Genomic DNA, 113827 nt, shown 5'->3' with positions numbered 1-113827 from the left:
CGGCACCGGCCAGGAGCAGGGCGAGGGACACCCGCCGGAGGGGGACCGCCGAGGAGACCCGCTTCAGGAGGGCGCTGCTCATGTCCGCGCCCCCTTCCGCCGCAGCAGCGCCACGCCCGCCGGTACGCCGAGCAGCGCCGTCCAGGCGCCGACCGGGGTCTCCGTCGGGGCCAGGGCGAGCCGGGCCGGCTGGTCGGCGGCGGCGACGACGAGGGCGCCCCACGCCGCCGCCCAGGGCAGCCAGCCCACGGCGTCCAGGTCGGGCCGCAGCCGCCGCGCCAGGTGCGGGGCCAGGAACCCGACCCAGGCGACCGGGCCGCAGACGGCGACCACGGGGGCGATCAGCACGACCGCGATGGCCAGGGCGGCGAGCCGGGCGCGCCGCACACGGACGCCCAGGGCTCGGGCGTCGTCGTCGCCGAGCCGCAGCACGCTCAGCACGGGAGCGCACAGGACCAGCGCGGGGACGGCGGCGACGAGCCACGGCCACAGCCCGGCCAGGTCGTCCCAGGTCCGGGCGGAGAGGCTGCCCAGCAGGTACCGGTAGACGAGTTGGAGGTCGAGCTGGTCGGCCAGCACCATCAGCACCAGCAGGGCGGCCTGGAGCGCGGCGGCCACGGCCGCGCCGGTGAGCAGCACGGCGGACGGGCTGCGGCCGAACCCGGCGGCGGCCAGGGTGAGGAGCCCGCCGAGCGCCGCCCCGCCGAGGGCGAGGAACGGCTGCGCGGCGAGCGGGACGGACAGGGCGAGGACGAGCGGCGCGGCGACGCCGAGGGCCGCGCCGCCGGAGACGCCGAGCATCTCCGGCACGGCGAGCGGGTTGCGCAGCGCCTCCTGGAGGACGAGCCCGGCGGCGCCGAGGCACGCCCCCGCGACCAGGGCCAGCAGGAGCCTGGGGATGCGCAGTTCGGTGACGACGACGCCGGCGAGGTCGTCGCCGCCGAGGGCCGGGAGCAGCCGGGTGAGGGGCACGTACGGGGTGCCGAGGCACAGCGCGGAGACGGTGACGGCGGCCAGGACGGCGCCCCCGGCCGCGTACAGGCGCGCGGGACGGGTCAGCGGCGGGGTCACTTCAGCGCGGCCGTCGCCTCGTCGAGGACGATGCCGAGGGAGCGGGTGCCGCGGCCCTTCGCCCACACCTCGGCGTCGACCTCGTGGACGGCGCCGTTGCGGACGGCCGGGATGCGCGACCACAGCGGGTTCCCGGCGAGCTTCTCGGAGAGCTTGCCGTCGGGTTCGCCGAAGGACAGCGTCTCCACGAACAGCACGTCCACGTCGCGGGCGAGGATCTCCTCCATGCTGTAGGTGCCCTCGACGCCCCGGTTCTCCCAGGGGTAGTGGGCGATCGAGGGCATGAGTCCTGCGGCCACGTCCCGGCCGGGGGTGGCGACGCCGAAGTTCTCGTCGCTGCCGAAGATGATCAGCGCGGTCTTGTCGCTCTTCCTCCCTTCCGCGGCGGCGAGTTTGGCGCGGAAGGCGCGCTCGGCGTCCTCGCCCTGACGGGTGCGCCCGGTGAGCGCGGCGAGGCCCCTGAGGTAGCCGACGCTGTCCTGCCAGCGGGTGGGCTGCACGGGCCAGAAGACGGTGGCGCCGTCGAGGGCGGGGGCGAGCTTGCCGTGGGTGTCCTCCAGGCCGATGACCAGGTCCGGCTTGTGGGACAGGATCGCCTCGGTCTCGGGGGCGATGAACCCGCCGGGCACGACCGGGATGCGGGCGGCCTTCTCCTTGCCGAGGAACTTCGGGTGGGCGAGCAGCGCGGAGTTGGTGGCGGTGGGGGTGAGGCCCAGTTCGGCCAGCATGTCGTCGCAGAGGGCGACGAGGCAGACGATCCGGCGCGGCGGCGCCTTGGTGGTGACCTTGTGGCCCTTGGGGTCGGTGATCTGCCGTGCGGCGGTGATGGGCTGGACGGAGACGTCCGTCTTCCCCCCTTCGCCGGCCGCCTTCTGCGCCGTGTCGGCCGGGGCGGTGGTGCCGCAGCCGGCGATGAGCGTGCCGAGGACGGCGGCCGCCGCCCAGCGGCGCAGGGTCCGCGCCATCCGGCGCGGTGCCGGTATGCCGCCTCCCGGCGTCGCCGGGGTCTGCGTCCGCGCCTCGTGTGCCGGTACGGCGTGAGCGGGGGTCCCGTGGGTCATCGGGCCTCTTTCCGTGGAGATGTCGGCGGGGTCTGTCGCAACAGTGCGCCACATGATAATCATTCTCAATAACTGCTGAACACCTCTTCCTCCCCTCGATCGCGGAGCCGCCATGCCCCTCTCCCCCCGCCTGCTGGTCGCCGATCAAGTGGCCGGTTCCCTGCGGCTCCTGGACCTGCCGGACGGCGCGGTCGCCGGGGTCGTCGCGGACCGGCACCTCGCCGAGCACGCCGGCTTCCTCGCCCTGCCGGGCGGCCGCGCCGCGTTCGTCGACGACCTCGCCGGCGAGCTCGTCGTCCTCGACCCGTACGGCCCCGACGCCGGCCGCCCGCTGGTCGCGGCGACCGCCCCGGTGGCGGTCCCCGCCGAGCACCTGGCCGCCGACCCGACCGGCCGCCGCATCGCCGTCACCACCGGCCTGGGCCGCAACCACGCGGCGTGGAGCGACCTGTTGACCGCCGTCGACCTGGACGCGCCGGACCGCCCGAGGGCGGTGCGCGTCCGGACCCGCACCGGCGAACCGGGCGTCACGGTCCTCGGCGCGGACGACCCGCTGGTGGTCCTGCGCCACCGCGAGCCCGGCGCGCTCACCGCGTACCGGCACGCCGACCTGATGGCCGCCGCGCCCGCCTGCCCGCCGGCGACACCCGCGTACGAGACGGGGCTCGCCGACGCGGACGGGCACGGCGACGCCCACGACCCGCTCACCGGGCGGCTGTTCGCTGCGGCCGGCTCGGGGGTGCACCGCGCGCGGCGCGAGGGCGGCCGGCTGGTGGTGGAGGAACCGCTGCCGTGGGGCGGTCCGGGGCGCGGCTACTACCTGCGCCTGGACCCGGCGCGGCGGACGCTCTGGTCGTGCGTGCGGGGCGGCCCGCCGGATCCGGGGCGCTGGCCGGAGTGGACCAACGACGCCTGGTTCCACGGGCTTGACGACGACCGGCGCACGGGCCGGGTGCCGCTCGGTCCCGGACTGGTGTTCCGCCTGGCCGTGTCGGCCGCCCACATCGCGTACGCGCGCGTGCATCCTGACGGCGACGAACTGGTGCTGGTCGACGCGGAGTCGCCGCGCGTGGCGGCGCGGCTGCCGCTGCCCGCCATGGACGGCGCGCCACGGCCGGGCGGCACCCCCTGGGACGGTGTGCAGCGCCGGGCGGTCGCCGCGTCGCCCGGCTCCGCGCTGGTCGCCGTCAGCCGGGGAGGCCACGGAGAGATTCACCTTTTCGACGGAACGTCACCCGCCGGCACGCTGCGGGTCCCGGCCCCTCTCGACGAGGGCGGCCACCTGGCACTGCTCGCCCCGGGGGACGGCGCGCACCTCGATCCGGTCGGCAGGTGATTGTGAAACATTTCACTCGACCTCTTGGCCGGGTGAGCGTTTCCGTGCTGTGATGCGTCCGGACTCATCGGCCCAACGGTGTGCGGGGAGGGCAATGTGGCGTATACCGCCATGTCTGGTTCCGGAACGACCGAAGGTGACGATCCCCTCCAGACCGCGGTATGGCGGCTGCGCTCCCGCGGCTGCTGGACCGACGCCGCCGCGCTGCTGGCCCCCCGGGCCGACGACCCTCCCGCCGCGGTGCAGCGGGCGGCGCTGCTGATCGAGCGGTGCCTGTACACGGAGGCGGGCTGGGCGGAGGCCGAGGACGCGCTGCGGGCCGCCGAGGCCGTCGCGCGGGCCGACGAGGACCGGGGCGCCGCCGCCTGCGAGCGGGGCTATCTGGCGTACGCGGCGACCCTGCACGGCGTGCGGGACCGGGCGGACGAGGCGCGGGCGGCGCTCGGCCGGGCGGCGGCGCTGATCGGCCCGTCGTCCCCGGGGCGGGCCCTGCTGGACTTCCGGCGCGGGCTGCTGGCCCAGTACCTGGCGGACACCCCGCAGGCGGCCCGCGCCGCGTACCGCAGGGCGCACGCGGGGGCGACCGCGCAGGGCGACACGCTGCTGATGTCGTTCACCTGGCGCCACCTGGCCGGACTCGCGCTGCGCGAGGGCGAACTGGCCGAGGCCCGGCACGGGTTCGCCGAGTCGCTGCGGCTGCGGGAGGAGCTCGGCTACCTCGTCGGCACGGCTCCGGCGCTGGCCGCGCTGGCGGACGCCGAGCCCGAACCGGAGGCGAGCCGCCTGCGGGCGGAGGCGCAGCGCCTGTTCCGCCTCCTGGGCGGCGTACCGACGTGGCTGGCCGCGCACCTGACGGCCCGCCCGGCGCTCTGAACACCCGCCCGCGCGGCCGGGGTACGGCTGCGCCGCGGAAGGCGCGCTGACGCACCGCCGGGACCGGCGGGATTTGGCGGCCGGTCCCTGCCGCGCCGCGCGTCCGCCACGGCGCCGTCCGGGCAGCGGAGGCGGCGCGGGGGCGGCCAGGAGGCGGCGCGGGGCGTTTCGGCGGCGGTCGCCGGGGCACACGTCCGGCGTCCGTCCCCGGCGAACCCGGAGGTGATCTCCATGCCAGGGCGTGAGGAACTGCCCTCCACGCTGGAGCGGTCCGCGAAGGAGGCCCAGCGGACCTGGATCAAGGCGCACGACTCGGCCGTCGAGCAGTACGGCGAGGGAGAGCGGGCCCACCGGGTCGCCTTCAGCGCGCTGAAGCACACGTACGAGAAGGTCGGCGACCACTGGGAGCGCAAGGAGGGGGGCCGCAAGGGCCCGTCCGACCCGCGCGCCGCGGCCCCCCGCGGCGAGCCCGCCCGCAGCGGCGAGGGCGTCGACGAGAACGCCTCCAAGCAGCACCTGTACGACATGGCGAAGCGGCTCGGCATCGAGGGCCGCTCCCAGATGACGAAGGCCGAACTGGCCGAGGCCCTGCGCAAGGAGAACCGCTCGCGCACCCGCCGGGCGCGGGAGCGCTGACGCCCGCCCCGCCCGGCCCCCGGGACAGCCCCTCCCGCTCCCGGAGCGCGCGTCAGGCCCCGGCGAACGCCCCTTCAGGGCCGCGCGTCGCCGGGGCCCGCGGCGTTCACGCCGGCCGGAGCCGTACGCGGGAGGTGTCCGTGCCGATGGCCAGCGTGCCGTCCGGCAGCAGCGCGACCGCCCGCACGGCCGGGCCGGGCCGGAACGTGCGCACCGCCCGCGCCGCGTCCCGGTCGCGCAGCTCCACCAGCCCGTCCGCCCAGGCGACCGCGAGGGCCGTGCCCCGCGCGTGCAGCGCGGCCACCGGGTGCGGGCGCCGCGCCACCACCGGGCGACGGTCCTCGTCCGCGCCGGGCCGCCAGAGCCGTACGGTCCCGTCGGCGCCGCCGCTGTAGGCGCGGGGCCCGCCGGTCGCGGCGAGGGCGGTGACCCGGCCGGAGTGCGGCGCCGCCTGGTGCAGCCCCGCCAGGCTGAAGGCGTGCACGAAACCCATCCGGTCCCCCGTCAGGACCGTGTCCCCGACGGCCGCGAGCGCGGTCGCCGGATGGGTGGCGAGCGTCGCCGCCACGGCCTCGACCAGGCGCGGCGCGGGAGCCGCCGGGGTGCGCAGCCGACCGCGCTCGTCCAGCTCGATCCGGGTGCCGTCGCCCAGGCAGGCGACCGCCCGGACGCGCCGGTCACCGGTGCCGACCGGCTGCCCGCCGCACACCGTCAGCGCCGTCACGCGGCCCTCCCGCACACCGGCCACGCTCCACGGGGCGTCCCGTGCGAGGGCGGCCAATTCGTCGCGCACGCCCGCCGCCGCGTCCTCGGGCAGCGCGGCCAGCAGCGCCAGCGCCCGGCCGGGCGGCGTCTGGTCGTCCCGTACGAGCGCCTGGCCGGCCCGCAGCCACGCCGCGCGCAGCCCCCCGTGCGCGCCGGGCTCCTCCTCGTACGCGCGGGTCACCCTCAGGGGGTCGGCGGCGCAGACGGCCGCCGGGTCGGACAGGCGCGGCGGCCCGGCCGGCGCGGGCCGCTCCTGTTCCTCCCAGACGACCTCGACCGGGCCCAGGGCGCGCAGCCCGGCGGCCAGTTCGCCGACTCCGGGAGCGCCGGCGGGCAGGACCACGCGGTCGGGGCGGCGCGGGGCGGCGAGCAGGGCCGTGAGCAGTTCGCCGGGGGTGCCGGCGACCACGCCGAGCGTGTTGGCGACCGTCCATACCGTGGCGCGCACTGCCGTTCCTCTCCGCTGCCCGTGGTCGGCGCCGGCCGTCCCGCCGGCGCCCGTGGAGTCGCGCCGGCCCGTCGCCGGCGCCCGTGCGGCGCTCCCCGCCGGTCCGGCGGCGCCCGTGGGGCGTGCCGTCCCGTACGCGGCGCCCTGCGGCGCGCCCGTCAGTCGCGGGCGCCCGTGAAGTGCTCGCGGACCAGGGACTCGGCGACCGCCAGGTCTCCGGCGACGAGCGCGTCGAGGAGGGCGCCGTGCTCCGCTGCGTCCGCGACGAGGTCGGCGCGGCGTACCGCGGGCGGGCTGACGAGGGGCCACTGGGAGCGGCGGTGCAGGTCGTCGGCGACGGCGACCAGCTGCTCGTTCCCGGCGAGGCCGAGCAGGGCGCGGTGGAAGGCGCGGTCGGCCTCGCCGTAGGTGGCGAGGTCGCCGTGGGCCGCGGCCGCCGCGGTGGCCTCGGCGAGGGGCCGCAGCTCCGACCAGCGTCCGGCGGGCAGGGTGCGGGCGAGGCGCAGCACGACCGGGACCTCGATGAGGGCGCGGACCTCGGCCAGTTCGGCGAGTTCGCGGGGGGTGCGCGCGATGACGCGGAAGCCCCGGTTGGGGACGACCTCGACGGCGCCCTCGACGGCGAGCTGCTGCATGGCCTCCCGTACGGGGGTGGCGGAGACGCCCAGGCGCAGGCCGAGGGCGGGCGCCGAGTAGACCTGGCCGGGCGCGAGATCGCCGCCGAGGAGCGCGGCGCGCAGCGCGTCGAGGACCTGGCCGCGCACGGAGTGCCGCTGGACGGTCCGGGGGGCGCCGGGGCACGGCCCGTCGTCGTCGTGGTCGTGCGGGCCGCGCGCCTGCTCGGGGACGCGGTGGGCGGCGGCCGGGCCGGGTGCCTCGGGCCTGGTGTGCCGGCCGGGTGCCCGGTGCGGGCCGTGCCGGTCGGCGGCGTGCCGGGGCGCGGCGGGCGGCGCGGGGTGCCGTTCGGGTCGCCCGGCCGCCTCGCGGGGCCTGCCCTGCTCCACTCGGGTCCTCCTACCGACGGTGTGCGGGGGCCCGGCTCGCGGTGCGGGGGCCCTGTGTGCACGATAGGCGGACCAAGCGGCGGGGCACACATCGATCAGATCGGGTAAGGTAAGGCTAACCTGCAAACGATCGCGATTCGGTGGTCCTGCATGTCCCTCTCCGCACTGCTGCCCTCCGCGTCCGCGTCGCCCGTCGCGGCCTCGTACGCCCGTCTCGCCGAGGTCTTCCCCGGCCTGCGCGTACACGAGCTGGCGGAGGGCGAACCGGCACCGAGCGGCGACGGCTGGGTCCGCGCGGACGAGCTGGCGGCCGGCGGCCCCGCGCTCGACGCGTTCCTCGCCTGGGACGAGGCGCAGACGCTGCGCGACTACGGGACGGCGGCCCGCCCGGACGTGGTCGCGAGCTTCGGACTCCACCGGTACGCCTGGCCGGCCTGCCTGCTGGTGACGGTCCCGTGGTTCCTGCACCGCCGGGTGCCCCGGGTGCCGCCTTCCGATGTGGCGTTCCAGCGGACGCTGGGCCGCATGGCCGTGCGCGTACGGGAGTTCGCGTGCCTGCCGGGCGATCCGGCGGCGGCGCTGCCGGGGGCGCGGGTCGTGCCGGACGAGGAGGCGCTGCGGGCGGAGGTGCGGGCGGCGGTCGCCGAGCACATCGGGCCCGTCCTGGAGGGGTTCGGTCCGCGTATGCGGCGCCGGGGCCGGGCGCTGTGGGGCATGGCGACGGACGAGATCGTCGAGGGCATCTGGTACGTGGCGGGGCTGCTCGGCGAGGAGCCGCGCGCCATGGCGGAGCTGGAGCTGCTGCTGCCGGGCACGGCGAAGCCGTATGTGGGCCCGGCCGGCTTCCGCGAGCTGACGGCGCCCGACGGGCGGTCGTTCCCGACGCGCGACCGGGCGAGCTGCTGCCTGTTCTACACGCTGCGCCCCGAGGACACCTGTGTGACGTGTCCGCGCACCTGCGACGCGGACCGGGTCCGCAGGCTGGCCGCCGCCGGGGCGAACTGACGAAACGTCAATGCGGCGGCGCGGGCGGGCCGTGGTGGTCCGCCCCGCCGCGCCGCCGTCCGGTCAGCGCCCCCGCCGCGCCGCCGTCCGGTCAGCGCGTCGGCCGCGGCGGCTGCGGGAGGTCCGCTGCCCACGGCGGGTCGGCGCCGGGCACGGCGCACGTACGGGCGGCGACCAGCGCGGCGTAGGCGCAGCACGCGGCGGTCTCCTGCGGGGTCAGGCCGTCGAGCCGGCCGCCGAGGCGGCCGAGGCCGGCCAGGGCGTGCAGCAGCCCCGCCGTGAAGGAGTCACCCGCGCCGACCGTGTCCACGACCTCCGTCGGCGGGGCCGGTACGGTGACGCGGGCCCCGTCCAGGGAGGCGAGCGCCCCGCGCGCGCCGAGCGTGACGACGACCAGCCGGGCGCCGGCCGCGTGCCACCGGTCGCAGGCCTCCTCGGGCGTGGCGCCGGGCAGCAGCAGGGCGAGGTCGTCCTCGCTGACGCGCAGGATGTCGGCGAGCGCGCACCAGTCGCCGATCCGCTCCCGGTAGGCGGCCGGGGGCACCAGCAGCGGGCGGACGTTGGGGTCGACGCAGACGGTGGCCCGCTCCCGCACGGAGGCGAGGAACTCCTCGACGCGCCGCCCGCCGGGCGCCCGGACGAGGGCCAGGGAGCCGGTGTGCAGGCAGACCGTGCCGTCCAGCGGCGCGGCGGCGAGCTCCTCGGCGGTCCACTGCCAGTCGGCGGCGCCCTCCGCGTGGAAGGTGTACGAGGCGTGCCCGCGCACATCCACGTCGGCGACCGCCAGGGTGCTCGGCTCGGACGCGGCCACCGAGCCGGTCAGGTCGACTCCGGAGGCCAGCAGGCGGTCCCGGAACAGCGTGCCGAACGCGTCGTCCGACAGGCGGGCGAGGAAGCGGGCGGGGGTGCCGAGCCGGGCGAGGGCGACGGCGGTGTTGGCGGGCCCGCCGCCGGGCAGGACCCTCAGGGTCAGTCCGGCGCCGGGCGGCCCGCCCGGGTGGACGGGGTCGGTGAAGGCGTCGGCGACGCACTCGCCGAGCACGGTGATCCGCTGCACTCTCTTCGTCCTTTGCCTCGCGCGCCCGGCGGCCCCGGAGCCGGTGCCGCTCCGCGTACAGCATCACACCCGTCGCGGGGGTCCGGCGCCCGGCCGTGGCGCGTTCCACGCCACCCGCCCGAGTGGCCGTATTCGAACAGAACCCATGCTGATCGGATCATCGTTCGAGCGCAAAGGGCCTGTTCACGGGCCTTTGCGCCCCGATGGCGTGCTCTTGCCGCGAAACCCCCTGACGCGTCCCGCGGGTCGGCCAAGATGGCGCACCACATGCACCACTGCGATGCGAGGGACACCGCATGAGACTGACCGACATATCGCTGGACTGGCTTCTCCCGGGCGGTGTGATGCTCGTCGGGGCCGCCGCGGCGGTGGCGGTGCTCGCGCGCGGCAAACGCGCCGCCGGTGAGAAGACCGTGCCCGAGGACTCCTGGGAGCGCAGCGAGGAGCGCCGCCGGCGCAAGGAGGCCGTCTACGGCATCGCCTCCTATCTGCTGCTGTTCTGCTGCGCGGCGGTCGCCGCCGCGCTCTCCTTCCACGGGCTGGTCGGCTTCGGCCGGCAGAACCTGAACCTGTCCGGCGGCTGGGAGTACCTGGTGCCGTTCGGCCTCGACGGCGCCGCCATGTTCTGCTCGGTGCTCGCCGTGCGCGAGGCCAGCCACGGCGACGCGGCGCTCGGCTCGCGGCTGCTGGTGTGGCTGTTCGCCGGCGCGGCCGCCTGGTTCAACTGGGTGCACGCCCCGCGCGGCCTCGGCCACGACGGCGCCCCGCAGTTCTTCGCGGGGATGTCCCTGTCGGCGGCCGTGCTCTTCGACCGGGCGCTGAAGCAGACCCGCCGCGCCGCGCTGCGCGAGCAGGGCCTGGTGCCGCGCCCGCTGCCGCAGATCCGGATCGTCCGCTGGCTGCGGGCGCCCCGCGAGACGTTCGCCGCCTGGTCGCTGATGCTGCTGGAGGGCGTACGGACCCTGGACGAGGCCGTCGAGGAGGTGCGCGAGGACCGGCGCGAGAAGGAGCTGAGCCGCCGGCGCCGGCGCGAGCAGCAGAAGCTGGACCGGGCGCGGCTGCGCGCGTTCAACCGCCAGCACCGGTCCTGGGGGCTCGGGCGCGGCGGCGGGCGCCAGGTCGACGTGCCGGGGCTGAACTCCGCGTCGGGGTCCGGGCAGGGCGCCGTGGAAGGGTCGCTGGCGGAGCCCGCCATATCCGGGCAGGGGCAGCTGCCGCACCACTCCCGGCCCTCCCTTCAGGCCGTACGGGGCGATGAGCCGCGGACGGTCGACCTGACGGCGGAGGACGACACCCAGACGATCCCCCGCCTCGACTCCCTGGAGCGGAAGCTCAAGAGCCTGGAGCAGCAGTTCGGCTGAGGCTGAGGCGTACGGGCGCGGACACGGCGCGCAGGGCACACCGGTGGGCCCGCCGCTCCGAGGCGGCGGGCCCAGCGGTGTGCCGTCCCGCCGGCGCACCGGCCGGCGGGCGCGGGTCAGGCGGCCGGTTTCACCCCGGCCAGCTCGAACCACACGACCTTGCCCGCGCCCAGCGCCCGCACGCCCCACGCGTCGGCGAGCGCCTGCACGAGCAGCAGGCCCCGGCCGTGGGTGCGGTCCTCCGAGACGGGCAGATACGGATCGGGCGGCTCGGGTGCGAAGTCCCGCACCTCCACGCGCAGGACGTCGCCGGCGAGGGACGCGGTGACGACCGCGCCGTACGCCGTGTGGATCAGCGCGTTGGTCACCAGCTCGCTGGTGAGCAGCTCCGCCGTGAACGCCGGGTCCTCGGCGACCCGGTGGCCCCATAACTCCCGCAGCGCCGCGCGGACCCCCGCGACCGCGCCCAGGTCACCCGCGCCGATCCGCCGGCACAGTCCCGCCGCTTCCGGTCTGTCCTGGCCCCGCCCGTCCACCATGGGTCCGACCCCTGCCTGACGCCCACTCATAGCCCCCACCCACGTCATCGGCCCTTCCCTCGAACAGGCTCACGGGGTTCCATGCCCCCGTGTCCCGCGTGTCACGCGTGCCGAGCACCCACGGGCGGGCGCACAGAGGGGAGCAGTGGGGCACGGCGGGGTGTCAAGGTCGCGGGATGTTCCGCACGTTGGACCGGGCCAGCTGGACCATCCGCCCGACGCCGCCGTCCAGCACGATCTTGCTGGCGGAGAGGGCGAAGCCGGTCACCATCTCCGCGCGGATCTTGGGCGGGATGGACAGCGCGTTCGGGTCGGTCACCACGTCGACCAGGGCCGGGCCGCGGTGCCGGAAGGCGTCCTTGAGGGCCCCCGCGAGCTGCTTGGGCTTCTCCACCCGCACCCCGTACGCCCCGGCGGCGCGGGCGACGGCGGCGAAGTCGGGGTTGTGGTTGGTGGTGCCGTACGACGGCAGCCCGGAGACCATCATCTCCAGCTCGACCATGCCGAGCGAGGAGTTGTTGAACAGCACGACCTTCACCGGCAGGTCGTACTGGACGAGGGTGAGGAAGTCGCCCATGAGCATGGCGAACCCGCCGTCGCCGGACATGGACACGACCTGCCGCCCGGGATGGGAGAACTGCGCGCCGATGGCCTGCGGCAGCGCGTTCGCCATCGACCCGTGGCTGAACGAGCCGATGATGCGCCGCCGTCCGTTGGGCGTGAGGTAGCGGGCGGCCCAGACGTTGCACATCCCCGTGTCCACGGTGAACACGGCGTCGTCGTCGGCGAGTTCGTCGAGGACGGACGCCACGTACTCGGGGTGGAGCGGGACGTGCTTCTCGACCTTGCGGGTGTAGGCGCGGACGACGCCCTCCAGCGCCTCCGCGTGCTTCTTGAGCATCTTGTCCAGGAACCGCCGGTCGCTCTTGGGGCGCACACGGGGCACGAGGCAGCGCAGGGTCTCACGGACGTCGCCCCATACGGCGAGGTCGAGGCGCGAGCGCCGCCCGAGCCGCTCGGGGCGCACGTCCACCTGGACGATCCGCACGTCGTCGGGGAGGAACGCGCTGTACGGGAAGTCCGTGCCGAGCAGGATCAGCAGGTCGCACTCGTGGGTGGCCTCGTACGCGGCGCCGTACCCGAGCAGCCCACTCATCCCCACGTCGAAAGGATTGTCGTACTGGATGAATTCCTTGCCGCGCAGGGCGTGGCCGACCGGGGCCTTCACGCGCTCGGCGAACTGCATGACCTCGGCGTGGGCGCCGGCCGTGCCGCTCCCGCAGAACAGCGTGACCCGGTCGGCCGCGTCGACCATGCGGACCAGCGCGTCGATCTCGGCGTCGCCGGGGCGCACGGTGGGGCGGGTGGTGACCAGATCGTGCGCGGTCGTCTTCTCCGGCGCCTGCTGGGCCGCGATGTCACCGGGCAGGGCGACCACGCTGACGCCGCCCCGCCCGACGGCGTGCTGGATCGCGGTGCGCAGCAGGCGGGGCATCTGCTGCGGGTTGGAGATCAGCTCGCAGTAGTGGCTGCACCGCTGGAACAGCTGGTCGGGATGGGTCTCCTGGAAGTAGCCGAGCCCGATCTCGGAGGACGGGATGTGCGAGGCCAGCGCCAGGACGGGGGCCATGGAGCGGTGCGCGTCGTACAGGCCGTTGATCAGATGGAGGTTGCCGGGCCCGCACGAGCCGGCGCAGGCGGCGAGCCGCCCGGTCAGCTGCGCCTCGGCGCCGGCCGCGAACGCGGCGCTCTCCTCGTGCCGCACCTGCACCCAGTCGATGCCCCGGGTGCGCCGGACGGCGTCCACCACCGGGTTGAGGCTGTCGCCCACGACCCCGTACAGGCGCTGGACGCCGGCGCGGACGAGGGTGTCGACGAACTGCTCCGCCACGTTCTGTCTGCCCATGGCTCCCATCCACGCACGGCGGGCGCGCTCCCGCCTCCCGGAGGCCGCCGGGTGTACGGACTTCGGCGTACACCGGGGCGGGGGGCGGAGTCCGGCGGGGAGGCGCGGGGGTCCGCCGGGGAGTGTCCTCCTCCCCCAACAGAGGAGGGCGTCCCGGCGGACCCGGGGTCGTCGCGCGCGTCGCGCGCGGAGTCGTACGGCACGACGCGGCGGCGCGTACCCCGGCACGTGGCCGACAGGCCGCCGGCGCCGCGGTGGCGCCACCTTGGCAGAGTGGCGGGCGGTGTGGGGATGATGGGCGCGGCGGGTTTGCGCCGTGGCCTTTTCCCGCCATGGCCTGAGGGGAGGGAGGTCCCGGTGCTGAACGCGATCGGGCTCGACGAACGGCAGGAGTCCGCGTACCGGGCGCTGGTGTCGCTGGGCGCGGCGGAGGTCAGGGACCTCGCGCACCGGCTGGCGCTGCCCGAGCCGGAGACGGAGCGGACCCTGCGGCGCCTGGAGGCGCAGGGCCTGGCCGCGCAGTCCTCGTACCGCACCGGCCGGTGGGTGGCGGCGCCGCCCGCGGTGGCGCTCGGCGCGCTGCTCACCCAGCAGCGCCACGAGCTGGAGCAGGCGGAGCTCGCGGCGGCGCGGCTGGCTCGGGAGTACCGGGCGGAGGCGGCGGCGCAGCCCGCCGTGCACGACCTGGTGGAGGTGGTGACCGGGGCGAGCGCGGTGGCGCACCGGTTCCGGCAGCTCCAGCTGGGCGCGGCGCGGGAGGTCTGCGCCCTGGTGACGGGCCGGCCGGTGGTGGTCACGGGCGCCGAGAACGACGCCGAGGAGCGGGCGGCGGAGCGGGGCGTGGCGTACCGGGTGGTGGTGGAGCGGGAGGTGCTGGAGCAGCCCGCGGGGGTGGCGGAGGTGGCGTCGGCGCTGCGCCGGGACGAGCAGGTGCGGGTGGTGGACCGGGTGCCGACGAAGCTGGTCGTGGCCGACCGTTCGCTGGCGATGGTGCCGCTGACCGGTCAGGGCGCGGAGCCCGCGGCGCTGGTGGTGCACGCGAGCGGGCTGCTGGAGTCGCTGGCGGGCCTGTTCGAGGCGGTGTGGCGGGACGCCGTGCCGCTGCGGGTGGACACCCCAGAAGGGCCTCCGGTCCAGGCGCCGGCCGCCGGACCGGACGCGACGGACCTGGAGGTCCTGTCGCTGCTGCTGGCGGGCATGACGGACGCGAGCGTGGCCAAGCAGCTGGACCTGGGGCTGCGGACGGTGCAGCGGCGGGTGAAGTGGCTGATGGAGCTGGCGGGCGTGACGACCCGGCTCCAGCTGGGCTGGCACGCGTACGAGCGGGGCTGGGTCACCCGCTGAACCCGCAGCCCCGGCGGCGGCCGCACGGACGGCGCCTCGGGCCGGCTTCCGGCACGCTGGACAGATGGGCGTGTGGGACCAGCTGCTGGTCGCCCTGGTGCTGCTGCTCGGCCTCGTCGGGGTGCTCGTGCCGGGCCTTCCGGGGCCGTGGCTGGTGTGGGCCGGGGTGCTGTGGTGGACGCTCCAGGACACGTCCGCCGCGGCGTGGTGGCTGTTGGCCGGGGCGACCGCGCTGCTGCTGGCCACCCGCGCGGAGGTGGGGCGGCTGCCGGTGCGGCGGCTGCGCGGGGTGGGCGTGACCCGGCGGATGGTCGTGTACGCGGGCGTGGGCGCGCTGCTGGGCTTCGTCCTCGTACCGGTGGTGGGCGGCGCCCTCGGCTACATGGGCGGGATCTACCTGGTGGAGCGGCGGCGGCTGGGCGGTCACGGGGCCGCGGTCGCGGCGACGCGGTCGGTGATGCGGGCGATCGGCACGAGCGTGCTGGTCGAGCTGTACGCCTGCCTGCTGGTCGTCGCGGCGTGGCTGGGCGTCGTGCTCGGCACCTGACGGCGGAGCCGGCCGGAGGCCGTTGCCGGGCGCTGCCGCGCTGCGCATACTGGGGCCCCATTCGACGACGTACGGGGGCGGTCTCATGGCGGGGAACAGCGGTGTGCGCGACGGGGAGCCGATGGTGCGGGTGGAGGACCTGCGCCGCTCGTACGGCTCCGGGCCCGCCGCGGTGCACGCGCTGCGCGGGGTGTCGTTCGAGGTGGCGCGCGGCGAGCTGGTGGCGCTGAAGGGCCGCTCCGGCTCGGGCAAGACGACGCTGCTGAACCTCGTCGGGGGCCTCGAAACGCCCGACGGCGGGCGGATCACCGTGGACGGCACGGATCTCGCGGACCTCGGCGAGGAGGGGCTGCTGCGGCTGCGCCGGGACCGGGTCGGCTTCGTGTTCCAGTCGTTCGCGCTGGTCCCCATCCTGACGGCGGCGGAGAACGTGGGCGTGCCGATGCGGCTGCGCCGGGACGACCCGGCGGAGCGCGAGGAGCGGGTGCGGCTGCTGCTGTCGATGGTGGGGCTCGCCGACCACGCCGAGCAGCGGCCGACCGAGCTGTCCGGCGGCCAGCAGCAGCGCGTCGCCATCGCGCGGGCGCTCGCCAACCGGCCCGCCCTGCTTCTCGCCGACGAGCCGACCGGCCAACTGGACGCCGAGACGGGGCGGGCCATGATGGAGCTGCTGCGGGCGGTGGTGCGCGGCGAGGGCGTGACGGCCCTGGTGGCCACCCATGACGCCGCGCTGCTGGACCTCGCCGACCGGGTGCTGGAGCTCCACGACGGGGTGATCACCGAACCCGCCGCGGCGGCCGCCGCCCCGGCGGGCTGAGCCCGCCACCGTCCTGGGCCCCTCCGGCGCGGGCGGGCTGGCGCGGGGCGCGGGCGGGCTCACTGCGGGGCGCGGGGCGGGCTGTCGCGGGGCCGGGCGGGGAGGTGCCGGTGCGGCGCGCCGGTCCGCCGGTGCGGGACCTGGCAGTGTGCGGAGCCGCCGGTGCGGGGCCTGCCTGGACGGGCCGGTGCGGGACCTGGCGGTGTGCGGCGGGGCCTGCCGGTACGCGGCGGGGCCTGCGGTGCCGTACGCGGGGTCTGCGGTGCCGTACGCGGGGTCTGCGGTGCCGTACGCGGCCTGCCCGGTCCGGGTCGGTCGCGGGCGCGTGTCGCGTGGAGGCGCCGCGCGTGCGGTAATCGGGGCCGCGCGTTCGCTGGACGGTCACGATCTCGTCAAGTCCTGGACTTCCGCCTCCTGTTGGCGGCCGGAGCTGTGTAAAGATCCCCCTTCCGAAAGGGCTTTCGAGGGGGACGGCCTTTCTGGCCGGCGGGGGGAGCACGGTGGCGGGTTTGCTGTTCCGGCGGGCACGCGCGCACCGGCTGCTGCTCGCCGCCGCACTGGCGGCCGTGCTGCTCACCACGACCGTCCTCGCCGGGATCGCCGCGTTCGCCGGTTCCGTCGGCGACGCCGGGCTGCGGCACGCGCTGCGGCACCGGGACGCCGCCGACGCGGCACTGTTCGTCACCACGCAGAAGGCCGGACTCGACCCGGACGCCGCGACCCGCGACGTCCTGCGGGGCGCCGGGCGGTCGTTCGCCGGGCTGCCGGTGAGCCTGCGTCGCTTCGACCACTCCGGCCCGTACGCCCTGCCCCGGCCCTCCGCCGCCGCGAAGCCGGGCGCCGGGAAGCCGGGCGCCGCCGCCCCGGGTGGCGCCGCGCGGGCGGAGGACGGCGAGCCGGACCTGACCGAGTTCGCCGCCGTCCACCCCGACGAGGTCCGGTTCACCGCCGGCCGCCGCCCCGGAGCCGTACCGGCGGGCGGCGGGGTGGTCGAGGTGGCCGTGCCGGAGGCCGCCGCGCGGCAGCTGGGCATGCGGCCGGGACCACGGGTGCTGACGCTCACCGACCGGCTCGGCGGCCCCCCGGTGCGCGTCCGCGTCACCGGCGTGTACCGGCCGGCCGACGCGACCGCCCCGTACTGGCGGCTGGACCGGCTCGGCGGCGGGCGCGGGCTCCACGCGGACGGCGCGTTCACCTCGTACGGCCCGCTCGTCGCCGACGTGACGGTGTTCGGCCCCGGCCCGGTGGTCCGGCAGGAGCTCGGGTGGGCCGCCACGGCCGACTTCGGGACGCTGCGCGCCGACGACGTGGACGGCCTGCGGGACGCGGCGCGGCAGAGCCGGGACTTCATCTCCGCGCAGCCGCTGCTCGGCGGCGACGCCACGGCCCGCACGTCGCTGCCGGAGGCGCTGGACCGGCTGGAGCGGTCGCTGCTGGTGGCGCGGGCGACGCTGCTCATCGTCTCGGCGCAGCTTGCGCTGCTCGCCCTGTACGCGCTGCTGCTGGTCGCCCGGCTGCTGACGGCGGAACGGGACGGCGAGACGCGGCTGCTGCTGGCACGTGGCGCGTCCCGCCGCCGGATCGCGGCGCTCGCCGGTGCCGAGGCGCTGCTGCTGGCGCTGCCCGCCGCGGTGTGCGCGCCGCTCCTGGCGGGGCCGCTGACGCGGCTGCTGGCCGACTGGGGCCTGCCCGCGGGCGCCGGGCTGCGGCTGGACGCCGTGCCGGGGCCGCTGGTGTGGCTCACCGGGCCGGCCGTCGCGGTGGCCTGCGCGGCGGCCGTGGCCGGCCCGGCGCTCACCGCCGCCCGGGCCGCCGACCGGGGCCGGGCGCGGGCGCTGCCGGGGCCGCTGCGGGCGGGCGCCGACCTGGCGCTGGTGGCGCTCGCGGGCGTGGCGTACTGGCAGCTGGAGCGGCGCGGCGCCGACGGCGGGCTGCTGGGCGGCGGCTGGGGCGGGCCCCTGGGCGTCGACCCGCTGCTGATCGCCGCCCCGGCGCTGGCGCTGCTGGCGGGCGCCGTGCTGACGCTGCGGCTGCTGCCCGTGGCGGCGCGGATCGCCGGGCGGCGCGCGGCGGCCGGGCGGGGACTGACCGCGCCGCTCGCCGGGTGGCAGCTCAGCCGCCGCCCCGCCCGCGCGGCGGGCCCCGTGCTGCTGCTGGTGCTGGCCGTGTCGATGGGCATGCTGGCGATCGCGCACGGCGCGTCGTGGCAGCGGTCGCAGGACGACCAGGCCGACTTCCGGGCCGGTGCGGACATCCGCGTGACGGGCGGTACGACGGACCGGTTCGGGCAGGGCGGGGCGTACGACGGGATGCCGGGGCTCGACCTGGCCGTACCGGCCGCGCGGACCTCCATGAGCCTGTCCGGCGGCCGCCGCGCCACGGTCCTGGCGCTCGACACGGTGCCCGTGCAGCGCCGGCTGCCGCTGCGCGGGGACCTCCTGGAGGACGACGACCCCGTGTCGCGGGTGATGTCCCTGGCGCCGCAGGGCGGCGAGCGGACGGGCATCGCGCTGCCGCCCGACACACGGCGGCTCCACCTGGACGTGGCGCTCACCCGGCAGCCCGGCGGCGACGGCCCGGACGGCGCGCCGTCGGCGACGCTCGCCCTCGTCGTGGAGGACCGGTTCGGCGTGCCGTACCGGCTGCCGCTCGGCACCGTCCCGTACGCCGAAGGGCCCGCCGCCCGCCCGCGCACCCTCACGGCGGACGTGGACCGCGCGGCCGGCGCCCCGGACGGCCGGGCGGCGGGGCCGCTGCGGGTGACCGGCGTGGAGGTCGAGGAGCGCGGCTTCCCCGTCCGCGCGTCGGCCAAGCGGTTCACGGTCCGGGCACTGCGGGCCGACGTCGGCTACGGCACGATCGGGCCGGTGACGCAGGCCGTCGCCGTACCGGACGGACTCGTGTGGGACGTGACGGCGGTGGCCGACCCGGCCCCCGCCGCGGGTGAGCGGCGGCCGCAGGCGACCGCGGCCGCATCGGCGGCGCGCGCGCCGCTGGACGTGTCGTTCCACACCGGGACGGCCCTCTTCGCCGACGCGTGGGGCGCCCAGCGCGCGGTCACCGTACGCGCCGCGCTGCGGCGGCCCGCCGCCCCGGTGCCGAAAGCGCTGGCCACGCCCCGCTTCCTGGAGTCCAGCGGCGCCGCGCCCGGTTCGCTGCTGGAGGTGCCGATGCCGGGCGGCGCCGTCAAGGTGCGGATCAGCGGTGTGCTGGACGCCGTCCCGACGACCGGCCCGCAGGAGGCGGCTTCGGCCGCGGGCGCCGCCGCCGACGCCCGCGCGGACGGCGGGGCGCTCCTGGTGGACCTGCGCGCCGTCAATCTGGTGCTGGGCGCGCGGCCGGACGCGTCGCTGCAGCCCGGCGAATGGTGGCTGTTCACCGCGGACGGGAAGACGGCGGAGGTCGCGGCGGCGCTGCGCGCGCGGGGCGACACGGACCCGGCCGGAATCGTCGTGCGCGACGAGGTCGCGCAGCGGCTGCGGGACGATCCGCTCGGCTCGGGCCCGCAGGCGGCGCTCCTGGGGGCGGCGGTGGCGGCCGCGCTGCTGGCGGCCGTCGGCTTCGCGGTCAGCACGGCCGGGGCGCTGCGGGAGCAGGCGGGCGAGTTCGCCGTGCTGCGGGCCCTCGGCGCGCGGCGCCGGCTGCCCGCCCGGCTGGTCGCGCTGGAGCAGTCCCTGCTGATCGGCCTGGCGCTGGTGATCGGGCCGCTGCTGGGGGCGCTGCTGGCGCGGGCGGTGATCCCGCTGATCGTGCTGACCGGGCAGGCGACCCGGCCCGTGCCGGAGGTGCTGGTGGAGCTGCCGTTCGGGCGGGTGCTGGTGCTGCTCGCCGGGGTGGCCGCCGCTCCGGCGCTGATCGTGGCGGCGGTGGCGCTGCGCCGGGGCGACCCGGTGCGGGCGCTCCGCACGCGGGGAGGCGAGTGAGATGAGGGCCGTGGCCCCGTGGGTCCGTACGAGGCTGCGCACCGCGCCGGGCGCGGCGGTGGCGCTGCTGCTGCTGACGCTCGTCACCTCGTTCCTGGCGGCGGCGCTGCCGAGGGCGATGGACGGGTACGCGGCCGCGGCGCTGCGCCACGGCCTGGCGACCGCCCCGCCCGAGCGGAGCGCGGTCGAGCTGACCGACACGCCGTGGCAGGGCGACTCGGGCACGGGCGAGGACCCGATCGCCCCGGCGGTGATGGCGCAGCGGTACGAGCGGATCGTCGCCGCGCTGCCCGCGCCGCTGCGCGCCGACCGCGCCGAGTCCGCGTACGGGGTGCGCACCGGCTCGCCGCTCGCGGCGGACGACCCGTGGCTCCCGGAGCTCGACGGCGGGCGGACGGTGTTCACCCTCAGCGCCCAGCACGGCGTCGACCGGCACGCGGTGCTCCGCGCGGGCCGGCTGCCGAAGGCCCCCGCCGGGTCGGTCGCGCCGGACACGCGGGCGGTGGAGGCGGCCGTCACCACGGCGACCGCGCGGACCCTGGCGATCCGGCCGGGTGCGGTCGTGCACCTGCCGGTGCCGGGGAGCGGCGGCCCGCTCGCCGTGCGCGTGACGGGCATCGTGGAGCCCGTACGTCCCGAGGGGAGCTACTGGGCGTTCGAGCCGGTGCTGCGCACGCCGACGCGGCTGCTCAAGGAGGGCCCCGTACCGCAGCCGTACTGGCACGGGGCGCTGCTGCTCGCTCCGGGCGCCGCGCCGGTGCTGCGGTCGACGGGCCCGGACAGCGAGGCGTACTGGCGGATCGCCGCCGACCCTTCCGGGCTGGGCGCGGGCGAGGCGGAGGCGCTGCGGCGTGCCGTGGCGTCGGTGGAGAACGGGCCGGTGCGTGCGGAGCTGAGCGAGGTGTTCTCGCCGGACCTGTTCGTCGAGTCGGGCCTGGACGACGTGCTGCTGGGCGTGGAGCGGACGCTGGCGGCGCTCGATCCGGTGGTCGCGGTCGGCGCGTTCGGCGTGGCCGGGGTCGCCGGGGTGGTCCTGCTGATGACGGGCGGTCTGGTGGCGGCGCGGCGCCACGACGAGCTGGCGCTGCTGCGGGCGCGTGGCGGTTCGCTCGCCGGGGTCGCCGGGCGGCTGCTGGGCGAGACGGCGGTGCCGGTGCTTCCGGCGGCGGCCGCGGGGTGCGCGCTGGCGTTCGCCGCCGTCCCCGGGGGGCGGGCGCTGCCGTCGCTGCTGGCCGCGGCCGCGGTGGCGGTCGTGTCGTGCGGGGCGCTGCCGCTGCGGGCGGCGTTCACGCACCGGCAGGTGGGCGTGCACGGTGAGCGGGCGGACGCCGTACGGGCGAGGCGGTCGCGCGGGCGGACGGTCGCCGAGCTGACGGTGCTGGTCCTGGCGGTGGTGGCCGTGGCGGCGCTGCGGCGGGACGGCGCGTCGCCGCAGGGCGGTACGGGCGGCGCGGACCTGCTGGCGAGCGCCGCGCCGCTGCTGGTCGCGCTGATCGCCGCGCTGCTGCTCGTACGGCTGTATCCGCTGCCGCTGCGGCTCGCCGCGCGGTCGGCGGCGCGGCGGCGGGGCCCGGTGGCGTTCCTGGCGCTGGCGCGGGCCGGGCGGGCCGGGGGCGCGGCGGCGCTGCCGCTGCTGGCGCTGCTGATGGCGCTGACGACGGCGGCGTTCGGCGGGGCGGTCCTGACGGGCATCGCGGACGCCCGGGACCGCGCGTCGCTGGCGGCGGTCGGCGCGGACGCGCGCGTGGAGGGCGACCCGCTGCGGGCCGGGGCCGCGGACGCGGTGCGGAAGGTGCCGGGTGTGACGGATGTGGCGGCGGTGCGCCGCTCGTACGACCTGGACCTGCGGGGGCGGGACACGGGCGGCATCGGGAGCGTGACGCTGCTGGCCGTCGAACCGGAGTCGTACACGCGGCTGGCGGCGCGTACGGGGCTGGGGGCCTTCGGGGCGGGCACGCTGCGCGCCCCGGCCGGTTCCGGCGGCCCGGGGGTCGTCCCGGCCGTCGTGTCGCCGGGCGTGGCGGCGCTGCTGGGCGGTGACGCGGTGGGCGTCGGCCCGGCGGACGCGCCGTTCACGGTGCGGGTCGGCGCGGTGCGGGAGGTGACGCCGGGCGCGGCGTCGGGCGGCGAGTTCATGGTCGTGGACGCGGCGGCCCTGCCGGGTGGCGCGGACCGTGCGCCGACGACGCTGTTGGTGAGCGGCGCGTCGCTGTCCGGTACGGCGCTGAAGGCGGCGGCCGGGGCGGACGCGGAACCGTCGCTGCGGGCCGCGGTACGGGCCGGGTTCACCGACTCGCCGGGCCAGCGGGGCGCCGAGCGGATCTACACGGCGGCGGTCGCCGCGGGCGCCGGGTACGCGGTGCTCGCGCTGCTGCTGGCGCTGCTGCAGGCGGCACCGGAGCGGACGGCGCTGCTGGTGCGGCTGCGCACGATGGGCCTGACGCGCCGCCAGGGCCGGCGGCTGCTGGTGCTGGAGTCCCTGCCGCAGGCGCTGCTGGCGGCCGCGGGCGGGGTGCTGACCGGGTGGGTGGCGATCGTCCTGCTGGGGCCGGGCATCGACCTGACGGCGCCCGCGCTGGCCGGGCACGGCGGCGGGGCGGCGACGGGCCCCGTGGCGCCGGTGGCCGAACCGTGGAGCCTGCTGCTGTCGGCGCTGGCCGTGGTGGTGCTCGCGGTGGCGGTGGCGGCTGTGACGGCACGGTCGGCGACCCGCCGTACGACGACGGAACTCAGGGCAGGAGACACACGATGACCGAGACCTCCGCCGGGACGGGCGCGGGAGCATCCGCGGGTACGGGAGCCGCTGCGGGTACGGGAGCCTCCGGGGCTTCCCCGGCATCGTCCCCTTCCCCCGCCTCCCCCGCGTCTTCCCCTCCCCCCGCTTCCGCCGCTTCCGCCGCCGCGACGCTGGACGAGCTGGAGCGGCGGGCGGCGGCGCGCCGTGACCGGCCGGCGTACGGGCATGACGCGCTGATCTCCTGCGACCGGCTGGTGCGGGTGTTCTCCGCGGACGGCGTGGAGGTGCAGGCGCTGCAGGGCCTGGACCTGCTGGTCCGCGAGGGCGAGCTGATGGCGCTGGTGGGCGCGTCGGGCAGCGGCAAGTCGACGCTGATGAACATCCTCGCCGGGCTCGACACACCCACGGCGGGCGCGGCGAGGGTGGCGGGCCGTGACCTGCTGGCGATGACGGCGCGCGAGCGGCTGCGCTACCGCCGCGAGGTCGTCGGCTTCGTCTGGCAGCAGACCGCCCGCAACCTCCTCCCCTACCTGACGGCCGCGCAGAACGTGGCGCTGCCCATGCAGTTGAAGGGCCGGGGGCGGGCGCGCGAGCGGGCCGAGCGGGTGGGGACGCTGCTGGAGGTGGTCGGTGTGGCGGACTGCCGTGACCGGCGGCCGGGCGAGATGTCCGGCGGCCAGCAGCAGCGGGTGGCGATCGCGGTGGCGCTGGCGAACCGCCCGTCGGTGTTGCTGGCGGACGAGCCGACGGGCGAGCTGGACTCCCGTACGGCGGAGGAGGTGTTCGCGGCGTTCCGCACGGCCAACGACGAGCTGGGCACGACGGTCGTGATCGTCACCCATGACCAGGCGGTGGCCCGCGAGGTGCGCCGCACGGTCGCCATCCGGGACGGCCGCACGTCCACGGAGATCCTGCGCCGTACGGAGGTGGACGCGGCGACGGGCGAGGAGGAGACGGTGGCCCGCGAGTACGCGATGCTCGACCGGGCCGGCCGGCTCCAGCTGCCGGCCGACTACACGGACTCGCTCGGCATGCGGGACCGGGTGATGCTGCGCCTGGAACAGGACCACATCGGCGTCTGGCCCGACGACACGCACCCGCCCACCGCCCCCCTGACCCCTCACCCCGCCACGGCCACCGGGCCGGAACCCGGCGGCGGTGGCGGGGAACAGGGACTCAGCGGATGAAGCCCTCCCGCTTCGCCTGCATCGCGGCGCGCCCCTCGGCGCCCTTGCGCTTCCAGTCGCGTCGCAGCTCGGCCCGCATCCGGGCGTCGGTCTTGGCGACGATGTGCTGGTTCTCCCGCAGGAGCTTGCGGTAGCTGTCGAGGCGCCGCTCGGGCAGGGTGCCCTCCTCGACGGCGGCGAGGACCGCGCAGCCCGGTTCGGCGGCGTGGGCGCAGTCGTGGAACCGGCACGAGGCGGCCAGTTCCTCGATCTCCGAGAAGACCTGCCCGACGCCCGTGCCGGCGTCCCACAGGCCGACGCCGCGCAGCCCCGGCGTGTCGATGAGGACGCCGCCGCCCGGCAGGGCGAACAGATTGCGGGTGGTGGTGGTGTGGCGGCCCTTGCCGTCGATGTCCCGGACGGCCTGGACGGCCATGGCGTCCTCGCCGAGCAGGGTGTTGGCGAGGGTGGACTTGCCGGTGCCGGAGACCCCGAGCAGCACGCTCGTACCGCCGGAGATGACCGCGCGGAGCACGTCCACGCCCTCGCCGGTGGCGGAGCTGACGGGCAGCACGGGCACGCCGGGCGCGGTGGTCTCCACGTCCTGGACGAGGTAGGAGAGCCCCACCGGGTCCGGTACGAGGTCGGCCTTGGTGAGCACCACGAGCGGCTGCGCGCCCGACTCCCAGCCCAGGGCGAGGAACCGCTCGATGCGGCCGAGGTCCAGCTCGGTGGCGAGGGAGACCGCGACGATCGCGTGGTCGACGTTGGCGGCGAGGATCTGCCCGTCGGACCGCTTCGACGAGGTGGACCGTACGAAGGCGGTACGGCGCGGCAGGTAGGCCCGGACGTACCGGGGCTCGCCGCCGACCGGGTCGACGGCGGCCCAGTCGCCGGTGCAGATGACCCGCAGCGGGTCGTGGGGCGTCACGAACGCGGTGTCGGCGCGGACGACGCCCTCGGCGGTGGCGATGTCGCACTGCCCGCGGTCGACGCGCACGACCCGCCCGGGCAGCAGCCCGCGCTCGGCGTACGGGGCGAACTCCGCCTCCCAGTGGGTGTCCCAGCCGTAGGAGGACAGCGGGGAGGAAGAGGTGGAGGTGAACGAGGAAGACAAGGGGTGCCCTTCGCAAGGGTGGCCCCGACGGCGCGCGTTCATCGACGCGCGAGGAAGGAGTGAGGTCAGCCGGAGGCCACGGAGGTGAACGGAACGAACGACTGGTTGCGGGCAAGGCCCATCACAGCGACAGCCATCGGTCACACCTCCCAAGTCCTCAACTCGAACGAACAGCACTCACGGAGCGCTTCGCCAACGGGGAACAGCCTAGAGCGGCCGACGATCGAGCGCCATCGTATTTTTCACCCCGCCGCTCAGCCCGCAGACCGCCGCCGAGCGCGAGCAGTCAGCCCCTCCTGGGGTAGGCCGCCCTTGACCAGCTGTTTCCGGGGCATGGGCAAACGCACCGCGCAACCTCCAACGCGCCCTCTATCGGGCCGACTTGACGCACCAACCGCGCGTCCGCCATCGTAGCCATCACGATAATGGAACGAGTTGAGGGGAGCACCGAGGAGCATATGTCTTCGTTAACTAATTCAGCGAGATGGTGTGCTGTGGTCGGCGCACTTCTTGTCGCCTTCTGGTTCTTTCTGCGGTTGGCCGTGTCGTTACCCCAGGGCCTTTTGCCGCAGGACGAGACCATCAGGTGGACGGTGGGCACGGCAGTCGCGGCGACCATCTGCGGCTCGTTGTCGCTGCCGCTAGTACGCTGGGCAGAGCGCAAGCGACCTGCCGAAAAGTGATCGCTCGCTCAGGCGGTGGTGACCCATCGCAGGCCAAGACTGCTCCCCCTCTCGAGGGGGATGGCCCCGAGTTAAGGGGTGCAGAACCTTGCTCCCCGCGTCAGCGGGGATGACGGCGCTTCGCCTGCATCGCTGACGGAGCGCCGTCTCCTGCTTGCGATGGCAGGCGCGCGGACCGCACCGGGCCCAGTGGGTGAGGAGCACGGCGGCTGTGCGTTCGCCGCCGCCATGACCGGGGGATCCCCGCGCACATAGAAGGACCCGCGGAGTTGGCACATGCCGAGCCGCTGCCTTCGGGACCCCTGGGGGTCCAGGCAGCACAGGCACTTAGTGTCCACGCCGAGTGCGGCGCGGGGACCGTTCTCACGGATGCGGCGAGCAAGCGCATCACGTGAGTCGCTAGATAGCGACTGGAGAGCAACCCTGTTGGTGCGGGAACATTCGCGGGCGCCCTCGCTTGCCTGCCCACAACCGGGGCCATCACCGCGGGTGCGGAGAGCGCACGAGCAGACGAAACGCGGCAGAGGTGTTGCCGGGACTTCCCCGCGAGTGCGGGGAGCACACGGTCATGCCGACCCGGTCGGCGATCACGTAGGGACCATCCCCGCGGGTGGGGGAGCACCGGCGCACCACCGCCGTCACGGGCCGGGGCCGGGGACCATCCCCGCGGGTGCAGGGAGCACAGGTGGGCGGATGAGGGCCCGGAGCGGCCGACGGGACCATCCCCGCGGGCGCGGGGAGCACAGCTCATCGCGGCGGTGCTGGTGGTCGCGCTCGGGACCACCCCCGCGGGTGCGGGGAGCACCCCGGGTGTCCGTGCCTGGTCGCGGGCGCACGGGGACCATCCCCGCGGGTTCGGGGAGCACTACTCGACGTCTTCCCCCTCCTCCACGTTGGGGGGACCATCCCCGCGGGTGCGGGGAGCACTGGCGGGAGCCGGCGCGGCAGCTCGCCGCCAAGGGACCATCCCCGCGGGTGCGGGGAGCACAACCACTCCGCGGTCCGCATCCGCAATGCGGAGGGACCATCCCCGCGGGTGCGGGGAGCACACGTCCTCGAGGCGCCGACCGCCCGCCGACGCGGGACCATCCCCGCGGGTGCGGGGAGCACCAGGAGTACATCGACAAGACGTGGGCCTACCAGGGGCCATCCCCGCGGGTGCGGGGAGCACGACGCCCCGCTGCTCATCCACGCACTGGAGTGGGGACCATCCCCGCGGGTGCGGGGAGCACGCCATGCGGATGTCGGTCACGGACGGGAGCTGGGGACCATCCCCGCGGGTGCGGGGAGCACTTCCACGGGACCCTGCCGACGCCCGTGTACGTGGGACCATCCCCGCGGGTGCGGGGAGCACCCCGTCGCCACCATGGGCGTGATCTGAGACCCGGGACCATCCCCGCGGGTGCGGGGAGCACGCGAACTCCCTCCCGGAGAACAACCCCGAGGGGGGACCATCCCCGCGGGTGCGGGGAGCACCGGGTCTCCCCGGCCCGCTTTGTCACCTGGTCGGGAGCATCCCCGCGGGTGCGGGGAGCACGGGGAAACCAGGAAACCCGCAGGTCAACCCGTGGGACCATCCCCGCGGGTGCGGGGAGCACTGCCCGCCGTCCACCGCCCAGCCGTGCGCGGCGGGACCATCCCCGCGGGTGCGGGGAGCACTGCCCGCCGTCCACCGCCCAGCCGTGCGCGGCGGGACCATCCCCGCGGGTGCGGGGAGCACGCCGCCCGCGCCATCCGGGCGAGGGTCGACAGGGGACCATCCCCGCGGGTGCGGGGAGCACGCTCGGAGCGGTATCGAGCTGGGGTCCTGTCTGGGACCATCCCCGCGGGTGCGGGGAGCACCTCTACCGGCTCGAGAGCCGGAAGGCCGCCGAGGGACCATCCCCGCGGGTGCGGGGAGCACCCGTCCAGGGTGAACCCGAAGGGGGCGGGGTCGGGACCATCCCCGCGGGTGCGGGGAGCACCTGATGGCCGTGGGCGTGACGCTGATGCTGCTGGGACCATCCCCGCGGGTGCGGGGAGCACTGACGAAGCTGGGCGCCCGGCGCGGCTTCACGGGGACCATCCCCGCGGGTGCGGGGAGCACGCCATCGGCGGCCTCGCCGGCGCGGCCGACTGGGGACCATCCCCGCGGGTGCGGGGAGCACATTTTCTATACCGCGCATCAGGACGACGAGTCGGGACCATCCCCGCGGGTGCGGGGAGCACGTCGTCTCCTCCTCGTGGCTCTTGGTGAAGGTGGGACCATCCCCGCGGGTGCGGGGAGCACCCTGACCGTGCGCGTCGTGCTGGGCACGGCCTCGGACCATCCCCGCGGGTGCGGGGAGCACAACTGCCGCATGTCGCGCCCGTCCAGCGCCTGGGGACCATCCCCGCGGGTGCGGGGAGCACCATCGCTGGGTCTGGGTCATGTCTGGTCTCCCGGGACCATCCCCGCGGGTGCGGGGAGCACTCTTCATGACCTGCGAGTTTATCGGCGCCGTATGCCACTCCTGGCCACTTTCATCGATCGCGACAAACTAATCAATCCGGGCACCTCTGCGTCACTTTCGTCCGAAGCGGCGGCGCTTGGAGGCTCGGCTCCAGCCGGGTGGTGGCGTGGTCGGTGCGCTCGGCTCTGGTGCGTCCTGTGTATCGCGGTCCGGGCGGCGGATCAGGGTGACGCCCTCGTGGTCCACGGGGTGCCAGGCGTGGTCGTGGGTCCGGAAGGTGTAGCCCTGCTCGTTGTTGGTCGTGTGGGCGAGCAGCGCGCGGCCCTGGCCCGCGTACTGGCAGACCTCCTGCCACAGTACGTCGCGGACGCGGGCGGAGGGGTTGCCGATGAAGACGCCGGCGGAGATCTCCAGCAGCCATCGGGTGAGGAAGCCCCGGAGGCCCGCCGGGCAGTTGGTGAGGACGATGACGGTCACCAGCTCAGCTCTCCGTCCACGTAGGCGTCGGGCCCGTCGTAGTTGACGCCGGACGGGAGTTGTTGACCGCCGTCGCTCTGCAGGGTCACGACGTCGAGGTCGTCGGCAGGAGTGGTTCCGGTGCCCGAGGGGTCTGAAGAGCCCTGGAGCAGCAGGTGTTTGATGTCGTCGACGCACCGGTTCAGCAGGGAGGTCTCATTGATGCGGTCGCGCAGGGCGCGGCGGGTGCGTGGGCCGATGTCCTCGTGGCTCTCCGCTGCGACATCGAAGGCGATCGGGATGCCGATCTCGGTCTTGTAGAGGTCGGCGACGTCCAGGACGAACGACAGTTCGTGACCGGAGTGGACGAAGCCGAGGGCCGGGCTGCAGCCCAGGGAGGTGACGACGGCGTGGGCGATGCCGTACATGCACTGGGCCGCGGCGGTGATCGCCTGGTTGACGGGGTCGCCGCTGGAGAAGTCGCCGGGGACGTAGCGGCGCCCGCGCCGGGGACTCCGGTACGGGCCGACTCCGCGCGGTAGCAGTCCTTCATACGCCGGCCCTCGCAGCCGAGGAGTTCCTTCCGGCTGAGGCCGGCGGGGTCCTCGTCGGGGAAGCGGAGCCGGTACATCTCGCGTGCCACCGCCAGGCGGCTGCGGGGGTTGGCCCACTGCCGGGCCTGGGCCTCCATGAGGCTGGAGGAACGGGTGAGGGCGCGGCCGGAGGCGTAGTACCGCACGCCCCGCTCCCCCACCCAGCAGACGGCGGCGCCGGTCTCGCCCAGCACGCTCATCGCCTGGTGGGTGATGCGCGTGCCGGGACCGAGGAGGAGGGTGCCGATGGTCGCCGAGGGGATGTGGGTGGTGCCCTCCGCGTCCTGGGCGGTGATGGCGTTCGCGTCCCGGTGGACCAGGCAGCGTTCCAGGTAGACGAAGGAGAGACGGTCGCCGGTGCGGGTCAGGTGCCGGGGCGTCAGGGCGGGACGCCTGGACGGGGTGCTCATGGTGTGCGCGGGCCGTTCCCGGCGATCGGCGCGAGGGTGAGCAGTCCGCATCCGTAGGCCCGTGCGCGGCCGACGCCCTGGGTGAGGGTGCGGCGCATGGCGTCGGGGTCGGTGATCTCCAGGCGTCCCTCGAAGGTGGCGGTGACGACGGTGACCGGCTTGCCCTGGCCGCGGCCGGCGGCGTCGCGGGACTTCTTGAACGCCAGGGGGCGGCTGTCCCGTACGGCCAGTTCGTAGCGGTCGCCGGGGTGGGGGTGCTTGCCCTTGGTGGTGCCCTCGGGCAGGAGGCGCTGGTCGGCGGGCTTCTCGGTGACGCGGAAGCCGAGGCGCCGCTGGCGGTCCTCCTCGAGGAGCCAGCCCATCTGGTGCACGGGCGTCAGATGGGCGGTGATCTTGCGGGGTTCGTCCCTGCCCGCGCGGCGGATGGTGTGCACCGGGTTCGCGGTGAGCCGGAAGGCCCACCGGTCCCCCGCGGCGAGCCGGTCCAGGAGGGGCTTGTACGGCCGGGTCTGCCAGCCGGGGTCCTCCGCGGTGGCGACGGCGGGCCAGCCGGCCTGCTCGACCAGATGCGTCAGGTCGGGCCGGTCGGGGCTGACGATGTAGAGCAGCACCTCGGCGCGTGCCTGCTGGTCCAGGCGCCACAGCACCCTCGGCGCGTCGGGGACGGGACGGTCCGAGGGCAGGATGTGCGGGAACGCCGACATCACGGCCGCGTGCATGGCCTGCGGGGAGGAGAGGAGCCGGCGGGCGCCGGGCCGCGCGGTGTTGACGCGGAAGCGGGAGATGAACATCAGATGCTCTCGTCCTCCAGAGCAGGGGGCAGTGCTTCGAACGGGTCATGACGGTCCAGCGGGGCGGCTCCGGCCGGGACGGGCAGGGGTACCCGGTCGGTGACGACGGTGCGCAGGACGTGTCGGCGGTGCGCCGCGTCGAAACTGACTGGCTGGTCGCGCAGGACGTCGGCGGTCTGCGGGGACTCTTCGGGGGCGAGCTCGCGGAGCACGGTCAGGGTCTCCGGCATCCCGGTACGCCTGCGATACCACCCGGACGCCTGCCAGGGCACGCGGGCCAGGACGTCCTCCAGCCGGGTGTCCTCGTACAGGCCGAGTTCGACCGGCTGGGAGGGCGGGCAGGAGCGCCGGCCGAGGAACGGCGCGTAGACCGGATTCCTGAGCGCCTCGTACAACCCGCCCAGCAGTTCGTGACCGCCCTCGACGGCAGCGACGAACACGGCGTCCGCCAGGTAGTACCGCTCGGTCAGCGGCATGGAGGCACCGGTGACCGCGTGGTGTGCGGTGTGGAAGTCGCGGATGCGGGTGCCCGGCTGGTCGATGCGCACTCCGAAGCGCAGGGCCGCCAGTGGCGCCAGCCGGGCGTCGTCGCCGCGTTCGACGCCGGCCGCCGCGGCGAGCAGGCCGATGACGCCGCTCTTGGTCGGTGCCGATTCGGTGGCGCGGAGGGTGAAGCGCGAGGAGGCCCCCCAGGACTGCAGGGGGCCCGCCAGGCGGAGTGCGAGGACGCTCATTCGGGCTTCTCCAGATGGTCCGCCACGGCCTGCCCGACGGCGGTGGTGAGTTCGCCGAGGTTCTCGGCCTCCTCGCCGAGTTGGGCGAGCTTCTGAGTTGCCGGGCCGACGCGCAGCACCCAGGTGCGGGTGGTCTCCGGGTCACCGTAGGCGCGTTCGACGTCGAGGGCGTACTCGGCGAGCCGGTCGGACGCCTCGCGCAGGTGGCCGCCGTCGCCGCGGACCGGGTCCTCGAACGCGGCGACGAAGCTGATCGGCCGCCCCGTGCGGAGCGTCACCACGACGGCGTCGGGCTGGGTGTGGTTGCCGAACGTGTTGATCTTCCCGGTGGGCAGCGACTCGACGAAGCTGCGTACGAACGCCTCGACGGCGCGGCGGACCGGCTCGGTGCGGGGCTCGTCCTCGCGCAGGCCCTGGCCGAGGTTGGCCGCCAGCTGGTGCACGCCGAGCGCCGCGTAGCGGTAGAGGGTCGCGGAGTTGAAGTCGACGGTGCCGATCATGCCCGCTCCGGTCTCCTCCTCCTTGTTCTCGTCGTCGACGGCCGTGTAGTAGTCCGACTCGTTCTCGACGCGGTGGACGCTGATCGCGTGGGCGACCTGCACGGCCGCGTCCACGTTGATGTCGGCGACGTCGGCGACCATGCGTCCGAAGAGGGCGATGTCCACGGAGTGCCGGCTGTCCGCGATCTCCTTCGCGCGAGCCTTGTTCTCCTTCGCCTTGAGGAAGGCAGTGATGTCAAAGGCGCCTTCGAGGGCGAGGCGGGCCAGGCCGTCGAGCTGGCGCGAGCTGAGGAAGACCAGGTACTTGGCCTCCGGGGCGGGCTGCGGCCCGTCGTTCTTCGCCTGCTCGGTCTTCCGCTTCGGCGGCTCGGTCTTGAAGCCGACGGCCTTGACCGTCTCGTCGGCGAGCAGCAGCGCCGTCTCCCGTGCGACCGACGCGTCGGAGGCGGTGATCCGGTCGGCGAGGAGCTCCACGATCTTCTTCGTCCGCACGCCCAGCTCGGCGGGATCGAGCAGGTTCCGCTCCCCGAAGTAGGTGCGGATGGCCCGCTTCCATGCCTGGCTGGAGACGCGGGCGCGGGGGACACCGCCGTAGACGGCCGTCTTCGGCGCGCCCGTGTCGTCCCGGTTGAGGTTGCTCGGCGGGACGGTCTGCAGGGCGTGCACGTCCAGGAAGATGCGGTTCACGAGGCGTCCTTGTCGGTGTCCGGGTTGTTGGCGGTGGTTTCGTCGGCCGGCTTCCGCGGCTTACGGGGCACCGTGTGGAAGGAGCGGCCCCAGGCGCGGCGTACGGCTGTGGGGCCGTCGGGCCACTGCCAGGTGTAGAGCTGGGCGGCGAGCAGGCCGTAGTCGAGGGGGATGTTGTCCCTCCGGAGGAGGGAGACGAGGTCCCGCAGCCGCCGGGTGAGCGTGACCAGGTCGGGCGCGGTGCCGGCCCGGACCAGGCGCTTGCGGACAGGCTCGTCAACGCCATCGGTCGGCATGAGCCGTCGCACGGCGGCGCCCAGTCCGGTCGGCCGCTCGTCGGAGTGCCGCCGGTGCATGCCGTCGCCGCGGGACTGCTGGTGGAACGCCCACAGGGTGAGCGCGGCGTGCACGGCGTTCTCGGCGCGTTCCAGCTCCAGCTCGCCGAGCCGTCGTACGCCGTCCTGCGGGTCGTGGAGCGGTCCGAGGTCGATCAGGCTCCACAGGTCGGGCAGCTCGCCCGCCTCCCGGCCCGCGCCGCGGCGAAGGCGGGCCAGCGCGGCGACTGCCTGCGGCCGGTCCGCGAGGTAGCCCCTCTGCCAGTCGGTGATCAGTGCCATGGTGAGCTCGGCGGTCCTGTTCGCCACGGAGGGCGCCTTGGTGCCGGGCGGAGCGGATGCGTTGGTCATGCGCGCACCTTCGGTTCGTTCGCGGACAGTACGGAATCCGGCCCGGCCGCAGGCCCGGGCGGGCCGTCGCCGGTGCCCTCGCCGGCCGGGCTGCCTCCTTCGGCGGGTCTTCCCCCGTCGGGGTCGCCCAGGACGCGGGCCAGCCGGCCGCGGAACCGGACGTCGGCCAGGCCGGCGTTCAGCCAGAGCGTGCTGCCGTTCTTGCCGGTGACGGTGCGTCCCTCCCAGGCCGTGTCCCCCGCAGTCTCGATGAGACGGCCGCCAAGCCGGCCGACGAGGTCCCGTACATCCCGCTGCCACGCTTCGCGCCGCTCGAACGGGTCGTCGGCCTCGGCCAGTGACTCCAGCCACTGCCGGTAGGGCTGTTCCAGTGCGTCGAACCCGGTGGTGCGGGCGGCCGTCCTGGGGCCCTCCGGGCTGCTTCCGACGGCCTGGGCGAGCTCCGCGGCGAGGTCGCCCAGGGCGCTCACCGCCCGGTCGGCGTCCTGCGCCGCGCTGACGGCCGCGTTGGCGTAGGTGTGGTCCCGCTGGTGGAGCAGGACGACCGGCATCGTCAGGTGGTCGTCGACGATCTCATCGACGACGGATTGCTGCGTCCCGTATGTCACGCCGATCAGGCGTGCCCGGACGAGGAAGTGCCTGGGCAGGTGGCCTTCGGTCACGAGGCGGGCGACCCATTCGAGGATCCTCGGCCGCAGGCGGGACGGGGCCTCGGCGCCGCCCGTCTCCTCCAGCCGGTCGGCGACGAGTGAGGCGATACCCCGCCAGGCCGCCCGCGCCGGATCGTGCTCGAGCGGCAGGTAGACGGGCGACTGCCTCAGCTTCTTCTCCTGGGCCTCGCTGCGCCGCCAGGCGGTCATGGGCTCGCGCCTCTGCATGTTCCGGGAGGCGAGTGGGTCGCCGTACCCGAGGACGACGCCGTGGACGCCTGTCGCGTCGTGGTGCAGGCGGACCCGGCGGGACTGCCAGGTGTACAGGTCGCGCAGACCGGTGGCGGTACGGCCGTCGGAGCCGGGCCCGCAGGGGTCGCGGCGCCAGGCCGGCACGTCGCCGGGGGCGAAGTCCACCTGGTCGGTGTCGGCCGCCACCAGATTCAGCAACAGGGTCTCGCGGAGCGTCGCCCCCTCGGCGTAGACACCACCCAGCCCGCCGGCCCAGCCGGTGCCGAGGGGGTAGACCTTGCCGCCCTTGACCCGGTCGTCGCCCGCCATGCCGGTCTTGATGCCCGAGGTGTCGTACGCGTGGACGTGGACCACCCAGCGGGCGGCCTCGGCGAAGGTGAGCCGGTCGACGTCCGGCATGCGCGCGCTGAGGAACGGGTGCCCTGCGGGGACATCGGCCACGACTCGGTTGAGGGAGAAGACCTCGTCCTTCGTGGTGCGCAGGCCGGGTGTCTGCAGGAACGGGGTCTCAGGGTGCAGCAGGTCGAAGCGCTCCTGGTACGTGTCGAGGTAGGACTGCACCGGCGCGAAGCAGTCGTCGTCGTTCCAGAGGTCGGCCCAGTCCTCGATGTCCCGCGGACCGTCGAGGGCGTCGTGGGCGACGGCCAGGAGGAGACGCAGAAGGGTGAACTCCTGGGTGGGCAAGTCGCCGGTGACGCGCCTCAAGTCGCTTGCGCAGGCGAAGACTTGGCGGAGGGACAACTCGTCCTGGGTCCCGTCGCTGCGGAGCACCCCGATCCAGGGGCGCGTGGTCAGGTCGAAGGAGGGTACGTCGGCCGCGACCGCGCCGGTAGGGGCGCCCACGCCGGTGGTGGGCGGTTCAGTCGCGTGGGTCACGGGTCACCTCGAGGCCGTCATCAGGGCTGTACCGGAGTGTGAATCCTGCCAGTCGGGTCTGACAGTCCTCGTCGAGAGCGAGAATCAGCTGGTCGGAGAGCCAAGGGCTGTCCTTGCCCTGCCAGTTGCGGATGTACAGCTGTTCCAGCTCGGCGATGGCCCGGTCCATGGTCTCGGCGTACGAGAACTGCAGGGGGAGCCGCAGCCCGCAGCTCGCCGCCGTACGGCCGGCGAACGCCGTAGGGGAGGCGTCCGTAGGCAGTTCGACTCCACCGCGGGGGCGCCCGCGCCGGTCGGGCGGCAGCCACGGCAGCGTCGCGAGGGTCCCGTCGGCGCGGCGCTGGACGACGACGACCTCCAGGCTCTCCCGGCTGTCGCGGACCTGGGCCCGCCCCGTCCTCGTGTCGTCCACGTCCCCGACACCGGCTGCCACCCAGCCGAACAGCGGCCGTCCCGGTCGGCCGACCTCTCCCAGGCGGAACACGGCCGCCCGCTCTGCCTGGTCGGTGCGATGGGCGTCGAACTGCTCCCTGGCGTCCTTGAGCGCCTGGTCCCAGTGGGCCGGTCCGACCGGGCCGTCACCGTAGGCGCCTTGCACCAGTGCGCTGATGTCGGCCGGGAGCCGGACGGGCCGCTGCGGGCCCCCCTCCAGGTGCGGCAGCAGGACCGCGGCCGACCGCAGCAGCGCGTACCGTCCGTACACGGCGACGGAACCGCGCACCGGGACCGGTACGTCCGCCTCCCAGTCGGCGCCGGTGACCAGGCAGCGCGCGGCGCGCAGGCGCGGGGGCCGGTCGTTCTGGTCCGCGCCTCGCTGGTGGCGGTGGAGCCGGCCCATGCGCTGCAGGAGCAGGTCGACCGGGCACAAGTCGCTGACCAGCAGGTCGAAGTCGACGTCCAGGGACTGCTCGGCGACCTGGCTCGCCACGACGATGTGCCTGCCGGCGGGCCGGTCGGTGGCCTTGCCGGGCGGGCCGAAGCGGGCGAGGAGCACGCTGTCCTTGGCGGCCCGGTCGAGGTCGACGAAGCAGGAGTGGGCCACGGTGACGGCCGCGTCGCCGAACCGGGCACGCAGCGCCCGGGCGGTCTCCAGGACCCGCTTGACGGTGTTGCGTACGACCAGGGCGCAGCCCCCGTCGGTCAGTTCGGCGTCCAGCCGGTCGGCGAGGAGGTCCACGTCGTCGGCGAGGCGCTCCACTTGTACGTCCGTCGAGCGGGCGGACGCCGTCGGGCGGCGCACCAGCGGGGTGCCACCGGGGGCGACGGCGGTCAGCAGGGGGTAGGCGGTCGAGGCGGCGTCGTCGGCCAGGAGGGAGCCGGAGGTGGCCGCGTCCCGGCTGCCCGCGTAGGCCGCGACCAGCTCCCTCCTGCGGGCGGCGGGCAGCGTCGCCGACAGCACGATCACGGGCACCCGGTACGCCCCCAGCCAGGACAGCACCCGGTCGAGGTACTCGCTCATGTACGTGTCGTAGGCGTGCGCCTCGTCGATGACCACGACCTTGCCTGCGACGGCGAGGTGGCGGAGCGCCAGGTGCCTGCTCTTGAGCCCGGCGAACAGAAGTTGGTCGACGGTGCCCGCGACGAACGAGGCGAGCATGGCCTTCTTATGGCCCCGGAGCCAGGCGTGAGCGACGAGTTCGGGGCCGGCCTGCCGGTCGGCGTCGCGGCGCGAGCGGGTGGTGGCCGCGCCGTCCCCGTCGCGGTCGCGGTCGCCGTCGCCGTCGCCGTCTAGATCGACAGCGGCGACCCGGCCGTGGGCCATCAGCCCGGCGAAGTCCTCGTTCAGCGCCGCCTTGGAGTGCGCCAGGTGGACGGTGTGGCGTTTGCCGTCGACGGAGGGCAGCTTCTTCAGCCAGTCGAGCAGCCGGGGGAACATCGCGTTGCCCGTGGCCATCGTGGGCAGTGCGAAGAACACCCCGCCGGCGCCGGAACGCGCGCCGAACACCTCCGCCACGGCGAACGCTGCCTCCGTCTTGCCCTCGCCCATGGGGGCCTCGACGATCATCAGCCCCGGCGTCTCCATCTCGCGGGCGAGGGACATCGCCGCCTCCTGGACGGGCCGCGGTTTCGCCCCGGCGGGGAGGCCGAACCGGGTGGCGAACAGCTCGTCGGTGTCCTCGGCGGGCTCGACGGGACGCCACGGCTCGGGAAGGTCCAGCCCTCGCCAGGCCCTTGCCAGGCGCTCGTCGTGGCCGTGGGCCGCGGCCTGCGGGAAGTACGGGAAGAGGTCGGGGTTGCTGGCGATCCAGTCCGCGACGATGACCAGGGCGGTGAGCAGCACCTGTACGGGCTGCGGCAGCTTCACCGTGGCCCAGGCGGCGAGCCGGTCCTCCACGCCGAAGTGGGCGGCGCAGGCGTCGAGCAGCTCGGTCTGCGTGTCCTTCCACAGACGGCTGCCGGGTCCAGGCGTGCGCAGGAGTTCCTCGTGGTCGTGGAGCGCCTTGATCTGCCCGTGCTCGGGCGGCAGCCCGTGGTGGCCGCCGACCGCCACCGTGAACTGCCCGGTCGCCGACGGCGCCCACCCGTGGCGTTCCTCCAGCCACTCCGCCAGCAGTACTTGCCCGGCCAGCCCGTGCGGAGCGAGCCGACGGTCCGGCCCGAAGGCCTCACGCGAACGCATCTCCAGCCCACGGTCACGCATCGCGTCGGCCAGCAGCGGGACTTGGCAGGCGAACGCGGGGGTCGCCTTGCCGATGTCGTGTACTCCGGCCAGCCAGACGGCCAGGGCACGCCCGTCCTTCTCCCCGGCGGGCAGCGCGGCACCGATCAGCCCGCGCACTCCGGCAGGCAGCCACTGGTCCCAGAGCAACGTGGCCACGGCGGCGCTGTCCTCCATATGACGCCACAGCGGCAGCCAGTCATCGGTATCGCGATCATGCTTCGCCCACACCGCCCGAGCCGACTCGCCCAGCCTGCCCAGCAGGCCGCTGCGAGCCCTCTCCCCACTACTCATAAAGCAAGACATACATGCGAATCACCCGCTCGGCGGTCCGCTTCCGCGAATCGATCAAACCTGATCGATTCAGACGGGGAACTGACGGGGCGGCATACTGGCGACGTACCAGCCGGCCGGGCAGGACAAGGAGCGAGACATGTCGGGTTTGCCGGAATCCGCGAAAGTGGCAGAAACGGCGCCGGAGCCAAGGTAAACCCGCAGGCCACCCAGCCTGCTCCCCGCACCCGCGGGGATGGTCCCGACCCGCTCGATGATCTGACCGACCTTGCGGCCTGCTCCCCGCACCCGCGGGGATGGTCCCAGCCCTCTCCTCCAGGTCGCGCCTGATCTCATCTGCTCCCCGCACCCGCGGGGATGGTCCCTCGTCCAGGCTCATCGGCCGCGGCTTCCCGTCCTGCTCCCCGCACCCGCGGGGATGGTCCCGGCCCGGCGATGCCTTGGCCCCAGCTGCGCGCCTGCTCCCCGCACCCGCGGGGATGGTCCCGGCTACCGCGAACTGGTCGAAGGCGAGCAGGTCTGCTCCCCGCACCCGCGGGGATGGTCCCTCGGCCATGAGCGCGGCCCGCTCTTTCGGTACCTGCTCCGCACCCGCGGGGATGGTCCCCCGACGGCCAAGCGCACGGGCGGTACCCGGTTCTGCTCCCCGCACCCGCGGGGATGGTCCCAACATCTTGGGCGACTTCGATATCCCGCCTGTCTACTCCCCGCACCCGCGGGGATGGTCCCGCCTTGGAGTCGTCACGGGCGGACCTCTCGGTCTGCTCCCCGCACCCCGCGGGGATGGGCGTCCGCCAGCCCCCGGCCGCCGCACGCCCCGTACGGCGATTGACGTACCCCCACGCCCCCATCCCGCCGTATTCGGGGGCGGCGTTTGGCGGTGGTGTGTCGATGTGTGTGTACGCCGGGTGCATGATGCCGGCGCTCGGGGAGGCGTCGCGCGCCGGGGTGTCGCGCCCGGGGGTGCTCATCGGCGCACCACAGCCAGCCTGCGGAGTTACACATTCCGTTTGCGCGGGGTCCGTGCTGGACACGGAGAATGCTTATGACAATCGTTGTCGATAGATGGCATGCTCGTCCTCCGCCCGTCCCGCGGTCAGACTCGGGGCCAGCACGCAGTCCTGCTCAGTTCCCTGCCTCCAGCCCCTTCGAGAGGACCAGGACCAGACCCGTATGAGCGAACCGCTGTATCTCGCACCACGCCTGGAGCCGCGGCCCGCGGCGCTGCTGGACTCCCCCGCCTTCCTCCACTCGCTGGTGACCGCCCTCGGCTCGCCGCTCAATGTCGTACTGCCGGACCAGATCGCCGACAACGTCTGCGGCTTCCGCGCCGTCTACGCCCGGCACCGGCTGGGCGGGCGCGTCCTCTACGCCCACAAGGCGAACCGTTCGAGCGCCCTGGTGCGCCGGATCGCCGCCACCGGTCCCGCCTCCGCCGTCGGGGTCGACGTCGCGTCGCTGGGCGAGCTCCAGCACGCCCTGGCCTGCGGCCTCACCCCGGACCGGATCGTCGCGACCGGCCCCAAGGACCCGGACTTCCTGTGGCTCGCCGCCCGCGCCGGGGTCACGGTCGCCGTGGACTCCCCCGCCGAACTGACCGCGCTGGCCGCGCTGGTGGAACGGTTCCGGCTGCCGCGCGTGCCCGTCCTGCCGCGGCTGTCCGGGTTCACCGCGCCCGGCACCCGCGTCCTGACCCGCCGCAGCCGCTTCGGCACCCCCGTCGACGATGCCGCCGCGCTGCTCGACCTGGTGGAGAAGCACCAGGAGAGCGTCGACCTCACCGGCGTCTCGTACCACCTCGACACGATGGGGCTCGCCGAGAAGGCCGTCGCCCTCGACGGCTGCCTGCTCGTCCTGGACGAGGCCCGCAGGCGCGGACTGCGGCCCCGCGCCGTCGACATCGGCGGCGGCTACGGCGTCGACTACCTCGCCGACGGCGCCCAGTGGGAGCGGTACACGACGGAGCTGACCCGCGCCCTGCTCGGCAAGCGCCCCCCGCTCACCTGGGAGGGCCACGGCTACGGGCTGCGCGGCGAGAACGGCACCCTGCGCGGCGCCCTGAGCGTCTACCCGCCCCACCGCCCCGTCGCCGGCGCCCGCTACCTCGACGAACTCCTCGCGCAGACCGCCCCGTCGCTGGGCCGCCCGCTGGCCACCCTGCTCCTGGAGAACCTGTACGACCTCCACACCGAGCCCGGCCGCGCGCTCACGGACCAGTGCGGGCTCACCCTCACCCGCGTGGTCGAGGTGCGGGTCACCGGGGACGGCGAGCGGCTGGTGCGGCTCGCGGCCAACGCCCGCGACATCGGCCTGGAGGACCACGGCCTCCTCCTCGACCCCGTGCTCCTGCCACCCGCGCCGGGGACGGCCGCGCACCGGGGAGGCGGGCCTGTCGGCGTGTACCTCCTCGGCAACCTCTGCCTGGAGTCCGACCTGATCACCCGGCGCCTGGTGTTCCTGGAGCGCGAACCGCGCCCCGGCGACCTGCTCGTCTTCGCCAACACCGCCGGGTACTTCATGGACTTCACCGCCGACCACGCCCTGCACCAGCCCGTCGCCCGCAAGGTCGCCGTGTACCGGGACGGCTGCGACGGGCCGTGGAGCTGGTGCCTCGACGAACAGTACTGGCCACACCTCACCGCGGGGGACGACGAATGAGGTACGAGCACATCACCGACGCCATCGGCGACACGCCCCTCGTCCGGATCGACCCCGAGGTCCACGGACTGCGCCACATCGACCTGTACGCCAAGCTGGAGATGCTCAACCCGTTCGGCTCCGTCAAGGACCGGGCCGCCTGGCGCATGGCCCGGCCGCACCTGGAGGAAGCCCGGCGGCAGGGGCGTACCGTCGTGGAGCTGTCCAGCGGCAACACCGCCAAGGCCCTCGCCGTCATCGCCGGCATGCACGGGCTGCCGTTCCGCAGCGTCACCAACCGGATGAAGGTCCCCGAGATCAAGGACCTGCTGCTGCTCCTGGGCGCCGAGATCGAGGAACTGCCCGGCCAGGCCGAATGCCTCGACCCGACCGCGACGGAAGATCCGCTCACCCGCATCCACCGGATGCTCACCGAGGACGACGGCAGCTACCTCCACACCGACCAGTACTACAACCCGGCCAACGCCGAGGCGCACGCGTCAGGCACCGGACCGGAGATCGTCAAGGACCTCGGCGGGACGGCGCCCGACTGGTTCGTGGCGTGCGTCGGCACCGCCGGTTCGTCCACCGGCGCCGCCCGCGCCCTGCGCGCCCACGACCCCGCGACCCGCGTCCTCGGGCTGGTCGCGCAGAAGGGCGACTTCGTCCCCGGCATCCGCAACATCGACGAGGTCCACGAGGTCGGCCTGTTCGACCCGGAGACGTACGACGCGCTGGAGGCCGTCTCCGCCGACGAGGCCATCGACGGGATGCTCACGCTCGTCCGCCGCTGCGGCATCCTCGGGGGGCCGACCGGCGGCGCCGCGTACTTCGGAGCCGTGCGGTATCTGCGGGAGCGGGACGCCGAGCTGGCCGAGGCCGGCGACGGGCGGCGCGGGACGGCCGTGTTCATCGTGTGCGACCGCGTCGAGAGCTATATGAGCTACGTGCGCCGGCGCCGCCCGGAGCTGCTGCGCCGGCCGCCCCGCCCCAACTCCCCCGCCACGCTCACCCCGCAGGAGCTGGCCGCGGTGCACGTCATCGGCGTCGAGGAGGCGCGGGCGTGGATCGCGACGGAACGGCCCGTCGTGGTCGACCTGCGCGGCTCGTTCGCCTTCGCCGCGCTGCACATCGAGGGCTCCGTCAACATCGTGGACGAGCTGTTCGAGGAACTGCTGCACGGCGGGCTGCCGTTCGGCAGGTCCCAGCCGGTGCTGCTGGTCTGCCCGGTCGGCGAGCAGTCCGTGACGTACGCGGCGCTCCTCACCCGCATGGGCCACCGCAACGTGCGCAGCCTCGCCGGCGGGGTGATCGCCTGGCGGGACGCGGGCGCGCCGATGGTGCGGGACTGAGGGGGGGGCCGCCGATGCGTACGACCTCCATGACGGGCACCGCCCCGGCCGCCGGGCTGCGCGAGTGGCAGCGGCCGCTGCGGGAGCAGTTCCCGATCGTCACCGGGCATCCGGGGCTCGCGTATCTCGACAGCGCGGCCACCGCGCAGAAGCCGAAGGCCGTGCTGGACGCCGTGCAGGCGTATCTGACCGGCTGCAACGCCAACGCCGGGCGCGGCACGTACACCTGGGCCAACCGCACCACGGCGCTGATCGAGGAGGCGAGGGAGCGGGTCAAGGCGTTCCTCGGCGACCCTGACCCGGACCGTTCCGGTGTGTGGTTCACCAGCGGCACGACCGAGGGGCTGCGGACCGTCGCCCGGGACTGGCTGGTGGGCGAGCTGAGCGACGGCGACGAGATCGTGGTGCCGTTCGCGGACCACGAGGCCAATCATCTGCCGTGGCTGGAGGCGCGGGACCTGCTCGCCGAGCGGGGCGTGCGGATCACCGTGCACCCGATGCCGTACCAGCAGGACTCGCGCGACTACGACGTCGAGGCGCTGGCCGCGCTGGCCGCGTCGGCCGGGGGGCGGCTGCGGTTCGTCGCGGTGACCCACGTCCACCATGTGTACGGCGCCGACATGAACGTCCACCGGGTGCGGGAGGCCGTCGGGCCGGACGCGGTGCTGTGCCTGGACGCGGCGCAGAGCGTGGGCCATCTGCCGGTGGACCTGGGCGCGCTGGACGTGGACTTCCTGGTGTTCTCCGGGCACAAGGCGATGGCCCTGCCGGGCACGGGCGCCGTGTGGGCGCGCGGGCTGCGCGGCCGCCCGTTCCGGCCGGGCGGCTGGCAGGGGACGCCCAACACGGCCGGGATAGTCAGCCTGCGGGCCGCGCTGGACTGGCTGGACGCGGCGGGCCCCGCGCGGATCGAGGAGTGGACGGTCGGGCTCGGCGTGCGCCTGACGGACGGGCTGAGCCGGCTCGACGCGTACGAGGTGCTGGGCTGTCCGCTGAGCCTGGCGGCCGACTCGACCGTGCAGCGCCGCCAGGGCCTGGTGACGTTCCGCCACCGCTCCATAGGCGCCAACGACCTGGGGTTCATCCTGGCCGCGCACGGGCTGCTGGTCCGCGCCGACGGGCTGTGCCAGGCGCGGGCGGGCGAGAGCGACGCCTCCGTGCGGGTCAGCCTGCACGTCTACAACACCCCCGAGGAGATCGACCGGCTCCTCGGGGTGCTGTCCGGCCTGGCCGACGACCGGCCGGGCGGGCGGCGCCAGCACGATTGAGCAAGGGAGCACGAGGAGACGATGTCCCGAGGGTTGATGTCGCGTCGGCTGACGGCCGAGCGGGCGGGCGAGTGGGTCCGCAGGTGGGACCTCCAGCAGGAGCGGTACGCGTGTGACCGGGAGGCCCGCTTCACGGTGATCGCCGATGTGGTGGAGACGGCGGTGGCGGGGGTGTCGCGGCCGCTCGTCGCCGACCTCGGCTGCGGTCCCGGTTCGCTCGCGGCCCGGCTGGCCGAGCGGCTGCCGCACGCCGAGGTGGTCGGCGTGGACACCGATCCGCTGCTCCTGGCGCTGGGCCGGGCGTACCACGGCGCCCAGGTGCGGTTCGCGGACGTGACGATCGGGGCGCCCGGCTGGCTGGCCCGGCTGGACCTGGGCCGGCCGCTGGACGCGGTGGTGTCGGCGACGGCGCTGCACTATCTGCCGGAGCCGGCGCTGCTGTCGGTGTACGGGCAGGTGCGGGAGTCGCTGCGGCCGGGCGGGGTGCTGGTCAACGGCGACCACCTGTTCCAGGAGCATCCGGCGGTGGCCGCGCTGGCCGAGGTGGTGGGCCGCCGCCACGCCGAGCGGCACGGGTCGGACGCCCACGAGGACTGGCGGGGCTGGTGGGAGGCGGCGGCCTCGGCGCCCGAACTGGCGGAGCCGCTGGCCGAGCGCGCCCGGCGCGGCCCGGGCGCGGGCGGCGACAACGGGCTGACCCTCCAGCGCCATGTGCGGCTCCTGCACCAGGCGGGCTTCGAGGCGACGGGGCCGGTCTGGCAGTACGGCCCGAGCTGCGTGCTGGTGGCGGTACGGGGCGACTGAGCGGGGCGCGGATGGCCGCGCCGGGGCCGGGGGGACGGTGCCGGGGCCGGGGCCGGGGACGGTGCCGGGGCCGGGGCCGGGGCCGGGGCCGGGGCCGGGGGGATGGTGCCGGGGCCGGGCGGGCCGAGGCCGGGGGGGACGGTGCCGGGACCGGGGGGACGGTGGCCGGGGTCGGGGCCGGGGGGACGGTGCCGGGTGGGCGCGGTGGACGGGCCGGGGCCGCGGGTCAGCCCGCCGCGCGGGCGCCGTCGGCGGTCTCGGCGCTCTCCACACGGGCGTCCGCGCCCGGCGGTGTGCCGCCGCGACGGCGCCCGGCGCGGATCACCAGATCGCGTACCCCGTCCACCGCCGGCTGCGTCCAGCGGGCGGTGAACGGGCCCAGCATGACCAGGATCAGCACGTACGCGGTGGTCAGCGGACCGATGCGGGGCTCGTAGCCGGCCGCCAGCCCGGCGATGACCACGGAGAACTCGCCGCGCGCGACCAGCGCCCCGCCCGCCCGGAGCCGGCCGCGCCGGCCCACCTCGGCGCGCCCCGCCGCGTACCAGCCGGTGGCGATCTTGGTGAGGGCGGTGACGGCGGCGAGGAGCAGCGCGGGCAGCAGGACCGGCGGGATGGACGAGGGCGCGGTCGACAGGCCGAAGAAGAGGAAGAACACGGCGGCGAACAGGTCGCGCAGCGGGGTCAGCAGGCGGCGGGCGCCCTCCGCGACCTCCCCCGACAGGGCGATGCCGACGAGGAACGCGCCGACGGCGGCGGACACCTGGAGTCGCTGGGCGACCCCGGCGACGAGGACCGTCATGCCGAGGACGACCAGGAGCAGCATCTCCGGGTTGTCGGAGGAGACGGCGCGGCTGATGTGGCGGCCATGGCGCAGCGCCAGGTAGAGGACGATGGCGACGGTGCCGAGGGAGATGAGCAGGGTGACGCTGCCGCCGGCGAGTCCGATCCCGGCGAGGAGCATCGTCAGCACCGGCAGGTACACGGCCATCGACAGGTCCTCCATGACGAGGAGGCCCAGGACGACGGGGGTTTCGCGGTTGCCGAGCCGCCCGAGGTCGGTGAGGACCTTGGCGACGACCCCGGACGACGAGACCCAGGTGACGCCGCCGAGGGCGACGGCGGCGATCGGCCCCCAGCCGAGGAGGAGCGCGGCGGCGGCGCCGGGCAGGGCGTTGAGGACGAAGTCGACGACGCCGGACGGGTACTGGGTGCGCAGGCTGCTGACGAGTTCGCCGGCGCTGTACTCCAGGCCGAGGAGGAGCAGCAGCAGGATCACGCCGATCTCGGCGCCGACCGCGACGAAGTCGCCGCTGGCGTGGAGGGGGACGATGCCGCCGTCCCCGACGGCCAGTCCGGCGAGGAGGTACAGGGGGATCGGGGAGAGCCCGACGCGTTCGGCGAACCGGCCGACGAGCCCGAGGACGAGGATGACCGCCCCGAGTTCGATGAGGAGCCCGGTCGTGTCGTGCACCGTCACTCCCCGCTGATGAGCGTGGCGAGCGCGTCGACGCCTTCGCGGGTGCCGACCACGACGAGGGTGTCGCCGATGGCGAGGCGGAAGTCGGGGCCGGGTGAGGGGTGGGCGCTGGTGCGCCGCAGGACGGCGACGATCGACGCGCCGGTGCGGGAGCGGGCCTTCGTGTCGCCGAGCAGCCGCCCCCCGTACGGGGAGCGGCTGGTGACGGGGATGTGCTCGGTGACGAGGTCGAGGCCGTCGGTGCGGATGCCGTCGACGGGGACGGGGTCGATGAGCTGGGCGAGGGCGGCGGCGTCCTCGGGGGTGAGGGGGACCGTCGCCTCGCACGCGTCGGGGTCGTCGGGGCGGTAGAAGCCGAGGAAGCGGCGGCCGTCGTGGTGGACGACGACGGAGAGGTGCCGTCCGTCCTCGGTGGTGAAGTCGTACTGCGTGCCGACGCCGGGCAGGGGGGTGCGACGCGTACTCATGACCGCGCCTCCGGGAGGGACGGGGATGACGGGCGGTGGCCGGTGGAGCGAGGAGCCTCACCCTATCAACAGATGTCCCTTATAGCCCTATATCGTCAGGTACGAGAATCGGGTGCCCTCCCGGCCGCGACGGGTTCAGACCTTCTTGAGCTCGGCCGCGCCGAAGGACACGTTGAAGCGGTCGCACCAGATGCTGACGCTCGTGTACCGGGAGAGGTCGGTGCCGGCGGGCAGCGCGTAGTTCTGGTCGCCCTTGTTGCCCTTGAGCTTGCCGAGGCTGACGTAGGCGCCGTCGTCGAAGACCTGCCAGCCGTCCTCGCCGTCGATGACCGGGGCGTCGGTCAGCCACACGTGCAGGTCCGGCCCGTTGTCCGTGTCGAGGCCCTCGATCCGCAGGACCTGCGAGCCGTCGGGCAGCGCCAGCACGCGCACCGTGCCGGTCGTGGGGTGCTCGTGGCTGATCATCTCGCCGGTCGCCAGCGTCCGGGGGCCGGCGTCGGCGGACGGCGGGGGCGACGCGGCCGGACCGCCGGGCGCTTCGGAGGGCACGGGCGCGGCGGGCGCCGACGCCGTCACCTCGGGCAGGGCGTCCCGTACGGTGTCGTCGGTCCACAGCTTCCACGGCTGGAACCAGTACAGCCCGAACCCCGCCGCCGCCAGGGCGACCACCAGCACGCCGATCACCAGGGGCCTGCTCGCCGCGCGTCTTCTCTCCGCCATCGCCGCCATCTCCTCGAAAAGTCCTCCGGGTCGCCCATTCAACGTGCGGCGCGACGCGGAAGTGCGCGGAACGGATCACGAAATGCTCACGTCCGATTCGTACAAGACCGGTGCGGGCGGCGGCTCGTACGGTGCGGGGCATGACCGTGACACCTCGTTTCGACGCCATCGGCCTGGTCGTCTCCGACATGGCCGCCTCGCTCGCCTTCTACCGCCGCCTCGGCCTGGACGTCCCGCCGGAGGCCGACTCCGCCCCGCACGCCGAGGCCGTGCTGCCGGGCGGCCTGCGCCTGATGTGGGACACGGAGGAGGCGGTACGCGCGTTCGACCCGGGCCTGCCGGACGCGCCCGCCGAAGGCCGGACGGCGCTCGCCTTCCGCTGCGGGGCGCCCGCGGAGGTCGACGCGCTGTACGGGGAGCTGACGGCGGCCGGGTACCGGGGCCACCTGCCGCCGTGGGACGCCCCGTGGGGGCAGCGTTACGCGGTGGTCCTCGACCCGGACGGGCGGGGCGTGGACCTGTTCGCCGACGCCGCGTAGTCCGCCGCGTACGCCGTGAGGGTCCGGCCCGTCAGGGCGCGGGTGTCGCGGGCCAGATGGGCCTGGTCGGTGTAGCCCGCGGCGGCGGCGACCTCCGCGTACGGGGTGCCGGCGCGGACCAGGGCGAGGGCCCGCTGGAGGCGCAGGACGCGGGCGAGGGTCTTCGGCCCGTACCCGAAGGCGTCCAGGGAGCGCCGGTGCAGCTGCCGCGCGCCGAGTCCGACCGCGTCGGCGGTGGCGGCGACGCTCCACCCGGCGTCCAGCCGTGCGGCGACGGCGCGGAGCAGCGGGTCGGGGCGGGGCGCCTCGGCCGCCAGGTGCAGGACTGCCTCCTCCAGCGCGACGGCCGGCCCCCCGAGCGGCGGCCCTGCGGGCGGCGGCCCGGCGGGCGGCGGTCCGGAGGCCGCCGTGGCCGTGGCGGCCGGTGCCCCGGCCGCGGCGCGGGCGAGGGCGGCGGTGACCCGGGCGGTCAGGCGGCGGGCGCGGGAGGCGGGCCACAGGTCGGCGAGGTCGACGCGCCGGTCGCGCAGCTCGTACGCCGGTACGCCCAGCAGCGCGGGCGCGTCGCCGGGCGCGAACCGGACGCCCGCCCAGTCGGCGCCCGGGTCCTCGGAGGCGTACGCCCGTGTGTCGGGGCCGGCGACGACGAGGCGGCCGCGCGACCACAGCAGGTCCATGCAGCCGTCGGGCAGGACGCTGCCCGCCCGGCCGTCCGGGCGCGCGCCGGTCACCGTCCACACGACCGCGCCGGCCAGCCGGGACGGCCGCTCGCGGTAGCGGGCGGTCAGTCCCGCTCCCCGTCGCCGTACCGCCGGTGCCGCTCCTGCCCCGCGGGCCCGTCGGCCGGCCGCTCGCCGGCGGGACCGGGCCCCGGGCGCGCGCCCGGGGCGGGCGGCTCCTTGGGCCGGCGGTCCTTCTCGGACTTCTCCCACTGGAGGCGCGCGCGTACGTCGTCCGGCGGCAGGAAGCGGGACCAGCGCTCGGGGAACTCCGACGGCATGTCGGGGTCGCCGGCGCCCTGGGTGCGGGCCACCAGGGCGGCGGCCTCGGCGGCGCGGGCCCGTTCGGTCTCGGCGCGGGCGGCGGCCGTGGCGACGGACGGCCACACCCGGTCGATGGCCGCGTTCACGGCGGCGCCCACGAGCACCGCGAACGCGGAGATGCCGATCCACAGCAGCACGGCGATCGGCGCCGCGAGGGAGCCGTAGATGGTGGGGCCCTCGACCGTCTGCGTCAGATAGATCCGCAGGACGAAGCTGCCCAGCACCCACATGCCGAGCGCCACCAGCGCGCCGGGCACGTCCTCGATCCACGGCGACCTGACGGGGACGGACACGTGGTACAGGGTCGTCAGGAAGGCCACCGAGAGCAGGATGACGACCGGCCAGTACAGGACGGTCACCACTTCCGTGCCGAACGGCACCACCTCCACCACCCGGTCCGGGCCGACCACCGCCAGCGGCAGCACGACCGCGCCGATCACCAGGGCGATCAGATAGAGGAGGAAGGCGAGCAGCCGGGTCGCGACGATGCCGCGGTGCCCGTCCAGCCCGTACATGACGGTGATCGTGTCGATGAAGACGTTCACCGCGCGCGACCCGGACCACAGGGCGATGGCGAAGCCGATGGAGATGACGTCGGGCCTGCCCCCGCGGGTGACGTCCTCCAGCAGCGGGCGGGCGATCTCGTTGACGCCCCGGTCGGAGAGGACCGTGCCGACGGCGGCGAGGATGTTCTTCTCGATGGACGCGACGGTCGTCGTGTTCGTCCAGTCGTCGATGTAGCCGAGGAGGCCGATCAGGCCGAGCATCAGCGGCGGCAGGGAAAGCAGGGTGAAGAACGCGGCTTCGGCGGCGAGCCCGAGGATGCGGTACTCGATGCAGGAGTTGACCGTGTCCTTCAGGAGGAGCCAGGCCAGCTTCCGCTTCGACACGTTCCGGTAGAGGACCCTGGCGCGGTGGAGCCGGCCCGGGGACGCGTCGGGGGACGCGGCCTGTCCTGCCGAGCCGTGGGTTCCGGCGGGGCCCCTGGCCGACTCGGGTGTTTCCTTTGCTGCCTGCACCTCCTTACCGTATCCGCATGGCAGCCACCACCCACACCGTGACCAACCAGCCTCCGCCCCTGGTCGGGTACGACGTGTTCAGCGCGGACCGGGTCCTGACCGAGGCGGTGGAACGACACCTTCCGCCCGAGCTGCGGGAGGAGGCCGTCAAGGAGCTGTCGTCCCTGGGCACCACCGCGGGGTCGGTGCAGGCGCAGTCCTGGGGCGCCCTCGCGAACGAGTTCCCGCCGCGGCTGCGCACCCACGACCGGTACGGCAACCGCATCGACGAGGTCGAGTTCCACCCCGCCTGGCACCGGCTCCTCGGCCACGCCGTCACCTCCGGGCTGACCGGCGCCTGGGGCCGCCCCGGCGGGCATGTGCGGCGCGCCGCCGGGTTCCTGGTGTGGTCGCAGACGGAGGCGGGGCACGGCTGCCCGGTCTCGATGACCCACGCGGCCGTACCGGCCCTGCGCACCGATCCGGAGCTGGCCGCCGAGTGGGAGCCCCGGCTCACGTCGAAGGTGTACGAGGGCGAGGAGCTGCTGCCGCCCGCGCGCAAGGCCGGCGCCCTCTTCGGGATGGGCATGACGGAGAAGCAGGGCGGCAGCGACGTCCGCGCCAACACGACCTCCGCGAAGCCGCTGGACGGCGAGGGCGAGTACCTGCTGACGGGTCACAAGTGGTTCTGCTCGGCGCCCATGTCGGACGGGTTCCTGGTGCTGGCGCAGGCGCCCGGCGGGCTGACGTGCTTCCTGCTGCCGAGGGTCCTGGACGACGGCACCCGCAACGTCTTCCGCATCCAGCGGCTGAAGGACAAGCTGGGCAACCGCTCCAACGCCTCCGCCGAGGTCGAGTTCGACGGGACGTGGGCGCGGCGGGTCGGCGAGGAGGGCCGGGGGGTGCGCACCATCATCGAGATGGTCGCCGCGACCCGGCTGGACTGCGTGCTCGGCTCGGCCGCGCTGATGCGGCAGGCCGTCGCCCAGGCCGTCCACCACACGGCGCACCGGAGCGCGTTCGGCGGCCTGCTGATCGACAAGCCGCTGATGCGCAACGTCCTGGCCGACCTGGCGCTGGAGTCCGAGGCGGCGACGGTCCTCGGGATGCGGCTGGCGGCCGCGTACGACGCGGTCGAGTCGGGCCGCCCCGCGGCGGGCGGGGGCAGCGCGGAGTCGGAGCGGGCGCTGCTGCGCCTGGCGGTCCCGGCCGCGAAGTACTGGGTGACGAAGCGGTGCACGCCGACGGTGGCGGAGGCGCTGGAGTGCCTGGGCGGCAACGGGTACGTGGAGGAGTCGGGCATGCCCCGGCTGCTGCGCGAATCGCCGCTCAACTCCATCTGGGAGGGCTCCGGCAACGTCCAGGCGCTGGACGTGCTGCGGGCGCTGCAGCGGGAGCCGGGCGCGCTGGACGCGTTCCTGCGGGAGGTCGGGCAGGCGCGCGGCGCGGACCACCGGCTGGACGCGGCCATCAAGGGCCTGCTGACGGAGCTGGCCGACCTGGACGGCATCGAGGCGCGGGCCCGGCGCCTGGTGGAGCGCATGGCGCTGGTGCTGCAGGGGTCGCTGCTGGTGCGGTGGGCGCCGCCGGAGGTCGCGGACGCCTTCTGCGCGTCCCGGCTGGGCGGCGACCGCGGGTCGGCGTTCGGGACGCTGCCGCACACGCTGGACCTGCGCGCCGTCGTGGAGCGGGCCAGGCCGTAGGGGTACGGGCGGTACGCCGGCCGGGCGTCAGGTCCGCGCGGGCGGCGCGCCGCCCGGCCCGAGGGTGGCCCTCGTGGCGCCGGCGCGGGTACGCGCGGGGGGCCGGGTACGCCGAGGCCGGTGCGGGCACGCCGAGGGGCCCGGTACGCCTGACGAGCGCGGGTACGCCGAGGGGCCGGGTACGCCTGACGGGCGCGGGTACGCCGAGGGGCGCGGGAGGCCGGTGCGGCGTCCCGCGCCCGGGCGGCGCGGGCGGGATGGTGCTGCGCCGACACGGCACCATCCCGTCGCGTACCGGCGTACCGGTACACGGCCACTCTTCTACGGCGCGGGGCCCCGCGCGAGGGTTGCAGGGGGTTGCAGCGGTGGCGTGTTCCATGCGGCCGCGGCCGGGAGGGCCGTACGGGCGGGGGATGATGGGGAGGTTCGGGGAACGGGGAGGGCTGGCCCGGTGCGGAACGCGACCATCGACATGACCCGGCTCGCCGCGATGGAGCCGCGTGAGGCGACGCGGCTGCTCAAGGGCATCCGTGACGCTGCGCTGCGGGGCGGCCGGGCGCCGCTCGCGCCGCGCGCCGACATAGAGGCGTCGTGGCGGCGGATGCTCCGCGAGGGCGTCGACCCGGACCGCGACCGCCGCTCGGGGCTGCTGCCGCCCGCCGAGCTGGAGGCGCGGCGCGGCGCCTCGCCCCTCGCCGGCCTGCTGCCGGTGCTCCGCGAGGGCCTGATGTCGGTGCCGGGCGCCGGCTCCGACGCGGTGCGGCACATCATGGTCGTCGCGGACGCCGACGGGCGGGTGCTGTGGCGGGAGGGCCATCCGTCGGTGCTGCGGATGGCGGACGGGCACGGGTTCGAACCGGGCGCGGACTGGCGGGAGTCGACGGTCGGCACGAACGGCGTCGGCACGGCGCTGGTGATGCGCCGCCCGGTGCAGGTCCACTCGGCGGAGCACTTCGTCGCCACGCACCACACCTGGACGTGCGCGGGCGCGCCGATCACGGACCCGCGCGACGGGCGGCTGATCGGCGTGGTCGACGTGAGCGGTCCGGTGACGACGATGCACCCGGCGACGCTGCTGCTGATCGGTTCCGTGGCGCGGCTCGCGGAGGCGGAGCTGCGCAACCGGCATCTGGCGGCGCTCGCGCGGCTGCGGGCGGTCGCAGCGCCGCTGCTGTGCCGGGTGGGCGGCCGGGCCCTGGCGGTGGACGGGCACGGCTGGACCGCCGCGGTGACGGGACTCGCCCCGGTGGACCGGGTGCCGCTGCCCGCGTCGCTCGGACCGGGCCGGGTCTGGCTGCCGACGCTGGGCGAGTGCGCGGTGGAGCCCCTGCCGGGCGGCTGGCTGCTGCGGCCGCTGGACGCCGCGGGCACGGGCGGGGAGGCCGGCGGGACGGCGGTCCGGCTGGTGCTGGACCTGAGCCGTCCCCGCGCGTGGACGGTGTGCGTGTCGGGCGCGGCCGGCGGCTGGGAGCGGGAACTGAGCCCGCGCCACGCGGAGTTGCTGTACGCGCTGGCCGTGCGCCGCGAGGGCCGTACGGCGGCGGAGCTGGCCGCGGACGTGTTCGGCGACCGTACGAGGACGGTGACCGTGCGGGCCGAGATGTCCCGGATCCGGCGCACCCTGGGCGGGGTGCTGGCCCACCGCCCGTACCGCTTCCGCGACGAGGTGGAGGTGGAGGTGCGCGCTCCGCGCGACCCGGCGGACCTGCTGCCCCACTCGACGGCCCCCGCGGTGCTGGCCGCCCGGCGCGCGGCCGCTTCCGGGGGCTGAGGCCGCCTCGGGCGGGGCCGGTCCTGGGGGCCGGGGCGGAGTGGCGGTGCGGGCCTTGGTGGCCGGGGCGGCGTGGCGGTGCGGGCCTTGGTGGCCGGGGCGGAGTGGCGGTGCGGGCCTTGGTGGCCGGGGCGGCGTGGCGGTGCGGGCCTTGGTGGCCGGGGCGGAGTGGCGGTGCGGGCCTTGGTGGCCGGGGCGGAGTGGCGGTGCGGGCCTTGGGCGCCGGGGCGGGGGGTGCGGGCCGGCCCGTCGGGCTCGGGCGCCGGCGGAGCCGGCCCTGCCGGGGCCGCCGTGTGGGCGCCCCGGCGGGCTCGGCGCGGCGGTCAGCCGGCGGCCGGCCACTCCAGGGGCTTCTTGTAGAAGCCGCGCGTGACCTCGACCGCTGCGGCCTTCTCGCCCTCGGGGACGAGGAACGCCTTGCAGATCTCCTGCGACTGGCCGGGCGAGAGCTTCTTGTCGGTCTCCGGCGCCGGGCAGTTCGGCCACTTCGCCTCGCCCAGGATGACGATGAGCGCGCGGGTGCGGGTGCCCTTGTCGGTCCGGACGACGAGGTCGTCGTCCATGTCGCCGATCTCCATGGGCGCACCCGTCTTGTGCGTGATCTTCGTCCAGACGTAGACCGGGATCTTCGGCCCGTCCTTGTCGTCCTTCTTCAGACCGGAGCCGTCCATGTCGGCCTTGGTGCCGGTCGTGACCCGGGTGGGGGTGAGCGTGTACGTGGCGCCCTTGGACGCCTGCATGTCGCTCTCGATCGCCGGGCTCTCCTCGCCCAGCTTGAACGTCGTCTTCTCGTCGCCCGCACCGTCCGGTCCGGACTCGGAGCCCGAACCGGACTCGGTCGCCGACGAGCCGCCGCCGGACTTCCTGTCGCTCTTGGACGAGCCGCCCTCGCAGCCGGCCAAGGTCAGGACGACCGCCAGGGCGCCCGCCGCCGCGACTCCACGTGTCCACGCAGACATAGGTGTTTCCTCGCTTTCCCCGTTGCACCGGCCAGGACGGCGTACACCGCGTGGCCGGTTCCGTACGGCGGGAGATCCTGTCAGACGGGGGTGACAACGGCGCGGGTGGGTGGGCGCCGGGACCGGTTCGCGGGGGTTTGCACATGCGACGCGAACGTGGCGCGCGTGGCCGCTCCTTAAGCTGGTCCCCTTGTCGGCGCTGGTGCGGGGAGGGACGGGCGCGATGCCGGAACGGGTCACGCGGAACGTGGCGGGCGAGGTGACGGGCCCGGTCGTCCAGGCCGGCCGCATCGAGACGTTGACGATCCATCAGGCGGCGCCGGGGCCGTGCCCGCACCCGCACGCGGACGAGGAGCCGTGGGCGGCGCGCGTACGCGGATCGGCGGTGTGGCGGCACGTGCCCCGGACGCGGGACGCCGCCGTGCACCGGGACGCGGCCGGGGCCGTGGCGTCAGCGCTGGCCCGGCTGCGGGACGAGGCGGAGGCGCGGCTCGCGGCCGACCCGTGGCGCGACCCGCGGGCGCCGGAGCGGTTCGCGGAGCGCCTGGAGTGGCTGCTGGGCGAACCGGACGAGGGCGCCGGCCTCGACCTGTACCCGGCGGAGGCCGCGCTGTTCACGCTCGCCCCGCTGCTGGCGCGGGTGCACGACCTGCGGCTCGCCGCCGGACGGCTGCACGTCGAACCGTGGCGGCTGGGCCCGGCCGGGGACCTCGCGTCGCCGGAGCGTCCGGCGTTCGAGGCGTACGCGGACGGGAACGGCGTGCTGGTCCAGCGGGCATTGCTGCGCCCGGAGGCGGCGGCTCCGCTCGGGTGGTGGCTGTACCACCGCTGGCTGGTCCGGCACGAGGCGTACGCGGCGCCGGAGACCGTACGGGACCTGCTGGACGCGCTCGGGGCGGACATCGGGGACGCGGGCGGGGCGGCGCTCGGCCGGGTGCTGACGGTGCGCCGGGTGAGCCGCCTCCTCCACGGGCTGCGGCGCGGCCCGGACGTGTGCAACCCGGAATTCCTGGACGCCCTGGCCGCCGACGAGACGGTGGGCGTGCAGCGGGTGCGGGACCGGCGGCTGGTCCTGCTGTGCGCCCTCGCGTACGCGCTGAGCCCCGAGACGACGGGCCTGCCGGACGTCGTGGCCGAACATCTGGGCATCCCGCACGCCGTGGACCTGGACGCGCTGCGCACGACGCTGGAGGAGTCCGAGTGGGGCGGCACGCCCGAGCTGCCGGTACTGCGGGCCGAGTGCTCCCACGAGGCGGTGGTGGAGGGCCTGCGGGCCGCGGTGGGCCGCATGGACGAGGTGCTGCACGCGGTGACCCGTACGGCACGGGAGCTGGCGCAGCCCATGCCCCGCCTGCCGGTGCGGCTGTCCGCCGACGGCGTGACCCCGGTGGAGGGCGCCTTCACCGGGTGGGCGAGCTTCCGGCTGGACGAACGGCGGGTACGGGACCTGCTGATGGGCGTCCAGCTGTACAAGGACCGGGACCTCGCCATCCGGGAGCTGTACCAGAACGCCCTGGACGCCTGCCGGTACCGCAGGGCCCGCACCGAGTACCTGGACCGCACGCACCCGGCGGCGACGTACACGTACGAGGGCTCCATCGTCTTCGAGCAGGGCGTCGACGAGGACGGCCGCGCGTACGTGGACTGCCGCGACAACGGCATCGGCATGGGCGAGGCGGAACTGCGGGGCGTCTTCGCCCACGCGGGCGCGCGGTTCGCGGAGCAGCCGGAGTTCCGCGAGGAGCGCGCCGACTGGGCCCGCCTCGACCCGCCGGTCGTCCTGTACCCGAACAGCCGTTTCGGCATCGGCGTGCTCAGCTACTTCATGCTCGCCGACGAACTGCGCGTCACCACCTGCCGGATGGGCCGCGACGGCATGCCGGGCCCGGTCCTGGAGGCTTCCGTCTTCGGTCCGGGGCACCTGTTCCGGATCGTCCGTACCAGGGAGCGGGGTGAGCAGCCGGGCACGTCGGTCCGGCTGTACCTGCGGGACGTGGACGATCGGTGGTCCTGCCCGCAGGTGCTGGGGAGGGTGCTGGGCGTGGCGGAGTTCCAGACGGTCGCGCGGAACGGCACGGAGGTCATGCGGTGGGAGCCGGGGACGCTGCGGGAGCGGCGGTCGAGCGGCCACGCGTTGCACCTGGACGCGGGCGACGCCATGGAGGCGTGGCCGGATGCTCCGCCGGGGGCGCAGGTGTTCTGGTGCCGGAGGGGCGGCGGCCTGCTCGTGGACGGGCTCGTGGTGCATCCCGACACGCGCGGAGGCGTACTGACGCAGCAGGGTGCGGGACTGTCCGGCGCGGTGGTCAACCTCTCCGGGCCGCTTGCCCCGGAGCGGCTGTCGGCGGACCGCACCCTCATCCTGGACGACGTACGGGACACGGTGCGCGGGCTGCTGGCGCAGGCCACCGGCCATCTGCTGGACGGGCCCCTCCCGCATGCCGACTGGCTCTCCCGCATCGCGTCCAAGAGCACGGCGCTGGCCGACCTCGTGGTGGAACGCTGCCTGGCCGAAGGGCGGGACATCCCCGGCGCCCCGCCGGGCGCCGCCGCGACGAGCCGGGCGGGCTTCCTGCCCGACGACGTCCACCTCCTCTTCCCGGAGCGGGCGGGCTTGACCGCGTCAAGGCGGGAAACCTCCATGGACGGCATTCCGGACCACATCCTGCTGTGGCGTCTGCTCGCCCATGGGCTCCGGTGCCCCCTGGAGGAGCTGAGCCGTCTCTGTCCCGACCTGGCGGCCGTCGGTCCCATGCCTCCCGCGCTCCCGTCCGACGGCGCCCTCTTCAAGTGGGTCGGCGGCAGGATGGTGACCGGGGCTCCGGTGTTCGAGATGGCCGGCCTGCTGCACCGCTCTCCCCGGGCGGTGGCCCGGCGCGCCGCGGAGCTCGGTCTGTACGGGGAGCCGTGGGAGGACCTGCCCGACACGCCCGTTCCGCAGAACCGCTCGTACCGGCCGCCGCTGATCGGCGGGCACGTCCGCGAGGTCACCGCCGGGGCGCTCATCGGGGCGTGTGTGGACGGCGCCGAGTCCCTGGACACGGTGGTGCGCCGGCTGCGCGACGCGGGAAGGGAGGTGCCGGACGCCGTCCTGGCCACGGCAAGGGCGGGCCTGGCCGATGACGTGCTCCATCCCTACCTTCGCGAACAGCCGTGCCCCTGGTTCGCGCCGCGTGAGCGGGTCCAGCCCCGGGTCCTGGTGGACCTCGCTCTCACGCTGGACCGCACCGTGCCGGAGCTGTGCACACGGCTCCGGGCCTGCGGACTGGCGCCGGAGCAGTCCGTGCTTCCCGACTCCCCCACGGCGGGTCTGCTCCTGGCGCTGAGCGAGCACATGAGCGACCGGTCCTGGCCCCTCGACCCGGACGCCGTCGTGCCTCCCTCGCGTGTGCTGCTGGCGGCCAGGGAGCTCGGTGTGGGACCGGCCGAGGCGATCGACTGGTTCCGGCAGCTCGGCTTCCCGGTGCCGGAGTCGTTCCCCGCCGAGACGGAATCCCACGATCTGGACATCCTGACGCCTCCCGTGGATCCCGAGGTGCTGCGGCACACGCCGCTGCGACCGGGACGCCCCGTCCTGTACACACAACTGCTCGCGGTCGCCCGGCGTGAGGGCCTCGCCCCGGCGGTGGTCGCCTCCCGCATGCGGGCGTACGGCCTGGCGGTGCCCGCCCTTCGCCCGGTGGCCCCGTCGGAGCTGGACGGCCCGCTGTTCTCCGGCCCGCTGGACTGGCGACGGCTGCGGGCCGGCGCCCCCATCCCGTACGCGCGGGTCCTGGAGGCGGCCTCCCAGCTCATGATCCCGCCCGCGGACATCGCGGCCCGGCTGGCGGAGCACGGTTTCCCCCTCTCCTGTCAGGAGCTGCCCGAGGGGCTGTCGCCCGCGCGGGCCGTCGACCTGATCAGCGAGACGGACCCGCGGAACCGTACGCCCGTCCGCCTGTACGGCCTCTTCAAGGGCGCCCGCGCCCTCGGCACCTCCCTCAGCCAGACCCATGACTGGCTCGTCGCGCTCGGCGTCGACGTCGTGGACCCCGCCGAGGCCGTCCGCGCCGCCCTGCCCCTCATCCCCCGCGCCCGCACCGCCGACCAGCAGGGATGATCACACTGGCCAGAAACAGACCCTCCATGGTTCCCTGGCCGGCATGAGCAGCGTCGATGTCACCACCTGGTACCTGGAGCAGACCTCCCCCGGCGATCTGCGGCCCGCCGCCGCGCCGGAGGGGGACGAGGTGCGGATCGTCCGCGCCGAGGTGCCCTCGCCCGAGTTCAGCCGGTTCCTGTACTGCTCGGTGGGCGGCGACGTGTCGTGGGTGGACCGGCTCGGGCTGACGTACGCGCAGTGGCGGGAGATCCTGGAGCGGCCGGGCGTCGAGACGTGGGTGGCGTACGAGAAGGGGACGCCGGCCGGGTTCATCGAGCTGGACCCGCAGGACGAGGGCGTCGTGGAGATCATGTACTTCGGGCTGATCCCGGCGTTCCGGGGGCGGCGCATCGGCGGGTACCTGCTGTCGTACGGCACCGCCCGGGCGTGGGACCTGGCCGACCGGTGGCCTGGCCGCACGCCCACCAAGCGGGTGCGGCTGAACACCTGCTCCCTGGACGGCGAGCACGCCCTCGCCAACTACGAGCGGCGCGGATTCCGCCTGTACGACACGCGCGTGGCGGCCAAGCCGGCCGTCGAGACGCCGGGGCCGTGGCCGGGCGCCTTCGCCTGAGCGGCGGCACCGGCGGGCCTGAGCGCCCGCTCCCGCACCGCCCCACTCCCCCGCCGCGTCAGCCCCACCCGCCCCGCGCGACGGCGCGCCCAAACGTGACTGGCGCCACACTTGTCCACCATCCGGGACAGTTCCGTCCGCGATGCGGACAAAGGTGGACTGAGTCCAAACTCCCGTGACACGCTTCCGTCATGTCTCGAGCTGGAATTGCCTTGGTGAGTCGGCGGCACGTCGACCTCGGCCGCATGTCCAGCGCCATGTGTCCGGCGAGCTGAGCGAACCCAGCACCCGCCGCGATCCCCCTTTCTGAACCCACCGCGCAATGTCGCGCAGGAGCTCACTCCTGCGCGACATTGCGCAGGTCAGAGCCGCCCTCCTGCAGTCCCGAAGGACGTATAGCCATGGCCGCCACCCCGGAAAAGCCCGCACCCGCCACGCCCCGCCGCAAGGTGGGGCGCCACCGTGGCGAGGGCCAGTGGGCCAGGGGCCACTTCACGCCCCTCAACGGCAATGAGCAGTTCAAGAAGGACGATGACGGTCTCAATGTGCGGACACGCATTGAGACGATCTACTCGAAGGCCGGATTCGACTCCATCGACCCCAACGACCTGCGCGGCCGCATGCGCTGGTGGGGCCTCTACACCCAGCGCCGCCCCGGGATCGACGGCGGCAAGACGGCCGTCCTCGAGCCGGAGGAGCTGGACGACGAGTTCTTCATGCTGCGGGTCCGCATCGACGGCGGCCGGCTGACGACCCGCCAGCTGCGGGTCATCGGCGAGATCTCCCAGGAGTTCGCCCGGGGCACCGCCGACATCACCGACCGGCAGAACATCCAGTACCACTGGATCCGCATCGAGGACGTCCCCGAGATCTGGCGCCGCCTCGAAAAGGTCGGCCTGTCCACGACCGAGGCGTGCGGCGACACCCCGCGCGTCATCATCGGCTCCCCCGTGGCCGGGATCGCCGAGGACGAGATCGTGGACGGCACGCCCGCCGTCGAGGAGATCCACCGCCGGATCATCGGCAACAAGGACTTCTCCAACCTGCCCCGCAAGTTCAAGTCCGCGATCTCCGGTTCGCCACTGCTGGACGTGGCGCACGAGATCAACGACGTGGCGTTCGTCGGGGTGGAGCACCCCGAGCACGGGCCCGGCTTCGACCTGTGGGTCGGCGGCGGCCTGTCCACCAACCCGAAGATCGGTGTCCGGCTCGGCGCGTGGGTCCCGCTGGACGAGGTCCCGGACGTCTTCACCGGCGTCATCTCGATCTTCCGCGACTACGGCTACCGGCGGCTGCGCAACCGCGCCCGCCTGAAGTTCCTCGTCGCCGACTGGGGCGCCGAGAAGTTCCGCCAGGTCCTGGAGGACGAGTACCTGAAGCGGAAGCTGGTCGACGGCCCCGCCCCCGCGCAGCCGGTCCGGCAGTGGCGCGACCACGTGGGCGTCCACCGCCAGAAGGACGGCCGCTTCTACGTGGGCTTCGCCCCGCGCGTCGGCCGCGTCGACGGCGCGACCCTCACCAAGATCGCCGAGGTGGCCGAGGCGCACGGCTCCGGCCGGGTCCGCACCACCGTCGAGCAGAAGATGATCGTCCTCGATGTCGAGGAGGCACAGGTCCCCTCGCTGGTCGCGGCGCTGGAGTCGCTGGACCTGCGGGTGAACCCGTCGCCGTTCCGCCGCGGCACCATGGCGTGCACCGGCATCGAGTTCTGCAAGCTGGCCATCGTGGAGACGAAGGCGCGCGGCTCCTCCCTCATCGACGAGCTGGAGCGCCGCCTGCCGGACTTCGACGAGCCGATCACCATCAACCTCAACGGCTGCCCCAACGCCTGCGCCCGTATCCAGGTGGCGGACATCGGTCTCAAGGGCCAGCTGGTACTGGACGACGAGGGCCGCCAGGTCGAGGGCTACCAGGTCCACCTGGGCGGCGCGCTCGGCCTGGAAGCGGGCTTCGGCCGCAAGGTGCGCGGACTGAAGGTCACCTCCGCGGAGCTGCCCGACTACATCGAGCGCGTCCTCACCCGCTACCAGGCCGAGCGCGAGCCCGGAGAACGCTTCGCCACCTGGGCGGCCCGCGCCGACGAGGAGGCCCTGTCATGAGCGCGAACCGAGCCCTCGAAGAGGGAGAGGCCCTGTCGTGAGTGAGAGGGCTGCTCCTTTCTACTGCCCCTACTGCGGTGACGAGGACCTGCGCCCCGCCGAGCAGGGGCACGGGGCCTGGGAGTGCGGGGCCTGCAATCGAGCCTTCCAGCTGAAGTTCCTGGGCCTGCTGGCCCGGGGCCTCCAGCGCCCTGACAGCGGAGGGGACCCGACATGACCGTCACGGAGAACGACGACGAGCTGAAGGCGCTCGCCGAGCGCGCCGGCCGCGAGCTGGAGGACGCCCCGGCGCTCGACATCCTGAAGTGGGCCGCCGACACGTTCGGCGACCGCTTCTGCGTCACCTCCTCCATGGAGGACGCCGTCGTCGCGCACCTCGCGTCGCGCGCCTTCCCCGGTGTGGACGTGGTGTTCCTGGACACCGGCTACCACTTCCCGGAGACGATCGGCACGCGGGACGCGGTCGCCGCGGTGATGGACGTCAACGTCATCACCCTGACGCCGCGCCAGACCGTCGCCGAGCAGGACGCCGAGTACGGGCCGAGGCTCCACGACCGGGACCCGGACCTGTGCTGCGCGCTGCGCAAGGTCAAGCCGCTGGAGGAGGGCCTGACGAAGTACGCGGCGTGGGCGACCGGGCTGCGCCGCGACGAGTCCCCCACCCGGGCGAACACGCCGGTCGTCGGCTGGGACGCGCGGCGCCGCAAGGTGAAGGTGTCGCCGATCGCCCGGTGGACGCAGGACGACGTCGACGCGTACGTCGCCGAGCACGGCGTCCTCACCAATCCGCTGCTGATGGACGGCTACGCCTCCGTGGGCTGCGCCCCCTGCACGCGCCGCGTGCTGGAGGGCGAGGACGCGCGCGCCGGCCGCTGGGCGGGCCGCGCCAAGACCGAGTGCGGGCTGCACGCATGACGAACGACCATTCCTTGGAGAAGCACGTGACTGGGGCCACCATCTGGCTCACCGGTCTGCCGAGCGCCGGCAAGACCACCATCGCGTACGAGCTCGCCGCCCGGCTGCGCGCCGAGGGGCACCGCGTGGAGGTGCTCGACGGCGACGAGATCCGCGAGTTCCTGTCGGCGGGCCTCGGCTTCAGCCGGGAGGACCGGCACACGAACGTGCAGCGCATCGGCTTCGTCGCCGAGCTGCTGGCGTCGAACGGCGTGAAGGTCCTCGTGCCGGTCATCGCCCCGTACGCCGACAGCCGCGAGGCCGTCCGCAAGCGGCACCAGCAGGAGGGCACCGCGTACCTGGAGGTGCACGTGGCGACGCCGGTCGAGGTGTGCTCCGAACGCGATGTGAAGGGGCTGTACGCGAAGCAGGCGGCGGGCGAGATCAGCGGCCTGACCGGGGTCGACGACCCGTACGAGGAGCCGGAGAGCCCGGACCTGCGGATCGAGTCCCACCGGCAGACGGTGGCCGAATCCGCGCAGGCGCTGCACGCGCTGCTGACCGAGAGGGGCCTGGCGTGACCACGACGATCACGGCGGTGGAGGAGCAGCAGGACAGCCCGTTCGCGCTGTCGCACCTGGACGCGCTGGAGTCGGAGGCCGTCCACATCTTCCGCGAGGTGGCGGGAGAGTTCGAGCGGCCGGTGATCCTCTTCTCCGGGGGCAAGGACTCGATCGTGATGCTGCACCTGGCGCTGAAGGCGTTCGCGCCCGCGCCGGTGCCGTTCACGCTGCTCCACGTGGACACGGGGCACAACTTCCCCGAGGTCATCGAGTACCGCGACCGGACGGTCGCCCGGCACCACCTGCGGCTGCACGTGGCGTCCGTCCAGGACTACATCGACCGCGGCGTCCTCAAGGAGCGCCCGGACGGCACGCGCAACCCGCTGCAGACCGTGCCGCTGACCGAGGCGATCCAGCAGCACCGCTTCGACGCGGTGTTCGGCGGCGGGCGGCGCGACGAGGAGAAGGCCCGCGCCAAGGAGCGGGTGTTCTCGCTGCGCGACGAGTTCTCCCAGTGGGACCCGCGCCGGCAGCGGCCCGAGCTGTGGCAGCTGTACAACGGGCGGCACGCGCCGGGCGAGCACGTGCGGGTGTTCCCGCTGTCGAACTGGACCGAGCTGGACGTGTGGCAGTACATCGCCCGCGAGGGCATCGAGCTGCCGGAGATCTACTTCGCGCACGAGCGGGAGGTGTTCCGGCGCAACGGCATGTGGCTGACGGCCGGCGAGTGGGGCGGCCCCAAGGAGGGCGAGACCGTCGAGAAGCGGCTCATCCGCTACCGCACGGTCGGTGACATGTCCTGCACGGGCGCCGTCGACTCCGACGCCACCACGCTCGACGCCGTGATCGCCGAGATCGCCGCGTCCCGGCTGACCGAGCGGGGCGCCACCCGCGCCGACGACAAGCTGTCCGAGGCCGCGATGGAAGACCGCAAGCGCGAAGGGTACTTCTAGAGATGTCCAGCACCACCGCCGAGCAGCTCTCGGCCACCACCCTGCTGCGTTTCGCGACCGCCGGGTCCGTCGACGACGGCAAGTCCACCCTCGTGGGCCGGCTGCTGCACGACTCCAAGTCGGTCCTCGCCGACCAGCTGGAGGCCGTCGAGCACGCCTCCCGCTCACGCGGCCAGGAGGCGCCCGACCTGGCGCTGCTGACGGACGGCCTGCGGGCCGAGCGGGAGCAGGGCATCACCATCGACGTGGCGTACCGTTACTTCGCCACGGCCCGGCGGAGGTTCATCCTCGCCGACACGCCCGGCCATGTGCAGTACACGCGGAACATGGTGACCGGCGCGTCCACCGCCGAGCTGACCGTGATCCTCGTGGACGCCCGCAACGGGGTGGTCGAGCAGACCCGCCGGCACGCCGCGATCGCCGCGCTGCTGCGCGTCCCGCACGTGGTGCTCGCCGTCAACAAGATGGACCTCGTCTCCTACGAGGAGGCCGTCTTCGCGCGGATCGCCGAGGAGTTCACGGCGTACGCGACGGAGCTGGGCATCCCCGAGGTGACCGCCATCCCGATCTCGGCGCTCGCCGGGGACAACGTGGTGGAGCCGTCCGCGACGATGGACTGGTACGGCGGTCCGACGGTGCTGGAGCACCTGGAGACCGTGCCGGTCAGCCATGATCTGACCGCCTGCCACGCGCGGCTGCCCGTCCAGTACGTGATCCGCCCGCAGACCGCCGAGCACCCGGACTACCGGGGGTACGCGGGGCAGATCGCCGCCGGCACGTTCCGGGTCGGCCAGGAGGTGACCGTGCTGCCGTCGGGCCGTACGTCGCGGATCTCCGGCATCGACCTGCTGGGCACGCCCGTGGACGTGGCGTGGACGCCGCAGTCCGTCACCCTCCTGCTGGAGGACGACATCGACATCTCGCGCGGCGACCTGATCGTGCCGTCCGGGGACGCCCCGGCGACCAGCCAGGACGTCGAGGCGACGGTGTGCCATGTGGCGGACCAGCCGCTGACGGTCGGCCAGCGCGTGCTGCTGAAGCACACGACCCGTACGGTCAAGGCGATCGTGAAGGACATCCCGTCCCGGCTGACCCTGGACGACCTGTCCCAGCACCCGGCCCCGGGCCGGCTGGTCGCCAACGACATCGGCACGGTCAAGGTCCGCACGGCCGAGCCGCTCGCGCTCGACGCGTACGCCGACTCGCGGCGCACCGGCTCGTTCCTGCTGATCGACCCGGCGGACGGCACGACGCTGGCGGCGGGCATGGCGGGCGAGTCGTTCGCCACCGAGAAGGCCGCCGCGGCGCCGGCCGACGATGAGGGCTGGGACTTCTGATGGCCGGCAACGCCCGGAGCGGCGGCGTCCTGATGCCGGGCAACGCCCAGGCGGGCGGCGCCCTGATGGCGGGCGGCGTCCTGATCGCGGGTGGCGTCCTGGCGGCCCGCGACGCGTTCGCGACCTTCGCGAAGGAGGGCGGCCGGGTCGGCGGCGGACGTCTCGGCGCGGGCACCGGGGGTGTCGCCCGATGTGCCCGGTGACCGCCCGCCCGCTCCACCGCCGCGGCCCGCACCGCGGCAGCCCGACCACCGCCGCCCGCCCGGCCGCGCCTGCCCACCCGTACGGGGGGTAGCGGCCGGCCGACGAGAGGAACCTCCCGTGCCTGCCACTCCCCGTCCACGGCCCGCGCCGCGCGCCCGCCGCACCCTCGCCGCCGCCGCGGTCCTGCCGCTGCTGCTCATGGCGCTGGTCTCGTGCGGCTACGGCTCGCAGGCGGTGGAGAACCGGGCGAAGGTGGTGCCCGAGGGGCCGAAGCTGTCCGTGGACACCGTCCGCGTCGGGTACTTCGCGAACCTCACCCACGGCACGGCGCTCGTCGGCGAGCGGGAGGGCTTCTTCCAGAAGGAGCTGCGCGGCACGCGGCTGCGGACCGCCACGTTCAACGCGGGCCCGTCCGCCGTGGAGGCGCTCAACGCGGGGTCGGTGGACATCGCGTACCTCGGCCCCTCGCCCGCGATCAACGGCTACAGCCGCTCCGGCGGCAAGAACCTGCGGATCGTCGGCGGCGCCGCGTCCGGCGGCGTCCGGCTCGTGGTGAACCCGGACCGGGTGAAGGACCTCGCCGATGTGAAGGGCAAGCGGATCGCGACCCCGCAGCTCGGCAACACCCAGGACGTGGCGTTCCTGCACTGGGCGGCCGAGCAGGGCTGGAAGGTCGATCCGCAGAGCGGCCAGGGCGATGTGTCCGTGGTGCGCGTCGACAACAAGATCCTGCCCGACGCCTACCGTTCGGGTTCGGTCGACGGGGCGTGGGTGCCGGAGCCGACCGCGTCGAAGCTGATCGCCGAGGGGGCGAAGCCCCTGCTGGACGAGGCGCGGCTGTGGCCCGGGGGCCGGTTCGTGATCACCAACATCGTGGTCGCGCAGCCCTTCCTGGAGCGGCATCCGGACGTGGTGGAGGCGGTGCTGCGCGGCTCGCTGAAGGCCAACGCGTGGATCGCCGCCCACCCCCGCGAGGCGAAGGCCGCGGCGAACGCCCAGATGGAGGCGCTCACCGGCAAGGCACTGCCGGCCGAGGTCATCGACTCGGCGTGGCCGACGATCCGGTTCCTCGACGACCCGCTGGCGGAGACGCTGCGCGAGCAGGCCCGCCACGCGGAGGCCGCCGGGCTGCTGGAGAAGCCCCTGCTGGACGGGATCTACGACGTGCGGCCGCTCAACCGGGTGCTCGCCGCCGAGGGCCGCGCGCCCGTCGCCGACGCCGGGCTCGGTGTCCGGTGAGCGCCGGCCCGGTGGGCCCCGGCCCGGTGGGGCGCCGTCCGCTGAGTCCCTGTCCCGTGAGTCCCCGCCAGGCCGGGCCCGCCCCGGTAAGGCCCCGGCCGCCCCGCCCCCATCCGTCCCGTCAGTCCGTCAGACCAGCTCCCAGGAGGTGACGACCATGGCCATCACGATCGGTACGGCGCCCCGCGCCGAGGACCGCACGACGGCGGTCGAGTACGCCGCGCGGATCGAGCGCGTCTCGAAGTCCTTCGCCGGCCCCGCCGGGCAGCAGCTCGTCCTGGACGACATCAGCCTCGATGTCGCGCCGGGCGAGTTCGTCACCCTCCTCGGGGCGTCCGGCTGCGGCAAGTCCACCCTGCTCAACCTGGTGGCCGGGCTCGACCGGCCGTCCTCCGGGACGATCGCCACGGACGGGCGGCCCGCCCTGATGTTCCAGGAGCACGCGCTGTTCCCGTGGCTGACCGCGGGGAAGAACATCGAACTGGCGCTGAAGCTGCGCGGAGTGGCCAAGGCCGACCGGCGCGGCGAGGCGGAGCGGCTCCTGGAGCTGGTCCGGCTCGGCGGCTCGTACGGCAAGCGCGTCCACGAGCTGTCCGGCGGGATGCGGCAGCGGGTCGCGATGGCGCGGGCGCTCGCCCAGGACAGCCGGCTGCTGCTGATGGACGAGCCGTTCGCCGCGCTCGACGCGATCACCCGCGACGTGCTGCACGACGAGCTGACCCGCATCTGGCACGAGACGGGCCTGTCGGTGCTGTTCGTCACCCACAACGTGCGCGAGGCCGTGCGGCTGGCCCAGCGCGTGGTGCTGCTGTCGTCCCGTCCGGGCCGGATCGCCCGGGAGTGGACGGTCGGCCTGCCGCAGCCGCGCCGCATCGAGGACGCCGCGGTGGCGGAGCTGTCCCTGGAGATCACGGAACAACTGCGGGGGGAGATCCGCCGACATGGGCAGCACTGACACGAGGGCCGGGGCGGAGCCGCAGTCCGCCGCCGCGCCGGGCAAGGCCAAGGCCGGCGGGCCGGACGACCTGGCGGGCCTGGAGGCCGGCCTCGACGCGCTGGACGCGGTGGAGACCCGGCGTACGCCGCTGCGCGAGACGTTGGTCAGGAAGGTCCTGCCGCCCGTCGTCGCGGTCGCGCTGGTCCTGGTCGTCTGGCAGCTGCTCGTCTGGGCGGAGGTCACCGACGCGTACAAGCTCCCCGCTCCGTCCGCGGTGTGGGACAGCCTGTCCGAGATGTGGCTGCAGGGGACGCTGTTCGGCGTCATGTGGACCAGTGTGTCCCGCGCTCTGCTCGGTTTCGTGCTGGCGCTGGCGATCGGCACGCCGCTGGGGCTGCTCGTCGCCCGGGTGAAGGTCGTGCGCGCCGCAGTGGGGCCGATCCTCTCGGGCCTCCAGTCGCTGCCGTCGGTCGCCTGGGTGCCGCCGGCCGTGCTGTGGCTGGGGCTGAACGACCAGATGATGTACGCGGTGATCCTGCTGGGCGCCGTCCCGTCCATCGCCAACGGCCTGGTGGCCGGCGTCGACCAGGTCCCGCCGCTGTTCCTGCGGGCGGGCCGCACCCTCGGCGCGACCGGGCTGCGGGGCGCCTGGCACATCGTCATGCCCGCGGCGCTGCCCGGCTATCTGGCGGGCCTGAAGCAGGGGTGGGCGTTCTCCTGGCGCTCCCTGATGGCCGCCGAGATCATCGCGTCGTCCCCGGAGCTGGGCCTCGGGCTCGGCCAGCTGCTGGAGAACGGCCGCAACAACTCGGACATGCCGGGGATCTTCCTGGCGATCCTGCTGATCCTGCTGGTCGGCATCGCCATCGACCTGCTGGTGTTCAGCCCGCTGGAGCGCGCGGTGCTGCGCCGCCGCGGACTGCTGGGCAAGGGCTGAGCGCCATGGCCGCGCCCGTCCTCCTCGTCGTCGCGCACGGCAGCCGCGACCCGCGCCACGCCGCGACCGTCCACGCCCTGGTCGGGGCGGTGGCGGCGCTGCGGCCCGGCGTCCGCGTGGAGACCGCGTTCCTCGACTTCAACGTGCCGTCCGTCCCGGCCGTCCTGGAGTCGCTCGCGGCCGACGGCGTACGGGACGTGGTGGCCCTGCCGCTGCTGCTGAACCGCGCGTACCACGCCAAGGCGGACATCCCCGCCGTGCTGCGGCAGGCCCCGCAGGCGCTGCGCGTCCGCCAGGCGGAGGTGCTCGGCCCGTCGCCGCTGCTGCTGCGCGCGGTGGAACGGCGCCTGTACGAGGCGGGGCTCGCCCCCGCCGACAAGCCCGCGACCGGGGTCGTCCTGGCCTTCGCGGGCTCCACCGACCCGGAGGCGAACGCGGTGTTCGCTGAAACGGCGCGGGAGCTGCGGCGTACCGGTTGGTGCGCCGTGCGGCCCGCGTTCGCCTCCGCATCCCTTCCCCGCACCGAGGACGCGGTGCGGGCGCTGCGCGCGGAGGGCGTCCGCCGGGTGGCGGTCGCGCCGTATGTCATCGCGCCGGGCCGGCTGCCCGACCGCATCGCGGCCGGCGCGGCCGGCGCGGACGTCCTCGCCGACGTGCTGGGCCCGGCCCCGGAGCTGGCCCGGCTGCTCGTGCGGCGCTACGACGGGGCCCGTGCCGCGCGCCCGCTGGCGGCCGCGGTCTAGCCGGTGCGCCGGACGTGCGCGGGCGCCGGGATCCGTTCGAGGACGCCGCCCGCGAACACGTCGTACAGCGGCAGCGTCTCCAGGTGCACGTACCCGATGTGGCAGTCGCAGACGGCCAGCGGGCAGGGGCGCGGGGCGAGCGCGGCACGGTAGGAGCCGTCGTACAGGTTGCCCAGCTCGGCGCGGACGAAGTGGCAGCGGCGGACCGTGCCGTCCCCGTCGACGGAGACGACCGACTCGCCGGTGCGGCACGGCAGTCCGGCCGAGCGGTGCGGATGGCGGCTGTACGGGAACAGCGGGTCGACGGCCGTCCACACGGCGGCCTCCTCGTCGGTGTACGCACGGCCCTCGGCGGCGTTGACCCACAGGTAGACATGGGCGGGCAGGGCGGCGCGCAGCCGCCGCGCGTGCTCCAGGTGCTCGGGCAGGCCGACGACGCCGACGCTGTAGCGCACGCCCCGGTCGGCGAGGTCGCGGGCCTTCGCCAGGAACCGCTCGTACGGGGTCTGGCCCGGGTGGTAGGTGCACCACAGGGCGACGGTGTCCGGGTCGGCGTCCGCGAGCCAGTCGGTGCGGCAGCTCAGATTGGTCTGGATGGCGACGCGCCGGACGTGCGGCAGGTGCGACAGCTCGACCAGCGCCCGCCGGTACCAGGAGCGGACCAGCCCCTCGCCCCAGGGGGTGAACAGCACGGACAGCCGGTCGCCGGTCTGCGCGGCGGCCCAGGCGGTGAACCGCTCCAGCGCGGCGCGGTCGGCGCGCAGCTGCGCGGGCGTGTCGCGGCGCTTGGCGAAGGGGCAGTACGGGCAGTCGTAGTCGCACGAGGCGAGCGGCCCGCGGTACAGGATCGTCAGGTCCACGGCCGGCTACTTCGCCTCGTACGCGGCCATCGCGGCCCGCACGGCGGGTGAGAACAGGGCGGGGCCGAGCGCGTCGGAGTGGGCCAGGCCCTCCGGGGAGAGCCGCAGCACACCGCCGCCCGCGCCGCCGCCGCCCGCGCCGCCGCCGCCCGCGCCGCCGCCGGCCGCGCCGTCCCCGGCGAGCCAGCCGCGGGCGGCGAAGGCGGCGAGCTCGGCGGGGAAGTCGTCGTGCGGGTCGGTGCCGAACCGGTCGCGGTAGTCGGCGAGCGGCATGCCGCGCGCCTGGAGGAGGGACTGCAGGAGGTGGCGGCGGCGTGCCTCGTCCGCGTCGACCCTCCGGCCGTGGACCGCGTGCCCGAAGTCCTCGGTGGCGGTGTAGTCGTCGATGATCGCCCGTATCCGCCCCATGTCGACGGCGTAGTCGAAGGAGTAGTGGAGCGTGGAGGTGTACGAGCGGGCGCCGCAGCCTAGGCCGATCATGCCGTCGGTCTGGCAGGCGTGGTCGTCCGGGCCCTGCGGCGCCGCGTCGGCGCGTCGGAACATCCGCATCGACACCTGCTCGTAGCCGTGCGCGAGGAGGTGGTCGCGGCCCTGCCGGTACAGGGCGAGGCGCTGCTCGTCCCAGTCGCGGTCGGTGTGGGCGGTGCGGCGGGCCAGACCGGTGAGGGCGCGGACGTACAGCGGGTAGAGGTACAGCTCCTCGGGCCGCCAGGCGAGCGCGGCGTCGAGGGAGGTGCGCCAGGTGGCGGGGGTCTGGCCGTCGATGCCGTAGATGAGGTCGATGTTCAGGACGGGGACGCCCGTGTCGCGGATGCGGCCGAGCGCGGCCTCCACGTCGGCGCGGCGCTGGGGCCGTACGGCCGCCCTGGCCTCCTCGTCGACGAAGGACTGCACGCCGATGCTGAGGCGGGTGGCGCCGCGCTCGGCGAGGACGGCGAGCCGGTCGGCGGTCGCGGTGGCGGGGGACGTCTCGACGGAGAGCGGGATCGCGCGCAGGTCGGCGCCCATGCGGGTCTCCGCGATGTCGCAGAGCCGCTCCAGTTCGCGGGCGGTCAGGAACGTGGGGGTTCCGCCGCCGAAGGCGGCGTTGGCGAAGCGCACGGCGCCGGGCCCGGCGGTGTCCGACGCGTCGAGGGCGTCGCGGACGGCGGTGGCCTGCCGTTCGAGCGCGTTGAGGTAGCGGCCGGTCAGCCCCTCGGGGGCGCCGATGCGGGTGAAGAGGTTGCAGAAGCCGCAGCGGACCTCGCAGAACGGGATGTGGAAGTACAGGGAGAGGGCGTCCTTGGCCTCGCCCCGCCACAGGTCGCGCAACGCGGGACGGTCGTCCAGCTCCGTGTACGCGGTCTTGTGCGGGTAGGCGTAGACGTACGCCTCGTACGGCCGCACGGGGCCCACGGTGGCGGCGGGCGCGGAGGCGGTGGCGGTGGGCGCGGAGGCGGTGGCGGGCGCGGGGGCGGTGGTGGGCGCGGGTGCGGGGGTGGCGGCGGGCGCGGTCATGCGGACGGCTCCAGGAAGAAGTGTGCGTACGGCACGGTCCACACGGCCTCGTGGCCGATGCGGTGGCCGGTGTAGCCGTCGTCGCCGTAGGTCGTGCCGTGGTCCGAGCAGACGATGGCGAAGCAGCGGCGGCGGGAGCTCATCGCGGCGAACAGCCGCCCGATGTGCCGGTCGACGTACTCCAGGGCGGCGGCGTGGGTGGCGCGGCTGTCCCCGGCCTCGCGGGTCGCGCCGGGCAGGTGGAACCAGTTCGGCTGGTGCAGCGCGGAGACGTTGAGGAAGAGGAACAGCCGCCGCTCGCGCGGGAGTCCGGCGACGATCCGCTCGGCCCGCGCCACCTGCGCCTCGAAGGAGACGGGTGACGCGACGCCGAACTCCGGTTCCCAGTGGCTCTCCTGGAACATGCCCGGCAGGACGTCGCCGAGCGCGCCCCGCTTGTTGAAGAAGCCGACTCCCCCGACGCACACCGTGCGGTACCCGGCGGCGGCCAGCCCGGACACGAGGTCCGGTGTGTCGAAGACGTAGGTGCGCCCGGCGGTCGTCTCGCTGCCGGCGAAGCGGGCGGCGAACAGCCTCGGGTGCGGCCCCGGCGCGGCGGGCGTGGGCAGGAACCCGGCGAACATCGCCTGGTGGGAGGCGTAGGTGAAGCTGCCGGGGGCGTGCCGCTTCTCCCAGGCGCCGCCGGGGAGGTGGCGGGCCAGGTGGGGGATGCGGCCGGCGGCGGCGAGCTCGGCGGCCACGTCGTAGCGGAGGGTGTCGAGCGTGAGCAGGAGCAGGTCGTCCCGGCCGACGACCTCGTTCATGTCGGGCGGCTCGGGGACGGCGTCCGTGCCGGACGGCTCGGGGATGCCCGTGGTCCCGGGCGGCTCGGGGACGGCGTCCGTGCCGGACGGCTCGGGGATGCCCGTGGTCCCGGGTGGATCGGCGACGGCGTTCGTGCCGGAGGCCGCGTGGCCGGGGTGGCCGGGTGTGCCGGAGTGGCCGGGTGTGCCGGGGAGGTGGCTGCTGTCAGGCGGATGCACGGTGGTTCCTCGTGTGGTGGTGCTGTACGGCGGCGATCTGGGCCGCGTAGGTGTCGAGGCCCTCGGCGCCGCTGCCGGGCAGCCCGGTGAGGCCGGGCAGGAGGTCGCCGAAGGCGTTGACCTCGGCGACGGCGAACCGGCGCCAGCCGACCGCCGGGAGCAGGTCGACGCCGACGCAGAGCGTGCCGGGGAAGCAGGCGGCGGCCCGCTCGCAGATCTCCAGGGCGTCGGCCCAGCGGGGGCCGGCGGCGGCCATGGCGGCGGCCAGGTCGCCGCGCCGGCCGCCGAGGTGGAGGTTGGTCATGGGCGAGCGGCTGGTGCGGGCGACGGCGTGGGTGGCCCTGCCCGCGACCACGACGACCCGCAGGTCCGCCGTCCGGCCGCCCAGGGACGCCTTGGGCCACCACCGTTCGATGTGCAGCCCGTCCGGGGCGAGCGCGTCGGCGAGGGCGGCGATCTCCCGTTCGCCGTCGAGGCGGCGGACGCGCAGTGAGTTGTGGAGGCGGCCGTCCGGGGTGGCCTCCACGGACGTGGTCGCCCTGATCCGGCCGCGTCCGGCCGTCTCGAGGGCGACGACACCGGACGCGGAGGACCCGTGGGCGGGCTTGAGGAAGACGCGGGGCATGCCGTGCGCGTCCATCAGGGCCCGTACGTCGTCCCAGCCGCGCACCGGGGCGGCGCCGCCGGAGGTGGGCGACGCGGGGACGGGCACCCCGGCCCGGTCGAGGACGGCGTGGCAGCGCCGCTTGTCGAAGAGGACGGCCAGCTCGTCGGGGTCGTCGAGGCGCACGCCGCCCCGCAGCGTGCGGACGGCGGCGGTGAACCGCTCGTACCAGCGGGCGCCGCCCTCGACGCGGGTCGGGTCGTCCACGCCGCGCAGGGCCCGGTCCACCTCGGCGTTCTCGCCGGGCGAATCGAGCCGCACGACCTCGTCGGGCGCGAACCCGGCGCCGCCGTCGCGCAGGACGTCCGCCCAGGGCACGACGCGCGGCGCGGGCAGCCCGGCCTCCCGTACGGCCCGGTCGAACAGGGCGACGCGGCGGTTCTCCGGGTTGCCGACGACCGCCCAGCGCGGCGGCGCTTCCACCGTCACGGCCGGTCCGTCACTCGCCGACGGCGACGAACCGCCGGACGCGGCCGTCCCACTCGTACTCCTCGGCGTCGTCGCGGTCCAGGGACAGGGCGACGCCGGCGGGCTCCAGCGCCTCGCGCAGACGCCGCTCCATCGGCTCGCTCAGGTAGTGGTGGTGCAGGTCGAGCTTGCGGAGGTGGGTGAGCGGCTGTCCGCCGAGCAGGGCCTCGGCGCCCTCGTCGGTGAGGACGCCCATCGACAGGTCGAGGACGTCCAGGCGGGAGACGACCGGCGCGGAGGCCGCCGCCCGGGCGATGTGGTCCTGGATGTCGCTGTTGCGCAGGGCGAGATGGCGCAGGCGGGGCAGGCGGGAGCCGTCGAGGATCGGCGCCACGTCCTCGACGGAGCAGTCGCCGCCGTACTCCTCCGTGCCCAGCCACAGGTCGAGGAGCTCCAGCGCGGGGAAGTCGCTCGCGGCGATGCCCCGCACGACCGCGGCGGGCATGCCGCCGGTCTCCACGACGAGGGTCCGCAGCCGCCGGTGGGTGGCGGCCGGGAAGGCGAGGGCCGTGCCGCCCCGCACCCCGAACGCCTCCAGCTCGGGGAAGCCGTCGAGGAGCGGGGTGACGTCGCTCTGGGTGATCCAGGAGATCTCGCACTCCTCGGACTCCATGTCGCCGAGGAACAGGGCGCGCAGGGAGGTCAGGCGGGACCGGGCGTCGAGGACCGTCCGGACGATCTCCTCCGAGCCGTTCTCGTACGCCTCCTCCCAGGCGCCGACGACGAGGGCGCGGACCCTGCCGGGGTCCACGGCGGCGGTGAACCGCGCGAACGCCTCGGGCCAGGTCTCCTCCGCGTCGTACGTGTCGGTCGACACCCGCCAGGCGACGGCGTCGGCCTCGGGCAGGGGCGTGCGGCCCTCGTCGTCCGGTCCCGGGAAGTCGTGGACCGGAAGCCCGTACCACGTGTTGTCGTCCCCCAGCATGGCTGCCCCGCCGTTCCTCGTCCGTCGTTGTGGATGCGCTGCCAGTTGTAGCAAGCGCCACTGACAACGCGGTCGGGCGGGGGCGCCGGTCAGTCGTAGGAGAGGCCGCCCGTGCGGGTGCGCTTCAGTTCGAAGAAGCCGTAGTGCGCGGCGAGGGTGCGGAAGGCGTCGAAGAGGCGGACGGCCTCCTCGCCGCGCGGGATCGCGTTGAGGACGGGGCCGAACCAGACGGTGCCGTCGACGTGGATCGTCGGGGTGCCCACGTACCCGTCGGCGGCGGGGTCCTTGCCCGCGTCGTGGCTGCGGCGCACGGCCTCGTCCCAGGCGGGGTCGCCGGCGGCCTTCGCCAGCTCGGCGGGCAGGCCGAGTTCGGCCAGCGCCTCGGCGGCGACCGCGTCGAAGTCGCCGTTCCTCTCCTGGTGGATGCGGGTGCCGAAGGCCGTGTACAGGTCGCGCAGCACGTCCTCGCCGTGCCGCTCGGCCGCGGCCGCCGCGACGCGGACGGGGCCGACGGACCGGTCGACGAGGTCGCGGTACCAGTCGGGCAGTTCGTTGCCCTCGTTGTGGAGGTGCAGGCTCATCACGTGGAAGCGGACGTCGAGGTCGCGGTGGCGTTCGACCTCCAGGATCCAGCGGGAGGTGATCCAGGCGAACGGGCAGGCGGGGTCGAACCAGAAGTCGACGGCGGTCGTGGGCTGTTCAGTGCTCATGCCCGGCGACGCTAGCCGAGGGGTGGCCTGGGCGGGCGGGCCAATCAGCCGCCGGTCTCCTGGGCCATTTCGGCGAGCTTGAGGACGGTGTTCCAGTTGCGGGTGGTGGCGACGAGCCCCCGTACGACGGCGGGGCGGGCGAGTGCCGCGGCCAGCTTGGAGCGGCCCAGGCCGTCCGGGGCGTACAGGTAGAGCGCCCGGTCCCCGAGACGGAACTCCTCCGGCAGGTGGGCGTCCGCGTCGAGCGCGGCGAACCGGTCGGCGGTGACGGGCGCGGAGAAGTACGTGACGTGCAACTGCCGGGGCTCCAGCTCCGCCGCGGGGAACGGGCAGTCGTCGACCACGGCCCGCAGGTAGGGCCCGCCGCGGACGAGGCAGTCGACGCGGAACCCGAAGCGCTCCTCCAGCGCCCGCTCGATCGCGCCGGCGAGCGCGTCCTCCCCGGCGCCGGACGCGGTGGTGAAGAAGGCGTTGCCGGACTGGAGATAGGTCCGCACGTCGGTGTGGCCCAGCCCGGCGAGGACGCCGCGCAGCTCGGCCATGGGCACCTTGCGGGGCCCGCCGACGTTGACTCCGCGCAGCAGGACGGCGTATCGCGTGGTCGTCGTCATGGCGCCACCCTAGGCCCCTGCCGGCGGTTCACCGCCGCCCCGCGCCACCCCGGCACGCCCCGGCGACCGCGCTGCGGCAGGCACGCGGCGCCGCCCGGCGCGGACGGTCCGGTCCCTCGGGCGCGCACGGTCCGGTCCGTTGGGGGGCGCGGACGGTCCGGTCCGGGCGTCGCACGGAACGCGGTCCGACCGGGCGGGCGACCAGGCGGTCACGGCGCAGCTGAGCCGCTGCGGCGGGGCTCTGCGACCCGGCGGCCTCGTCCCGATCGGCGCGGCCCCGGGCGTCCCGAAGCCGTCGGCACCGCAGCGGATGCGGGCGTCACCGGCGGCGGGGTCGCCCATCCCCGTCCCAACCGCGGCCTAAGACCCGGTCCCCGTGCCGGCCGGGTGGCCGAGGACGGCGAAGAGCTCGTCGAGCGGGGCCGGGACGCGGACGGGGTCGAGGGCCTCGACGAGGACCCGGCCGTAATGGATCTTGCGGCCCTTCTTCGTGCCGAGGAAGCGGCGCAACTGCCGCTCGGGGGCACGCCCCTGCTGCGCGGGCTGGCGCAGGAACGTCCGCAGGGGCCGCAGGTCGCCCTCGTCCCGGACGAGTTCCTCCACCCGCTCCGGGCCCAGGGCCCGGATGAGTTCGTCCTCCAGGTCGGCCGCGCAGACGAAGAAGTCCGCCTCCGCCGCGCCGGCCGCGGTGAACCCCCGTGCGTAGTACGGGCGCTCCGCCTCGTCGCACAGGCCGGTGAGGCGCAGGCCCAGGCCCGGTGCTCCGAGGAGCCGGGCGTAGCGTCCGACGCTCATGGCGCCGCCGATCGACAGGACGCAGACCCCTTCGGCCGCCAGGTCCCGGCCCCGGCGCCGGGCCAGCGCGTCGACGGCCGCGACGTCGCTCGCCCCTTCGAGGAGGACCGCCGTACGGACGGGGAGCCGGGCGGCCAGCCGGTGAGCGGGCTCGCCGGGGCCGCCCTCCGCCCAGGCGGTCACCGCGTCCCGGAACGCCCGCATGCCGGTGGTGCGACTGTCGTCCATGCGACGAGTCTCGGTCCCACGGGGCGGTCGCGCGAGGGAATTTCACGGGCTGCCGCATCCTCCTCCGCCGCCGCCCCCGCCCCCGTCGGCTCCGCCGCCGCCTCCGCCGCAGGTGCCGGCGTCCCCGGCGGAGCCCCAGTCGTCGGGCGCGGCCCACCAGGAGGCGGGGGCCGTCGCGAAGCCGTCGCCGTACGGGCTGGGCACGGCCCGCCAGATCTCGGAGGTGACCAGCGCCCGCAGTGCGGGTTCGTCCGAGGCCGCCAGGCCGTCGAGGGCGACCGCGCCGAGCGGGGTCGCGGCCAGGGCGGTGAGGGCGTCGCCCGCCGTGCGGGAGGGCGCCGGGCGCCGGCGGGCCGCGCGCAGGGCGTCGAGCCCGGCCCGCACGCGGTACGGCACCTGCGCCGCGACCGGCCGGACGATCCAGGCGGGTACGGCGGCGACGGCGGCCAGGGCCAGCCCGGCCCACCACCGGTGCGGCGCGCCGGCGGCCGCCTCGTACAGGGCGAGCGCGGCCGGGGGCACCGCAGACGCCCACAGCAGGCGCCGGGCACGCCGCTGCCGGAGCCGCAGGGAGGCGGCGACGAGCAGGCCCTCGGCGCGCAGCCGGTCCCCGACGGACCGCACCGCGCCGCTCGTGGCGGTGCGGGCGACCAGGGGGCCGAGGCGCTCGGCGCGGGAGACGCCCGCGGCCTGGAGGAGCGCCTTCTCTATGCCGTCCCGCGCGTCGGCCGCGTGAGCGTCGGCGTGGAGCGTCACCGTGCCGTCCTCGGCGACCGACAGCCGGCCTTCCTCCCTCATCCGGAACAGCACGGTCGTGGCGACCCGGCGCGGCCCTCCCGCCAGGAACGCCAGTTCCTCGGCGGACAGGTCCCGGCGGACCTCCCCGTCGCACCTCAGTGCCGCCACCACCCGCGCGGCAGCGGCGAGCCGGTACACGAGCGCCCCGGCCACCAGGACGAAAGCCGCGAGATAGACCCCTGTGTGGACCATCGCCGTTCCCCCGTACTCCCCCGTCACTCCCCCCGGGGTTGTCCCCGCCCCACGAGATCGACACGCCACGTGCCCCGGTCCGGGCCGCCCCCGCGCCCGCTGCGGCGCCTGCTGCGGGTGCTCGGCGGTCTTCGGGGAGGGCCGGACCCCTGCGGGGGTGGCCGGCGGGGATGCGGGAGACTGGCCGGTGAACGGCAGGTACGTGCGGGATCAGGTCCCGTGAGAGGTGAAGGGCGGGGCGGCGGGATGGACGAGGCGCGGGCGCGGGAGGTCCTGGACGCGGCCGGTTTCGCGGCGGGCGGCGGGGACGCGCCGCTGCTGGCGCTGGGCGAGAACGCCGTGTTCGCCGCCGGGCGGCTGGTGGTGAAGGTGGGGCGGGACGCCTCGCTGCTGGACCGGGCGCGCCGCGAGGTGGCCGTCGCCGAGTGGCTGGCGGACGCGGGCGTCCCCGCCGTACGGGCGGCCGAGCACGGCGCGCGGCTGGTGGACGGCCATCCGGTGACCGTGTGGCGGCGGCTGCCGGACGCCGTACGGCCCGCCGAGCCGCGCGACCTGGCGCCGCTGCTGCGCCGGGTGCACGAGCTGCCCGCGCCGCCGTTCCCGCTGCCCGCCCGGGACCTGCTGGGCGGGGTGGAGCGGTGGCTGCGGCTGGCGGGCGACGCGATCGACCCGGCGGACGCGGCGTATCTGCGCAAGCGGCGGGACGGGTTCGCCGACGCGGCCGCGGCGCTGGTGCCGCGTCTTCGGCCGGGCCCGATCCACGGCGACGCGCTGACGCGGAACGTCCATGTGGGCCCGGACGGGCCGGTCCTCGTCGACCTGGAGACCTTCTCCGTGGACCTGCGCGAACACGACCTGGTGGTGCTGGCCCTGTCGCGCGACCGGTACGGCCTGGCCCCGGCGGCGTACGACGCGTTCACCGACGCGTACGGCTGGGACGTGCGGGAGTGGGAGGGCTGCGCCGTGCTGCGCGGGGCGCGGGAGACGGCGAGCTGCGCGTGGGTCGCCCAGCACGCGCCGGCCAACCCGAAGGCGCTGGCCGAGTTCCGCCGCCGGGTCGCGTCGCTGCGGGACGACGACCCGGAGGTGCGCTGGTACCCGTTCTGACGGGCTGTCATCATGATCCGGTCATGTCCCGCGGAAGCCCACCGGACGAACGGAGACCAGGATGCGCGTCGAGTTGGACGAGGTGGCCCTGGAGGTCCAGGACAGCGGGGGCACCGGCCCCGCCGTGCTCCTGGTGCACGGCTTCCCGGACACCCATGACTGCTGGCGCCTGCAGGTGCCCGCGCTGAACGCGGCCGGATACCGGACGATCGTCCCCGACCTGCGCGGCTTCGGCGGCTCCGACCGCCCGGCGGACACCGCCGCGTACGCCCCGGCGCGTTCGGCGGCGGACCTGCTGGCGCTGCTCGACCGGCTGGGCGTGGGCCGGGCGCACCTCGTCGGCCACGACTGGGGGTCGGGCATCGTGCAGGGCCTGGCCATGGCCGTACCGGACCGGGTGGCGAGCCTGTCGCTGCTGTCGGTGGGCCACGTGGGCGCGCTGGACGCCGCGGGATGGGAGCAGCGCAGCCGCTCGTGGTACATGCTGCTGTTCCAGTTCGAGGGCATCGCCGAGGAGTGGCTGCTGCGGGACGGCGCCGCGCGTCTGCGGGAGTTCCTGGCCGAGCACCCGGACGCGGACGAGGCGGTGGCGCGGCTTTCGGAGCCGGGCGCGCTGACGGCCGCGCTGGCCGTCTACCGTGCGGGGCTGCCGCCGAAGGCGCTGTTCGGGCCGGCGGTGCCGCTGCCGTCGCTGCCGGGCCCCGTGCTGGGCATGTGGAGCACCGGCGACCGGTTCCTCACCGAGCAGGCGATGACGGGCACGGAGAAGTACGTGGACGGCTCCTGGCGGTACGAGCGGGTCGAGGACGCGGGCCACTGGCTCCAGCTGGACGCGGCGGAGCGGGTCAACGCGACGCTGCTGGACTTCCTGGCCGCGCACCCCTGACGCCGCGGGCCCGTGCCCGGGGCCTCGCGCGGGCGCCGGACGGAGCCCCTCGGGTCTGGTCCTGGAGGCCGCTCAGCCGGTGACCGCCGCGGAAGCCGCCCCCTCGGGCGCGGGTCCGTCGGCGGGCACGGGGCCGGCCGGCACCACACCGGCGGGCGCGGGCCCGACGGTGCCCTCCCGGGGCGCGGGCACTGCGGCGGGGGGCACCGCCGCGCCGGGCGCGCGCTCAACAACCCCGGCCCCGGCGGAAACGGCCCCGGCCCCGGCGGGAAGGGCCCCGGCGGGCTCCGGCTCGCGCAGCGGCCAGCGCGGGTCGACCACGGCGTCCGGGGTGCCCTTGCGGCGCAGGAAGCCCTGGAAGTCGGCGGCCCACTCGGCGTACCACTCCACCTGCCGGGCGTGCAGCTCGCGCGGGGTGAGCCGGGCCACCAGCGCGTGCCGCTCGGCTATCGCGCAGGCGACGAGGACGGCGGCGAGGGCGTCGGCGGCCGCCTCGTGCGCCCCGTCGAGGACCACGCCGTACTCGGCGCAGACCGCCTCCAGGTTCCGCTTGCCGCGCCGGTAGCGGTCCACGGCCCGGTCGATGGTGTACGGGTCGACGACCGGGCCGATCGGGCGTCCGCCGAGCCGGTCGCGGAGCGACGGCAGTCCGTGCCGCCGCAACTCGGCGGTGAGCAGCGTCAGATCGAAGGCGGCGTTGTAGGCGACGACGGGTATCCCGCGCGTCCAGTACCCGGCGAGCGCGTCGGCGACCTCGTCGGCGACCTCGCGGGCCGGGCGGCCCTCGGCGGCGGCGCGCTCGCTGCTGATGCCGTGGATCGCGGAGGCCTGCGCGGGGATGCGGACGCCGGGGTCGGCGAGCCACTCGCGGCGCGCCAGGGTGCGCCCGTCCCGTACCTCCACGACCGCCGCCGTGACGATCCTCGCCTCGAACGGCTCCGTCCCCGTCGTCTCCAGGTCGAATCCGACGAGCGTCTCCCCGTGCCAGCGCATGCCTGAACCTCCTTCGTGGCGCCGCGGTCCGCGCGGCGCCTCCCCCCTTGGGCTTTTCACCCTCGCACGCGGCACTGACAACGGGCCCCGCGGCCCCGTATCGGGAGTCTCAGGACACCGGGCGCGAATCCGCCCAGAACGACTCGAATTCCTCGCGGTAGGTCTCGAACAGCCCGTGGTCGCCGTCCGGCGAGGAGGTGACGACGGACCGCCGCCCGCCGCGCAGGACCAGGACGGGCGCCTCCATGCCGCGGGCGCGCCGCAGGTAGGACTGGACGACGCCGACGCCGTCGGGGCCGTCGCCGTCGACCAGGTAGGCGGTGAAGCGGGGCGTCTCGTCGAAGACCTGGATCTCGAAGGCGCCGGGGTCGCGCAGCTTGGAGCGGACGCGCCGCATGTGCAGGATGTTCATCTCCACGGAGCGGCTGAGCTCGCCCTTCTTGATGCCGAGCTCCCGCTCGCGCCGTTTGACGGCGCTGCTGGCGGGGTTGAGGAACAGCAGCCGTATCCGGCAGCCCGACTCGGCGAGGCGGACGAGCCTGCGGCCGGAGAAGTTCTGCACGAGCAGGTTGAGGCCTATGCCGATGGCGTCGAGGCGGCGGGCGCCGCCGAACAGGTCCTCGGCGGGCATCTGCCGCTGGAGGCGCACCCGGTCGGGGTGGACGGACACCACGTCGGCGTACCGGTCGCCCACCAGGTCCTCCACGGCGTCCACGGGGAGCCGGTGCGCGGACGGCACGCCCGCGCCGCTGCCGAGGATCTCCAGCAGGCGGGCCGAGGCGCGCTCCGACTGGTCGAGGACGGTCCGCGACAGGGCGCGGTTGCGGGAGACGACGTTGCGGGTGACCTCCAGCTCGTCGAGGGCCAGCTCGAGCTCCCGCCGGTCGTCGAAGTAGGGCTCGAAGCAGGGCCAGTGCTGGACCATGAGCTCCCGCAGCTGGGGCAGCGTGAGGAAGCTGAGGACGTTGTCGTCGGCGGGGTCCAGCAGGTAGCCCTTGCGGCGGGAGACCTCGCGGACGGCGACGGCGCGCTGCACCCACTCCTGTCCGGCCGGTCCGGCGGCGGCCACGACCCAGTCGTCGCCGTGCATCGGCTCGTAAATGGGCCGCAGGACGGCCGCGACGACCGCGCGCAGACGCTGTTCGACCAGATTCAGCCAGATATAGGCCCGTCCGGCGCGCTGGGCGCGGGTGCGCACCTCGCTCCAGTCGCGTGCGTCCCATTCCAGTTCCGCACCGATCTCCATCGGCCGGGCGAGGGAGACCGCGCCGGGCGGGACATCTGCGGAGTCAGTGGAGTCCCCCTCATGACCCGAGTCACCTGGGGGCAGCTCCAGCCCTCCCGAGCTCACCCGCGCACCGCCTTCTGGTTCCGAACACCCGTCTTCAACGATCAAGGAAGGGTACTCCGGGAGGGCGATGCGGTGCAGCCGGATGGACAGGCTCATTTCCCCACGTCCCTTGATTCACGCGGTGGTTCCGGGGTGCGGCGCGGGCTTCAGTGAGCTGATTCATAGTGGTGAGCGGCCGTCACCGGGCCCCGGCGCGGACCGCCCGGGCGGGTGACGGGCGCGGGGAAGCGCGGGGGACACCGGCGAACGCGGAGTTGACCCCTCCGCCTCCGCGCCGGCGCCCGCGCCGTCTGGCCGGAACCCTGCGCCCCGCGGTCCGGCGCCGGGGCGGCCCGTACGGCCTCCGGCCCCGGCGCCGGATGCGCCACCCGTCCGGGCGCGCGCACCGCCGCGCCCGGCCACGCCACCCCAAGAGGGGCGATTTCCGGCCAGATCGCCGCGCGGCCGCGGCGCGGGTATCCGCACGGACTCGTCGCCGGTCACCCGGTAGCACCGTCCGGCGTCCTAGGCGGGCGGGCCACTTTGGTGGAGTATCAAGCGGAGTGACCCATTAGCCGGATCAGAATGGAAGAGTCTTATCTATGCAGGTCTGGCCGGGACAGGCTTATCCCCTCGGCGCCACGTACGACGGCGCCGGTACCAACTTCGCGGTCTTCTCGGAGGCCGCCGAGCGCATCGAACTGTGCCTGCTGCACGACGACGGTTCGGAGACCGCGGTGGAGCTGCGGGAGACCGACGCGTTCGTGCGCCACGCCTATCTGCCCGGGGTGATGCCGGGGCAGCGGTACGGCTTCAGGGTGCACGGCCCGTACGCGCCGGAGCGCGGCCTGCGGTGCAACTCCGCGAAGCTGCTCCTCGACCCGTACGCCCGCGCGGTCGCCGGGACGATCGACTGGGACGAGGCGGTGTACGGCTACCACTTCGGCAGGCCGGACTCGCGCAACGACCTCGACTCGGCGCCGCACACCATGTCGTCCGTCGTCGTGAACCCGTACTTCGACTGGGGCGACGACCGGCCGCCGCGCACGGACTACCACCGCACGGTCATCTACGAGGCCCATGTGAAGGGCCTGACGATGCTGCACCCGGCGCTCCCCAAGGAGCTGCGCGGCACCTACGCGGGCCTCGCCCACCCGGCGATCATCGAGCACCTGACCGAGCTGGGCGTGACCGCCATCGAACTGATGCCGGTCCACCAGTTCGTCCACGACCACCGGCTGGTCGACGCCGGGATGGCGAACTACTGGGGCTACAACACCATCGGGTACTTCGCCCCGCACAACGCCTACGCGTCCTGGGGCGACCGGGGCCAGCAGGTGCTGGAGTTCAAGTCGGCGGTGCGGGCCCTGCACAAGGCGGGCATCGAGGTCATCCTCGACGTGGTGTACAACCACACGGCCGAGGGCAACCACCTGGGCCCGACGCTCTCCTTCCGGGGCCTGGACAACCCCTCGTACTACCGGCTCGTGGAGAACAACCCCCGGTACTACATGGACACCACGGGCACCGGGAACTCGCTGCTGATGCGCTCCCCGCACGTCCTCCAGCTGATCATGGACTCGCTGCGGTACTGGGTGACGGAGATGCACGTCGACGGCTTCCGCTTCGACCTGGCGGCGACGCTGGCCCGCCAGTTCCACGAGGTGGACCGGCTGTCGTCGTTCTTCGACCTGGTGCAGCAGGACCCGGTGGTCAGCCAGGTCAAGCTGATCGCCGAGCCGTGGGACGTGGGCGAGGGCGGCTACCAGGTGGGGAACTTCCCGCCGCTGTGGACCGAGTGGAACGGCATGTACCGGGACACGGTCCGCGACCTGTGGCGCGGCGAGCCGAGGACGCTCGCCGAGTTCGCCTCCCGGCTGACCGGCTCGTCCGACCTGTACCAGGACGACGGGCGCCGCCCGCTCGCCTCCGTCAACTTCGTGACCTGCCACGACGGCTTCACCCTGCGGGACCTCGTCTCGTACAACGAGAAGCACAACGACGCCAACGGCGAGGGCAACCGCGACGGTGAGAGCCACAACCGGTCGTGGAACTGCGGCGTCGAGGGCGAGACCGACGATCCGGACGTCCGCGCGCTGCGGATGCGCCAGATGCGCAACTTCATCGCGACGCTGCTGCTCTCCCAGGGCGTGCCGATGCTCAGCCACGGCGACGAGTTCGGCCGCACGCAGCACGGCAACAACAACGCCTACTGCCAGGACGGCGAGCTGTCCTGGGTGCACTGGCCCGGCGCGGGCGGGAACAGCGGTGCCGGCGGCACGGACGACGTGGCGGAGGCGGAGGCCAGGAGCCTGCTGGAGTTCACCCGTTCGATGGTGTGGCTGCGCCGCGACCACCCGGTGTTCCGGCGCCGCCGCTTCTTCCACGGGCGGCCGGTGGAGGGCACCCACGACGACCTGTCGGACATCGCCTGGTTCACCCCGGACGGCCGGGAGATGACCGCCCGGGACTGGCAGGCGGCGCACGCCAAGGCGCTGTCGGTGTTCCTCAACGGGCACGCGATCTCCGAACCGGGCCCGCGCGGCGAGCGGATCTCCGACGACTCGTTCCTGCTGATGTTCAACGCGGGCGCGGACGACCTGGACTTCGTCGTCCCGGTCAACCACGGCCGCCAGTGGCAGGTCGTCGTGGACACCGCCGTCCCCGAGGGCATCGCGCCGGGCCAGGGCGACAAGGTGGCGGCCGGCGACCGGCTCACCCTCGTCGGCCGCAGCCTGACCGTGCTGCGCCGCCCGGCGTAGCCCCCGGCGTCCGGGGGGGGCGGGCCCCCTCGGACGCGGAGGTCGGCGGGGCCGCCGTTCCCCCGAACGAGGTCATCGGCCGGGTCGAGGAGAGACCCGGCGCGCGGGCGGGTACGTACGTTCGCATGACGTCCCACGCGCCCCGCGCCCCGCTCGCCACGTACCGGCTCCAGCTCCAGCCGGAGTTCCCGTTCGGGGCCGCCGCCGAGGCGGTGCCGTACCTGGCCGCCCTCGGCGTCACCCATCTGCACCTGTCCCCGGTCCTGGAGGCCGTCCCCGGCTCCGCGCACGGCTACGACGTGACCGACCACGGCCGGGTACGCGAGGAGCTCGGCGGCGAGGCGGGGCTGCGGGAGCTGGCGCGCACCGCCCGCGCGCACGGGCTCGGCCTCGTCGTGGACCTGGTGCCCAACCACATGGCGGCGGCCCTCCCCCACAACCGGGCGCTGTGGGAGGTGCTGCGCGACGGGCCTTCGTCGCCGTACGCCCGCTGGTTCGACATCGACTGGGAGGCGGGCGGCGGCAAGGTGCTGCTGCCGGTCCTCCCCGCGCGGCTCGGGGACGTCCTGGACGAGCTGCGGGTGGACGCCGACGCGGGGCTCCTGCGGTACGGGGAGCAGGTGTTCCCGCTGCGCGCCGGGACGGCGGGGCTGCCGCTCACCGAGCTGCTGGACGCCCAGTGGTACCGGCCCGCCTGGTGGCGGCTGGCCCGCACGGAGCTCAACTACCGGCGGTTCTTCACCATCTCGGACCTGATCGGGGTGCGCGTCGAGGATCCGGAGGTGTTCGAGGCGACCCACGCGAAGATCCTGGAGCTGGTGCGGGACGGCGTGGTGGAGGGCCTGCGGATCGACCACCCGGACGGCCTCGCCGACCCCGAGGCGTATCTGCGCGCCCTGGACCGGGCGACCGGCGGGGCGTGCTGGACGGTGGTGGAGAAGATCCTCACCGGCGACGAGCGGCTGCCCGCGGGCTGGCCGGTGGCGGGCACCACCGGGTACGACGCGCTGCGCCGCGTGGACGGCCTGTTCGTGGACGCGGCGGGCGCGGCGGAACTGGGCGACCTGTACCGGCGGTTCGCCGCCCCGCCCGGCGACCGGGGCGGCCACTGGGAGCCGACGGCGCGGCGTGCCGCGTACAAGGTCGTGACGCACGAGCTGGCGGCGGAGGTGGCGTACCTGACCCGTACGGCGGGGCGGGTGTGCGCGGCGGACGCACGGCTGCGGGACCACGCGCCGTGGGCGCTGCGCGCGGCGGTGCGGGAGCTGCTGATCCGGGTGCCGGTGTACCGCCCGTACCGGATCGGCGCCGAGGACGTGCTGACCGAGGAGGCGGCGGCCGAGGCGCGGGCCGCCTTCGCGGTGCCCGAGGAGGCGGCGGCCGTGGACGTCGTACGGGATCTGGCGCTGGGGCGGCTCGGGGACGGGCCGGACCAGCGGGCGTTCCGGGCGCGGTTCGCGCAGACCTCGTCGGCGCTGCGGGCGAAGTCGGTGGAGGACACGGCGTTCTACCGGTACGTGCCGCTGCTGTCGGCGAACGAGGTGGGCGGTGAGCCGGGCCGTCCGGCGGTGGACCCGGCGGAGTTCCACGCGTACTGCGCCAGGATCGCGCGGGACTGGCCGGCGACCGGGACGGTGCTGTCGACGCACGACACGAAGCGCAGCGGCGACGTGCGGGCGCGGATCGCGGTGCTGTCGGAGTGCCCCGGCCGGTGGGCGAAGCTGCTGGGCGACGTGGCGCGGGTGCCGGCGCCCGACGGGCAGCTGGCGTGGGCCGGCTGGCAGACGGCGTTCGGGCTGGGCGGCGCGGCGGGCGGGCGTCGCTCCGGGGACGGGCCGGGCGGGGCCGGTGCGCAGGAGCGGCTCGGCGGGGCGCTGCTGAAGGCGGCCCGGGAGGCGGGACTGCACACCGGCTGGACCGAGCAGGACGCGGCGTACGAGCGGGCTGTGGCCGACTTCGTGGCGGCGGGCCCGGCGGGTGCGGGGCAGCACCCGGTGGCGGAGCTGGCGCGGGAGCTCGACGCGTATGTGCGGGCCAACGTGCTGGGCGCGGCGCTGCTGCATCTGACGATGCCGGGCGTGCCGGACCTGTACCAGGGCACCGAGGCGGTGTACGAGGCGCTGGTGGACCCGGACAACCGGGCGCCGTTCCGGCGGGCGCGGCCGGACGGGAAGACGGCGCTGACGCGTGCGGCGCTCGGACTGCGGCGGCGGCACCCGGAGGTGTTCGGCCCGTCCGGCACGTACACGCCGCTGCGGGCCGAGGGCCCCGCGGCGGACCACTGCGTGGCGTTCCTGCGGTCGGACCGGGTGGTGACGGCGGTGACGCGGCTGTCGCTGCGGCTGGCGGAGGGGGGCGGCTGGTCCGGTACGGCGCTCGCGCTGCCCGAGGGCCGGTGGCTGGACGTGCTGGACGGGGAGCGGGTGCTGGAGGGGGGGCGCGCGGTGCCGGTCGCGGAGCTGCTCGGGGAGCTGCCGGTGGCGCTGCTGAGCCGTACGGAGTGAGGCGCCGCGGCACGAAACGCGGCAGGGCGCGGGCGCAGTGGCGCTCGGGCCCAGCGGGACGCGGGCTCAGCGGCGCTCGGGCTCAGCGGGACGCGAGGCGGAAGGCCATGTTGCCGAAGGAGACCATGTCGCCCGGCTGGACGACGACCGTGCCGGTCACCCGCCGCCCGTTGACGGTGGTGCCGTTCGTGGAGTTGAGGTCGCGCAGCATCCACAACCCGCCCCGCAGGCACAGTTCGGCGTGCATCCGGGAGACCGTCTCGTGGCTGAGCCGCAGCCCGTTCGCCGGGTCGCGGCCTATCCGCAGCGGGTGCGGGCCCGGCTCGGGCAGCAGCAGCTTCGGCAGCCGCTCGGCCTGCCAGGCGTGGCGCAGCCGCATGCTGAACGCGGACACGCTCTCGACGGCGCCGAACAGGCGCCGCGCCCAGCCCCGCTCCGGCTCGCGCAGGTCCTCGGTGAGCGCCGCCAGCTCGTCGGCGTGGCGGGCGGCCAGGGCGAGCTCCATGCGCCGCAGGAACGTGTCGTGGGACAGCCTCCCCTGCACCGCTCCCTCGCGCAGCAGCTCCAGCGCCCGGTCCCGCTCGGCGTCCGAAGGCCGGGCGGGATGGATCTGGGGCTGGAAAGGCGACGTCACGACGGTGATTGTCGGTCGCGGGGCCCCGGCGTGTCCAGACGGGCCGTCACCGCGGCCGGCCGGCCCGCCCGGCGAGGCGCCGCCGGCGGCCGGAGGTGACGGCCCCTCGGGGAGGCGCGCGGCCCCGCACGGCGAAGTCCCGTGCTTCCCGCCGCCGGTCTTGTCAGGATGGGCGCGGTGGCAGGGACCTGGCCGACGACGAGGGGATCGCCAGTGCTGTTCGAGGTGTGGGCGCCGAACGCGCGCGAGCTTGTGGAGCTGGTGCTGGAGGGTGCCCGGCACCCCATGGAGCGCGACCCGGAGCGCGCCGGCTGGTGGACGGTGACGGCCGGCGGCGCGCCGGAGGAGGTACCGGACGGGGCGCGGTACGGGTTCTCGCTGGACGGCGGCCCGGTGCTGCCCGACCCCCGCTCACGGCGCCAGCCCGATGGGCCCGACGGGCTCAGCGCCGTCGTCGACCACACCGCGTACGCGTGGCGCGCCGGGGCGCCGGGGCGCGGGCTGCGCGGCGCGGTCCTGTACGAGCTGCACGTCGGCACGTACACGCCCGAGGGCACCCTCGACGCGGCGGCCGGGCGGCTCGACCATCTGGTGCGGCTGGGCGTGACGCACGTGGAGCTGATGCCGCTGTGCCCGTTCCCCGGGCGGCACGGCTGGGGGTACGAGGGCGTGTCGCTGTGGGCGGTGCACGAGCCGTACGGCGGCCCTGCGGCGCTGAAGCGGTTCGTGGACCGGGCGCACGAGCTCGGCCTGGGCGTGGTGCTGGACGTGGTGCACAACCATCTGGGCCCGTCGGGCAACCACCTGCCGGCCTTCGGGCCGTACTTCACGGACACCCACCACACGCCGTGGGGCGCGGCGGTGAACCTGGACGCGCCGGGCTCGGACGAGGTGCGCGCGTATCTGCTGGGCAGCGCGCTGGCGTGGCTGCGGGACTACCGCATCGACGGGCTGCGGCTCGACGCGGTGCACGCGCTGGCCGACACGCGGGCGCTGACGTTCCTGGAGGAGCTGTCGGCGGCGGTGGACGAGCTGGGCCAGCATCAGGGGCGGGAGCTGTTCCTGATCGCGGAGTCCGACCTGTGCGACCCGCGGACGACGACGCCCCGCGCGGAGACGGGGCTCGGTCTGCACGCCCAGTGGAACGACGACTTCCACCACGCGCTGCACACGGCGCTGACCGGCGAGTCGCAGGGCTACTACGAGGACTTCGCGCGGGCGCCCCTGGCCGCGCTGGCGAAGACGCTGGGCGAGGTGTTCTTCCACAACGGCACGTACTCGTCGTTCCGGGGCCGTACGCACGGCCGCCCCGTGGACGTGGACCGCACGCCGGCGCACCGGTTCCTCGGGTACGCGCAGACCCACGACCAGGTCGGCAACCGGGCGCAGGGCGACCGGCTGTCGGCGTCGCTCTCCCCCAGCCTGCTGGCGTGCGCGGCGGCGCTGGTGCTGACCGGGCCGTTCACGCCGATGCTCTTCATGGGCGAGGAGTGGGGCGCGGGCACGCCGTGGCAGTTCTTCACCGACCACACCGACCCGGAGCTGGCGGACGCGGTGCGACGCGGGCGTCGGCGGGAGTTCGCGGCGCACGGCTGGCGGGAGGAGGACGTGCCCGACCCGCAGGACCCGGCGACGCGCGACCGCTCGTGCCTGGACTGGGCGGAGACCGGCCGGGAGCCGCACGCGCGGCTGCTGGACTGGTACCGGCGGCTGATCGCGCTGCGGGCCTCCCAGCCGGACCTGACGGACCCGGATCTGGCGGCGGTGCACGTCAGCTACGACGAGGAGGCCCGCTGGATCGCGTACCGGCGCGGTGACGTGCGGGTCGCGGTGAACCTGTCGGACCGTCCGGCGCGCGTCCCACTGGGCCCGGACGGGGTGCGGGTGCTGGCGGCGTGGGAACCGGTGGAGCCGCCGGGGCCGGGCGGAGGGGAACTGCTGGTGCCGGCGGAGTCGTGCGTGGTGCTGGCGGCTTCCTAGGAGCCCGGCCCGGCTCCGGGAGCGCCCGCGCCCCGCGCCGCGGTCGCCCGGGCCGGGCTCACCCGCCGGTGAGCCGGGCGGCCAGCTCCGCCGCGGCGCCGGCCGGTTCGGCGGGGTGGAGGAGTTCGACCCGGTGGACGAGGCGGGGCTCCACGAGGGGGACCGCGGTCGCGGCGGGCGCGGCGGGGACGGTGGCCGGGAGGAGGGCGAGGCCCTGCCCGGCGGCGGCGAGGGCGGTGAGGGTGCGCACGTCGGTGCCGTCGTAGCGCAGGGCGGGGCGGAAGCCGTACGTGCCGTCGGCGGCGCGCAGCTGGTCCAGCGGCAGTCCGGCCGCGGGGGCGTCGACCCAGCGGGCGCCGGCCAGTTCGGTCAGGCGCAGGCCGGCCCGGTGGGCGAGCGGGTGGCCGGCGGGCAGGTGGACGGCGAGCGGGGCCTCGGTGACGCGCCGGGCGGTCAGGGTGCCGGCGCGGGGCGGGGGCACCGGGTCCCCGGTGCGGGCCAGGCGGTCCACGAGGCCGAGGTCGGCGGTGCCGTCGCCGAGCGCGGCGGGTATCTCCTCGCGGGGCCGTACGGAGAGGGTGACGCGGGCGTTCGCGGCCGGGAGGGCGGTGAGCAGCCGGGGGCCGACGGCGAGCGGGGCGGCGGCGAGCAGCAGCGCGCCGCCGGGCGCGGGGGCGAGGCGGGCGAGCTCGGCGCGGGCCGCGTCGAGGCGGAGCAGGAGCGGTACGGCGTGCTCCAGGAGCCGCGCGCCCGCGACGGTGGGGACGACGGGGCGCCGGGTCAGCAGCGGCAGGCCGAGGTCCCGTTCCAGGGCGGCGACGTGCCGCGCGACGGTGTCCTCGCCGCAGCCGAGCTCGCGCGCGGCGGCCGGGAAGGAGGCGAGCCGGGTCACCGTCACGAACGTACGCAGCAGTTGGGCGTCCATGGGGCCAGTCTGGCCGGTCGTCGACGGGGGGCGTCAGTCGATCCGTACGACGAGATCGGCGCGGTCCCGGCCGCGGGCGACCAGCCGGGCGTTGGCCTCGTCGGACGCGCGCACCCACGCCTCGGCCTCGGCCCGGCCCTTGCCGTACCGGATGTGCCGCTCGATCAGTCGGCGTACCCGCGCGGCGTCGTCGCCCTCCACGTACCAGACCTCGTCGAGGAGGCTGCGGACCGGCGCCCAGGCGGGGTCGTCGTGCAGCAGGTAGTTGCCCTCGGTGACGACGAGGGGCACGTCGGGCGGTACGGGGACGCTGCCGGCGACGGGTTCCTCCAGGGCGCGGTCGAAGGCGGGCGCGTACACGGTGGTGCCGGGCTCGGGGGCGCGCAGCCGGGCGAGCAGGTGGACGTAGCCGGGGGCGTCGAAGGTGTCGGGGGCGCCCTTGCGGGTGGCGCGGCCGAGGCGGTCGAGCTCGGCGCCCGCGAGGTGGAAGCCGTCCATGGGGACGAGGGCGGCGAGCCCGTCGAGCCGGTCCACGAGGCGCGCGGCCAGGGTGGACTTGCCGGCTCCGGGCGGGCCGGCGAGGCCGAGGAGGCGGCGGGTGCCGGGGGTGGCGAGGCGGCGGGCGCGGTCGGTGAGGGTGTCGAGCCGCCGCGCGTCGATGACGTCCATGGGCCCATTGTCCGCGCGGGGATGGCGGTCCCCCGTTTACTACCGACGGGTAGTCAATTGGTGGCTACCGACCAGTAGTCGGAGCGCTTCATTCCGTACACCATGTGACACGAGCATGGCAACCCACCACGGCTCACGACCCCCCACAAGAGGAGACACCCATGTCCGGACGCAAGCCGGCCCAGCGCCGCCGCACCCTCACGGTCGCCGCCACCGCGGCCCTGGCCATGGCCTGGCCCGTCCAGGCGAGCGCGGCGGCCCCGGAGGCCGCCCCCGCCCGCCCGGCCGCCGCGGTCGCGGCCTCCGGCGGCATCGCCCAGCTCAAGGGCGTGGACTACACGGCGTGGCAGCGCGACGTGGCGGCGGCCCTCGCCCCGGCCCGCCCCTACATCGAGCAGCGCACGGCGAACGCGTCCGGCGAGAAGCTGGCGATCGTCCTGGACATCGACAACACGTCCCTGGAGACGGACTTCCACTACTTCTGGGAGTTCCCGACCCCGGCGGTCCGCCAGTCCCTGGACCTGGCCCGCTACGCCGACTCGCGCGGCGTGGACGTCTTCTTCGTCACGGCCCGCCCCGGGATCATCCACGACCTGACGGCCCGCAACCTCCGCTCCGTCGGCTACCCGGTGGACGGCCTGTACGTCCGCGACCTGCCGGACCTGTTCGCCGAGGTCTCCGCGTACAAGACGGAGAAGCGCGCCGAGATCGAGGCCAAGGGCTACAAGATCATCGCCAACATCGGCAACCGCCCCAGCGACCTCGTCGGCGGCCACGCGGAGCGCACCTTCAAGCTCCCGGACTACGACGGCAAGCTGTCCTGACCCCTCACCCGCGACCGCGGAACGCCGCCCCCTCGGGGGCGGCGTTCCGCCGTGCGCCGGGGGCGCTCAGTCCTCGGCCGGGGTGAGGCGGAGGGAGACGGAGTTGATGCAGTACCGCTGGTCCGTCGGGGTGGGATAGCCCTCGCCCTCGAAGACATGGCCCAGGTGGGAGCCGCAGCGGGCGCAGCGGACCTCCGTGCGGACCATGCCGTGGGAGCGGTCCTGGATCAGTTCGACGGCGTCGGTGTCCTTCGGGTCGTAGAAGGACGGCCATCCGCAGTGGGAGGCGAACTTCGTGTCGGACGTGAACAGCTCCGCGCCGCAGGCCCGGCAGGAGTAGACGCCCTTCGTTTTGGTCTCGGTGTACTCGCCGGTGAACGGCGGCTCCGTGCCGGCCTCGCGCAGGACGTGGTACTCCTGCGGGGACAGCTCGGCGCGCCACTGCTCGTCCGGCTTCTCGACCTCGTACGGCATGGTCCGCTTCAGCTCCCTCGGCTCGGCTCCGGTCAGTGCGCCAGGCGGTCGAGGACCTGCGGGCCGAGGTCCGTGACGTCGCCGGCGCCCATGGTGAGAACGAGATCGCCGGGGCGCGCCATTCCCGCGATCAGCTCCGGGACCCGCCCCTTGTCGTGGACGGCGGTGACGCGGGCGCCCGCCGCCACGGCGGCGTCGGTGATCAGCGCGCTGGTGACGCCCGGGATCGGGTCCTCGCGGGCCGGGTAGATGTCGAGGACCAGCGACTCGTCGGCGAGGGCGAGCGCCTGGCCCATCTCCGTGCCGAGCTCCTGGGTCCGGGAGAACAGGTGCGGCTGGAAGACCACCAGCAGGCGGCGGTCGGCTCCGGCGGCGGCGCGCATCGCCTCCAGGTCGGCGGTCATCTCCGTGGGGTGGTGCGCGTACGAGTCGACGACCTGGACGCCCGCGGCCTCGCCCTTCAGCTGGAGGCGGCGGCCGACGCCGGTGTAGGCGGTGAGCGCCCGGGCCAGCGCGGCCGGGTCGATGCCCATGCGGGCGCCGGCGGCCAGCGCGGCGGCGGCGTTGTGGGCGTAGTGGCGGCCCGGCACGGAGACGGTGAAGGTGTGCTCGACGCCGTCGAGGACGACCGCGACCTCGCTGGTCATGCCCTTCGGGGTGATCGCGCGGATCCAGGCGTCGGAGGTCTCCGACTCGCCGACCGTCACGATGGAGAGGCCCGGGCGGCCGGACACCCGGCCCGCGAGCTCCCGGGCGCCCGCGTGCTCGCCGACGACGAGGGTGCCGCCGTGCGGGATCTTGGCGACGAACGCCTCGAACGACTCGTGGATCTCGTCGATGGAGGCGTAGTTGGCGTGGTGGTCCAGCTCGACGTTGAGGACGATGGCGACCTCGGGGTCGTACTTCTGGAAGCTGCGGTCGCTCTCGTCGGCCTCGGCGACGAAGAGGTCGCCCTCGCCGTGCCGGGCGTTGGTGCCGGGGCCCGCGAGGTCGCCGCCGATGGCGTACGAGGGGTCGAGGCCCAGCTCGGTGAGGGCGACGGCCAGCATCGAGGTGGTGGTGGTCTTGCCGTGGGTGCCCGCGACGGCGATGGCGCGCAGGCCCTTCATCAGCGCCGCGAGCGCGTCGGAGCGGTGCACGACCGGGATGCCGAGCTCCCCGGCGCGGGCCAGCTCCGGGTTGTCGGCGCGGATGGCGCTGGAGACGACGACGCACGTGGCGTCGTCGGCGAGGTGGTGCGCGGCGTGGCCGATGTGGACGGTCGCGCCGAGGGCGCGCAGCGACGCGGCGGTCTCGGACTCGCGCGCGTCGCTGCCGGCGACCTTGGCCCCGCGCTGGGCGAGGATCTTCGCGATGCCCGACATTCCGGCGCCGCCGATGCCGATGAAGTGCGGCCGTTCCATTGCGGCAGGGATGGCGGGTGCCATGCGATCTCTCCCCGGGGTGTGGCGTATGTGCGGGGGCCCAGCCTATTCGTTGTGGGCGAAGAGCTTGAGCACCGGTACGCCGACCTTGTGGCGGGCGCGGGAGGCCCAGTCGCGGTGGAAGAACTCCTCCACGTAGTGCGGGGCGGTCAGCACGATCACCTCGTCGGCGCCCGACTCCTCCACGACGGCCTTCATCTTGTCCAGCGGGTGGTCCTCGACGACATGGCCGACGGCCTCGCACCCGGCGTCGCGCAGGGCCTGCACGGACTGCTCAAGCGCCACCTCCGCCGGGCGGCGCGCCTCCGTGCCGGACGGCTCCTCCCCCTCCTTGGCCGCGTCCTTCAGCGCGCCGACGGCCACGTCGTCGATGGCGCGCAGCAGCACGTCGGCCTGGTCGCCGCGGGGCTGCATCAGCACGATGAAGGAGACAGCCTCGTCCCCGTGCAGGGTCGTGACGAAATCCACGTCCACGGACGACAGCGGTTTCTCGATCATCAGAACGCTTGTGAACACCTTCGGAGCCCTTCTGCGGAAACCATCCTTCCCCGTGCCCGCACGGGGTCTGCGAGGTAAGTGTGCCCACGGAGGGGTAACCGGAACGGTTAATTCCGCTCGATTGTCAGATCGGTGTGTCCACCATCAGATCGGCTCATACCGGGAGAATCCGGCGGTATCGCGTGAAGAGGAACCCGTCCTCCTCCAGGACCGACGCCAGCGCGAACCGCGAGGGCACGGCCACAGACGGCCCGCCCGCGATGCGCTGCGCGTCACCGGCGGTGAGCATCGGCGACACGGTGAGGCACAGCTCGTCCAGCACCCCGGCGGCGATGAACTGGCCCAGGAGCCTGGGGCCGCCCTCGGTGAGCTGCCGGGTCAGCCCGCGCGCGGCCAGCGCCCGCACGGCGCGCTCCGGCTCCACGCCCGGCCCGTCGCCGGCGACGATCACCTCGGCGCCGGCCCGCTCCGCCTCCCGCAGCCGGGCGGGCGGCGCGGCGGCGCCGGTGAGGATCAGCGTCGGCACGAGCGGGGAGGTGAACAGCGGCAGCGAGAAGTCCAGGTCCAGCGACGCGCTCACCACGGCGATGGCGGGCGCGGGGCCCTGCCCGGCGGCCTCCCGGCGCGCGGCGAACGCCTCCCGCGCCCGTGCGGGGCGGTACCCCTCCAGGCGTACGGTCTCCGCGCCGACGACCACCACGTCGGCGAGCGCCCGCAGCGTGCCGAAGATCCGCATGTCGGCGGCGGACGAGATCGGCTCCGAGCGCCCGTCGTGCTGGGCGGCGCCGTCGAGCGACGACACCATGTTGGCGCGCAGCCACGCGCCGTGCGGGGCGGCCGCGGGGTCGGCCGGGTAGGCGTACGCGTCCGCCAGCTCGTCCAGGGACCACTCCCGGCGCCCGTCCGGGGCGACGGGGGCGGACGGCGTACCGGCGGACGGGGACGCGGGCGCGGGCGCCGCGGCGGACGGGGACGTACCGGCGGACGCGGGGGCCACGGCGGACGGGGACGTACCGGCGGGCGCGGGGGCGGCGGGGGCGGCCGGAGCTGCGGGAACGGGCGGTGTCGGGTCGGTCACAGGGAACAGGCGTCGCATGTCGAGCAGTCTGGCACGGCGCTTACAGTGGGGAGCGTGTCGACGAGTGCCCTGACCGAAGCGGTCCCGCTGTCCCTGTGCGCCCGCGAGCCGCACGTCCCCGCCGATCGCCTGGTCGCCGAGATGGTGCCTCCGCCGCGCTTCGACGGCGTGCGCTTCGACACCTACATCCCGGACCCGAACCAGCCGAGCCAGGCCGAGGCCGTCCGGGTCCTCGCCGACTTCGCCGCCGGCCTGGGCGGGGCGCACGCGAGCGGCGCGGGCAAGCGCCGCTGGTTCGCCCGCAAGCCCGCCGCGCCGACGGGGCCGCGCGGCGTCTACCTGGACGGCGGGTACGGCGTCGGCAAGACGCACCTGCTGGCCTCGCTGTGGCACGCCACGCCCGCCGAGCCCGCGCTCAAGGCGTTCGGCACGTTCGTGGAGCTGACCAACCTGGTGGGCGCGCTCGGCTTCCAGCAGACGGTGCGGACCCTGAGCGGGCACCGGCTGCTGTGCATCGACGAGTTCGAGCTGGACGACCCGGGCGACACGGTGCTCGTCTCCACGCTGCTCGGCAAGCTGGTGGAGGCGGGCGTCGCGCTGGCCGCCACGTCCAACACGCTGCCCGGCAAGCTCGGCGAGGGCCGGTTCGCCGCCGCGGACTTCCTGCGCGAGATCCAGGGCCTGTCCGCGCACTTCAGGCCGCTGCGCATCGACGGCGAGGACTACCGCCACCGCGGCCTGCCGGAGGCCCCCGCGCCGTACGCCGACGAGCAGGTCACCCGGGCCGCCCACACCACGCCCGGCGCCTCCCTGGACCACTTCCCCGACCTGCTGGAGCACCTGGCGCGGGTCCACCCGAGCCGGTACGGGGCGCTCACCGAGGACATCGCGGCGGTCTGCCTGACCGGGGTGACGGCCGTCCCCGACCAGTCGACGGCGCTGCGCCTCGTCGTCCTCGCCGACCGGCTGTACGACCGGGAGATACCGGTCCTGGCCTCCGGGCTGCCCTTCGACCGGCTGTTCAGCGACGAGATGCTGAACGGCGGGTACCGCAAGAAGTACTTCCGGGCGATCTCGCGGCTCACCGCACTGGCGCGCGACGCGAAGGGCCTCGTGGCGCAGTAGGTTGGGTGGCCGCAAGCCCCAACCGTCCACCGTCCTGACGTCGAACGGCGTCGGAAGGGAACCCGGCATGGCCACCACGCGTCACGCGCACACCGTCTGGGAGGGCAACCTCACCGAGGGCACGGGCACCGTGACCCTCGACTCCTCCGGCATCGGCTCCTACCCGGTCTCCTGGCCGGCGCGCGCCGAGGAGCCGAACGGCAAGACCAGCCCGGAGGAGCTGATCGCGGCCGCGCACTCCAGCTGCTTCTCCATGTTCCTGTCGGCCGTCCTCGGCAAGGCGGGCACGCCGCCGACCCGGCTGACCACGAAGGCCGACGTCACCTTCCAGCCCGGCACCGGCATCACGGGTGTGCACCTCACGGTCGAGGGCGAGGTGCCCGGCATGGACGAGGCCGCGTTCACCAAGGCCGCCGAGGAGGCCAAGGCGGGCTGCCCCGTCAGCCAGGCGCTGGCGGGTACGAAGATCACGCTGACGGCGAGCCTGGCGGGCTGAGCGCCCCCGCACCGCCGAGATCCGGCCGCCGCCCTCCCAGGGCGGCGGCCGGAGCCGTTTCCGGCAGCGGCACTCCCGGGGGCCGGGCGTCCCGGCCCGCGGCCGCCGGTCTCCGGTCACGGGTCACGGGTCACCGGTCGCCGGTCACCGGTCACCGGTCACGGAAACAACGGTGTCCGCACGGTTCTCCTCCCGCCACACAGCGTGATACACGTGTGCGGTTCCGTCACGTCCGTATTCCTGTCCGCCAGCAGGGAGTTGCCATGACCGCGACACGACGTCACCTTCTCGCCACCACCGGGACCGCCCTCGCCGGGATCGCCTTCAGCGGGGCGCTCGCCGAGCTGTTCTCCGGTACGAGCTCCGCGTCCGCCCACACCGGGAACAGCGGGTACGGCCCGCTCGTCCCCGACCCGGACGGTCTGCTCGACCTCCCGCGCGGCTTCCGCTACCGGGTGCTGTCCCGCGAGGGCGCCCCGCTGCGCTCCGGTGAGGGCGCGGTGCCGGGCCGGTTCGACGGCATGGGCGCCTTCGCCGGGCGGCGCGGCCGCGTCCACCTGGTGCGCAACCACGAGAACAGCGCCCGCGTCACGTCCGGCGTGCCGACGGTGCCCGGTCTGACGTACGACCCGGCGGCGAAGGGCGGCTGCACCGTCCTGACCCTCGACGCGCGCGGCGCCGTCCTGGACGAGCGCGTCGCCGTCGCCGGCACGGCCGTGAACTGCGCGGGCGGCCCGACGCCGTGGAACACCTGGCTGACCTGCGAGGAGACCGAGGACCTGGCCGGCACCAACGGCTACGCCCGGGACCACGGGTTCGTCTTCGAGGTGGACCCCGCCGACCCGGCCCGCACCGGCGCGGTGCCGCTGACGGCGATGGGGCGCTTCCAGCACGAGGCCGTCGCCGTCGACCCCCGCACGGGCGTCGTCTACGAGACGGAGGACGCGTTCCAGCGGCCGTTCGGGCTGTTCTACCGCTTCCTGCCCGAGCGGCCCCTCGGCGGCCCCGGCTCGCTGCGCGCGGGCGGCACCCTGGAGGCGATGCGGGTGCCGGACGTGCCCGACCTGTCCGCCGTGCGGGAGCCGGGCACGTCCTTCGACCGCGTCGAGTGGGTGCCCGTACCGGACAGCCAGGCGCGGCAGACGCCGATCCGCCTCCAGGACTTCGGCCCGCGCGGCATCACCCACGCGCAGAAGCTGGAGGGCTGCTACTGGGGCGGCCGCTCGGTGTACTTCGTCTCCAGCTTCGCCCGCGCCTCCCAGGGCTCGGCCGCCAACCACCACGGGCAGGTGTGGCGGTACGACCCGCACCGGGGCCGCCTCACGCTGGTCGTCGTCTTCGGCCCGGACACCGACCTGCGGCTGCCCGGCGAGTCCCCGGACAACATCTGCCTCGCGCCCGGCGGCGGGCTGATGGTCTGCGAGGACGGCGGCGGGGCGCAGCACGTGTACGGGCTGACGCGGCAGGGCGAGGTGTACGCGATGGCGCGCAACGCCCAGGCGCTGGCGACGGACGCGTCGGGCCAGGCGACCGAGTGGGGCGAGTTCGCCGGCGTCGCCTTCTCGCCGGACGGCCGGACGATGTACCTCAACTGCTACGCGCCGGGGACGACGTTCGCGGTGACGGGGCCGTGGCGGTAGCCGCCCGGGAGGAGCCGCGGGCGCGCTGACGCGCCGGCGGGCAGACGGCCCGGCGTCTGACGGTCCGGCGTCCGACGGGCCGGCGTCTGACGGTCCGACACGAAGGGAGGGCGTCGGGGCGACGCCGGGCAAGTGATCGGATACTTTCCGATAGTGAGATTTTCTGCTCGATATGTGCCGGTGCTGGCCGCCTTCTGTGTGCTGCTGACCGGCTGCGGGACCCAGGTGCCCGCGGCCGGTCCGGCGGAGCGACAGCCGGCCGCCGCCCCCTCCCCCGTCCCGTCCACGTCCGGTGCGCCCGCCCTGACCGGCGCCGGAGCCGGAGCCGGCACGGGTGCCGGGGCCCGGACCGGGACCGGGGCGGGGGCGGCCAAGCGCGTCCCGCCCACCATGGCTCCGGGTCCGGGCGGTCTGACCCCGGTCTTCGAGCGCCGCGCCGACCCGGACACGGGCGCGGGCGGGGCGGCGGCGGAGAAGACCGTCGCGCTCACCTTCGACGCCGACATGACCGCCGATCAGGGCCCCCGCGCGGCGCGCGGCGAGCGGTTCGACAACCCGCAGCTCATCGCGACGCTCCGCCGCCTCGGTGTCGACGCGACCGTGTTCATGACGGGCCGCTGGGCGGAGGAGTACCCCGACCAGGCCCGCTCCATCGGCACGGACCCGCGCTTCGAGATCGCCAACCACTCGTACAGCCACCATGCCTTCCGCTCGCCCTGCTACGGGCTGCCGACGGTGGGCCGGAGCGAGATGGCGGCGGACGTGGACCGGGCGTTCGCGGCGTTCCGCGCGGCCGGCGCCCGGAACGTCGTGCCGTACTTCCGCTTCCCCGGGGGCTGCTACGACGACGAGGCGCTGCGCGCGCTGGCCCCGACGGGCGTGACGGCCGTGCAGTGGGACGTCGTCAGCGGCGACGCGTTCGCGAAGGACGCCGACGCGGTGGCCCGGCAGGTGCTGGACGGGGTCCGGCCGGGATCGGTGGTGGTCCTGCACTGCACGCTCAGCGCGGCGCCGGTCACCGAGCAGGCCATCCGCCGCATCGTCCCGGAGCTGCGGGCACGCGGCTACCGGTTCGTGAAGGTGTCGGAGCTGATGGCGGCGGGCTGAACCGGCGGGCGGGGGCGGCGCCCTCAGCCCGAGCAGGCGCCGCGCTGGGCCTCCTGCCACTCGCACACGGGGCACAGCGTGGCGCCCCTGGTCGACTCCGGGTACTCCGTGGGCTCCCCGCACAGCACGCAGGCGGCGACGGGTTCCCCGCCGCCGGCCCCGGCGGCGCGCGACGGCTCCGGCGCCCGCGGGGCGCAGTAGACGCTGTCGCGGTCCCGGGTCTCGTCCATACGTACGACTGTAACTCCGCGGCCCCCGGCGGGTCCGGCGTCACCGGGCGCACGCCGCGCGGGGGGCCGCTCAGCTCTGCGCGGGCTGGGCGGTCAGCTCGCTCGGGCGGACCACCACGAAGCCGTCGCCCTGGAGCATCAGCTGCACCGCCTCGCCCGAACCGCCGCGGATCATGGACCCGAACGACTGCGAGCGGTGCAGGGACGTGGCGAGGTGGGCGCTCCAGCCGACCACGGCGTCCGTGTCCACGTACACCGGCTGGTGCTGGCCGACGGGGATGACCACCGGTGAGCCGTCGCAGACCAGCGCGAGCTTGCCGGAGCCGGTGAAGACGCTGTTGAACAGCCCGCCGCCGGCCATGCCGGCGCCCTTCACGGTGCGGATCTCGTACGAGAGGGACGCGTCGAAGCACAGGACGTTGCGGCCGTTGACGGTGAGCGCGTCGCCCGGCTCCAGCTCCACGACGAAGCAGTTCTGCGCCTCGTGCGCGAACCACGCCTCGCCCTGCCCGCGCACGGCCATGAGCGGCAGGCCCTCGCCGGTGACGGCCCGCTTGAGCATCCCGCCGATGCCCTGGCCCTTGCGTTCGAACTGGAGGTTGCCCCGAAAAGCGATCATGGAGCCCTGCCGGGCGTGCATCTCCCCGTTCACGGCGTACTTGACGCATTTGGAGTTCTGGAGGGACATCCCGGGGGCCTCGGCCTGGCGGGCCACGTTCTCGGAGGCGAAAAGATCGCTCTTCATGCACGCATGCTCGCCCGGAACCGCCGCGTCCGCCAGCCCCGGGCCGCGCGGCCCTCCCGCGCGGCGCCCCGCTCCCCGGCGCCGGGGCGCTCGCGGCCGGCTGGCAGACTGGGCGCGTGAGCAGCGAGAACGTCATCGAGGCCGACGAGCGGGACGCCGCGCCCCAGTTCGTCCTGCCGCTCGTCGTACGGATCGAGAAGACCGCCCCTCCGGCCCGCACCGACGCGCTGGAGACCGCCGCGCGGGCCGTGCTGGTGATGCTGTCCGACGAGCGCTCGACCGGGGACGGCCCCTGGGCGCGGGCCGTGCGCGACTGGGAGGACGCCCGCATCCGGAAGGTCGTCCGGCGGGCGCGGGGCGCCGAGTGGCGGCGCGCGGGGCTGCTGCCCGGCATCACGGTCACGGGCGCGGAGGCGGAGGTACGGGTCTTCCCGCCCGTCCCGCTCGACGGCTGGCCCAAGGACCTCGCCCGGCTCCAGGTGTCCGGCACCGAGCTCGCCGACCCGTCCGCTCCCCCGCCGCCCGCGCCGGGCGCCGCCGTGCTGTGGCTCAACCCGGAGCTGCGGATGTCGGCCGGCAAGGAGATGGCGCAGGTGGGCCACGGGGCGCAGCTGCTGTGGTGGGCGCTGGACGGGGCGGCCCGCACCGCCTGGCGGGAGGCGGGCTTCCCCGTCGCGGTCCGCACGGCGGGGCCCGAGCGGTGGGCGGAGCTAGTCGCGAGCGGCCGCCCCGTGGTCCGCGACGCCGGGTTCACCGAGATCGCCCCCGGCTCCGCCACGGTGGTCTCCGACTACTCCCCCGCCGTCTGACCGCCCCGGCGGACGCGCGAGCCGGTCCGGCCACCTGACCGCCCCGGCGGACGCGCGAGCCGGTCCCCCCGCCTGAACGCCGAGGCGCCGCCGTACGTATCCCCCTGCGCCGACAGACAGCTGGAACACATGGGGCAGGGGAGGCACATTGCTGCGGCGCATCAACGGCACGGCGCTCATCATCGCGGCGCTCGTCGCGACGATCGGGGCGCTCGCGTTCCCGGTGTGGTCGTACGCCGACCGCTCGGGCACCGGGCAGGCGAACCTCAACGCGTCGACCGTGGCGACGCAGTGGGGCCCGCTGTCGGCGACCGACCGGGACTTCCTGGTCAAGGTGCGGCTGGCCGGACTGTGGGAGCTCCCGGCCGGCCAGCAGGCCATCGAGCGGGCGCCCACCCAGGCCATCAGGGACGCGGGCGACCACCTGGTGGTCGGGCACACGGACCTCGACCAGCGGGCCCGCGACGTCGCGGCGAAGCTCGGCGTGGAGCTGCCGAACCAGCCGACCGAGCAGCAGCAGGGCTGGCTGCGCGAGCTGTCGGCGGCCAGCGGCGTCGAGTACGAGATCAAGTTCGCGAACCTGCTGCGCAACGCGCACGGCAAGGTCTTCGCGCTGGTCGCCCAGGTGCGGCACACCACCCGCAACAGCCTGATCCGGCAGCTGGCGACCGACGCCAACCAGACCGTCCTCGACCACATCACCATGCTGGAGGCGACCGGCCGCGTCGACTTCGACGCCATCGCCAACGAGGCGGCCGGGCAGGCCACCGCCAGTCCCGCGGGCCCCCCGCCGCCCAACGGGAACCTGCCGCCCGCCCCGTCCCCGGTCGTGCCCGCGCCCGGCCAGTCGTTCACCTCGCTGCCCTCGACCCGGCCGGGCCCGCCCACGGCCATCGAGACCCGCCGCCCGTGAGGTCGCGGCCCATGACCACCCCGCGCGCGATCCCGCGGCCCGCGCAGCCGTGGGGGCGGATGCCGTCGGGCCGGCCGAAGCTCAAATGAACCTCTGAAAGCGGCGCACGGCGGTTCGCGGGCGTCTGACGGGGCCATGACCCCTCCAGCGGTACGAAGGAGGGGGAGGGACACATGGCGGTTCTCGGCATGGGCATCGGCTGGCGGCCGGAGATCGCGGACGCGGTGGAGCGGCTGCCCGGCGTCGACTGGGTGGAGGTGGTGGCCGAGAACGTGTGCGCCGACCACATGCCCGCCTCGCTGACCCGGCTGCGCGAGCGCGGCGTGACCGTCGTCCCGCACGGGGTGTCGTTGGGTTTGGGCGGTGCCGACCGCCCGGACGAGGCCCGCCTCGCGCGGCTGGCCGCCACCGCGACGGCGCTGGGCGCACCGCTGGTGACGGAGCACATCGCGTTCGTACGGGCCGGCGGGCGGCGCACCGCGTCGCCCGCCCTGGAGGCGGGGCACCTGCTGCCGGTGCCCCGCACCCGCGAGGCGCTGGACGTGCTGTGCGAGAACGTCCGGATCGCGCAGGAGGCGCTGCCCGTGCCGCTGGCGCTGGAGAACGTGGCGGCGCTGTTCTCGTGGCCGGGCGAGGAGTTGACGGAGGGCCGGTTCCTGGCCGAACTGGTGGAGCGCACCGGGGTACGGCTCCTCATCGACATGGCCAACCTCCACACGAACCAGCTCAACCGTGGTGAGGACCCCCTCAAGGCGCTGGCCGAGCTGCCCGTCGAGGCGATCGCGTATGTGCATGTGGCGGGCGGGGTCGAGCGTGACGGGGTCTGGCACGACACCCACGCCCATCCCGTACCGCCGCCCGTCCTGGACCTGCTGTCGGAGCTGGCCGGGCGGGCGGCACCGCCCGGGGTGCTGCTGGAGCGCGACGACGACTTCCCGCCCGAGGAGGAGCTGGCGGCGGAACTGGCCGCGATCCGGGGCCGGGTGCCCGCGACGGGGAGGCTCCCGGAGCGGGCGGACGTACGGCGCCCGGAGGTGCCGCGTGCGGCGGAGGCCGCGCGGGAGCGTCTGGGGCTCGGGCAGGCGGCGCTGCTGTCGGCGCTGGTCGCGGGCACCCCGGCGCCCGAGGGCTTCGACGGGGCGCGGCTGCGGCTCCAGGCGGTGGCGCTGGCGCGCAAGCGGGCCGGGGTCGTCGCGAAGCTGGCTCCGGAGCTGCCGGAGCTGCTGGGGGACGGCTACCGCGAGGAGTTCGTGGCGTACGCGCGGACCCGTCCGATGACGGGCGGCTACCGGCAGGACGCCCTGGCCTTCGCCCGGCATCTGCTGGACGCGGGGCGGCCGGGCGACGTACGCGCCAGGCGGCGGCTGTACCGGTGGTGGGCGGAGCGCTCCGGCCCGCGCCCGCCGGGGCGTGCGGCCCGGCTGGTGCACGCGGCGCGCGCCGTGCTGGCGGCGTGACGCCGGTGCGGCGCGCAGGGTGACCCTGCGCGCCGCACTCGGAGCCGGACCCGGTGTCGCTGGAGCGGCGGGCGGATCGCGCCCGCCGTCTGATCTTCCGGGTCGAGGGGCGGTGTCCGTTCACACCGGACACCACCAGGTCATTCAGGTCGGCGACCGGACGAAGCCGCCGGGAGGGCGCTTCGCCGGCCGCGCCGCCGGGTCCGCCGCGTGCTCGCGGCGACCCGTGCGGCAGCTCCCGGGGGAAGGCCCCCGGTCCCGCGGCGGAGAGCTACGCCAGCCCCGCCACCAGGTCCGCCACGTCCTTGCGGCGGCCCGTGAAGAACGGGACCTCCTCGCGGACGTGCATACGGGCCTCGCTGCCGCGCAGATGGCGCATGAGGTCCACGATCCGGTGGAGCTCGTCCGCCTCGAACGCGAGGAGCCACTCGTAGTCGCCGAGCGAGAACGAGGCGACCGTGTTGGCGCGGACGTCCGGGAAGCCGCGGGCCATCTTGCCGTGGTCGGCGAGCATGCGGCGGCGGTCCTCGTCCGGCAGCAGGTACCAGTCGTAGGAGCGCACGAACGGGTAGACGCTCACGTAGTTCCGCGGCGTCTCGTCCGCGAGGAACGCGGGGATGTGCGACTTGTTGAACTCGGCGGGGCGGTGCAGCGCCATGTTCGACCACACCGGTTCGAGCGCGCGGCCCAGCCGGGTGCGGCGGAAGAGGTTGTACGCCTCCTGGAGCTGGTCCGAGGTCTCCGCGTGCCACCAGATCATCATGTCGGCGTCGGCGCGCAGCCCGGACAGGTCGTAGGTGCCGCGGACGGTCACGTCCTTGGCGGCGAGCTGGTCGAACAGCTCCTGGACCTCTTCGGCGTAGCCGCCGCGGTCCTGGGGCAGAGCCTCGCGCAGCTTGAAGACGGACCACAGGGTGTAGCGGATGACCTCGTTGAGGTCCTTCGCCTTCTTACCGGCGTTCGGGATCTTTTCGGGCGCACTCATACCGCTATTCTCACTCGTCACTCTCAGTGCTCCGCGCCAGGGTCGGCGTGGCGAGGATCTCGTCGGCGGCGCGTCGCGCGTCGGCGATGACGGCGGGGATGCCCACCCCGTCGTACGCCGCGCCGCACACCCGCAGTCCGGGCAGCCCGGCCACCGCGTCGCGGATGCGGGCGACGCGCGCGACGTGGCCCACGGGGTACTGCGGGAGGCCGCCGATCCAGCGGGTCACCTCCGTCGCGACGGGCTTCGCGGTGAGTCCGACGGCGTCGTGGAGGTCACGCAGCGACACCGCGGCGAGGTCGGCGTCGTCCCAGCCGAGGTGCTCCTCCTCGCCGTACCGCCCGATGGAGGTGCGCAGGACGAACAGGTCGTCCGCGCCCTCGTCGACCCAGCCCCACTTGCGGCTGGAGAACGTGGACGCCTTGATCGTGCGCCCGTCGACGGGCGGCACGAGGAAGCCCGACCCGGCGGGCAGCGCCGCCGCGTCGGAGCGGCGGAAGGCGAGGGTGACGAGGACCATCGAGGCGTACTCGATCGTCGCGAGCTCGGCGGCGGCGGCCGGGGACTCGGCGGCGAGCAACTCGGACGCGGACCAGGCGGGCGTGGCGAGGACCACCGCGGCGGCGTGGAGGACGTCTCGTTCGGTGCGGACCTCCCAGCCGCCGGGGCGGCGGGTCAGGCCCTGCACGCGGGTGTCGCGGCGGATCTCGCCGCCGCCCGCGGTGACGGCCCGCGCGACGGCGTCCGGCAGCAGTCCGATGCCGCCCTCGATACCGGCGAACACCGGCCCGTCGGCGGCCGCCCGGGCGGCCTCGGCCTGCACGGCCCGGACGGCGTCCGTGAGCGTGGGGTGGCGGCGCGCGGCCTCGTACAGCTTCGGTACGGCGGCCCTCATCGAGATCCGGTAGGCGTCGCCCGCGTACACCCCGCCGAGCAGCGGTTCGACGAGCCGGTCGACGACCTCGCGGCCCATGCGCCCGGCGACGTACGCGCCGATGGCCACGTCGTCGCCCGGGTCGTTGGGCGGCAGCTCGCGGTCCCGTCCGACGGCCCGCAGGCCCTCCTCGGACAGCAGTCCGGCGAGCGCGCCCGCGTCGCCGGGGACGCCCATGAGATGCCCCTTGGGCATGGGGCGCAGCGCGTCGCGGGTCCAGACGGACGCGGTGGCCGTGGCGGGCGGCCGCACGCGTTCGCCCAGGCCCACGGCGCGGGCGAGTTCCACGCCCTCGGGGCGGCGGGCGAGCATCGACTCGGCGCCCAGGTCGACGGGCGCCCCGGCGATCTCCCCGGCGCGGAGCTTGCCGCCGACGCGCCCGGACGCCTCCAGCAGGACGACGTCGCGGCCGGCCTCGACCAGGCGGTGTGCGGCGGCCAGTCCGGCGATGCCGCCGCCGATGACGACGACCCGTCCGCGGGCGCTGTCCACGTTGTCCGTGTTCATGGGTCCACTGTCTCAAACGCCGATACGAGTCCCGAACGTGACCCATCCGCAACCGGGGGCCGCAACCGGCACGCCACCCTCGTACGTCGAACCCACGCAACGGCACCGAACCCCGGGGGGGACCATCCATGCCGAAGTCGACACGTCCACGCCGCGCCCTCGCGGCCGTACTGCTCGGCGCCTCGCTGGCGCTGGCCGGGTGCTCGGGCGGGGGCGAATCGGGAGCGACCGCGGACCGGGCGGCGGCCCAGGAGGCGGCGCGGGACGCGCAGGGGCCCGGGTACGGCGCCGGTGCGCAGTCCGGCGGCGCGGGCGGCGCGAAGGCGGCGCGGCCCGGCGCCGTACAGCAGCACGTCATCCGGACCACGACGCTGTCCGTGGAGGTGGAGGACGCCGACGAGGCGCTGGCCCGCGCCCGGGACGCCGCCGCGAAGGCGGGCGGGCACGTCGCCGACGAGTCCACGCGGCGGCACCGCACGGGCGGTCTGGCCTCGCGCATCTCGCTGCGCGTCCCGCAGGCCGCGTACGAGGACGTCGTCAAGGAGCTGGCGGGCACCGGGAAGCTGCTGTCGCGGCGCGCCGAGGCCAAGGACGTCACCGATCAGGTCGTCGACGTGGAGAGCCGCATCGCCACGCAGCGGGCGAGCGTCGCGCGGGTGCGCGAGCTGATGGACCGGGCCGAGCGGCTGAGCGACATCGTGGAGCTGGAGCGGGAGCTGAGCGCCCGTCAGGCGGATCTGGAGGCGCTGCTCGCGCAGCAGGCGTCGCTGAAGGACCGCACTGCGCTGGCGACGATCACGCTGGAGCTGAGCGAGCCGGAGACCGCTCCGGCGCGGGACGACGACGAGCCGGGTGTGATGGACGCGCTGCGCGGCGGCTGGGAGGCGCTGCTGACGTCGCTGACGTGGTTCCTGCTGGTTCTGGCGGCGCTGGCGCCGTGGCTGGGCCTGCTGGGCGTCGTGTTCCTCGTGTGGCGGCGGGTGCTGGCTCCGTGGCGGGCGCGCCGCCGCGCGAGCCGGCCGGGGCGGCCGGTGCGCCAGGGGCCGCCGAACCCGTGGCCCCCGATGGCGGCCGCTCCCCGCACGGGCGCGCCGGCGGGCGGCGCGCAGCTGCCCCCGCAGGACCGCGCGGCGCAGGGCCGGCCGGCACACGACCCGTCGGCGCGGGGCGGGTCGGCGCGGGGCCCGGCCGGGCAGGCGCCGTCGGATGCCGGGCGGGGCGGGGCGTCCGACGCCCCGCCGGCCCCGGAGGAGGGCCGGGACTGACCGTCGCGGCACGGCCCGTAGCGTGGTGCCCATGGATCGAGGCACACGCGGGAGTACGGGCCGGCAGCGGCTGGTGGTGGTCGGCGGCGACGCGGCGGGCATGTCCGCCGCGTCGCAGGCCCGCCGGCTGAAGGGGCCGGACGAGCTGGAGATCGTGGCGTTCGAGCGGGGCCGCTTCACGTCGTACTCGGCCTGCGGCATCCCGTACTGGGTCGGCGGCGACGTCACCGACCGGGAGCGGCTCATCGCGCGGACGCCCGAGCAGCACCGGGCGCGGGACATCGACGTGCGGCTCCGCTCGGAGGTCACCGAACTCGACCTGGACGGCGGCCGGGTGCGCGTGCGCGACCTGGAGTCGGGCACCGAGTCGTGGACCGGGTACGACCGGCTGGTCCTGGCGACCGGCGCCCGTCCGGTGCGCCCGCCGCTGCCGGGCATCGACGCGCCGGGCGTGCACGGCGTGCAGACGCTGGAGGACGGGCAGGCGCTCCTCGACACGCTGGACGCCACCGAGGGGCGGCGGGCCGTCGTCGTGGGCGCCGGCTACATCGGCGTGGAGATGGCCGAGGCGCTGCTGAACCGGGGCTACGAGGTGACCGTCCTCAACCGGGGCGAGCAGCCGATGTCGACGCTCGACCCGGACATGGGGCGGCTGGTCCACGCGGCGATGGACGGCCTGGGCATCACCACGGTCGGCGGCGCGGAGGTGGCGGAGATCCTGACCGGCGCCGACGGGCGCGTACGGGCGGTGGCCGCGGGCGGCGAGGAGTACCCGGCCGACGTGGTGGTCCTCGGGATCGGCGTGGAGCCGGAGACGGCCCTGGCGCGGGCGGCGGGTCTGCCGCTCGGCGCGTTCGGCGGGCTGCTCACCGACCTGGCGATGCGGGTGCGCGGCCGCGAGGAGGTGTGGGCGGGCGGCGACTGCGTGGAGGTGCTGGACCTGGTGTCCGGCCGGGAGCGGCACATCCCGCTCGGCACGCACGCCAACAAGCACGGCCAGGTGATCGGCGCGAACGTGGCGGGCGGCTACGGGACGTTCCCCGGCGTCGTGGGGACGGCGGTGAGCAAGGTCTGCTCGCTGGAGATCGCCCGCACGGGCCTGCGGGAGCGGGACGCCCGCGAGGTGGGGCTGCGGTACGTGACGGCGGTGACCGAGTCGACGAGCCGGGCCGGGTACTACCCGGGGGCTGCGCCGATGACGGTCAAGATGATCGCCGAGCGGCGCACGGGCCGGCTGCTGGGCACGCAGATCGTGGGCCGCGAGGGCGCGGGCAAGCGCGTGGACATCGCGGCGGTCGCGCTGACGGCTGGCATGACGGTGGATCAGGTCGCCGCGCTCGACCTGGGGTACGCGCCGCCGTTCTCGCCGGTGTGGGACCCGGTGCAGGTCGCGGCGCGCAAGGCGGCGGCAGCGGTGCGCGAGGCGGGCTGAGCGCGCGGCCCCGGGCCCGTACGGCCGTTCGACGCGGGTGCGGGCCGCCCTCTAGGGTCGGCGCATGATCACTTCTTTCAGTGAGGGATTCGTCCGCGCCACGGAGCCGCACGCCGCCTGGGGCATGGAGCAGCTGGAGGCGTTCACCGGCTTCCTGCCGTCCGCGCCGTGGACGGCGGACCTGGACGCGTGCGTGTACCGGCAGGGCGGGATCGAACTGCGCGTGGGCCTGCTCGGCACGTTCGACCAGTCGGACGGCTCCTGGCTGTGGGGCTGGGCCAATCCCGGCTTCGCGGGTGCGCCGGTGGTGGCGGCGGCCGAGGCGCTGCGCCGGTTCGGCGAGGAGCGCGGGGTGCCCGAGCTGGCGCGCGAGGCGGTCGACCTGTCGGGCTTCGACGACCCGGCGATGGCGGTGGAGCGCCTCGCGTTCGGCGCCATGGGCCTGCTGGGCGCGGCCGGGTACATCGGCGTGCAGGCGGGCCCGGCGACCCGCGCGTACCTGGTGCCGGACGACCCGCGGGTGCCGGTGCAGGCGCCGGACCCGGTGACGCTGCCGCGGGTCCTGCTGACGGCCGTGAGCGCCCTCCCGGACGCGGCGCCCCGGGCGGTGGTGGCCGGCTACTTCGCCCGGCACGGCCTGCCCGCGCATCCGGCGGAGCCCGGCGCCCTGGCCGCCGGCCTGCCGAACGGCTCGTCGGTGAACGTGACGTTCGACGCGGCCGGCCGCATCGCCCAGGTGAACGTGAGCGCCGTCGGCGCGCGGGGCGCCTAGCGGGTCGTGCGGGTGTGGACGTAGTCGACGAGGCGGGTCAGGGCGTCCGGGTCCGTGGTGGGCAGGACGCCGTGGCCGAGGTTGAAGACGTGGCCCTCCAGGCCGGACGCGGCGTCCAGCACGCGGCGGGTCTGCTCCTCGACGGCCTCGCGCGGGGCGAACAGCACGGCCGGGTCCAGGTTGCCCTGGAGCGCCTTGCCGGGGCCGACGCGGCGGGCCGCCTCGTCCAGCGGGACGCGCCAGTCGACGCCCACCACGTCGGCGCCCGCCTCGCCCATGAGGCCGAGCAGCTCGCCCGTACCGACGCCGAAGTGGATGCGCGGCACGCCGTACCCGGCGACGGCGTCGAAGACCTTCGCGGACGCGGGCATCACGGAGCGGCGGTAGTCGTCCGGGGCCAGCGCGCCGACCCAGGAGTCGAACAGCTGCACCGCGGAGGCGCCGGCCTCGATCTGGACCTTCAGGAACGCCGCGGTGATGTCCGCCAGCCGGTCCAGCAGGTCGGCCCACAGCTCCGGGTCGCCGTACATGAGCGCCTTGGTGTTCTCGTGGTTGCGCGACGGGCCGCCCTCCACGAGGTAGCTGGCGAGGGTGAACGGCGCACCCGCGAAGCCGATGAGCGGCGTGGAGCCGAGCTCGCCGGTGAGCATGCCGATGGCCTCGGTGACGTACGCGACGTCGTCCGGGGTCAGGTCGCGCAGCCGCGCCAGGTCCTCGCGGCGGCGGATCGGCTCGGCGACGACGGGGCCGACGCCGGGCTTGATGTCCAGGTCGACGCCGATGGCCTTGAGCGGCACGACGATGTCGCTGAAGTAGATCGCCGCGTCGACCTTGTGGCGCCGCACGGGCTGCAGCGTGATCTCGGTGACCAGCTCGGGCCGCATGCAGGACTCCAGCATGGGGACGCCCTCGCGGACCTTCAGGTACTCGGGGAGTGAGCGCCCCGCCTGGCGCATGAACCACACCGGCGTGTGCGGCACGGGCTCGCGCCGGCATGCCTTGAGGAAGGCGGAGTCGTACGTCTGCGTCGGGGGGCCCGAGGGGCGGCTGTTGGCACTCACGCATCGCATCTTCGCATGTGCGGGTGCGCGGCCACGCGGGGCGGGCGGCACGGACCGGGTGTCTTGCCCTGCGCCGGGCCCCCGTTCCGCCTACTCTTCCCCGCATGGCTGCGGCTCAGGAACAGTTCTCCGGTCACTCCGACGGCGCCGAGGGCACGGGCGGCGGGGAGGACGGCCCCGTACCTCCCGTCTTCCGGGTCGCGGTCGACGCGCTGCGGGCGGCGCGCGTCCGCCCGGAGCTCGAACTGGAGCCGACCCGGCCGCCCCGGCGGCTCGCCCCGTGGGCGTACGCGGTGGAGGCCGCGGCCGTGGAGAACGGCGAGGACCTCGCGGACGGGCGGCTCGTACTGCTGCACGACCCGGCCGGGCACGAGGCGTGGCAGGGGACGTTCCGCCTGGTCACGCTGGTGCGCGCGGAGCTGGAACCCGAGATGGCGGCGGACCCGCTGCTTCCCGAGGTGTGCTGGTCGTGGCTGACGGGCGCGCTGGAGGCGCGGGGCCTGTCATACGGGGAGCCGAGCGGGACCGTCACCCGGGCGGGGTCGTACTACTTCGGCGGGCTGGCGGAGCGCAGGCCCGCGACCCAGATCGAGATCCGCGCGTCATGGACGCCCGAGGCCGACCGAGGCGGGGTGCCGGACACGGCGGCGCACCTGGCGGCGTGGGGCGACCTGCTGTGCCAGGTGGCGGGCCTGCCCCCGTCGGGCCCCGGCCCCCTGGAGGGCGGCGGGGCGGGCGTCGTCTCCCTCCCCCAGCGCCGGGGCCCGCACCGGGCGTAGCCCCTCGCGGCCCGGCCGTCGTCGCCCTGGGGGCTGTTCGGTAGCACGCTCGTTCACGCTCGCTCGCGCGTCCGAATTGCACCAATTGTTACCTAGTAATCCGTGATCTCCCCCTAAAGGAGGACGGCATTGCTGCCGAAGAGGTCTGTGACCCTATCTGCACGGTTCACCCCGGCGACTTCCCCGAGCCGGCAGTGTCCCGCACCTTCCCAGGAGGCCTGGTGTCCGTTCTCCTCGAGCAGCCCGCAAGCCTGGTCGCCTACCGCCCGAACAAGCCGACGGCCATGGTCGTCGTGGCCGACCCGCGCGTCCGCTCCACCGTGACCCGCCATCTGTGGGCGCTCGGAGTGCGTGACGTCATCGAGGCGTCGTCCATCGCGGAGGCCCGCCCCCGTATCGGCAACCCGCGCGACATCTGCGTCGCCGACGTCCACCTGCCCGACGGCTCCGGCCTCACCCTCCTGTCGGAGACCCGCGCCGCCGGCTGGCCCAACGGCCTGGCCCTGTCCGCCGCCGACGACATCGGCGCCGTGCGCAACGCGCTCGCCGGCGGCGTCAAGGGCTATGTCGTCACCGGCACCCGTACGAACATCGGGCACCCCACCCGTCCCGGCGCCGCCCCCATCGGCTCCGCCGCCGCCCGCCTCCACCGCCGCCCCCCGGGTGCCCCGAGCCACCCGGGCGGCTACCGCGAGCTGTCCGGCCGGGAGGTCGAGGTCCTGCGGCTGGTGGCGGAGGGCCAGTCGAACAAGGCCATCGGCGTCTCCATGGGGCTGTCCGCCCTGACCGTCAAGTCGCACCTCGCCCGCATCGCCCGCAAGCTGGGCACCGGCGACCGGGCCGGCATGGTCGCGGTCGCGCTGCGCACCGGCATCATCCACTGACCGTCCCCGATCCCTCCCCGCCCGTCGACGGAACGTTCCGTCGGCGGGCGCCTCCCGTTCACCGATACCCTTGACAGGTGACCGACGCCCAAGACACCGCAGCAGAGACACCACTGCGAACCACCGGGGGCGGCCCTCCGGACGACGGCGTCGCAGCCGACGGGGCGGCCGCCTCGGAACCGATCCCCTTGCTGGAGCCCCGCGAGGGGGTCCCGCCCGTCGTGGCCGACGCCGAGGCCCTGGCCCGCGTCGTCGAGGCCTTCGCCGCCGGTACCGGACCGGTCGCCGTCGACGCCGAACGGGCGTCCGGCTACCGCTACGGCCAGCGGGCCTATCTGGTGCAGCTGCGCCGCGAGGGCGCCGGTACGGCGCTGATCGACCCCGTCGGATGCCCCGACCTGTCCGCGCTCGGCGAGGCCCTCGACGGCACGGAGTGGATCCTCCACGCCGCGACCCAGGACCTGCCGTGCCTGCGCGACATAGGCATGGTGCCGTCCGAGCTGTTCGACACGGAGCTGGCCGGCCGGCTCGCCGGGTTCCCCCGCGTCGGCCTCGGCGCGATGGTCGAGTCCGTCCTCGGGTACGTCCTGGAGAAGGGCCACTCCGCGGTGGACTGGTCCACCCGCCCGCTGCCCGAGCCCTGGCTGCGCTACGCCGCGCTCGACGTGGAGCTCCTGGTGGACCTGCGCGACGCGCTGGAGAAGGAGCTGGACCGGCAGGGCAAGCTGGAGTGGGCCCGCCAGGAGTTCGCCGCCATCGCCGCCGCCCCTCCCCCGCCGCCCCGCAAGGACCCCTGGCGCCGCACGTCCGGCATGCACAAGGTGCGCCGTCGCCGCCAGATGGCCGTCGTACGGGAGCTGTGGACCGCCCGTGACCGGATCGCGCAGCGCCGCGACGTGTCGCCCGGCAAGGTCCTCAGCGACGCCGCGATCGTCGAGGCGGCGCTCGCCCTGCCGGCGAACGTGCAGGCCCTGACCGCCCTGCCCGGCTTCGGGACCCGGATGGGGCGCCGTCAGCTGGAGCAGTGGCAGGCCGCCGTGGACCGCGCCAAGGCCCTGCCGGACACGCAGCTGCCGCAGCCCGGCCAGCCCGTGGCGGGCCCGCCCCCGCCGCGCGCCTGGGCGGACAAGGACCCGGCCGCCGCGGCGCGGCTGTCGGCGGCGCGTACGGCGATCTCGGCGCTGGCCGAGTCGCTGAACCTGCCCCAGGAGAACCTGATCGCCCCGGACACGGTCCGCCGGGTCTGCTGGGAGCCGCCGCAGGATCCGACCGAGGAGTCCGTGGCCGAGGCGCTGGCGGGCCACGGCGCCCGCCCGTGGCAGATCGAGCAGGTCACGCCCGCCCTGGTGACCGCCCTGCGCACGGCCAGGCCCTGAGGCTCTCGCCGGGCGGGCCGACGCCTGAGGTCCGCTCCCGCGTGGCGAAGGGCTCCCGGCACCCGCCCCGCGCGGTGCGGGACGTCTGAGGTCCGCGCCGGGGTGGGCCTCGGCGGGGCCGCGCCGGTGCGGGCCGTCCCGGGGACAGGAGTGTCACGCCGCCGCCCCCTTCCCGGGCCGCACCGGGAAGGGGGCGGCGGCGCGTCCGTACGCCGGTCGTCCGGTCAGACGGTCGCCGGGAAGCGCTCCCAGACGCGGTGCGCGGGCAGCAGCGTGAGCACCTCGGCGAGCGCGCGGGCGCCGGAGTCCGCGACGACGACACCCGGCGCGTCCAGCGGCACCCCGGCCGCCTCCAGCGCGGCCTCCGCGCCCGCCCAGACCGCGATCGCCTTCGCGTGCCGGAACGCCTCGGAGGCCATCAGCAGCACCCGCGGGTCCACGCCGCGCGCCGCCGTGGCCGCGTCGCCGGCCTTGGCGTCGCGCACCCCGTTGGCGTCGGAGCCGCGCGCCGGGACGCCGGCCAGCAGCAGCGCGTCGAACTCCGTGGACCGCGCCGTGACGAACGTGCGCTGCACGGCGACCGGATCGCCGCCGTCCGCGTCGAGCATCCCGCCCGTCGGGCCGATCACCAGCGGCACCAGACCGGCTTCCAGCGCGGCGCTGCGGGCCGCCCG

The 113827-nt window shown here is 75.2% G+C and carries 96 protein-coding genes, 2 pseudogenes and 2 CRISPR repeat arrays (2 of these 100 only partly in view); of the genes and pseudogenes, 51 read left to right on the top strand and 47 right to left on the bottom strand.

Going from position 1 to position 113827, the window contains the following annotated elements; all coding sequences use genetic code 11:
- The 3 genes in view from ACSUPT_RS24495 to ACSUPT_RS24485 are tightly spaced (at most 26 nt apart) and all read right to left on the bottom strand, a layout consistent with a single transcriptional unit that may run on beyond the window.
- Positions 1–82, bottom strand: the 5' portion of a protein-coding gene (locus tag ACSUPT_RS24495; protein ID WP_351964810.1) for a FecCD family ABC transporter permease. It extends 968 nt beyond the left edge of the window; the window shows 82 of its 1050 coding nt (coding positions 1–82); the start codon lies at positions 80–82; the stop codon falls past the left edge of the window.
- Positions 79–1041: a FecCD family ABC transporter permease gene (locus tag ACSUPT_RS24490; RefSeq protein ID WP_436946261.1), complete on the bottom strand. Its 963-nt coding sequence runs from the start codon at positions 1039–1041 to the stop codon at positions 79–81. Before ACSUPT_RS24490 ends, ACSUPT_RS24495 begins: the two co-directional genes overlap by 4 nt.
- A gap of 26 nt (positions 1042–1067) precedes the next feature.
- Positions 1068–2036, bottom strand: coding sequence for an ABC transporter substrate-binding protein (locus ACSUPT_RS24485; protein ID WP_361660070.1), 969 nt, complete (start codon positions 2034–2036; stop codon positions 1068–1070).
- 208 nt (positions 2037–2244) lie between these two features.
- Between ACSUPT_RS24485 and ACSUPT_RS24480 the strand changes: the two genes are divergently transcribed.
- The 3 genes from ACSUPT_RS24480 to ACSUPT_RS24470 all read left to right on the top strand — a co-directional run bounded on the left by ACSUPT_RS24480 (position 2245) and on the right by ACSUPT_RS24470 (position 4977).
- Positions 2245–3468: a hypothetical protein gene (locus ACSUPT_RS24480; RefSeq protein ID WP_436945522.1), complete on the top strand. Its 1224-nt coding sequence runs from the start codon at positions 2245–2247 to the stop codon at positions 3466–3468.
- A gap of 111 nt (positions 3469–3579) precedes the next feature.
- Entirely contained in the window at positions 3580–4341 is a 762-nt protein-coding gene (locus ACSUPT_RS24475) for a hypothetical protein (RefSeq protein WP_351964812.1), read from the top strand.
- A gap of 231 nt (positions 4342–4572) precedes the next feature.
- Entirely contained in the window at positions 4573–4977 is a 405-nt protein-coding gene (locus tag ACSUPT_RS24470; RefSeq protein WP_351964813.1) for a ChaB family protein, read from the top strand.
- 106 nt (positions 4978–5083) lie between these two features.
- Here the strand turns inward: ACSUPT_RS24470 and ACSUPT_RS24465 are convergent, their stop codons facing one another.
- Entirely contained in the window at positions 5084–6190 is a 1107-nt protein-coding gene (locus ACSUPT_RS24465; RefSeq protein WP_399217705.1) for a WD40 repeat domain-containing protein, read from the bottom strand.
- Positions 6191–6348: 158 nt separating this feature from the next.
- Positions 6349–7194 carry a GntR family transcriptional regulator gene (locus ACSUPT_RS24460; protein ID WP_351964815.1) on the bottom strand — a complete coding sequence of 282 codons (846 nt, stop codon included), beginning with the start codon at positions 7192–7194 and terminating at the stop codon, positions 6349–6351.
- Between the two features lie 150 nt (positions 7195–7344).
- Here ACSUPT_RS24460 and ACSUPT_RS24455 point away from each other — a divergent pair, with 150 nt between their 5' ends.
- The gene (locus ACSUPT_RS24455; RefSeq protein WP_436945521.1) at positions 7345–8199 is read left to right on the top strand and encodes a (2Fe-2S)-binding protein; all 855 of its coding nucleotides are present in this window, start codon (positions 7345–7347) and stop codon (positions 8197–8199) included.
- Positions 8200–8290: 91 nt separating this feature from the next.
- Here ACSUPT_RS24455 and ACSUPT_RS24450 read toward each other — a convergent pair whose 3' ends face one another.
- Positions 8291–9256: a carbohydrate kinase family protein gene (locus ACSUPT_RS24450; protein WP_351964817.1), complete on the bottom strand. Its 966-nt coding sequence runs from the start codon at positions 9254–9256 to the stop codon at positions 8291–8293.
- A gap of 296 nt (positions 9257–9552) precedes the next feature.
- Here ACSUPT_RS24450 and ACSUPT_RS24445 point away from each other — a divergent pair, with 296 nt between their 5' ends.
- Positions 9553–10617 carry a DUF2637 domain-containing protein gene (locus ACSUPT_RS24445; protein WP_351964818.1) on the top strand — a complete coding sequence of 355 codons (1065 nt, stop codon included), beginning with the start codon at positions 9553–9555 and terminating at the stop codon, positions 10615–10617.
- A gap of 116 nt (positions 10618–10733) precedes the next feature.
- On the opposite strand, the gene ACSUPT_RS24440 is transcribed toward ACSUPT_RS24445, so the two are convergent.
- Positions 10734–11156: an ATP-binding protein gene (locus ACSUPT_RS24440; protein ID WP_351964819.1), complete on the bottom strand. Its 423-nt coding sequence runs from the start codon at positions 11154–11156 to the stop codon at positions 10734–10736.
- Between the two features lie 163 nt (positions 11157–11319).
- Positions 11320–13062 (bottom strand): pyruvate dehydrogenase, encoded by a 1743-nt coding sequence (locus tag ACSUPT_RS24435; protein WP_351964820.1) that lies wholly within the window; start codon positions 13060–13062, stop codon positions 11320–11322.
- Positions 13063–13419: 357 nt separating this feature from the next.
- Between ACSUPT_RS24435 and ACSUPT_RS24430 the strand changes: the two genes are divergently transcribed.
- The 6 genes from ACSUPT_RS24430 to ACSUPT_RS24405 all read left to right on the top strand — a co-directional run bounded on the left by ACSUPT_RS24430 (position 13420) and on the right by ACSUPT_RS24405 (position 23617).
- Positions 13420–14406: a helix-turn-helix domain-containing protein gene (locus ACSUPT_RS24430; protein ID WP_436945520.1), complete on the top strand. Its 987-nt coding sequence runs from the start codon at positions 13420–13422 to the stop codon at positions 14404–14406.
- A 64-nt stretch (positions 14407–14470) separates the two neighbouring features.
- Positions 14471–14953: a DUF456 domain-containing protein gene (locus ACSUPT_RS24425; protein WP_351964822.1), complete on the top strand. Its 483-nt coding sequence runs from the start codon at positions 14471–14473 to the stop codon at positions 14951–14953.
- Between the two features lie 85 nt (positions 14954–15038).
- Positions 15039–15770 carry an ABC transporter ATP-binding protein gene (locus ACSUPT_RS24420; protein ID WP_404145065.1) on the top strand — a complete coding sequence of 244 codons (732 nt, stop codon included), beginning with the start codon at positions 15039–15041 and terminating at the stop codon, positions 15768–15770.
- A 500-nt stretch (positions 15771–16270) separates the two neighbouring features.
- Positions 16271–19693: an FtsX-like permease family protein gene (locus ACSUPT_RS24415; protein WP_436945519.1), complete on the top strand. Its 3423-nt coding sequence runs from the start codon at positions 16271–16273 to the stop codon at positions 19691–19693.
- Between the two features lies 1 nt (position 19694).
- Positions 19695–22445: an FtsX-like permease family protein gene (locus tag ACSUPT_RS24410; RefSeq protein WP_436945518.1), complete on the top strand. Its 2751-nt coding sequence runs from the start codon at positions 19695–19697 to the stop codon at positions 22443–22445.
- Positions 22442–23617 (top strand): ABC transporter ATP-binding protein, encoded by a 1176-nt coding sequence (locus ACSUPT_RS24405; RefSeq protein ID WP_436945517.1) that lies wholly within the window; start codon positions 22442–22444, stop codon positions 23615–23617. The genes ACSUPT_RS24410 and ACSUPT_RS24405 overlap by 4 nt, the downstream gene beginning before the upstream one ends.
- On the opposite strand, the gene rsgA is transcribed toward ACSUPT_RS24405, so the two are convergent.
- The 9 genes and pseudogenes from rsgA to cas3 form a co-directional block, all read right to left on the bottom strand.
- Positions 23607–24755 (bottom strand): ribosome small subunit-dependent GTPase A, encoded by a 1149-nt coding sequence (gene rsgA, locus ACSUPT_RS24400; protein ID WP_436945516.1) that lies wholly within the window; start codon positions 24753–24755, stop codon positions 23607–23609. The genes ACSUPT_RS24405 and rsgA overlap by 11 nt on opposite strands.
- 1295 nt (positions 24756–26050) lie before the next feature.
- A CRISPR array of direct repeats spans positions 26051–27848; the repeat unit is 29 nt; unit sequence GGGACCATCCCCGCGGGTGCGGGGAGCAC.
- Between the two features lie 91 nt (positions 27849–27939).
- Positions 27940–28305, bottom strand: a complete 366-nt coding sequence (gene cas2e / locus ACSUPT_RS24395) for a type I-E CRISPR-associated endoribonuclease Cas2e (RefSeq protein ID WP_404145075.1) — start codon at positions 28303–28305, stop codon at positions 27940–27942.
- Positions 28302–29287: pseudogene (cas1e, locus tag ACSUPT_RS24390) on the bottom strand (type I-E CRISPR-associated endonuclease Cas1e). Before cas1e ends, cas2e begins: the two are co-directional and overlap by 4 nt.
- Positions 29284–30078: a type I-E CRISPR-associated protein Cas6/Cse3/CasE gene (gene cas6e, locus ACSUPT_RS24385; RefSeq protein WP_436945515.1), complete on the bottom strand. Its 795-nt coding sequence runs from the start codon at positions 30076–30078 to the stop codon at positions 29284–29286. The pseudogene cas1e and the gene cas6e overlap by 4 nt, the downstream one beginning before the upstream one ends.
- Positions 30078–30812: a type I-E CRISPR-associated protein Cas5/CasD gene (gene cas5e, locus ACSUPT_RS24380; protein ID WP_399217715.1), complete on the bottom strand. Its 735-nt coding sequence runs from the start codon at positions 30810–30812 to the stop codon at positions 30078–30080. Before cas5e ends, cas6e begins: the two co-directional genes overlap by 1 nt.
- The gene (gene cas7e / locus ACSUPT_RS24375; protein ID WP_403502311.1) at positions 30809–31999 is read right to left on the bottom strand and encodes a type I-E CRISPR-associated protein Cas7/Cse4/CasC; all 1191 of its coding nucleotides are present in this window, start codon (positions 31997–31999) and stop codon (positions 30809–30811) included. The genes cas5e and cas7e overlap by 4 nt, the downstream gene beginning before the upstream one ends.
- The gene (gene casB / locus ACSUPT_RS24370) at positions 31996–32685 is read right to left on the bottom strand and encodes a type I-E CRISPR-associated protein Cse2/CasB (protein ID WP_436945514.1); all 690 of its coding nucleotides are present in this window, start codon (positions 32683–32685) and stop codon (positions 31996–31998) included. The genes cas7e and casB overlap by 4 nt, the downstream gene beginning before the upstream one ends.
- Positions 32682–34463, bottom strand: a complete 1782-nt coding sequence (gene casA, locus ACSUPT_RS24365; protein WP_436945513.1) for a type I-E CRISPR-associated protein Cse1/CasA — start codon at positions 34461–34463, stop codon at positions 32682–32684. The genes casB and casA overlap by 4 nt, the downstream gene beginning before the upstream one ends.
- Positions 34447–37299 (bottom strand): CRISPR-associated helicase Cas3', encoded by a 2853-nt coding sequence (cas3, locus tag ACSUPT_RS24360; protein ID WP_436946260.1) that lies wholly within the window; start codon positions 37297–37299, stop codon positions 34447–34449. The genes casA and cas3 overlap by 17 nt, the downstream gene beginning before the upstream one ends.
- 331 nt (positions 37300–37630) lie before the next feature.
- Positions 37631–37964: direct repeats of the CRISPR family, unit length 29 nt; unit sequence CTGCTCCCCGCACCCGCGGGGATGGTCCC.
- Positions 37965–38589: 625 nt separating this feature from the next.
- On the opposite strand from cas3, the gene ACSUPT_RS24355 reads away from it, so the two are divergent.
- From ACSUPT_RS24355 to ACSUPT_RS24340, 4 genes are read left to right on the top strand one after another with little or no spacing between them, the layout of a single operon-like run.
- A complete protein-coding gene (locus ACSUPT_RS24355) occupies positions 38590–40074 on the top strand; it encodes an alanine racemase (protein WP_436945512.1) in 1485 nt (494 codons plus the stop codon).
- The gene (locus tag ACSUPT_RS24350) at positions 40071–41405 is read left to right on the top strand and encodes a pyridoxal-phosphate dependent enzyme (RefSeq protein WP_351964829.1); all 1335 of its coding nucleotides are present in this window, start codon (positions 40071–40073) and stop codon (positions 41403–41405) included. Before ACSUPT_RS24355 ends, ACSUPT_RS24350 begins: the two co-directional genes overlap by 4 nt.
- A gap of 14 nt (positions 41406–41419) precedes the next feature.
- Positions 41420–42673, top strand: coding sequence for an aminotransferase class V-fold PLP-dependent enzyme (locus ACSUPT_RS24345; RefSeq protein ID WP_436945511.1), 1254 nt, complete (start codon positions 41420–41422; stop codon positions 42671–42673).
- Positions 42674–42709: 36 nt separating this feature from the next.
- Complete coding sequence (locus tag ACSUPT_RS24340) at positions 42710–43477, top strand: class I SAM-dependent methyltransferase (protein WP_351964831.1); 768 nt, start codon at positions 42710–42712, stop codon at positions 43475–43477.
- Positions 43478–43703: 226 nt separating this feature from the next.
- Here ACSUPT_RS24340 and ACSUPT_RS24335 read toward each other — a convergent pair whose 3' ends face one another.
- From ACSUPT_RS24335 to ACSUPT_RS24325, 3 genes are all read right to left on the bottom strand, one after another.
- Positions 43704–44951, bottom strand: coding sequence for a cation:proton antiporter (locus tag ACSUPT_RS24335; RefSeq protein WP_436945510.1), 1248 nt, complete (start codon positions 44949–44951; stop codon positions 43704–43706).
- A gap of 2 nt (positions 44952–44953) precedes the next feature.
- Positions 44954–45424 (bottom strand): cation:proton antiporter regulatory subunit, encoded by a 471-nt coding sequence (locus tag ACSUPT_RS24330; protein ID WP_351964833.1) that lies wholly within the window; start codon positions 45422–45424, stop codon positions 44954–44956.
- A gap of 135 nt (positions 45425–45559) precedes the next feature.
- Positions 45560–46144 carry a DM13 domain-containing protein gene (locus ACSUPT_RS24325; protein ID WP_436945509.1) on the bottom strand — a complete coding sequence of 195 codons (585 nt, stop codon included), beginning with the start codon at positions 46142–46144 and terminating at the stop codon, positions 45560–45562.
- A 146-nt stretch (positions 46145–46290) separates the two neighbouring features.
- Between ACSUPT_RS24325 and ACSUPT_RS24320 the strand changes: the two genes are divergently transcribed.
- Positions 46291–46683: a VOC family protein gene (locus ACSUPT_RS24320; protein WP_351964960.1), complete on the top strand. Its 393-nt coding sequence runs from the start codon at positions 46291–46293 to the stop codon at positions 46681–46683.
- Here the strand turns inward: ACSUPT_RS24320 and ACSUPT_RS24315 are convergent.
- Both ACSUPT_RS24315 and ACSUPT_RS24310 read right to left on the bottom strand, forming a co-directional pair.
- Entirely contained in the window at positions 46623–47414 is a 792-nt protein-coding gene (locus ACSUPT_RS24315) for a helix-turn-helix domain-containing protein (protein WP_436945508.1), read from the bottom strand. The genes ACSUPT_RS24320 and ACSUPT_RS24315 overlap by 61 nt on opposite strands.
- Positions 47415–47467: 53 nt before the next feature.
- Positions 47468–48616 carry a YihY/virulence factor BrkB family protein gene (locus tag ACSUPT_RS24310; protein WP_351964962.1) on the bottom strand — a complete coding sequence of 383 codons (1149 nt, stop codon included), beginning with the start codon at positions 48614–48616 and terminating at the stop codon, positions 47468–47470.
- Between the two features lie 146 nt (positions 48617–48762).
- On the opposite strand from ACSUPT_RS24310, the gene ACSUPT_RS24305 reads away from it, so the two are divergent.
- Complete coding sequence (locus tag ACSUPT_RS24305) at positions 48763–50427, top strand: acyl-CoA dehydrogenase family protein (protein ID WP_351964835.1); 1665 nt, start codon at positions 48763–48765, stop codon at positions 50425–50427.
- Between the two features lie 451 nt (positions 50428–50878).
- A complete protein-coding gene (locus ACSUPT_RS24300) occupies positions 50879–52198 on the top strand; it encodes a GAF domain-containing protein (protein WP_436945507.1) in 1320 nt (439 codons plus the stop codon).
- 323 nt (positions 52199–52521) lie between these two features.
- Here the strand turns inward: ACSUPT_RS24300 and ACSUPT_RS24295 are convergent, their stop codons facing one another.
- Positions 52522–53157, bottom strand: a complete 636-nt coding sequence (locus tag ACSUPT_RS24295; protein WP_351964837.1) for a hypothetical protein — start codon at positions 53155–53157, stop codon at positions 52522–52524.
- Positions 53158–53380: 223 nt separating this feature from the next.
- Here ACSUPT_RS24295 and ACSUPT_RS24290 point away from each other — a divergent pair, with 223 nt between their 5' ends.
- The 14 genes from ACSUPT_RS24290 (at position 53381) to ACSUPT_RS24225 (ending at position 67778) form a co-directional block, all read left to right on the top strand.
- The gene (locus ACSUPT_RS24290) at positions 53381–57256 is read left to right on the top strand and encodes a wHTH domain-containing protein (RefSeq protein WP_436945506.1); all 3876 of its coding nucleotides are present in this window, start codon (positions 53381–53383) and stop codon (positions 57254–57256) included.
- A gap of 43 nt (positions 57257–57299) precedes the next feature.
- Positions 57300–57872: a GNAT family N-acetyltransferase gene (locus ACSUPT_RS24285; RefSeq protein ID WP_351964839.1), complete on the top strand. Its 573-nt coding sequence runs from the start codon at positions 57300–57302 to the stop codon at positions 57870–57872.
- 191 nt (positions 57873–58063) lie between these two features.
- Complete coding sequence (locus ACSUPT_RS24280) at positions 58064–58147, top strand: putative leader peptide (protein WP_023590579.1); 84 nt, start codon at positions 58064–58066, stop codon at positions 58145–58147.
- Positions 58148–58273: 126 nt separating this feature from the next.
- Positions 58274–59971, top strand: a complete 1698-nt coding sequence (locus ACSUPT_RS24275; protein ID WP_436945505.1) for a nitrite/sulfite reductase — start codon at positions 58274–58276, stop codon at positions 59969–59971.
- A gap of 37 nt (positions 59972–60008) precedes the next feature.
- Positions 60009–60188 (top strand): hypothetical protein, encoded by a 180-nt coding sequence (locus ACSUPT_RS24270; protein WP_351964841.1) that lies wholly within the window; start codon positions 60009–60011, stop codon positions 60186–60188.
- Complete coding sequence (locus ACSUPT_RS24265; protein ID WP_365726190.1) at positions 60185–60886, top strand: phosphoadenylyl-sulfate reductase; 702 nt, start codon at positions 60185–60187, stop codon at positions 60884–60886. The genes ACSUPT_RS24270 and ACSUPT_RS24265 overlap by 4 nt, the downstream gene beginning before the upstream one ends.
- On the top strand, positions 60883–61446 hold the full coding sequence (gene cysC, locus ACSUPT_RS24260; protein ID WP_351964843.1) for an adenylyl-sulfate kinase: 564 nt from the start codon (positions 60883–60885) through the stop codon (positions 61444–61446). Before ACSUPT_RS24265 ends, cysC begins: the two co-directional genes overlap by 4 nt.
- Entirely contained in the window at positions 61443–62381 is a 939-nt protein-coding gene (gene cysD / locus ACSUPT_RS24255; protein WP_351964844.1) for a sulfate adenylyltransferase subunit CysD, read from the top strand. Before cysC ends, cysD begins: the two co-directional genes overlap by 4 nt.
- A 2-nt stretch (positions 62382–62383) precedes the next feature.
- Entirely contained in the window at positions 62384–63718 is a 1335-nt protein-coding gene (locus tag ACSUPT_RS24250; protein WP_361660003.1) for a sulfate adenylyltransferase subunit 1, read from the top strand.
- Entirely contained in the window at positions 63718–63921 is a 204-nt protein-coding gene (locus tag ACSUPT_RS24245; protein ID WP_365726202.1) for a hypothetical protein, read from the top strand. The genes ACSUPT_RS24250 and ACSUPT_RS24245 overlap by 1 nt, the downstream gene beginning before the upstream one ends.
- Before the next feature lie 199 nt (positions 63922–64120).
- A complete protein-coding gene (locus ACSUPT_RS24240) occupies positions 64121–65161 on the top strand; it encodes an ABC transporter substrate-binding protein (RefSeq protein WP_403498350.1) in 1041 nt (346 codons plus the stop codon).
- 157 nt (positions 65162–65318) lie between these two features.
- Positions 65319–66116 (top strand): ABC transporter ATP-binding protein, encoded by a 798-nt coding sequence (locus ACSUPT_RS24235; RefSeq protein ID WP_351964848.1) that lies wholly within the window; start codon positions 65319–65321, stop codon positions 66114–66116.
- On the top strand, positions 66103–67035 hold the full coding sequence (locus ACSUPT_RS24230; protein WP_361660012.1) for an ABC transporter permease: 933 nt from the start codon (positions 66103–66105) through the stop codon (positions 67033–67035). Before ACSUPT_RS24235 ends, ACSUPT_RS24230 begins: the two co-directional genes overlap by 14 nt.
- 5 nt (positions 67036–67040) lie before the next feature.
- The gene (locus tag ACSUPT_RS24225) at positions 67041–67778 is read left to right on the top strand and encodes a sirohydrochlorin chelatase (RefSeq protein ID WP_436945504.1); all 738 of its coding nucleotides are present in this window, start codon (positions 67041–67043) and stop codon (positions 67776–67778) included.
- Here the strand turns inward: ACSUPT_RS24225 and ACSUPT_RS24220 are convergent.
- The 9 genes from ACSUPT_RS24220 to ACSUPT_RS24180 all read right to left on the bottom strand — a co-directional run bounded on the left by ACSUPT_RS24220 (position 67775) and on the right by ACSUPT_RS24180 (position 76548).
- On the bottom strand, positions 67775–68638 hold the full coding sequence (locus tag ACSUPT_RS24220; protein ID WP_351964851.1) for an STM4011 family radical SAM protein: 864 nt from the start codon (positions 68636–68638) through the stop codon (positions 67775–67777). The genes ACSUPT_RS24225 and ACSUPT_RS24220 overlap by 4 nt on opposite strands.
- 6 nt (positions 68639–68644) lie before the next feature.
- A complete protein-coding gene (locus tag ACSUPT_RS24215; RefSeq protein ID WP_436945503.1) occupies positions 68645–70135 on the bottom strand; it encodes an STM4012 family radical SAM protein in 1491 nt (496 codons plus the stop codon).
- Positions 70132–70938: an STM4013/SEN3800 family hydrolase gene (locus ACSUPT_RS24210; RefSeq protein WP_351964963.1), complete on the bottom strand. Its 807-nt coding sequence runs from the start codon at positions 70936–70938 to the stop codon at positions 70132–70134. The genes ACSUPT_RS24215 and ACSUPT_RS24210 overlap by 4 nt, the downstream gene beginning before the upstream one ends.
- A 205-nt stretch (positions 70939–71143) precedes the next feature.
- A complete protein-coding gene (locus tag ACSUPT_RS24205) occupies positions 71144–72250 on the bottom strand; it encodes an STM4014 family protein (RefSeq protein ID WP_436945502.1) in 1107 nt (368 codons plus the stop codon).
- Positions 72251–72260: 10 nt separating this feature from the next.
- On the bottom strand, positions 72261–73214 hold the full coding sequence (locus tag ACSUPT_RS24200; RefSeq protein ID WP_403498330.1) for an STM4015 family protein: 954 nt from the start codon (positions 73212–73214) through the stop codon (positions 72261–72263).
- An 89-nt stretch (positions 73215–73303) separates the two neighbouring features.
- Positions 73304–73924, bottom strand: a complete 621-nt coding sequence (locus ACSUPT_RS24195; protein ID WP_436945501.1) for a mycothiol-dependent nitroreductase Rv2466c family protein — start codon at positions 73922–73924, stop codon at positions 73304–73306.
- Between the two features lie 44 nt (positions 73925–73968).
- Positions 73969–74535, bottom strand: coding sequence for a DUF1697 domain-containing protein (locus tag ACSUPT_RS24190; RefSeq protein ID WP_365726198.1), 567 nt, complete (start codon positions 74533–74535; stop codon positions 73969–73971).
- A 360-nt stretch (positions 74536–74895) separates the two neighbouring features.
- Positions 74896–75558, bottom strand: coding sequence for a TOPRIM nucleotidyl transferase/hydrolase domain-containing protein (locus ACSUPT_RS24185; protein ID WP_436945500.1), 663 nt, complete (start codon positions 75556–75558; stop codon positions 74896–74898).
- A gap of 42 nt (positions 75559–75600) precedes the next feature.
- On the bottom strand, positions 75601–76548 hold the full coding sequence (locus ACSUPT_RS24180; protein ID WP_436945499.1) for a TIGR04222 domain-containing membrane protein: 948 nt from the start codon (positions 76546–76548) through the stop codon (positions 75601–75603).
- 246 nt (positions 76549–76794) lie between these two features.
- On the opposite strand from ACSUPT_RS24180, the gene ACSUPT_RS24175 reads away from it, so the two are divergent.
- Positions 76795–77655 carry a phosphotransferase enzyme family protein gene (locus ACSUPT_RS24175; RefSeq protein ID WP_436946259.1) on the top strand — a complete coding sequence of 287 codons (861 nt, stop codon included), beginning with the start codon at positions 76795–76797 and terminating at the stop codon, positions 77653–77655.
- Positions 77656–77716: 61 nt separating this feature from the next.
- Entirely contained in the window at positions 77717–78541 is an 825-nt protein-coding gene (locus ACSUPT_RS24170; RefSeq protein ID WP_351964859.1) for an alpha/beta fold hydrolase, read from the top strand.
- Between the two features lie 282 nt (positions 78542–78823).
- Here ACSUPT_RS24170 and ACSUPT_RS24165 read toward each other — a convergent pair.
- A pseudogene (locus ACSUPT_RS24165) lies at positions 78824–79534 on the bottom strand (3'-5' exonuclease); the annotation flags it as partial.
- 109 nt (positions 79535–79643) lie between these two features.
- A complete protein-coding gene (locus tag ACSUPT_RS24160) occupies positions 79644–80885 on the bottom strand; it encodes an SAV2148 family HEPN domain-containing protein (protein WP_351964860.1) in 1242 nt (413 codons plus the stop codon).
- A 581-nt stretch (positions 80886–81466) separates the two neighbouring features.
- On the opposite strand from ACSUPT_RS24160, the gene glgX reads away from it, so the two are divergent.
- Together glgX and treY are read left to right on the top strand one after the other, a co-directional pair.
- Positions 81467–83626 (top strand): glycogen debranching protein GlgX, encoded by a 2160-nt coding sequence (gene glgX / locus ACSUPT_RS24155; RefSeq protein ID WP_351964861.1) that lies wholly within the window; start codon positions 81467–81469, stop codon positions 83624–83626.
- Between the two features lie 125 nt (positions 83627–83751).
- Positions 83752–86130 carry a malto-oligosyltrehalose synthase gene (gene treY, locus ACSUPT_RS24150; RefSeq protein WP_436945498.1) on the top strand — a complete coding sequence of 793 codons (2379 nt, stop codon included), beginning with the start codon at positions 83752–83754 and terminating at the stop codon, positions 86128–86130.
- Between the two features lie 82 nt (positions 86131–86212).
- Here the strand turns inward: treY and ACSUPT_RS24145 are convergent, their stop codons facing one another.
- Positions 86213–86764 (bottom strand): DUF1707 and FHA domain-containing protein, encoded by a 552-nt coding sequence (locus tag ACSUPT_RS24145; protein ID WP_351964863.1) that lies wholly within the window; start codon positions 86762–86764, stop codon positions 86213–86215.
- A 213-nt stretch (positions 86765–86977) separates the two neighbouring features.
- On the opposite strand from ACSUPT_RS24145, the gene treZ reads away from it, so the two are divergent.
- Positions 86978–88744 (top strand): malto-oligosyltrehalose trehalohydrolase, encoded by a 1767-nt coding sequence (gene treZ / locus ACSUPT_RS24140; protein WP_436945497.1) that lies wholly within the window; start codon positions 86978–86980, stop codon positions 88742–88744.
- 58 nt (positions 88745–88802) lie between these two features.
- Here the strand turns inward: treZ and ACSUPT_RS24135 are convergent, their stop codons facing one another.
- A complete protein-coding gene (locus ACSUPT_RS24135) occupies positions 88803–89669 on the bottom strand; it encodes a LysR substrate-binding domain-containing protein (RefSeq protein WP_399217745.1) in 867 nt (288 codons plus the stop codon).
- A gap of 33 nt (positions 89670–89702) precedes the next feature.
- The gene (locus tag ACSUPT_RS24130) at positions 89703–90338 is read right to left on the bottom strand and encodes a nucleoside/nucleotide kinase family protein (protein WP_365725833.1); all 636 of its coding nucleotides are present in this window, start codon (positions 90336–90338) and stop codon (positions 89703–89705) included.
- Positions 90339–90499: 161 nt separating this feature from the next.
- On the opposite strand from ACSUPT_RS24130, the gene ACSUPT_RS24125 reads away from it, so the two are divergent.
- Complete coding sequence (locus ACSUPT_RS24125) at positions 90500–91162, top strand: HAD family acid phosphatase (protein ID WP_365725832.1); 663 nt, start codon at positions 90500–90502, stop codon at positions 91160–91162.
- A 66-nt stretch (positions 91163–91228) separates the two neighbouring features.
- On the opposite strand, the gene msrB is transcribed toward ACSUPT_RS24125, so the two are convergent.
- The 4 genes from msrB to ACSUPT_RS24105 all read right to left on the bottom strand — a co-directional run bounded on the left by msrB (position 91229) and on the right by ACSUPT_RS24105 (position 94654).
- Positions 91229–91636: a peptide-methionine (R)-S-oxide reductase MsrB gene (msrB, locus tag ACSUPT_RS24120; RefSeq protein WP_404145131.1), complete on the bottom strand. Its 408-nt coding sequence runs from the start codon at positions 91634–91636 to the stop codon at positions 91229–91231.
- Between the two features lie 32 nt (positions 91637–91668).
- Positions 91669–93063, bottom strand: a complete 1395-nt coding sequence (gene murC / locus ACSUPT_RS24115) for a UDP-N-acetylmuramate--L-alanine ligase (RefSeq protein WP_351964869.1) — start codon at positions 93061–93063, stop codon at positions 91669–91671.
- Between the two features lie 42 nt (positions 93064–93105).
- A complete protein-coding gene (locus tag ACSUPT_RS24110) occupies positions 93106–93576 on the bottom strand; it encodes an indole-3-glycerol phosphate synthase (protein ID WP_351964870.1) in 471 nt (156 codons plus the stop codon).
- A 136-nt stretch (positions 93577–93712) separates the two neighbouring features.
- On the bottom strand, positions 93713–94654 hold the full coding sequence (locus tag ACSUPT_RS24105; RefSeq protein ID WP_436945496.1) for a pyrimidine reductase family protein: 942 nt from the start codon (positions 94652–94654) through the stop codon (positions 93713–93715).
- A gap of 36 nt (positions 94655–94690) precedes the next feature.
- Between ACSUPT_RS24105 and zapE the strand changes: the two genes are divergently transcribed.
- The 4 genes from zapE (at position 94691) to ACSUPT_RS24085 (ending at position 99004) form a co-directional block, all read left to right on the top strand.
- Positions 94691–95761 (top strand): cell division protein ZapE, encoded by a 1071-nt coding sequence (gene zapE, locus ACSUPT_RS24100; RefSeq protein WP_403498313.1) that lies wholly within the window; start codon positions 94691–94693, stop codon positions 95759–95761.
- Between the two features lie 67 nt (positions 95762–95828).
- Complete coding sequence (locus ACSUPT_RS24095) at positions 95829–96257, top strand: OsmC family protein (RefSeq protein WP_351964873.1); 429 nt, start codon at positions 95829–95831, stop codon at positions 96255–96257.
- A 263-nt stretch (positions 96258–96520) separates the two neighbouring features.
- Positions 96521–97897 (top strand): alkaline phosphatase PhoX, encoded by a 1377-nt coding sequence (locus tag ACSUPT_RS24090; protein WP_436945495.1) that lies wholly within the window; start codon positions 96521–96523, stop codon positions 97895–97897.
- Between the two features lie 153 nt (positions 97898–98050).
- Positions 98051–99004: a polysaccharide deacetylase family protein gene (locus tag ACSUPT_RS24085; protein WP_403498310.1), complete on the top strand. Its 954-nt coding sequence runs from the start codon at positions 98051–98053 to the stop codon at positions 99002–99004.
- A 23-nt stretch (positions 99005–99027) separates the two neighbouring features.
- Here ACSUPT_RS24085 and ACSUPT_RS24080 read toward each other — a convergent pair whose 3' ends face one another.
- Together ACSUPT_RS24080 and ACSUPT_RS24075 are read right to left on the bottom strand one after the other, a co-directional pair.
- A complete protein-coding gene (locus ACSUPT_RS24080) occupies positions 99028–99234 on the bottom strand; it encodes a hypothetical protein (protein ID WP_361664618.1) in 207 nt (68 codons plus the stop codon).
- Positions 99235–99304: 70 nt separating this feature from the next.
- Positions 99305–99979: an AIM24 family protein gene (locus ACSUPT_RS24075; protein ID WP_351964876.1), complete on the bottom strand. Its 675-nt coding sequence runs from the start codon at positions 99977–99979 to the stop codon at positions 99305–99307.
- A gap of 116 nt (positions 99980–100095) precedes the next feature.
- Here ACSUPT_RS24075 and ACSUPT_RS24070 point away from each other — a divergent pair, with 116 nt between their 5' ends.
- From ACSUPT_RS24070 to ACSUPT_RS24060, 3 genes are all read left to right on the top strand, one after another.
- Entirely contained in the window at positions 100096–100788 is a 693-nt protein-coding gene (locus ACSUPT_RS24070) for a peptidyl-tRNA hydrolase (protein WP_436945494.1), read from the top strand.
- A gap of 151 nt (positions 100789–100939) precedes the next feature.
- Entirely contained in the window at positions 100940–101701 is a 762-nt protein-coding gene (locus tag ACSUPT_RS24065; protein WP_351964966.1) for a DUF4142 domain-containing protein, read from the top strand.
- 173 nt (positions 101702–101874) lie between these two features.
- The gene (locus tag ACSUPT_RS24060) at positions 101875–103158 is read left to right on the top strand and encodes a DUF692 domain-containing protein (RefSeq protein WP_436945493.1); all 1284 of its coding nucleotides are present in this window, start codon (positions 101875–101877) and stop codon (positions 103156–103158) included.
- Between the two features lie 271 nt (positions 103159–103429).
- Here ACSUPT_RS24060 and hemQ read toward each other — a convergent pair whose 3' ends face one another.
- Positions 103430–104143 carry a hydrogen peroxide-dependent heme synthase gene (gene hemQ, locus ACSUPT_RS24055; protein ID WP_365730095.1) on the bottom strand — a complete coding sequence of 238 codons (714 nt, stop codon included), beginning with the start codon at positions 104141–104143 and terminating at the stop codon, positions 103430–103432.
- Positions 104144–104153: 10 nt separating this feature from the next.
- On the bottom strand, positions 104154–105584 hold the full coding sequence (hemG, locus tag ACSUPT_RS24050; RefSeq protein WP_436945492.1) for a protoporphyrinogen oxidase: 1431 nt from the start codon (positions 105582–105584) through the stop codon (positions 104154–104156).
- Positions 105585–105712: 128 nt separating this feature from the next.
- Here hemG and ACSUPT_RS24045 point away from each other — a divergent pair, with 128 nt between their 5' ends.
- The 3 genes from ACSUPT_RS24045 (at position 105713) to ACSUPT_RS24035 (ending at position 109053) form a co-directional block, all read left to right on the top strand.
- A complete protein-coding gene (locus ACSUPT_RS24045) occupies positions 105713–106849 on the top strand; it encodes a DUF4349 domain-containing protein (RefSeq protein ID WP_436945491.1) in 1137 nt (378 codons plus the stop codon).
- Between the two features lie 31 nt (positions 106850–106880).
- On the top strand, positions 106881–108281 hold the full coding sequence (locus ACSUPT_RS24040; RefSeq protein ID WP_436945490.1) for an FAD-dependent oxidoreductase: 1401 nt from the start codon (positions 106881–106883) through the stop codon (positions 108279–108281).
- Positions 108282–108345: 64 nt separating this feature from the next.
- Complete coding sequence (locus ACSUPT_RS24035; protein ID WP_361664602.1) at positions 108346–109053, top strand: DUF6882 domain-containing protein; 708 nt, start codon at positions 108346–108348, stop codon at positions 109051–109053.
- Here ACSUPT_RS24035 and hemE read toward each other — a convergent pair.
- The gene (hemE, locus tag ACSUPT_RS24030; protein WP_351964884.1) at positions 109050–110114 is read right to left on the bottom strand and encodes a uroporphyrinogen decarboxylase; all 1065 of its coding nucleotides are present in this window, start codon (positions 110112–110114) and stop codon (positions 109050–109052) included. The genes ACSUPT_RS24035 and hemE overlap by 4 nt on opposite strands.
- Positions 110115–110218: 104 nt before the next feature.
- Here hemE and ACSUPT_RS24025 point away from each other — a divergent pair, with 104 nt between their 5' ends.
- From ACSUPT_RS24025 to ACSUPT_RS24015, 3 genes are all read left to right on the top strand, one after another.
- The gene (locus tag ACSUPT_RS24025; protein WP_361664599.1) at positions 110219–110893 is read left to right on the top strand and encodes a DUF3000 domain-containing protein; all 675 of its coding nucleotides are present in this window, start codon (positions 110219–110221) and stop codon (positions 110891–110893) included.
- Between the two features lie 221 nt (positions 110894–111114).
- A complete protein-coding gene (locus ACSUPT_RS24020; protein WP_023590528.1) occupies positions 111115–111777 on the top strand; it encodes a response regulator transcription factor in 663 nt (220 codons plus the stop codon).
- Positions 111778–111854: 77 nt separating this feature from the next.
- Entirely contained in the window at positions 111855–113153 is a 1299-nt protein-coding gene (locus ACSUPT_RS24015) for an HRDC domain-containing protein (RefSeq protein WP_436945489.1), read from the top strand.
- A 224-nt stretch (positions 113154–113377) separates the two neighbouring features.
- Here the strand turns inward: ACSUPT_RS24015 and ACSUPT_RS24010 are convergent, their stop codons facing one another.
- Positions 113378–113827, bottom strand: partial view of a catalase gene (locus tag ACSUPT_RS24010; RefSeq protein ID WP_436945488.1) — the 3' portion only. 1764 nt of this gene lie beyond the right edge of the window; the window shows 450 of its 2214 coding nt (coding positions 1765–2214); the start codon falls outside the window, past its right edge — the gene reads right to left on this strand; its stop codon occupies positions 113378–113380.

The sequence above is a fragment of the Streptomyces sp. SudanB25_2051 genome (assembly GCF_964272635.1).
Classification (GTDB): domain Bacteria; phylum Actinomycetota; class Actinomycetes; order Streptomycetales; family Streptomycetaceae; genus Streptomyces.
This window is presented reverse-complemented; position numbering and strand designations above follow the sequence as displayed.

Excerpts from the sequence above, each read along its gene's own strand:
- ACSUPT_RS24485 (WP_361660070.1), bottom strand. The coding sequence starts at position 2,036 with ATGGCGCGGACCCTGCGCCGCTGGGCGGCGGCCGCCGTCCTCGGCACG.
- ACSUPT_RS24480 (WP_436945522.1), top strand. The coding sequence starts at position 2,245 with ATGCCCCTCTCCCCCCGCCTGCTGGTCGCCGATCAAGTGGCCGGTTCC.
- ACSUPT_RS24475 (WP_351964812.1), top strand. The coding sequence starts at position 3,580 with ATGTCTGGTTCCGGAACGACCGAAGGTGACGATCCCCTCCAGACCGCG.
- ACSUPT_RS24470 (WP_351964813.1), top strand. The coding sequence starts at position 4,573 with ATGCCAGGGCGTGAGGAACTGCCCTCCACGCTGGAGCGGTCCGCGAAG.
- ACSUPT_RS24455 (WP_436945521.1), top strand. The coding sequence starts at position 7,345 with ATGTCCCTCTCCGCACTGCTGCCCTCCGCGTCCGCGTCGCCCGTCGCG.
- ACSUPT_RS24445 (WP_351964818.1), top strand. The coding sequence starts at position 9,553 with ATGAGACTGACCGACATATCGCTGGACTGGCTTCTCCCGGGCGGTGTG.
- ACSUPT_RS24440 (WP_351964819.1), bottom strand. The coding sequence starts at position 11,156 with ATGGTGGACGGGCGGGGCCAGGACAGACCGGAAGCGGCGGGACTGTGC.
- ACSUPT_RS24435 (WP_351964820.1), bottom strand. The coding sequence starts at position 13,062 with ATGGGCAGACAGAACGTGGCGGAGCAGTTCGTCGACACCCTCGTCCGC.
- ACSUPT_RS24425 (WP_351964822.1), top strand. The coding sequence starts at position 14,471 with ATGGGCGTGTGGGACCAGCTGCTGGTCGCCCTGGTGCTGCTGCTCGGC.
- ACSUPT_RS24420 (WP_404145065.1), top strand. The coding sequence starts at position 15,039 with ATGGCGGGGAACAGCGGTGTGCGCGACGGGGAGCCGATGGTGCGGGTG.
- ACSUPT_RS24410 (WP_436945518.1), top strand. The coding sequence starts at position 19,695 with ATGAGGGCCGTGGCCCCGTGGGTCCGTACGAGGCTGCGCACCGCGCCG.
- ACSUPT_RS24405 (WP_436945517.1), top strand. The coding sequence starts at position 22,442 with ATGACCGAGACCTCCGCCGGGACGGGCGCGGGAGCATCCGCGGGTACG.
- rsgA (WP_436945516.1), bottom strand. The coding sequence starts at position 24,755 with ATGAACGCGCGCCGTCGGGGCCACCCTTGCGAAGGGCACCCCTTGTCT.
- cas6e (WP_436945515.1), bottom strand. The coding sequence starts at position 30,078 with ATGTTCATCTCCCGCTTCCGCGTCAACACCGCGCGGCCCGGCGCCCGC.
- cas5e (WP_399217715.1), bottom strand. The coding sequence starts at position 30,812 with ATGAGCGTCCTCGCACTCCGCCTGGCGGGCCCCCTGCAGTCCTGGGGG.
- casB (WP_436945514.1), bottom strand. The coding sequence starts at position 32,685 with ATGACCAACGCATCCGCTCCGCCCGGCACCAAGGCGCCCTCCGTGGCG.
- cas3 (WP_436946260.1), bottom strand. The coding sequence starts at position 37,299 with ATGGAGGACAGCGCCGCCGTGGCCACGTTGCTCTGGGACCAGTGGCTG.
- ACSUPT_RS24355 (WP_436945512.1), top strand. The coding sequence starts at position 38,590 with ATGAGCGAACCGCTGTATCTCGCACCACGCCTGGAGCCGCGGCCCGCG.
- ACSUPT_RS24350 (WP_351964829.1), top strand. The coding sequence starts at position 40,071 with ATGAGGTACGAGCACATCACCGACGCCATCGGCGACACGCCCCTCGTC.
- ACSUPT_RS24345 (WP_436945511.1), top strand. The coding sequence starts at position 41,420 with ATGCGTACGACCTCCATGACGGGCACCGCCCCGGCCGCCGGGCTGCGC.
- ACSUPT_RS24340 (WP_351964831.1), top strand. The coding sequence starts at position 42,710 with ATGTCGCGTCGGCTGACGGCCGAGCGGGCGGGCGAGTGGGTCCGCAGG.
- ACSUPT_RS24330 (WP_351964833.1), bottom strand. The coding sequence starts at position 45,424 with ATGAGTACGCGTCGCACCCCCCTGCCCGGCGTCGGCACGCAGTACGAC.
- ACSUPT_RS24325 (WP_436945509.1), bottom strand. The coding sequence starts at position 46,144 with ATGGCGGAGAGAAGACGCGCGGCGAGCAGGCCCCTGGTGATCGGCGTG.
- ACSUPT_RS24305 (WP_351964835.1), top strand. The coding sequence starts at position 48,763 with ATGGCAGCCACCACCCACACCGTGACCAACCAGCCTCCGCCCCTGGTC.
- ACSUPT_RS24295 (WP_351964837.1), bottom strand. The coding sequence starts at position 53,157 with ATGTCTGCGTGGACACGTGGAGTCGCGGCGGCGGGCGCCCTGGCGGTC.
- ACSUPT_RS24290 (WP_436945506.1), top strand. The coding sequence starts at position 53,381 with ATGCCGGAACGGGTCACGCGGAACGTGGCGGGCGAGGTGACGGGCCCG.
- ACSUPT_RS24285 (WP_351964839.1), top strand. The coding sequence starts at position 57,300 with ATGAGCAGCGTCGATGTCACCACCTGGTACCTGGAGCAGACCTCCCCC.
- ACSUPT_RS24280 (WP_023590579.1), top strand. The coding sequence starts at position 58,064 with ATGTCTCGAGCTGGAATTGCCTTGGTGAGTCGGCGGCACGTCGACCTC.
- ACSUPT_RS24275 (WP_436945505.1), top strand. The coding sequence starts at position 58,274 with ATGGCCGCCACCCCGGAAAAGCCCGCACCCGCCACGCCCCGCCGCAAG.
- ACSUPT_RS24265 (WP_365726190.1), top strand. The coding sequence starts at position 60,185 with ATGACCGTCACGGAGAACGACGACGAGCTGAAGGCGCTCGCCGAGCGC.
- cysC (WP_351964843.1), top strand. The coding sequence starts at position 60,883 with ATGACGAACGACCATTCCTTGGAGAAGCACGTGACTGGGGCCACCATC.
- ACSUPT_RS24250 (WP_361660003.1), top strand. The coding sequence starts at position 62,384 with ATGTCCAGCACCACCGCCGAGCAGCTCTCGGCCACCACCCTGCTGCGT.
- ACSUPT_RS24245 (WP_365726202.1), top strand. The coding sequence starts at position 63,718 with ATGGCCGGCAACGCCCGGAGCGGCGGCGTCCTGATGCCGGGCAACGCC.
- ACSUPT_RS24240 (WP_403498350.1), top strand. The coding sequence starts at position 64,121 with ATGGCGCTGGTCTCGTGCGGCTACGGCTCGCAGGCGGTGGAGAACCGG.
- ACSUPT_RS24235 (WP_351964848.1), top strand. The coding sequence starts at position 65,319 with ATGGCCATCACGATCGGTACGGCGCCCCGCGCCGAGGACCGCACGACG.
- ACSUPT_RS24230 (WP_361660012.1), top strand. The coding sequence starts at position 66,103 with ATGGGCAGCACTGACACGAGGGCCGGGGCGGAGCCGCAGTCCGCCGCC.
- ACSUPT_RS24225 (WP_436945504.1), top strand. The coding sequence starts at position 67,041 with ATGGCCGCGCCCGTCCTCCTCGTCGTCGCGCACGGCAGCCGCGACCCG.
- ACSUPT_RS24215 (WP_436945503.1), bottom strand. The coding sequence starts at position 70,135 with ATGACCGCGCCCGCCGCCACCCCCGCACCCGCGCCCACCACCGCCCCC.
- ACSUPT_RS24210 (WP_351964963.1), bottom strand. The coding sequence starts at position 70,938 with ATGAACGAGGTCGTCGGCCGGGACGACCTGCTCCTGCTCACGCTCGAC.
- ACSUPT_RS24200 (WP_403498330.1), bottom strand. The coding sequence starts at position 73,214 with ATGCTGGGGGACGACAACACGTGGTACGGGCTTCCGGTCCACGACTTC.
- ACSUPT_RS24195 (WP_436945501.1), bottom strand. The coding sequence starts at position 73,924 with ATGAGCACTGAACAGCCCACGACCGCCGTCGACTTCTGGTTCGACCCC.
- ACSUPT_RS24190 (WP_365726198.1), bottom strand. The coding sequence starts at position 74,535 with ATGACGACGACCACGCGATACGCCGTCCTGCTGCGCGGAGTCAACGTC.
- ACSUPT_RS24185 (WP_436945500.1), bottom strand. The coding sequence starts at position 75,558 with ATGGACGACAGTCGCACCACCGGCATGCGGGCGTTCCGGGACGCGGTG.
- ACSUPT_RS24180 (WP_436945499.1), bottom strand. The coding sequence starts at position 76,548 with ATGGTCCACACAGGGGTCTATCTCGCGGCTTTCGTCCTGGTGGCCGGG.
- ACSUPT_RS24175 (WP_436946259.1), top strand. The coding sequence starts at position 76,795 with ATGGACGAGGCGCGGGCGCGGGAGGTCCTGGACGCGGCCGGTTTCGCG.
- ACSUPT_RS24170 (WP_351964859.1), top strand. The coding sequence starts at position 77,717 with ATGCGCGTCGAGTTGGACGAGGTGGCCCTGGAGGTCCAGGACAGCGGG.
- glgX (WP_351964861.1), top strand. The coding sequence starts at position 81,467 with ATGCAGGTCTGGCCGGGACAGGCTTATCCCCTCGGCGCCACGTACGAC.
- treY (WP_436945498.1), top strand. The coding sequence starts at position 83,752 with ATGACGTCCCACGCGCCCCGCGCCCCGCTCGCCACGTACCGGCTCCAG.
- ACSUPT_RS24135 (WP_399217745.1), bottom strand. The coding sequence starts at position 89,669 with ATGGACGCCCAACTGCTGCGTACGTTCGTGACGGTGACCCGGCTCGCC.
- ACSUPT_RS24130 (WP_365725833.1), bottom strand. The coding sequence starts at position 90,338 with ATGGACGTCATCGACGCGCGGCGGCTCGACACCCTCACCGACCGCGCC.
- ACSUPT_RS24125 (WP_365725832.1), top strand. The coding sequence starts at position 90,500 with ATGTCCGGACGCAAGCCGGCCCAGCGCCGCCGCACCCTCACGGTCGCC.
- msrB (WP_404145131.1), bottom strand. The coding sequence starts at position 91,636 with ATGCCGTACGAGGTCGAGAAGCCGGACGAGCAGTGGCGCGCCGAGCTG.
- murC (WP_351964869.1), bottom strand. The coding sequence starts at position 93,063 with ATGGCACCCGCCATCCCTGCCGCAATGGAACGGCCGCACTTCATCGGC.
- ACSUPT_RS24105 (WP_436945496.1), bottom strand. The coding sequence starts at position 94,654 with ATGCGACGCCTGTTCCCTGTGACCGACCCGACACCGCCCGTTCCCGCA.
- ACSUPT_RS24095 (WP_351964873.1), top strand. The coding sequence starts at position 95,829 with ATGGCCACCACGCGTCACGCGCACACCGTCTGGGAGGGCAACCTCACC.
- ACSUPT_RS24090 (WP_436945495.1), top strand. The coding sequence starts at position 96,521 with ATGACCGCGACACGACGTCACCTTCTCGCCACCACCGGGACCGCCCTC.
- ACSUPT_RS24080 (WP_361664618.1), bottom strand. The coding sequence starts at position 99,234 with ATGGACGAGACCCGGGACCGCGACAGCGTCTACTGCGCCCCGCGGGCG.
- ACSUPT_RS24075 (WP_351964876.1), bottom strand. The coding sequence starts at position 99,979 with ATGAAGAGCGATCTTTTCGCCTCCGAGAACGTGGCCCGCCAGGCCGAG.
- ACSUPT_RS24060 (WP_436945493.1), top strand. The coding sequence starts at position 101,875 with ATGGCGGTTCTCGGCATGGGCATCGGCTGGCGGCCGGAGATCGCGGAC.
- hemQ (WP_365730095.1), bottom strand. The coding sequence starts at position 104,143 with ATGAGTGCGCCCGAAAAGATCCCGAACGCCGGTAAGAAGGCGAAGGAC.
- hemG (WP_436945492.1), bottom strand. The coding sequence starts at position 105,584 with ATGAACACGGACAACGTGGACAGCGCCCGCGGACGGGTCGTCGTCATC.
- ACSUPT_RS24045 (WP_436945491.1), top strand. The coding sequence starts at position 105,713 with ATGCCGAAGTCGACACGTCCACGCCGCGCCCTCGCGGCCGTACTGCTC.
- ACSUPT_RS24040 (WP_436945490.1), top strand. The coding sequence starts at position 106,881 with ATGGATCGAGGCACACGCGGGAGTACGGGCCGGCAGCGGCTGGTGGTG.
- ACSUPT_RS24035 (WP_361664602.1), top strand. The coding sequence starts at position 108,346 with ATGATCACTTCTTTCAGTGAGGGATTCGTCCGCGCCACGGAGCCGCAC.
- ACSUPT_RS24025 (WP_361664599.1), top strand. The coding sequence starts at position 110,219 with ATGGCTGCGGCTCAGGAACAGTTCTCCGGTCACTCCGACGGCGCCGAG.